The sequence below is a fragment of the Nocardia camponoti genome, assembly GCF_014646135.1.
Taxonomy (GTDB): Bacteria; Actinomycetota; Actinomycetes; order Mycobacteriales; family Mycobacteriaceae; genus Nocardia; species Nocardia camponoti.
In genome coordinates this window covers 689,007-801,405 of sequence record NZ_BMMW01000002.1, presented here as the reverse complement: position 1 = coordinate 801,405, position 112,399 = coordinate 689,007, and the positions used below count along the sequence as shown (strand labels likewise).

Annotated in this window: 120 protein-coding genes, 3 tRNA genes and 1 pseudogene (2 of these 124 only partly in view); 79 read left to right on the top strand and 45 right to left on the bottom strand. The window is 64.1% G+C overall.

The annotated features are described in order from the left end of the window. Positions 1–380: the 3' end of an allantoicase gene (alc, locus tag IEX78_RS11765; RefSeq protein WP_188828933.1), read on the top strand. The gene continues 583 nt to the left of window position 1, outside the view; 380 of the gene's 963 nt are visible here — the last part of the coding sequence; the start codon falls outside the window, past its left edge; its stop codon occupies positions 378–380. Beyond that, positions 377–1,297, top strand: a complete 921-nt coding sequence (puuE, locus tag IEX78_RS11760; RefSeq protein ID WP_188828932.1) for an allantoinase PuuE — start codon at positions 377–379, stop codon at positions 1,295–1,297. Before alc ends, puuE begins: the two co-directional genes overlap by 4 nt. Here the strand turns inward: puuE and IEX78_RS11755 are convergent. After that, a complete protein-coding gene (locus tag IEX78_RS11755; protein WP_188828931.1) occupies positions 1,294–2,424 on the bottom strand; it encodes an alpha/beta hydrolase family protein in 1,131 nt (376 codons plus the stop codon). The two genes, puuE and IEX78_RS11755, sit on opposite strands and share 4 nt — an antisense overlap. 263 nt (positions 2,425–2,687) lie before the next feature. Between IEX78_RS11755 and IEX78_RS11750 the strand changes: the two genes are divergently transcribed. The 4 genes from IEX78_RS11750 (at position 2,688) to metE (ending at position 8,480) form a co-directional block, all read left to right on the top strand. Further along, positions 2,688–2,990 carry a hypothetical protein gene (locus IEX78_RS11750; RefSeq protein WP_188828930.1) on the top strand — a complete coding sequence of 101 codons (303 nt, stop codon included), beginning with the start codon at positions 2,688–2,690 and terminating at the stop codon, positions 2,988–2,990. Between the two features lie 462 nt (positions 2,991–3,452). After that, entirely contained in the window at positions 3,453–4,742 is a 1,290-nt protein-coding gene (aceA, locus tag IEX78_RS11745; RefSeq protein WP_188828929.1) for an isocitrate lyase, read from the top strand. A 396-nt stretch (positions 4,743–5,138) separates the two neighbouring features. After that, positions 5,139–5,999, top strand: coding sequence for a 3-hydroxybutyryl-CoA dehydrogenase (locus tag IEX78_RS11740; protein ID WP_188828928.1), 861 nt, complete (start codon positions 5,139–5,141; stop codon positions 5,997–5,999). Positions 6,000–6,158: 159 nt separating this feature from the next. Continuing rightward, positions 6,159–8,480: a 5-methyltetrahydropteroyltriglutamate--homocysteine S-methyltransferase gene (gene metE / locus IEX78_RS11735; protein WP_188829536.1), complete on the top strand. Its 2,322-nt coding sequence runs from the start codon at positions 6,159–6,161 to the stop codon at positions 8,478–8,480. A 68-nt stretch (positions 8,481–8,548) separates the two neighbouring features. On the opposite strand, the gene IEX78_RS11730 is transcribed toward metE, so the two are convergent. Together IEX78_RS11730 and IEX78_RS11725 are read right to left on the bottom strand one after the other, a co-directional pair. Continuing rightward, positions 8,549–8,761, bottom strand: a complete 213-nt coding sequence (locus tag IEX78_RS11730) for a hypothetical protein (RefSeq protein WP_188828927.1) — start codon at positions 8,759–8,761, stop codon at positions 8,549–8,551. An 89-nt stretch (positions 8,762–8,850) separates the two neighbouring features. Further along, positions 8,851–9,381 (bottom strand): TetR/AcrR family transcriptional regulator, encoded by a 531-nt coding sequence (locus IEX78_RS11725; RefSeq protein WP_188828926.1) that lies wholly within the window; start codon positions 9,379–9,381, stop codon positions 8,851–8,853. A gap of 84 nt (positions 9,382–9,465) precedes the next feature. Between IEX78_RS11725 and IEX78_RS11720 the strand changes: the two genes are divergently transcribed. Continuing rightward, on the top strand, positions 9,466–10,731 hold the full coding sequence (locus IEX78_RS11720; RefSeq protein ID WP_188828925.1) for a phthiocerol/phthiodiolone dimycocerosyl transferase family protein: 1,266 nt from the start codon (positions 9,466–9,468) through the stop codon (positions 10,729–10,731). On the opposite strand, the gene IEX78_RS11715 is transcribed toward IEX78_RS11720, so the two are convergent. Then, complete coding sequence (locus IEX78_RS11715; RefSeq protein WP_229683894.1) at positions 10,725–11,228, bottom strand: transglycosylase SLT domain-containing protein; 504 nt, start codon at positions 11,226–11,228, stop codon at positions 10,725–10,727. The two genes, IEX78_RS11720 and IEX78_RS11715, sit on opposite strands and share 7 nt — an antisense overlap. 340 nt (positions 11,229–11,568) lie before the next feature. Between IEX78_RS11715 and IEX78_RS11710 the strand changes: the two genes are divergently transcribed. Genes IEX78_RS11710 through IEX78_RS11695 form a run of 4 tightly spaced genes read left to right on the top strand, consistent with a single transcriptional unit; the run spans position 11,569 to position 16,895 of the window. Then, entirely contained in the window at positions 11,569–12,069 is a 501-nt protein-coding gene (locus IEX78_RS11710; protein ID WP_188828923.1) for a DUF4365 domain-containing protein, read from the top strand. Then, entirely contained in the window at positions 12,066–13,109 is a 1,044-nt protein-coding gene (locus tag IEX78_RS11705) for a hypothetical protein (RefSeq protein ID WP_188828922.1), read from the top strand. Before IEX78_RS11710 ends, IEX78_RS11705 begins: the two co-directional genes overlap by 4 nt. Positions 13,110–13,125: 16 nt before the next feature. Then, positions 13,126–13,731 carry a hypothetical protein gene (locus IEX78_RS11700; protein ID WP_188828921.1) on the top strand — a complete coding sequence of 202 codons (606 nt, stop codon included), beginning with the start codon at positions 13,126–13,128 and terminating at the stop codon, positions 13,729–13,731. Next, complete coding sequence (locus tag IEX78_RS11695; RefSeq protein ID WP_188828920.1) at positions 13,728–16,895, top strand: helicase HerA-like domain-containing protein; 3,168 nt, start codon at positions 13,728–13,730, stop codon at positions 16,893–16,895. Before IEX78_RS11700 ends, IEX78_RS11695 begins: the two co-directional genes overlap by 4 nt. Here the strand turns inward: IEX78_RS11695 and IEX78_RS11690 are convergent. From IEX78_RS11690 to IEX78_RS11680, 3 genes are read right to left on the bottom strand one after another with little or no spacing between them, the layout of a single operon-like run. Further along, positions 16,870–17,601 carry a ZIP family metal transporter gene (locus IEX78_RS11690; RefSeq protein WP_188828919.1) on the bottom strand — a complete coding sequence of 244 codons (732 nt, stop codon included), beginning with the start codon at positions 17,599–17,601 and terminating at the stop codon, positions 16,870–16,872. The genes IEX78_RS11695 and IEX78_RS11690 overlap by 26 nt on opposite strands. Positions 17,602–17,610: 9 nt before the next feature. Continuing rightward, positions 17,611–18,714 (bottom strand): AI-2E family transporter, encoded by a 1,104-nt coding sequence (locus tag IEX78_RS11685; protein WP_188828918.1) that lies wholly within the window; start codon positions 18,712–18,714, stop codon positions 17,611–17,613. Between the two features lie 52 nt (positions 18,715–18,766). Continuing rightward, positions 18,767–19,819, bottom strand: coding sequence for an NAD(P)-dependent alcohol dehydrogenase (locus IEX78_RS11680; RefSeq protein WP_188828917.1), 1,053 nt, complete (start codon positions 19,817–19,819; stop codon positions 18,767–18,769). A 52-nt stretch (positions 19,820–19,871) separates the two neighbouring features. On the opposite strand from IEX78_RS11680, the gene IEX78_RS11675 reads away from it, so the two are divergent. After that, entirely contained in the window at positions 19,872–20,948 is a 1,077-nt protein-coding gene (locus tag IEX78_RS11675; RefSeq protein WP_188828916.1) for a S1C family serine protease, read from the top strand. A 3-nt stretch (positions 20,949–20,951) separates the two neighbouring features. Here IEX78_RS11675 and IEX78_RS11670 read toward each other — a convergent pair whose 3' ends face one another. From IEX78_RS11670 to IEX78_RS11640, 7 genes are all read right to left on the bottom strand, one after another. After that, a complete protein-coding gene (locus tag IEX78_RS11670) occupies positions 20,952–21,518 on the bottom strand; it encodes a vitamin K epoxide reductase family protein (protein ID WP_188828915.1) in 567 nt (188 codons plus the stop codon). Further along, on the bottom strand, positions 21,515–22,261 hold the full coding sequence (locus IEX78_RS11665; protein WP_229683892.1) for a thioredoxin domain-containing protein: 747 nt from the start codon (positions 22,259–22,261) through the stop codon (positions 21,515–21,517). Before IEX78_RS11665 ends, IEX78_RS11670 begins: the two co-directional genes overlap by 4 nt. After that, complete coding sequence (locus tag IEX78_RS11660; protein ID WP_188828913.1) at positions 22,245–23,132, bottom strand: PPK2 family polyphosphate kinase; 888 nt, start codon at positions 23,130–23,132, stop codon at positions 22,245–22,247. The genes IEX78_RS11665 and IEX78_RS11660 overlap by 17 nt, the downstream gene beginning before the upstream one ends. 37 nt (positions 23,133–23,169) lie before the next feature. Then, positions 23,170–23,802 carry a class I SAM-dependent methyltransferase gene (locus IEX78_RS11655; protein ID WP_188828912.1) on the bottom strand — a complete coding sequence of 211 codons (633 nt, stop codon included), beginning with the start codon at positions 23,800–23,802 and terminating at the stop codon, positions 23,170–23,172. After that, the gene (locus IEX78_RS11650; RefSeq protein ID WP_188828911.1) at positions 23,799–25,040 is read right to left on the bottom strand and encodes a saccharopine dehydrogenase family protein; all 1,242 of its coding nucleotides are present in this window, start codon (positions 25,038–25,040) and stop codon (positions 23,799–23,801) included. Before IEX78_RS11650 ends, IEX78_RS11655 begins: the two co-directional genes overlap by 4 nt. A 9-nt stretch (positions 25,041–25,049) precedes the next feature. Then, entirely contained in the window at positions 25,050–26,465 is a 1,416-nt protein-coding gene (locus IEX78_RS11645; RefSeq protein WP_188828910.1) for an ABC1 kinase family protein, read from the bottom strand. 119 nt (positions 26,466–26,584) lie between these two features. Beyond that, positions 26,585–27,304 carry a TetR/AcrR family transcriptional regulator gene (locus IEX78_RS11640; RefSeq protein WP_188829535.1) on the bottom strand — a complete coding sequence of 240 codons (720 nt, stop codon included), beginning with the start codon at positions 27,302–27,304 and terminating at the stop codon, positions 26,585–26,587. 197 nt (positions 27,305–27,501) lie between these two features. Between IEX78_RS11640 and IEX78_RS11635 the strand changes: the two genes are divergently transcribed. The 6 genes from IEX78_RS11635 to purU all read left to right on the top strand — a co-directional run bounded on the left by IEX78_RS11635 (position 27,502) and on the right by purU (position 32,444). Continuing rightward, a complete protein-coding gene (locus IEX78_RS11635) occupies positions 27,502–28,806 on the top strand; it encodes a DUF445 domain-containing protein (protein ID WP_229683891.1) in 1,305 nt (434 codons plus the stop codon). 94 nt (positions 28,807–28,900) lie between these two features. After that, a complete protein-coding gene (locus IEX78_RS11630) occupies positions 28,901–29,359 on the top strand; it encodes a helix-turn-helix domain-containing protein (protein ID WP_188828908.1) in 459 nt (152 codons plus the stop codon). After that, positions 29,356–29,994 carry a heparin-binding hemagglutinin gene (locus tag IEX78_RS11625; protein WP_188828907.1) on the top strand — a complete coding sequence of 213 codons (639 nt, stop codon included), beginning with the start codon at positions 29,356–29,358 and terminating at the stop codon, positions 29,992–29,994. The genes IEX78_RS11630 and IEX78_RS11625 overlap by 4 nt, the downstream gene beginning before the upstream one ends. 66 nt (positions 29,995–30,060) lie before the next feature. Further along, the gene (locus tag IEX78_RS11620) at positions 30,061–30,369 is read left to right on the top strand and encodes a DUF2516 family protein (RefSeq protein ID WP_188828906.1); all 309 of its coding nucleotides are present in this window, start codon (positions 30,061–30,063) and stop codon (positions 30,367–30,369) included. Positions 30,370–30,445: 76 nt separating this feature from the next. After that, positions 30,446–31,507: an alpha/beta fold hydrolase gene (locus IEX78_RS11615; RefSeq protein WP_188828905.1), complete on the top strand. Its 1,062-nt coding sequence runs from the start codon at positions 30,446–30,448 to the stop codon at positions 31,505–31,507. A gap of 46 nt (positions 31,508–31,553) precedes the next feature. Further along, entirely contained in the window at positions 31,554–32,444 is an 891-nt protein-coding gene (purU, locus tag IEX78_RS11610) for a formyltetrahydrofolate deformylase (protein WP_188828904.1), read from the top strand. Positions 32,445–32,446: 2 nt separating this feature from the next. Here purU and IEX78_RS11605 read toward each other — a convergent pair whose 3' ends face one another. Further along, positions 32,447–32,974, bottom strand: a complete 528-nt coding sequence (locus IEX78_RS11605; protein WP_188828903.1) for a GNAT family N-acetyltransferase — start codon at positions 32,972–32,974, stop codon at positions 32,447–32,449. Between the two features lie 93 nt (positions 32,975–33,067). Between IEX78_RS11605 and deoC the strand changes: the two genes are divergently transcribed. Beyond that, positions 33,068–33,754 (top strand): deoxyribose-phosphate aldolase, encoded by a 687-nt coding sequence (gene deoC, locus IEX78_RS11600; protein ID WP_188828902.1) that lies wholly within the window; start codon positions 33,068–33,070, stop codon positions 33,752–33,754. On the opposite strand, the gene IEX78_RS11595 is transcribed toward deoC, so the two are convergent. After that, positions 33,751–34,488: an LmeA family phospholipid-binding protein gene (locus tag IEX78_RS11595; RefSeq protein ID WP_188828901.1), complete on the bottom strand. Its 738-nt coding sequence runs from the start codon at positions 34,486–34,488 to the stop codon at positions 33,751–33,753. The two genes, deoC and IEX78_RS11595, sit on opposite strands and share 4 nt — an antisense overlap. Positions 34,489–34,594: 106 nt before the next feature. Here IEX78_RS11595 and IEX78_RS11590 point away from each other — a divergent pair, with 106 nt between their 5' ends. After that, positions 34,595–35,203, top strand: a complete 609-nt coding sequence (locus tag IEX78_RS11590) for a type IV toxin-antitoxin system AbiEi family antitoxin (protein WP_188828900.1) — start codon at positions 34,595–34,597, stop codon at positions 35,201–35,203. Here IEX78_RS11590 and IEX78_RS11585 read toward each other — a convergent pair. From IEX78_RS11585 to IEX78_RS11575, 3 genes are read right to left on the bottom strand one after another with little or no spacing between them, the layout of a single operon-like run. Continuing rightward, positions 35,200–35,976, bottom strand: coding sequence for a class I SAM-dependent methyltransferase (locus IEX78_RS11585; protein ID WP_188828899.1), 777 nt, complete (start codon positions 35,974–35,976; stop codon positions 35,200–35,202). The two genes, IEX78_RS11590 and IEX78_RS11585, sit on opposite strands and share 4 nt — an antisense overlap. Beyond that, positions 35,976–36,500 (bottom strand): DUF2505 domain-containing protein, encoded by a 525-nt coding sequence (locus IEX78_RS11580; RefSeq protein WP_188828898.1) that lies wholly within the window; start codon positions 36,498–36,500, stop codon positions 35,976–35,978. The genes IEX78_RS11585 and IEX78_RS11580 overlap by 1 nt, the downstream gene beginning before the upstream one ends. A 28-nt stretch (positions 36,501–36,528) precedes the next feature. Then, positions 36,529–37,014, bottom strand: a complete 486-nt coding sequence (locus IEX78_RS11575) for a DUF2505 domain-containing protein (RefSeq protein WP_188828897.1) — start codon at positions 37,012–37,014, stop codon at positions 36,529–36,531. Here IEX78_RS11575 and IEX78_RS11570 point away from each other — a divergent pair. The 4 genes and pseudogenes from IEX78_RS11570 (at position 37,013) to IEX78_RS11555 (ending at position 41,399) form a co-directional block, all read left to right on the top strand. After that, positions 37,013–38,152, top strand: a complete 1,140-nt coding sequence (locus tag IEX78_RS11570; protein ID WP_188828896.1) for a UDP-N-acetylmuramate dehydrogenase — start codon at positions 37,013–37,015, stop codon at positions 38,150–38,152. The genes IEX78_RS11575 and IEX78_RS11570 overlap by 2 nt on opposite strands. 32 nt (positions 38,153–38,184) lie before the next feature. After that, on the top strand, positions 38,185–39,369 hold the full coding sequence (locus tag IEX78_RS11565; protein WP_229683889.1) for a L,D-transpeptidase: 1,185 nt from the start codon (positions 38,185–38,187) through the stop codon (positions 39,367–39,369). A gap of 58 nt (positions 39,370–39,427) precedes the next feature. Beyond that, positions 39,428–39,957 (top strand): annotated as a pseudogene (locus tag IEX78_RS11560) (NADPH-dependent FMN reductase). 50 nt (positions 39,958–40,007) lie between these two features. After that, the gene (locus IEX78_RS11555; protein WP_229683887.1) at positions 40,008–41,399 is read left to right on the top strand and encodes a DHA2 family efflux MFS transporter permease subunit; all 1,392 of its coding nucleotides are present in this window, start codon (positions 40,008–40,010) and stop codon (positions 41,397–41,399) included. Here IEX78_RS11555 and mscL read toward each other — a convergent pair whose 3' ends face one another. Together mscL and IEX78_RS11545 are read right to left on the bottom strand one after the other, a co-directional pair. Continuing rightward, entirely contained in the window at positions 41,400–41,867 is a 468-nt protein-coding gene (gene mscL / locus IEX78_RS11550) for a large conductance mechanosensitive channel protein MscL (RefSeq protein ID WP_188828893.1), read from the bottom strand. It lies immediately after the preceding gene. 159 nt (positions 41,868–42,026) lie between these two features. Beyond that, positions 42,027–42,761, bottom strand: coding sequence for an SDR family NAD(P)-dependent oxidoreductase (locus IEX78_RS11545; RefSeq protein WP_188828892.1), 735 nt, complete (start codon positions 42,759–42,761; stop codon positions 42,027–42,029). Between the two features lie 81 nt (positions 42,762–42,842). Here IEX78_RS11545 and IEX78_RS11540 point away from each other — a divergent pair, with 81 nt between their 5' ends. Further along, entirely contained in the window at positions 42,843–43,670 is an 828-nt protein-coding gene (locus tag IEX78_RS11540; protein WP_188828891.1) for an alpha/beta fold hydrolase, read from the top strand. Position 43,671: 1 nt separating this feature from the next. Here the strand turns inward: IEX78_RS11540 and IEX78_RS11535 are convergent, their stop codons facing one another. The 4 genes from IEX78_RS11535 to IEX78_RS11520 all read right to left on the bottom strand — a co-directional run bounded on the left by IEX78_RS11535 (position 43,672) and on the right by IEX78_RS11520 (position 47,532). Continuing rightward, positions 43,672–43,929 carry a hypothetical protein gene (locus tag IEX78_RS11535; protein ID WP_188828890.1) on the bottom strand — a complete coding sequence of 86 codons (258 nt, stop codon included), beginning with the start codon at positions 43,927–43,929 and terminating at the stop codon, positions 43,672–43,674. A 25-nt stretch (positions 43,930–43,954) separates the two neighbouring features. Continuing rightward, positions 43,955–44,536: a DUF3558 family protein gene (locus IEX78_RS11530; protein ID WP_229683998.1), complete on the bottom strand. Its 582-nt coding sequence runs from the start codon at positions 44,534–44,536 to the stop codon at positions 43,955–43,957. Positions 44,537–45,179: 643 nt separating this feature from the next. After that, positions 45,180–45,767, bottom strand: coding sequence for a DUF3558 family protein (locus IEX78_RS24730; protein WP_188828888.1), 588 nt, complete (start codon positions 45,765–45,767; stop codon positions 45,180–45,182). A 529-nt stretch (positions 45,768–46,296) separates the two neighbouring features. After that, positions 46,297–47,532 (bottom strand): hypothetical protein, encoded by a 1,236-nt coding sequence (locus IEX78_RS11520; RefSeq protein WP_188828887.1) that lies wholly within the window; start codon positions 47,530–47,532, stop codon positions 46,297–46,299. A gap of 959 nt (positions 47,533–48,491) precedes the next feature. Between IEX78_RS11520 and IEX78_RS11515 the strand changes: the two genes are divergently transcribed. From IEX78_RS11515 to IEX78_RS11485, 8 genes are all read left to right on the top strand, one after another. Next, positions 48,492–49,043: a DUF3558 domain-containing protein gene (locus IEX78_RS11515; protein ID WP_229683886.1), complete on the top strand. Its 552-nt coding sequence runs from the start codon at positions 48,492–48,494 to the stop codon at positions 49,041–49,043. Between the two features lie 57 nt (positions 49,044–49,100). After that, entirely contained in the window at positions 49,101–49,547 is a 447-nt protein-coding gene (locus tag IEX78_RS11510; RefSeq protein WP_229683885.1) for a hypothetical protein, read from the top strand. A gap of 5 nt (positions 49,548–49,552) precedes the next feature. Continuing rightward, positions 49,553–50,707 carry a hypothetical protein gene (locus IEX78_RS11505; protein ID WP_188828885.1) on the top strand — a complete coding sequence of 385 codons (1,155 nt, stop codon included), beginning with the start codon at positions 49,553–49,555 and terminating at the stop codon, positions 50,705–50,707. A gap of 3 nt (positions 50,708–50,710) precedes the next feature. Beyond that, entirely contained in the window at positions 50,711–51,484 is a 774-nt protein-coding gene (locus tag IEX78_RS11500) for an ESX secretion-associated protein EspG (RefSeq protein WP_188828884.1), read from the top strand. After that, positions 51,478–51,606 (top strand): hypothetical protein, encoded by a 129-nt coding sequence (locus tag IEX78_RS24525; RefSeq protein WP_268240892.1) that lies wholly within the window; start codon positions 51,478–51,480, stop codon positions 51,604–51,606. The genes IEX78_RS11500 and IEX78_RS24525 overlap by 7 nt, the downstream gene beginning before the upstream one ends. Positions 51,607–51,774: 168 nt before the next feature. Further along, positions 51,775–52,755, top strand: a complete 981-nt coding sequence (locus IEX78_RS11495) for an alpha/beta hydrolase (RefSeq protein ID WP_188828883.1) — start codon at positions 51,775–51,777, stop codon at positions 52,753–52,755. A gap of 120 nt (positions 52,756–52,875) precedes the next feature. Beyond that, positions 52,876–54,219, top strand: coding sequence for a D-inositol-3-phosphate glycosyltransferase (gene mshA, locus IEX78_RS11490; protein ID WP_373291596.1), 1,344 nt, complete (start codon positions 52,876–52,878; stop codon positions 54,217–54,219). Next, positions 54,216–54,710: a type III secretion system chaperone family protein gene (locus IEX78_RS11485; protein ID WP_188828881.1), complete on the top strand. Its 495-nt coding sequence runs from the start codon at positions 54,216–54,218 to the stop codon at positions 54,708–54,710. The genes mshA and IEX78_RS11485 overlap by 4 nt, the downstream gene beginning before the upstream one ends. Before the next feature lie 32 nt (positions 54,711–54,742). On the opposite strand, the gene IEX78_RS11480 is transcribed toward IEX78_RS11485, so the two are convergent. After that, positions 54,743–55,873 carry a lipase family protein gene (locus IEX78_RS11480; protein ID WP_188829533.1) on the bottom strand — a complete coding sequence of 377 codons (1,131 nt, stop codon included), beginning with the start codon at positions 55,871–55,873 and terminating at the stop codon, positions 54,743–54,745. 316 nt (positions 55,874–56,189) lie between these two features. Here IEX78_RS11480 and IEX78_RS11475 point away from each other — a divergent pair, with 316 nt between their 5' ends. The 5 genes from IEX78_RS11475 to IEX78_RS11455 all read left to right on the top strand — a co-directional run bounded on the left by IEX78_RS11475 (position 56,190) and on the right by IEX78_RS11455 (position 60,092). After that, positions 56,190–56,966 carry an ROK family protein gene (locus IEX78_RS11475; protein ID WP_373291564.1) on the top strand — a complete coding sequence of 259 codons (777 nt, stop codon included), beginning with the start codon at positions 56,190–56,192 and terminating at the stop codon, positions 56,964–56,966. A 48-nt stretch (positions 56,967–57,014) separates the two neighbouring features. Next, complete coding sequence (locus IEX78_RS11470; RefSeq protein ID WP_188828880.1) at positions 57,015–57,191, top strand: hypothetical protein; 177 nt, start codon at positions 57,015–57,017, stop codon at positions 57,189–57,191. 28 nt (positions 57,192–57,219) lie between these two features. Beyond that, entirely contained in the window at positions 57,220–57,957 is a 738-nt protein-coding gene (locus tag IEX78_RS11465; RefSeq protein WP_188828879.1) for a phosphoglyceromutase, read from the top strand. Between the two features lie 210 nt (positions 57,958–58,167). Then, positions 58,168–59,406 carry a sensor histidine kinase gene (locus IEX78_RS11460; protein WP_188828878.1) on the top strand — a complete coding sequence of 413 codons (1,239 nt, stop codon included), beginning with the start codon at positions 58,168–58,170 and terminating at the stop codon, positions 59,404–59,406. Next, positions 59,403–60,092: a response regulator gene (locus IEX78_RS11455; RefSeq protein WP_188828877.1), complete on the top strand. Its 690-nt coding sequence runs from the start codon at positions 59,403–59,405 to the stop codon at positions 60,090–60,092. The genes IEX78_RS11460 and IEX78_RS11455 overlap by 4 nt, the downstream gene beginning before the upstream one ends. Positions 60,093–60,150: 58 nt before the next feature. On the opposite strand, the gene IEX78_RS11450 is transcribed toward IEX78_RS11455, so the two are convergent. Both IEX78_RS11450 and IEX78_RS11445 read right to left on the bottom strand, forming a co-directional pair. Continuing rightward, complete coding sequence (locus IEX78_RS11450; RefSeq protein ID WP_188828876.1) at positions 60,151–60,480, bottom strand: hypothetical protein; 330 nt, start codon at positions 60,478–60,480, stop codon at positions 60,151–60,153. Positions 60,481–60,536: 56 nt separating this feature from the next. Beyond that, positions 60,537–61,388, bottom strand: coding sequence for a DUF3109 family protein (locus tag IEX78_RS11445; protein ID WP_229683884.1), 852 nt, complete (start codon positions 61,386–61,388; stop codon positions 60,537–60,539). Between the two features lie 65 nt (positions 61,389–61,453). Here IEX78_RS11445 and IEX78_RS11440 point away from each other — a divergent pair, with 65 nt between their 5' ends. The 9 genes from IEX78_RS11440 (at position 61,454) to IEX78_RS11400 (ending at position 70,246) form a co-directional block, all read left to right on the top strand. Next, a complete protein-coding gene (locus tag IEX78_RS11440; RefSeq protein ID WP_188828875.1) occupies positions 61,454–62,428 on the top strand; it encodes a Ppx/GppA family phosphatase in 975 nt (324 codons plus the stop codon). Continuing rightward, complete coding sequence (locus IEX78_RS11435; RefSeq protein ID WP_188828874.1) at positions 62,425–64,737, top strand: Rv0497 family membrane protein; 2,313 nt, start codon at positions 62,425–62,427, stop codon at positions 64,735–64,737. The genes IEX78_RS11440 and IEX78_RS11435 overlap by 4 nt, the downstream gene beginning before the upstream one ends. Before the next feature lie 12 nt (positions 64,738–64,749). Beyond that, positions 64,750–65,637, top strand: a complete 888-nt coding sequence (locus tag IEX78_RS11430; protein ID WP_188828873.1) for a sugar phosphate isomerase/epimerase family protein — start codon at positions 64,750–64,752, stop codon at positions 65,635–65,637. Positions 65,638–65,665: 28 nt separating this feature from the next. Continuing rightward, on the top strand, positions 65,666–66,538 hold the full coding sequence (locus tag IEX78_RS11425) for a thioesterase family protein (RefSeq protein WP_188828872.1): 873 nt from the start codon (positions 65,666–65,668) through the stop codon (positions 66,536–66,538). A gap of 16 nt (positions 66,539–66,554) precedes the next feature. Then, positions 66,555–67,373 carry a pyrroline-5-carboxylate reductase gene (proC, locus tag IEX78_RS11420; RefSeq protein WP_188828871.1) on the top strand — a complete coding sequence of 273 codons (819 nt, stop codon included), beginning with the start codon at positions 66,555–66,557 and terminating at the stop codon, positions 67,371–67,373. Positions 67,374–67,485: 112 nt separating this feature from the next. Further along, positions 67,486–67,737, top strand: a complete 252-nt coding sequence (locus IEX78_RS11415; protein WP_373291595.1) for a helix-turn-helix domain-containing protein — start codon at positions 67,486–67,488, stop codon at positions 67,735–67,737. A 167-nt stretch (positions 67,738–67,904) separates the two neighbouring features. Continuing rightward, a complete protein-coding gene (locus tag IEX78_RS11410) occupies positions 67,905–68,006 on the top strand; it encodes a 30S ribosomal protein bS22 (protein WP_003402602.1) in 102 nt (33 codons plus the stop codon). 126 nt (positions 68,007–68,132) lie between these two features. Further along, a complete protein-coding gene (locus IEX78_RS11405; protein ID WP_229683883.1) occupies positions 68,133–69,227 on the top strand; it encodes an NAD-dependent epimerase/dehydratase family protein in 1,095 nt (364 codons plus the stop codon). Beyond that, entirely contained in the window at positions 69,224–70,246 is a 1,023-nt protein-coding gene (locus IEX78_RS11400; RefSeq protein ID WP_229683997.1) for a lysophospholipid acyltransferase family protein, read from the top strand. The genes IEX78_RS11405 and IEX78_RS11400 overlap by 4 nt, the downstream gene beginning before the upstream one ends. On the opposite strand, the gene IEX78_RS11395 is transcribed toward IEX78_RS11400, so the two are convergent. Further along, positions 70,243–71,265 carry an HAD family hydrolase gene (locus IEX78_RS11395; RefSeq protein WP_373291563.1) on the bottom strand — a complete coding sequence of 341 codons (1,023 nt, stop codon included), beginning with the start codon at positions 71,263–71,265 and terminating at the stop codon, positions 70,243–70,245. The two genes, IEX78_RS11400 and IEX78_RS11395, sit on opposite strands and share 4 nt — an antisense overlap. Positions 71,266–71,354: 89 nt before the next feature. Between IEX78_RS11395 and IEX78_RS11390 the strand changes: the two genes are divergently transcribed. The 5 genes from IEX78_RS11390 (at position 71,355) to IEX78_RS11370 (ending at position 76,780) form a co-directional block, all read left to right on the top strand. Continuing rightward, positions 71,355–71,636 (top strand): glutaredoxin family protein, encoded by a 282-nt coding sequence (locus IEX78_RS11390; protein ID WP_188828868.1) that lies wholly within the window; start codon positions 71,355–71,357, stop codon positions 71,634–71,636. Positions 71,637–71,872: 236 nt separating this feature from the next. Next, complete coding sequence (locus IEX78_RS11385) at positions 71,873–72,751, top strand: redox-sensing transcriptional repressor Rex (RefSeq protein ID WP_188828867.1); 879 nt, start codon at positions 71,873–71,875, stop codon at positions 72,749–72,751. After that, positions 72,748–74,142, top strand: coding sequence for a glutamyl-tRNA reductase (locus IEX78_RS11380; protein WP_188828866.1), 1,395 nt, complete (start codon positions 72,748–72,750; stop codon positions 74,140–74,142). Before IEX78_RS11385 ends, IEX78_RS11380 begins: the two co-directional genes overlap by 4 nt. Beyond that, a complete protein-coding gene (gene hemC / locus IEX78_RS11375; RefSeq protein ID WP_188828865.1) occupies positions 74,139–75,209 on the top strand; it encodes a hydroxymethylbilane synthase in 1,071 nt (356 codons plus the stop codon). Before IEX78_RS11380 ends, hemC begins: the two co-directional genes overlap by 4 nt. Then, entirely contained in the window at positions 75,206–76,780 is a 1,575-nt protein-coding gene (locus tag IEX78_RS11370; protein ID WP_188828864.1) for a bifunctional uroporphyrinogen-III C-methyltransferase/uroporphyrinogen-III synthase, read from the top strand. The genes hemC and IEX78_RS11370 overlap by 4 nt, the downstream gene beginning before the upstream one ends. 65 nt (positions 76,781–76,845) lie before the next feature. Here the strand turns inward: IEX78_RS11370 and IEX78_RS11365 are convergent, their stop codons facing one another. Continuing rightward, positions 76,846–77,115: a hypothetical protein gene (locus IEX78_RS11365; RefSeq protein ID WP_188828863.1), complete on the bottom strand. Its 270-nt coding sequence runs from the start codon at positions 77,113–77,115 to the stop codon at positions 76,846–76,848. Between the two features lie 234 nt (positions 77,116–77,349). Between IEX78_RS11365 and hemB the strand changes: the two genes are divergently transcribed. The 11 genes from hemB (at position 77,350) to IEX78_RS11310 (ending at position 86,284) form a co-directional block, all read left to right on the top strand. Next, on the top strand, positions 77,350–78,327 hold the full coding sequence (gene hemB / locus IEX78_RS11360) for a porphobilinogen synthase (RefSeq protein ID WP_188828862.1): 978 nt from the start codon (positions 77,350–77,352) through the stop codon (positions 78,325–78,327). Beyond that, positions 78,324–78,872, top strand: coding sequence for a hypothetical protein (locus IEX78_RS11355; protein WP_229683882.1), 549 nt, complete (start codon positions 78,324–78,326; stop codon positions 78,870–78,872). Before hemB ends, IEX78_RS11355 begins: the two co-directional genes overlap by 4 nt. 215 nt (positions 78,873–79,087) lie before the next feature. After that, a complete protein-coding gene (locus tag IEX78_RS11350; RefSeq protein WP_188828861.1) occupies positions 79,088–79,348 on the top strand; it encodes a hypothetical protein in 261 nt (86 codons plus the stop codon). A gap of 136 nt (positions 79,349–79,484) precedes the next feature. Further along, on the top strand, positions 79,485–80,810 hold the full coding sequence (gene hemL, locus IEX78_RS11345) for a glutamate-1-semialdehyde 2,1-aminomutase (RefSeq protein WP_373291594.1): 1,326 nt from the start codon (positions 79,485–79,487) through the stop codon (positions 80,808–80,810). Positions 80,811–80,845: 35 nt separating this feature from the next. Beyond that, positions 80,846–81,508, top strand: a complete 663-nt coding sequence (locus tag IEX78_RS11340; protein ID WP_188829528.1) for a histidine phosphatase family protein — start codon at positions 80,846–80,848, stop codon at positions 81,506–81,508. Further along, on the top strand, positions 81,505–82,140 hold the full coding sequence (locus IEX78_RS11335) for a TlpA disulfide reductase family protein (RefSeq protein WP_188828860.1): 636 nt from the start codon (positions 81,505–81,507) through the stop codon (positions 82,138–82,140). The genes IEX78_RS11340 and IEX78_RS11335 overlap by 4 nt, the downstream gene beginning before the upstream one ends. Beyond that, on the top strand, positions 82,137–82,370 hold the full coding sequence (locus IEX78_RS11330) for a hypothetical protein (RefSeq protein ID WP_188828859.1): 234 nt from the start codon (positions 82,137–82,139) through the stop codon (positions 82,368–82,370). Before IEX78_RS11335 ends, IEX78_RS11330 begins: the two co-directional genes overlap by 4 nt. Then, on the top strand, positions 82,367–83,182 hold the full coding sequence (locus IEX78_RS11325; RefSeq protein ID WP_188828858.1) for a cytochrome c biogenesis CcdA family protein: 816 nt from the start codon (positions 82,367–82,369) through the stop codon (positions 83,180–83,182). Before IEX78_RS11330 ends, IEX78_RS11325 begins: the two co-directional genes overlap by 4 nt. Beyond that, positions 83,182–84,807, top strand: coding sequence for a cytochrome c biogenesis protein ResB (gene resB / locus IEX78_RS11320; RefSeq protein ID WP_188828857.1), 1,626 nt, complete (start codon positions 83,182–83,184; stop codon positions 84,805–84,807). The genes IEX78_RS11325 and resB overlap by 1 nt, the downstream gene beginning before the upstream one ends. Beyond that, the gene (gene ccsB / locus IEX78_RS11315; RefSeq protein ID WP_188828856.1) at positions 84,808–85,764 is read left to right on the top strand and encodes a c-type cytochrome biogenesis protein CcsB; all 957 of its coding nucleotides are present in this window, start codon (positions 84,808–84,810) and stop codon (positions 85,762–85,764) included. A 91-nt stretch (positions 85,765–85,855) separates the two neighbouring features. Next, complete coding sequence (locus IEX78_RS11310; RefSeq protein WP_188828855.1) at positions 85,856–86,284, top strand: DUF4189 domain-containing protein; 429 nt, start codon at positions 85,856–85,858, stop codon at positions 86,282–86,284. Here the strand turns inward: IEX78_RS11310 and IEX78_RS11305 are convergent. The 3 genes from IEX78_RS11305 to IEX78_RS11295 all read right to left on the bottom strand — a co-directional run bounded on the left by IEX78_RS11305 (position 86,281) and on the right by IEX78_RS11295 (position 87,956). Continuing rightward, entirely contained in the window at positions 86,281–86,904 is a 624-nt protein-coding gene (locus tag IEX78_RS11305) for a VOC family protein (protein ID WP_188828854.1), read from the bottom strand. The two genes, IEX78_RS11310 and IEX78_RS11305, sit on opposite strands and share 4 nt — an antisense overlap. An 81-nt stretch (positions 86,905–86,985) precedes the next feature. Beyond that, a complete protein-coding gene (locus IEX78_RS11300) occupies positions 86,986–87,633 on the bottom strand; it encodes a hypothetical protein (protein ID WP_229683880.1) in 648 nt (215 codons plus the stop codon). Positions 87,634–87,749: 116 nt separating this feature from the next. After that, entirely contained in the window at positions 87,750–87,956 is a 207-nt protein-coding gene (locus IEX78_RS11295; protein WP_188828853.1) for a BldC family transcriptional regulator, read from the bottom strand. 155 nt (positions 87,957–88,111) lie between these two features. On the opposite strand from IEX78_RS11295, the gene IEX78_RS11290 reads away from it, so the two are divergent. The 4 genes from IEX78_RS11290 (at position 88,112) to IEX78_RS11275 (ending at position 90,567) form a co-directional block, all read left to right on the top strand. Further along, positions 88,112–88,435: a DUF4229 domain-containing protein gene (locus IEX78_RS11290; RefSeq protein WP_188828852.1), complete on the top strand. Its 324-nt coding sequence runs from the start codon at positions 88,112–88,114 to the stop codon at positions 88,433–88,435. Then, positions 88,432–89,514, top strand: a complete 1,083-nt coding sequence (cds1, locus tag IEX78_RS11285; RefSeq protein ID WP_188828851.1) for an L-cysteine desulfhydrase Cds1 — start codon at positions 88,432–88,434, stop codon at positions 89,512–89,514. The genes IEX78_RS11290 and cds1 overlap by 4 nt, the downstream gene beginning before the upstream one ends. A gap of 42 nt (positions 89,515–89,556) precedes the next feature. Next, entirely contained in the window at positions 89,557–90,120 is a 564-nt protein-coding gene (locus IEX78_RS11280; protein ID WP_188828850.1) for a Clp protease N-terminal domain-containing protein, read from the top strand. A 63-nt stretch (positions 90,121–90,183) separates the two neighbouring features. After that, positions 90,184–90,567 (top strand): phage holin family protein, encoded by a 384-nt coding sequence (locus IEX78_RS11275; RefSeq protein ID WP_188828849.1) that lies wholly within the window; start codon positions 90,184–90,186, stop codon positions 90,565–90,567. A gap of 12 nt (positions 90,568–90,579) precedes the next feature. Here IEX78_RS11275 and IEX78_RS11270 read toward each other — a convergent pair whose 3' ends face one another. The 4 genes from IEX78_RS11270 to IEX78_RS11255 form a co-directional block, all read right to left on the bottom strand. Next, entirely contained in the window at positions 90,580–91,449 is an 870-nt protein-coding gene (locus IEX78_RS11270) for a 1,4-dihydroxy-2-naphthoate polyprenyltransferase (protein WP_188828848.1), read from the bottom strand. 22 nt (positions 91,450–91,471) lie between these two features. After that, complete coding sequence (locus IEX78_RS11265) at positions 91,472–91,936, bottom strand: SRPBCC family protein (protein ID WP_188828847.1); 465 nt, start codon at positions 91,934–91,936, stop codon at positions 91,472–91,474. Between the two features lie 38 nt (positions 91,937–91,974). Then, positions 91,975–93,108, bottom strand: coding sequence for an o-succinylbenzoate--CoA ligase (menE, locus tag IEX78_RS11260; protein WP_188828846.1), 1,134 nt, complete (start codon positions 93,106–93,108; stop codon positions 91,975–91,977). A gap of 316 nt (positions 93,109–93,424) precedes the next feature. Beyond that, positions 93,425–94,327 (bottom strand): 1,4-dihydroxy-2-naphthoyl-CoA synthase, encoded by a 903-nt coding sequence (locus IEX78_RS11255; RefSeq protein ID WP_188828845.1) that lies wholly within the window; start codon positions 94,325–94,327, stop codon positions 93,425–93,427. 132 nt (positions 94,328–94,459) lie between these two features. On the opposite strand from IEX78_RS11255, the gene IEX78_RS11250 reads away from it, so the two are divergent. Together IEX78_RS11250 and menD are read left to right on the top strand one after the other, a co-directional pair. Next, positions 94,460–94,906: a DUF6918 family protein gene (locus tag IEX78_RS11250; RefSeq protein ID WP_188828844.1), complete on the top strand. Its 447-nt coding sequence runs from the start codon at positions 94,460–94,462 to the stop codon at positions 94,904–94,906. Between the two features lie 247 nt (positions 94,907–95,153). Next, positions 95,154–96,782, top strand: a complete 1,629-nt coding sequence (gene menD / locus IEX78_RS11245; protein WP_188828843.1) for a 2-succinyl-5-enolpyruvyl-6-hydroxy-3-cyclohexene-1-carboxylic-acid synthase — start codon at positions 95,154–95,156, stop codon at positions 96,780–96,782. Here menD and IEX78_RS11240 read toward each other — a convergent pair. Then, entirely contained in the window at positions 96,776–97,048 is a 273-nt protein-coding gene (locus tag IEX78_RS11240; RefSeq protein ID WP_188828842.1) for an Rv3202a family protein, read from the bottom strand. The two genes, menD and IEX78_RS11240, sit on opposite strands and share 7 nt — an antisense overlap. Positions 97,049–97,187: 139 nt before the next feature. Between IEX78_RS11240 and IEX78_RS11235 the strand changes: the two genes are divergently transcribed. Further along, entirely contained in the window at positions 97,188–97,772 is a 585-nt protein-coding gene (locus IEX78_RS11235) for a TIGR03086 family metal-binding protein (RefSeq protein WP_188828841.1), read from the top strand. 32 nt (positions 97,773–97,804) lie between these two features. Here the strand turns inward: IEX78_RS11235 and IEX78_RS11230 are convergent, their stop codons facing one another. Then, positions 97,805–98,434 carry a TetR/AcrR family transcriptional regulator gene (locus tag IEX78_RS11230; protein WP_188828840.1) on the bottom strand — a complete coding sequence of 210 codons (630 nt, stop codon included), beginning with the start codon at positions 98,432–98,434 and terminating at the stop codon, positions 97,805–97,807. An 82-nt stretch (positions 98,435–98,516) separates the two neighbouring features. On the opposite strand from IEX78_RS11230, the gene IEX78_RS11225 reads away from it, so the two are divergent. Then, entirely contained in the window at positions 98,517–99,560 is a 1,044-nt protein-coding gene (locus IEX78_RS11225; RefSeq protein ID WP_188828839.1) for an aldo/keto reductase, read from the top strand. Between the two features lie 9 nt (positions 99,561–99,569). Here IEX78_RS11225 and IEX78_RS24220 read toward each other — a convergent pair whose 3' ends face one another. The 4 genes from IEX78_RS24220 to IEX78_RS11200 all read right to left on the bottom strand — a co-directional run bounded on the left by IEX78_RS24220 (position 99,570) and on the right by IEX78_RS11200 (position 106,823). Next, positions 99,570–104,345, bottom strand: coding sequence for a molybdopterin-dependent oxidoreductase (locus tag IEX78_RS24220; protein ID WP_373291562.1), 4,776 nt, complete (start codon positions 104,343–104,345; stop codon positions 99,570–99,572). Between the two features lie 98 nt (positions 104,346–104,443). Continuing rightward, positions 104,444–105,157: a demethylmenaquinone methyltransferase gene (locus tag IEX78_RS11210; protein WP_188828838.1), complete on the bottom strand. Its 714-nt coding sequence runs from the start codon at positions 105,155–105,157 to the stop codon at positions 104,444–104,446. A 33-nt stretch (positions 105,158–105,190) separates the two neighbouring features. Then, on the bottom strand, positions 105,191–106,333 hold the full coding sequence (locus IEX78_RS11205; protein ID WP_229683878.1) for a glycosyltransferase family 4 protein: 1,143 nt from the start codon (positions 106,331–106,333) through the stop codon (positions 105,191–105,193). A 49-nt stretch (positions 106,334–106,382) separates the two neighbouring features. Beyond that, the gene (locus tag IEX78_RS11200; protein ID WP_188828837.1) at positions 106,383–106,823 is read right to left on the bottom strand and encodes a DUF3592 domain-containing protein; all 441 of its coding nucleotides are present in this window, start codon (positions 106,821–106,823) and stop codon (positions 106,383–106,385) included. A 40-nt stretch (positions 106,824–106,863) separates the two neighbouring features. Here IEX78_RS11200 and IEX78_RS11195 point away from each other — a divergent pair, with 40 nt between their 5' ends. Continuing rightward, positions 106,864–107,361, top strand: coding sequence for a DUF2505 domain-containing protein (locus IEX78_RS11195; RefSeq protein WP_188828836.1), 498 nt, complete (start codon positions 106,864–106,866; stop codon positions 107,359–107,361). Position 107,362: 1 nt separating this feature from the next. Here IEX78_RS11195 and IEX78_RS11190 read toward each other — a convergent pair whose 3' ends face one another. After that, complete coding sequence (locus tag IEX78_RS11190; protein ID WP_188828835.1) at positions 107,363–108,628, bottom strand: geranylgeranyl reductase family protein; 1,266 nt, start codon at positions 108,626–108,628, stop codon at positions 107,363–107,365. A gap of 106 nt (positions 108,629–108,734) precedes the next feature. Between IEX78_RS11190 and IEX78_RS11185 the strand changes: the two genes are divergently transcribed. Together IEX78_RS11185 and htpX are read left to right on the top strand one after the other, a co-directional pair. Beyond that, complete coding sequence (locus tag IEX78_RS11185) at positions 108,735–109,757, top strand: polyprenyl synthetase family protein (RefSeq protein ID WP_308426533.1); 1,023 nt, start codon at positions 108,735–108,737, stop codon at positions 109,755–109,757. 58 nt (positions 109,758–109,815) lie between these two features. Next, entirely contained in the window at positions 109,816–110,712 is an 897-nt protein-coding gene (gene htpX, locus IEX78_RS11180; RefSeq protein WP_188828834.1) for a zinc metalloprotease HtpX, read from the top strand. Positions 110,713–110,715: 3 nt separating this feature from the next. Here htpX and IEX78_RS11175 read toward each other — a convergent pair whose 3' ends face one another. Then, positions 110,716–111,207 carry a YajQ family cyclic di-GMP-binding protein gene (locus IEX78_RS11175; RefSeq protein WP_188828833.1) on the bottom strand — a complete coding sequence of 164 codons (492 nt, stop codon included), beginning with the start codon at positions 111,205–111,207 and terminating at the stop codon, positions 110,716–110,718. A 193-nt stretch (positions 111,208–111,400) separates the two neighbouring features. On the opposite strand from IEX78_RS11175, the gene IEX78_RS11170 reads away from it, so the two are divergent. From IEX78_RS11170 to IEX78_RS11150, 5 genes are all read left to right on the top strand, one after another. Then, positions 111,401–111,483: transfer RNA gene (locus IEX78_RS11170), tRNA-Tyr, on the top strand. A gap of 204 nt (positions 111,484–111,687) precedes the next feature. Further along, positions 111,688–111,760 (top strand) — tRNA-Thr (locus tag IEX78_RS11165). Between the two features lie 61 nt (positions 111,761–111,821). Next, positions 111,822–111,897, top strand: a tRNA-Met gene (locus IEX78_RS11160). Positions 111,898–111,933: 36 nt separating this feature from the next. Then, entirely contained in the window at positions 111,934–112,104 is a 171-nt protein-coding gene (gene rpmG, locus IEX78_RS11155; RefSeq protein WP_019049401.1) for a 50S ribosomal protein L33, read from the top strand. 81 nt (positions 112,105–112,185) lie between these two features. Next, positions 112,186–112,399 carry the start of a fused (3R)-hydroxyacyl-ACP dehydratase subunits HadA/HadB gene (locus IEX78_RS11150; RefSeq protein WP_308426532.1) on the top strand. 869 nt of this gene lie beyond the right edge of the window, so the window shows 214 of its 1,083 coding nt (coding positions 1–214); it begins with the start codon at positions 112,186–112,188; its stop codon lies off the right edge, out of view.

Below are 112,399 nucleotides of genomic sequence, written 5' to 3'. Positions count from 1 at the left end.
CGAACCGGTTTTACAGCTCGCCTAACCAGTTGCTGTACCCGGGCAACGCGCGCGTGATGGGCGACGGATGGGAGACCGCGCGGCGCCGCGATGACGGAAACGATTGGGTGCGAATCAAACTCGCGGGACCGGGGGCGATTCGCCTCGCGGAACTCGACACGTCGTGCTTCCTCGGCAACAGCCCTGGCTCGGCTTCGCTGACCGGCATTACCGCCGACGGGACCGAGGTCGAATTGCTGCCGCGCACCCCGTTGCTGCCCGATACTCGCCACCGTTTCCCGCTTGAGCCGGTCGCGGCTTCTGTTGAGGAAGTGCGGCTCGATGTGTTTCCCGACGGCGGCATGGCCCGCCTTCGCCTGTTCGGAGAGTTGAGCGCATGATTCGCGATTTCGTTGGGTACGGACCGACGCCGCCGGACCCGCAGTGGCCTGATGACGCGCGGATCGCGGTGCAGTTCGTGCTCAATTATGAAGAGGGCGGCGAGAATAACGTCCTTGACGGGTCGCCGCACTCGGAGACGTTTCTTTCCGAGATGACGCCAGCTGAAGCGTTCCCGAACCGGCATATGAGTATGGAATCGCTGTACGAATACGGTTCGCGTGTCGGATTGTGGCGCGTGTTGCGGGCCTTCGAGCGGCGCGGATTGCCGTTGACGATCTTCGCGGTTGCCCAAGCGATGCAACGCAATCCGGAAGCGGTCGCCGCGTTCGCCGAGCTTGGGCATGAGATCGCGAGCCACGGGTTGCGCTGGAAGTCCTACCAGCTCAGCGATATTGAGGACGAGCGGGCCGACATGGCCGAAGCGGTGCGCATCCTCACCGAGCTGACCGGTGCCGCGCCGCTTGGCTGGTACACCGGTCGGGACTCGCCCAACACTCGCGAACTGGTGGTTGAACACGGCGGTTTCGCCTACGACTCGGACTCTTACGCCGACGATTTACCGTACTGGACACCGGTTTCCGGCCAGGACCACCTGGTCGTCCCGTACACGCTGGACACCAACGACATGCGGTTCGCATCACCCGCGGGTTTCCCAAGCGGCGAGCAGTTTTTCGCGCATCTACGCGACGCCTTCGACGTGCTGTACCGCGAGGGCGAGGAGGGCAGCCCGAAGATGCTGTCAGTGGGTTTGCACTGCCGCTTGGCAGGCCGCCCGGCCCGCACCGCGGCATTGGAACGCTTCCTCGACCACGTCCAGTCCCACGACAAAGTTTGGGTAGCCCGTCGAATAGAAATCGCCGACCACTGGAAAAAGGTGCACCCGCCCAGCGGGCGGCTAGTCGCGACAGGGGCCTAAGCGAATAGAGCGCGCACGAACGGGACGGAGTCGGCCAACGACGCGTTCACTGTCTTGTCGTGGTCGGTCGGGTACGTGTGCAGGGTTACCGGTTCGCCGTTCGCGGCCAATTCCGCTGCCCAGCGCAAGGTTTCGGGGGTGAGGACGTCGGTGTCTTTCAAGCCCTGGCCCAAGAAAAGTGGCCGGTCATAGCCGGAGGCCGGTAAGCCCATGTAGCTGGTCAACAGGCCGTGGACGTTCGGGATGTCGCTCAAGGGGCGGGCGAAGAAGCTGCCGATGCTGGGCTTCTCGGCCGCCAATTCCTCGCCCAACTCGCCGATGCAACCCGACTGCGCGCGAGCGAGCCAGGTGCGGCCTGATTCGGTGAGGAAGCTGTCGATGTTGAGGTCGGGGTAGGTCGTGCGTAGGCCGCTCAGGATGTAAAGCACATACGCCGACAGGTGCGCGCTCACCGCGACCGGCAGCATGCCGGGGCCTGCGAATTGAATCGCGTCTTCGATGTAAGCGGGGGTGCCGGTCGCGACCGCGCCGCGATAGTCGAGCGACGGGCCGCCGAAGGAGGTCGCGTGCCGCGCGGTGCTCACCGCGGCACCGCCACCCTGCGACTGCCCGACCACCGCCCACTTGTTCGACAGCGACGGGTACTGCGCGGTCGCGGCCTTCACCGCGTCGACAACGTTGTGCGCTTCGACAACGCCGTTGAGGTACGGGTGCTCGCCAGGTCCACCGAGACCCGCGTAATCGGCGGCGACGATCGCGTAACCCTGGTCGAGCCATGTGCGCAGGTACGCCCAGTCGCGCTCGACAGCGGCAGGACCAGCGACGCTGTAGGCGCAGTTGTCGCCGAGCCCGACCGTCCCGTGCGCCCACGCGATGACCGGCCAGCCGCCAGCGGGTGCCTGACCCGCGGGGAAGTAGACGGCCGCGCTTGTCGTGACAGGCGCGTCGCCGACCGTGGTCGACCGGTAGAGCAGTCGCTCGGCGCGCGCGGAACCGGGCAGCGTGGCTTGCGTCGACAGTGCTTCGACCCCGACGACCGAGCCGACACCAGCGGCGGGCTGAGCCGTCGCGGTAGCGGCGAAGGGCAACATACTCAACGCGATGACCGCGATGACCGACTTACGCATGGTCCTCTTTCGTCCAAACTCCAGGCCGATAATGCCCGACCGGATATGACAAGTCCCACCCCGGGTGACCGGGGACACGTGGATGTCGTAATGCGATGGATGACTTCGGTATTTCCTCGGTGGTGTCTCCGCGTAGTGCATGGCCGTTGTCGAGCGCATGCCGCCACTATTGGGGGCAGCTTAAATGAGGGCGTAATGGCTCAATGACCAGCATCAAAGTGTTGAAATGCTGTTGTTTTAGTTTGACCGAGCCAGGGGAACACATGAAGCGAATTGTTGTCGGCATACTGCTGTTCGGCGGGATGCTCACGGGTGCGGTCGCGCCAGCCGCCGCGCAAGCGCCCGAGCCGCAACCAGCAGCGAGCTCGCCGGAGGTTGGCGGGCGGCTCGACGGGATCGCACGTGCGACGCCAATCAATTATTACGGTGGCAGCTCGCCGTTCTACACCAAGACCTGCACCTATGACGGGCCTCAACCCTGCGTCTATGGCGGCCCGCTCGCTGCTCTGGCCCGGCTCATCGACACTGGGTCGGGCGGATGGGGGATCGGGTCGAGCATGCCGTGACGCGCATCTTCGCGCACTCGCGGGAGGCCTCGTCGTCTGGTGACGGCGGGGCCTTCGTGCTGTGTCCGAAATGAGTGACGACACGCACATGTCCGTGACCCGGCGTGGTGTGTGAAACACCTCACAGAGTGAAAGGCTTGGGTGTGTCGCGGCCTGACCGCATGAAGATCGCTAACAGTACGAGCGTTATGCTAAAACTCCTGGTCAGCACTACCCAGCGGTAACTGCGACTCTTGCAATTAGCCCGCAAATTTCGCAAAGTTAGCAAACACGACGGCAAACCTAGCTGAGATTCACACAAGCAACAGGTAGACGGCCATTTCCTGGTGTGCCATCGTGTGGAAGTACACCCCACAGGCGCTAGTTCGCTCTAGCAAGCCTGCAAAGCGCTTAAGCAGTTATGAATCGCGCAAGCGGTTCGGATCGCTGAGCACCGACCACACGAGGAAGTGGAGTCAAGAGATGTCTCTCCCCGGCACCCCGAAGACCGCTGCGGAAATTCAGCAGGATTGGGACACCAACCCGCGCTGGAAGGGCCTGACCCGCAGCTACACCGCCGAGCAGGTTTCGAAGCTGCAGGGCAACGTTGTCGAGGAGCACACCCTCGCTCGTCGCGGTTCGGAGATCCTGTGGGATCTCGTGAACAACGAGGACTACATCAACTCGCTCGGTGCCCTCACCGGCAACCAGGCCGTGCAGCAGGTTCGCGCCGGCCTCAAGGCCATCTACCTGTCGGGCTGGCAGGTCGCTGGTGATGCCAACCTCTCGGGCCACACCTACCCGGACCAGTCGCTGTACCCGGCCAACTCGGTTCCGGCCGTGGTTCGTCGCATCAACAACGCGCTGCTCCGCGCCGACGAGATCTCCAAGGTCGAGGGTGACACCTCGGTCGCCAACTGGCTCGCCCCGATCGTTGCCGACGCCGAAGCTGGCTTCGGTGGCGCGCTCAACGCCTACGAGCTGCAGAAGGCCATGATCGCCTCCGGCGCCGCTGGCGTGCACTGGGAAGACCAGCTCGCCTCGGAGAAGAAGTGCGGCCACCTCGGTGGCAAGGTGCTCATCCCGACCCAGCAGCACATCCGCACCCTGACCTCGGCCCGTCTCGCGGCTGACGTCGCCGACGTGCCTTCGGTGATCATCGCCCGCACCGACGCCGAGGCCGCCACCCTCATCACCTCCGATGTGGACGAGCGCGACCGCGAGTTCCTCGACGGCACCCGCACCGCTGAGGGCTTCTTCGGCGTGAAGAACGGCATCGAGCCCTGCATCGCGCGCGCCAAGGCGTACGCCCCTTACGCCGACCTCATCTGGATGGAGACCGGCGTGCCGGACCTCGAGGTCGCACGCAAGTTCGCCGAGTCGGTTCGCAGCGAGTTCCCGGACCAGCTGCTGGCCTACAACTGCTCGCCTTCGTTCAACTGGAAGGCGCACCTGGACGACGCGACCATCGCGAAGTTCCAGCGTGAGCTCGGCGCGATGGGCTTCAAGTTCCAGTTCATCACCCTCGCCGGCTTCCACTCGCTCAACTACGGCATGTTCGACCTGGCGCACGGCTACGCTCGCGAGGGCATGACCGCGTTCGTCGACCTGCAGGAGCGCGAGTTCAAGGCCGCCGCCGAGCGTGGCTTCACCGCCATCAAGCACCAGCGTGAGGTTGGTGCCGGCTACTTCGACACCATCGCCACCACGGTTGACCCCAACACCAGCACCGCCGCGCTGAAGGGCTCCACCGAAGAGGGTCAGTTCCACTGATCCGCGACGGGGTTCGCATGAGCCCCAACGCTTTTCCTCTACGCACGTAGGGGTGTACGCCCTCCCTTGTCGATCAGCCCCGACAGGGGAGGGCATCCCTATATGTTGGGAAATACGCGACCCAGAGGGCGAACATCGCTTGCTCCCAGCTTTTGCGGCAGGCGAGAACTGATTTCGCAAGATCCGGGTAACTCACCGGGGACGACCAAAATTTCATCGGCACCCACCGCAGCCACGGGTGCAAGACTGACAACGGCTATCTGCCGCCCGCCAAGTCGCGGGGAGGCGGAACAAGCCGACCAAAATTGAATCGGCACTCACGCAGCCACGGGTGCCTGACTGACAACGGCACATCAGCCGCCCGCAGAAGTCGCGGGGAGGCGGAACGGAGTGGACGTGAGCGACAAGATTCAGCGCGTTGGCATCATCGGCGCCGGACAGATGGGTGCGGGGATCGCGGAAGTGTGCGCACGCGCGCACGTCGACGTCCTCGTCTACGAAACCAGTCGCGAACTCGCCGCCGCGGGTCGCGCCCGCATCCTGCGTTCCCTCGACCGAGGTGTGAGCAGCGGCAAGATCACTGAGCGTGAGCGTGAGCAGGCCGCGTGGCGGTTGCGTTTCACTTCCGACCTTGGCGATTTCGCCGACCGCCAGCTCGTTGTTGAGGCGGTTGTTGAGAACGAAGATGTGAAGACCGCCATCTTCCGCGAGCTGGACAAGGTCGTCACCGACCCCAACGCCGTGCTCGCCTCCAACACCTCGTCGATCCCGATCATGAAGATCGCCGTCGCGACCGCTAACCCGGAACGTGTTGTTGGCCTTCACTTCTTCAACCCGGTGCCCGTGCTGCCGCTTGTCGAGTTGATCACCACGCTCAAGACCAGCGATCCGGTCACCAAGCGTGCCGAGCAGTTCGCCGCTGACATTCTCGGCAAGCAGGTTGTGCGTTCGGCCGACCGTTCGGGCTTCGTCGTCAACGCTCTGCTTGTCCCGTACTTGCTTTCGGCGATCCGCATGGTCGAGTCGGGTTTCGCGACCAAGGAAGACGTCGACAAGGCGATGGTCCTCGGCTGTGCTCACCCGATGGGCCCGCTCGCGCTCACCGACCTCGTTGGCCTCGACACCGTGAAGTCGATCGCGGACTCGATGTACACCGAGTTCAAGGAGCCGCTGTACTCGGCCCCGCCGCTGCTGAGCCGCATGGTTGAAGCGGGCCTGCTTGGCAAGAAGGCCGGCGCGGGCTTCTACCAGTACTAAACCAGTACGAGAAACCTCTGTCGTCGCGGGAATGCGAACGGTGTTCCCGCGACCTCCGGTGTGCACACCGAACCCAACGCCTAAGCTGCCTAGGAGCAGGCCGGAGTCGGCTGGTAGCTGGCGGTTCGTTCGCGGGTGATGGAAGGGATGTCGAAGTTCATGGTCAACGTCACCGATGGATTCGGGTCTAGTGTTCTCGGATACCCGCGGATTGGGCCGCATCGGGAGCTGAAGCGGGCGCTTGAGGCGTATTGGCGTGGGTCGCTTGAGCGCGATGAGCTGCTCGCGGTCCGCGACGACATTCAGGAACGTCAGTTCTCCGAACTCGCGGCGACCGGCCTCACCCAGGTACCTGGCAACACGTTCTCGTTCTATGACCACATCCTCGATAACGCGTTGCTTTTTGGCGCGGTCCCGTCGCGGTTCAAGGACCAGCAGGCCGACCTCGATCCGCTGGATTTCTATTTCTTGATGGCGCGCGGCAACCCGGATCAGCCGCCGCTGGAATTGGTTCGTTTCTTCGGCACCAACTATCACTACCGGCAGCCCGAACTCGACGCCGACACCACGTTTTCGCTGAATCCTGAAGCGCTGCTTGATGAATGGGATCGGGCGATCGCGCGCGGCATCGAATTGCGTCCGGTGGTGCTTGGTCCGGTTTCGCTGCTGCTGCTGTCTAAGGCTGGGCATGTGCCGGGCGAAGCCGAGTTCGACACCCTGAGCCTGCTCGACAAACTCCTCCCGTTCTACGAGGAATTGTTCGAGATTTTGGCCAAGCGCGGGTCGACGTGTGTGCAGCTCGATGAGCCGTGCTTCACCGGCGAGCGTTCGCCCGAAGAGCTTGCCGCGTTCGAAAAGGCGTACAACCAGCTGTCGAAGGCGCCGCTGCGGCCGCGCATCCTGGTCACCGGCCAGTACGGCGATTTCGGTGAGGCGCTGCGGATTCTGGCGGCGTCGAACGTGGAAGCGATCGGCCTCGACCTCGCGTCGTACCGGATGACGCCCGAAGAGTTGGCCGCGATCCCCGGCATCAAGCGCAAGCGCATCTACGCGGGCGTGATCAGTGGCACCAATGTGTGGCGCGCTGACCGTTACGTGACGCTCAACTACCTCAACTCGATCGCTGAGGTGTGCCCGGATTTGGTGGTGTCGACCGGTTCGACGCTGCTGCACGTTCCGTATGACGTGCTCGCCGAGTACGACATCGACGGCAACGTCGCCGACCGTCTCGCCTTCGCGAAACAAAAAGTGGGCGAAGTGGTTTCGCTCGCGAAGGCACTCACCGACGGTCCGTCCGAAAACTGGCGCAAGCGGCCAACTTCGGTGCACTTCAAGCAGAAACACGCTGTGCGCCAACGGGTTTACGCGATCACGCCGGAGATGCGTGAACGCATCCCGTATGCCGACCGCGCCGCCGCCCAGCAGGCTCGACTGAACCTGCCGCTGGTTCCCGCGACGACGCTCGGTTCGTTCCCGCAGAGCAGCGCGCTTCGTCAGGCGCGCCACGAGTTGGCTTCGGGTCGACTGTCTGAAGAGGACTACCGCAAGCAGGTCGAAGCCGAGATCGAGGCGACGATTCGCCTGCAGGAGGACATCGGCCTTGACGTGTTCGTGCATGGTGAGCACGAGCGCAACGACATGATTCAGTACTTCGCCGAGCAGCTCGACGGGTTCGCGACGACGCGGTTCGGTTGGGTGCAGGTGTATGGCTCGCGCGCCGTGCGGCCACCGATCATCTACGGCGATGTGTCGCGGCCCGCGCCGATGTCGGTCGATTGGGCAACGTACGCACAGTCGCTCACCGACAAGCCGGTCAAGGGCATGGTCACTGGCCCGGTCACGATGCTCGCGCGCTCGTTTGTGCGTCAGGACCAGCCGCTTTACGAGACGGCCGACCAGGTCGCGCTAGCGATTCGCGACGAAGTTGTCGACCTTGAGAAGGCCGGAATCGCGATCATCCAGGTCGACGAACCCGCGCTGCGCGAACTGCTGCCCGCGCGTCCCGCAGGCCGCGAGGAATACCTGCGCTGGGCCGTCGGCGCGTTCCGCTTGGCCACCTCAGGCGTGCGCCCAGACACCCAGATTCACACGCACATCGGGTATTCGGGCCGCTCAGAGGTGGTTGAGGCGATCGACCAGCTCGACGCTGACGTCACCGCGATCGTGGCGACCCGCTCAATCGAATGGGTCATCGAGGCGCTGGCCGACGACGTTGCGACGGGCCACGGCCTGAGCCACGGTGTTGGCCCAGGCGTGTACGAGAGCCGTTCGGCCCGCATCCCGGACATCGACGAGTTCGACGAACTGTTGACGGCGGCAGCTGCCGCTTTGGGCCCGGAACGGTTGTGGGCCAACCCGGATGGTGGGTTGAAGACGCGGCACTACTGGCAGTTGGACCCGTCGTTGCGCAACATGGTCGCGGCGGCGCGTCGGGTGCGGCGACGGGCGGAAGCGGAAGCGGCGGAACCCGCTGCTGATTGACTGACCTGCCACTATCGGTGAGTCACGGGATACTCGTTGGATCGAGATGCCCGTGACTCGCCGTTGGGTTAGTCCCCGCAGAACCAGAGATATCCGTGTTGCCCGATCGCATCGGTGGCCAGAGCGGCCAACTCATCGAGCGTCGCAGCCTCTTCTGGATCTACGGGCGAAAGCGTCGCGATTTCGGCTACCAGCATTCTTAATTGATGCGAGTTAAACATGGTATCCGCGTAGGCATGAATCTGGCCCAGCATGGTCCCATCTGGGGCGCGCATGGCCATTTTCGATAGCGTGTTCGCATTTGCATAGTGGAGACTTATTTGTCCGTGCACCATATCTTGCACTGCTACTGAAACTCCCAAGGGTCCTCCTATAGTGCCCGCACCCCGGCGGTGAGTTGTATTGGTGTAGGGGCGTTTTCGGGGTCGATTAACCACTGCAACAGCAATCCGCCGATCATTGTCTGCAAAAGTGCGCCGACGCTCTGGTTGCCGTTGCCGAAAGTCTCGGCCAAGCCGGCGCGTGCCGCTGACTGTGCGGCGGCCAATTCTCTGCGCAGCTCAGGGGTGTGTAGTGCCTCGTTCAGAGCTTCCGCGTTCGCGTGCCACAGGGCCGGGTCGGCGGTGAAGGACGCGATGAGTTTCGTCCAAAACGCCTCCAATCGCGCGGCCGGGTGGGCCGGGTCGGGGGCGGGGAGGGCGTCGAGGATCTGCTCGACGGCAGCCGCGCTTGATTCGAGCATCGCCTGTTGCAGCAGCTTGTCGCGGGTGCCGAAGTGGTAGTTGATCGCGGCGAGGTTGGTGCCGGACACGGCGACGATGTCGCGCACGGTCGTGCGGGCGTAGCCGCGGTCGGCGAGGCAGCGTTTGGCGGCGTTGAGCAGGTCTTCTCGGGTTCCCACCTTGGCACGATAGCAAGATCTATCTAACGAGTGTTTCAAACAAGCGTCAGTGACAAGTGTTTGAAACGGTTGTATGTTGGGTTCATGACCGCTAAGCGCTTGATTTCGCCCTTCGAAGCCACCTATTTCGGAACTGACACGTCGATTGGGAGCGTGCCGACCGCTGGCATGCCGCTGTTTTTCGGCAGCACGGTGTACGGCTCGCTCGACGTCGCGGTGATCCAGCGAGTCCTCGACGAACTGGCCGCCGCGCATCCGCTGCTGCGTTCGCGCGTTGTCGACGGCTGGTTCGTACGCGACGACGAGTTTCGACCTCGACTCGACATTGTTGAAGGCGGTGACGACGACTATCTCGCGCTCATCAACACGCCGCAGGAGTGGACCGCTGGCTTGTTTCGCGCGGTGTTGTTGCGGGAAGAGGAGCGGCAGCAACTGGTTTTGGTTGTGCACCACGGCATTTCAGATGGGCGGTCGGCGTTCGCACTGCTCAACCAATTCTGGGCGCGGTACACGTCCTACGTCACGGATTCGGTTGTGGCGCAGCTAGATTCGCGTGATGAACTCCCGCTGCCAATGGACCAACGGCTTGCCGACGTCGTTTCGGAAGTCGAGGCGGACGCGTGGCTGACCGACTTCCGCACGGCAGCGATGAACGCGACCGAAGCGCCCCGAGCACTGATGCGTGATGGGGCGGTCGGCGATGCGCGGCGATTCGCACTGGAACGCATCGAGCTGTCAGTTGAACACACCGCCGAGGTAGTGAAAACTGCTCGCGCACAAGGGGTCTCGGTGAATAGCGTGATCAGCGGCGCAACCCTGGCTGCCGTGCGCACTCGCATCGCCGAAGCGGGCCCCCTGCCGCTGATGCTCGGTTTCGCCGCCGACGTGCGCGGCGAATGCGTTCCGCCCGAGCCGGTCGAAACAATGGCCAACTTCGCTTCCGGCGCAGGCGTTTTCGCGATGGTCGACGGCGATATGAGCCCGCTCGACGTCGCCCATCAGGTCGAAGCGGGGATGCGCGCGATCATCGCGAACCGCGACGCCGCCCGTTTCCCGTTGGCGATCCAGCGGGTGAAAGATGCCCCGACGCTGGCGATGCTGTCGACATCACCAAGCTTCGCACTGTCGAATATCGGTCGCGTGCAACCACATTCGCTGCCTGACGATGTCGCCTTCCTTCGGACCGACATCTACGCGATGGGTCCGCAGATGCCGCCGAAGCTCACCGCGTTCACCATCGCGAACCGGCTGACCCTGCAACTGGAATATGACACGGCCCTCTACAGCCGCGACCAGATGGGCAAGCTCCGCCGCACGCTGACGGAGCTGCTCAGCGCGCTAGCTCAGTAAGCCGAGAACACGTTGTCGATCGTGCCGTAGCGGTTGGCGGCGTAGTTGCATGCCGCGCTGATGTTGGCGACCGGGTCGTAGATATCCCACGAGGTGCCGTCGACGTGGTACGCCGCGAAGGTGGGGTCGATGACCTGCATCAGGCCCTTCGACGGGATGCCCGCCGCCGCGTTGGAGTCGTAGAGATTGATCGCTGTGGGGTTGCCACCGGACTCGCGCATGATGTTGCGGTAGATGCCCTCGTAGCTGCCGGGGATGCCGTGCTGGCTCATTACGAACATGGCACCGCGGATCCAACCGTCGAGGTTGTCTTCGAACTGCGGGGCCGGGTTGCCCATCGCCTGCTGGAACTGTTGCTGCTGGTCGTGTGGCAGTGCGGCAACTAGTTGCTGGGCGGGTCCTTGCAGCTCAGCCGGTACGCCGGGGATGTCGGCGAAAGCCTGGGCTGGCACAACGAGCGTCGCGCCGATCAGGGCGAGCGGGATCAGATTCTTCAAGCGCATGATGCTGTTTCCGAACTTTGAGTCGAGTATCTCCAGCGATAAGCGGATGGAGAGTCTGTTTCTGGTTCGGTCACAGAATGATCGCGGAAGGTTAACGGAAAGTGTCTTTGCTATGAACTAGGAGGGAACTCAGCAGATTCGCAGCAACTCATAGCTTTTCGGCACTGATTACCGCGAACGTCTAACACCTGCCGAAACTGACGAACTCGATGTCGAAAGAACCGCACGGCACAGACGGCGGAAATCGCAGAAGCGCTGAAGCCCAGCGGGTTTCGATGCGGGCGACTATCGTTCCAAATCGAAGTTGCCGGGTTGAGCCATGAGGGGGCATGCGGTGCTCGATCCGAACATCCACCAGGGAAAGTTCGGCGAGGATTACATTCGAGTGCTCGCTTCAGCGGCGGGGCTCGTTTGGTCCGCTGACGATGTCGACGTTGATGGTGTCGACCTGACGATCAAGCAACCCGGGCGCACGCCTAAAGGATTCTCGCCGCAGATCGAAGTACAGGTCAAGACGATGTCGAGACCCACCTTCGATGGCGGCGTTGTCGTTTTTCGCGGACTCAATCGCACCCAGTTCAATCAGCTAGCCGGCGACGACTTCGCCGTTCCCCGTTACCTTTTCGCCATTCATGTACCACCCCGCTCGGGACAATTCGCGGACTCGGTCTCCGGGGCGACCATGTTGCGACACTGTGGGTACTTCGTTTCGCTGCGTGACCAACCGCGCGTCCCGGAGTCCGACACGCGGCGGAAAGTTCCGGTGCGAATCCCGCTGAGCAATGTGCTCGACGTCGAAGCGCTCCGCGCCTTAGTCATCGGATCGTCGAAGTGAGCCGGGGGCTGCCAGGGCGTGACGAGGCCGTCAGGTACCTGAGCGCGCAAGGCTGGTTGCCCGGCGAGGTCTGGCGGCACGGGGTGATCTGGTCGTACGGTGAGTTCGACGTGCTAGTTCCCGACGACGGGGTCGCTGACTTCGCACCGAGGATGCGCGCGCTGACCCGGTGTGTCGGGGAGCTTGAACGCCGGTCGCCTGCCGTCGTCGCCCGCGACCTCGTCTCTGGCGGCGTGGACGTGATCGGCTATCGCGTCGGGGAGGTCGGCGACGACATCTCTCTTGAAGCCACCGCAGACGCGCTCGTCGCCTTGCAGTCGCTGCTGCTTACCTGCGCTGGCCAGGTCGCCGACGAGGACAGCGGCGCGCGATTCCTCCGGCCGGGAATGGTCGGCGAGTTACTCGGCGACGTCGGGTTACAGACGGCGAGCGATCCGTCCGGGTTCGACCTGTTTCTGCCGGGCCCGGAAAACCCGCTGACGCGTTTGACCGCGATTCGCCTACTCGACGTCGCGTCCCTCGCGCGGCAAACGGCAAACGGCATCAACGATGCCGAGTCCTTCGTTGACCCGCAGATCACTGATGGGCTGAGCGCACTTGGGCTCGCCGAACGCGCGCCGACCCGCTTCGCGCTGAGTTTCACCTGGTCGCGTCAGGTGCCGAGGCCCGACGTGACGGTCGACTTCCCGCGCGAGCTGGTCGGGCGACTAGGCGAGGAGTTCGCGATCGCATCGGCACCGTTGCCGTCGACAACGAGGACCGAACTCGCCGCGCCCGCTGTGGTCGAGGGCGTTGTTGTCGGCATCGACATCGACGGCGGCCACAAAGTGATTGTGCGAGGGATACTTTCGACCGGAGACACCAGCACCGGCCGGACGCGCCGGATCACCGTGCTTGTCCGCACGGCTCGCGAGTTTGCCCAGGCAAGTGCGCTCGTCGGGACACGCACCCAGGTTCGCGCGCGCGGATCCTTCGACGGAAAACAAAGTCTCGAAGCGGCTGAGAACGGATTCACCGTCATCGACGGGAACCCATCATGAGAGAACGGATGAACGAATGTCGGATCAGCTGAGCCCCGCGGAACGGGCAGCGTTGCTCGCGCTTTTGGTTGAGGCGCGGGAGATGACCAACGCGGATTTGTTCGCTGTCGCGGGGGTCACGCTCACCGGGAAGTCGCGGGTGAAGCTCAATGAGGCGGGGTTCGTTGCCACCGAGAAGGTCGGGCGCGCCCTTGTGCACGAGTTGACCGATCGCGGCGCCCAGTGGTGCGCGGCGGAATTGTCGACGCCGCGACCGGCGAAGTCCGGTTCCTACGGCGGCGCGTTGTACGCGGTGCTGGCAGGCCTGCACCGATACCTCGAAGCTACCGATCAGGTGCTCACCGACATTTTCCAGCCCGACATCGCCGGGGAGATCCTGCGCACCTACCGCGAACTGACCGACGGCAAGCCCGAACAGGTGCGACTCGCCGCGCTGCGCGGTCAGTTGGCCCATGTCCCGGCCGACGATTTCACCAAGGCTATGCACCTGCTCGCGGGTCGACCCGGTATTCACGTCCGCGCCGAAGCCGACCGCAAAACGTTGACCAGCGACGATCACGAAGCCGCGATCGTGCTCGGCGAAACTCCACGCCATCTGTTGACCGTCGAGGCCGGGCGGTGAACGAGCAACAACGCAGGGCGTTAGCGCGCGTCGAATTCAGCACCGCGCTTGGGCCGGATGCCATTTGGCGGCCGCAGACCCATCACGTTGAGGAACTTCACCGGGAAGCGGCGGCGGACATCGCCAGGGTCTTCGCCCTCGCTGTCGACCGGCCGGACGTGTCGCCGACCGGAATCGTGCTCAATGGCGACCCCGGCGTCGGCAAAACTCACCTACTCGGCTGGGTGCGTCAGTACGTGCAGGATCACGGCGGGTTCTTCTTCATGCCGAAGCTCATCGACGGCGACTCGTTCTGGGATGGCGCTGTCCACGGCGTGATGAACCGGCTGCTCGGTGCCGACGGTGGCCAATTGCGTCGCCTGCTCATCGCCCTCGCCGACCTCGCTGGCTGTGATCCCGACCTGACCGCGCGTGTCGCAGGGCCGATGCAACCCACGCGCGTCGACCTGGATCGTTTCCTCAACGCGCTGGCCGAAGTCGATCCTGAACTCGTCTTCGCGTGCCGCGACACCCTGCGCGCGCTCGTGCTTTTCCGTGCGATCGACACCCGCGACGTGGGCGACAGCTTCCTCATTCTCCGCGAACCACTTGAGCAGGAGACCGTCACCGCCTGGGGCTTTCGCAGCGGAAACCGTAACGCCCAGTTGATCTTTCACGACTTGATCCGGCTCTTCGGCGCCGCTGGTCCGGTGGTGATCGCCGTCGATCAGATCGACGACGTCATGGCCCAGGCCCGGAAGAACGGGTCAATCGCGCACCACATGAATAGTTTGATGCGCCTGCGCGAGGAGACGGTGCGCACCATCGTCATCGCCGCCTGCATTCCCACGACGTGGCAGTACCTAAAGGAACAATCGGTCGCGTCGGCGGCTGACCGGTTTGCCGAACTCTTTCTTGCTACCGCGCTTCCTGGCGCGCAGGTGGCCGCGGCGGTGGTCGCCGGGCATTTGGCCGCTCAATACGGCGAGGTTGACTTCGAGCCGCCTTATCCGACATGGCCGATCGCGCCAGAAGCATTCAATGCGTCCGCGTTGAAGTACTACACCCCGCGACGACTCCTTCAACTGGTCACCCAGCATGTCCGGCGCATTCTCGCGCAGGGTGAAGTCGAGGAACTACGCGACTTCGCCAGCCTCACCGCGACTAACGCTGCCCCCGGACCGGTTGTGCCCGCGCTTGACCCGACCGCGTTCGATGAGCAATTTGCGAAGCTGCGTTCGGTCGCCGATATCGAATCCCCGCTCGATCCTGCCCGTGAGGACGAACTCATGGTCGGACTGCTCAACGCCGCGTTGCAGTGTTTCGTGCTTGAGCAGGGCCGCGACGACCTGAAGATCGACGACGCGACCTCGACCGGACGCGCGGTCCATGCCCGCCTGCGGCGGACCATCGATCCGGTGCTTGAGGATCAGCAGCACTGGAGTTTCCGCGCCATCGCGCACCGGCACCATCTCGCGGTGCAGGCCCGAATTCGGTCGGCCGTCATCGAGTCGGGAATTGAGGAGCCGAACGGTAATCGGCACCTCACGGTGCTGCGTAACGTCGCCTTCTCCAACGGGCCGAAAACCGTTGCGATGCTTGATGATTTGCGCGCGAATTCGGGCGAGACGCTGCCAATTACTAGCGATGATCTGCGAACTTTCGCCGCGCTAGAGGGGATGCTCGTCGACCCTCCTTCGCGCTTCGACGACTGGCTTGCGCTCCGCAAGCCCGCCGGTAGTTCGCAGCTGTTTCGGCGGGTATTCGCTGACCTGCCCGCAGTCGAAACTGGGATCGGGGACGTTGTGGCAGACGCGGTGCCAGCTCCTACCCCGGTGGTTCCACCTCCGACGAACGGGTCCGCCGCGACTGGCGTTGACGAGGCAACCGCACGTGACGGCGCCGCCGAACCGGCACGAAGCGACTCTGATGCGCCCTCCTTGGTACTCGGTCGCGCTCTCGCGGACAATCGCGAACTCAGTGTTCCGCTCGAACTGTTGCGCAAGCACCTCGTGCTCTTCGCCAGCAGCGGTTCGGGCAAGACCGTCTTTCTGCGGCGGCTCGTGGAAGAGGTTGCGCTCCATGGTGTTTCATCAATCGTCATCGACATCAACAACGACCTTTCCCGGCTCGGCGACGCGTGGACGTCGGCGCCAGTCGGTTGGCGCGCTGGCGACGCCGAAGCCGCACAGCGCTACCTTGCCGACACTGACGTGGTCGTGTGGACCCCGCGCAGACAAGCCGGACGACCGCTCGTGCTTAGTTCGCTCCCTGATTTCCGCGCGGTCCGCGACGACAGCGACGAATTGCGTACCGCCGTTGAGGTGACCGCCGCCGACCTCCTTGCACGGTCGGGCATTAGCGGCCGCAAAATCCCGCAGGCGCGTGCCGTGCTGATTGAGACGCTCACCCATTTCGCACGAGGTGCCGCACACGATTTGCGGTCGCTCGTCGCACTGCTTACCGACCTACCGGACGGTGTGAGCAAAGTACGTAATGCCGCCAGCCTCGCCTCGGAGATGGCAGACGGTCTCACGGTATCGATGATCAACGACCCGCTTTTCGGTGGCGAGGGCGAACCGCTTGATCCAGGCGAATTGCTGCGGCCAGCCGAGGGGAAAAAGGCGCGAGTATCGGTGATCAGTTGCATCGGTCTGCCTGACGCAATCCAACGGGCGACATTCGTCAGTCAGTTGCAAATCGCGCTGTTCACGCACTTCAAAACTAATCCCGCCGACCGTCCGCTTGGCGCGTTGCTGGTGCTCGATGAAGCGCAAACTTTCGCGCCGTCCGGAAAGACAACGCCAGCGACGGCGAGTTCGCTCCTACTCGCATCGCAGGCGCGCAAGTATGGGTTGGGTATCGCCTATGCGACTCAGGCGCCAAAGGGCCTGGATAACAAGGTGTCCGGCAACGCGGGAATCCAGTTTTACGGCAAGCTCGGTACTGCGGTTCAGATTCAAGCAGCGAAGCTAATCGCCAGCTCGTGGGGCGGCAACCTCGATGATGTCGGCAAGCTAAGCACCGGCCAGTTCTACGTGGGCAGGGAAGGCAAAACGTTCCAAAAGGTGCTCACTCCGCTGTGTCTGAGCTATCACCCCGCCAGTCCGCCCACTGAGAGTGAGGTCCTCGAACGCGCGCGGCGTGGGCGCGAACCGGTCAGTGACTCACTGCCGCGACAATAAACATCGCCACAACGCCGAAAACGGTGAAGACCAAGGTCAGGCGGCTTGGGTGGCTCGCGTGAGCCTCCGGGAGGATGTCTGCCGTTGCCAAATACAAAAGGAAGCCGGCGAAATAGCCCATGTATAGGCCGATCCATTCCTCCGGCACCTTGATTAAGGTGCCGAGGATCGCGCCGACGATCGGGGCTATCGCGTCGGCGATCAGTAACGCGACCGCGCGGCGCGGGGTGCTGCCGTACACCGTGGGGATGGTGAAGGTGTTGAAACCGTCGGCGAAATCGTGGCAGATCACCGCGATCGCCACCGAAAGGCCAACCGTCGCGCCAGCCTGGTAGCCGAGGCCAATGCCGAAACCGTCGAGCGTGCTGTGAAAGATCAAACCTGCGGCGGCCAAAATGCCAACCGACTCGAAACCGTGTTCGTGCTTACCGAATTCGTGTTCATGGCCCTTGTGCACCGCTACCGAACGCTCGATGATGTGCAGGCTCAAAAAGCCGATAACCGCCGCGATCAACACAATCGGAATGCCGTGAAAATCGCCATCCTGCTGCTCAAGTGCCTCGGGAATTAGGTCGAACGCGACAACACCGAGCATCACGCCAGCGGCGAGGCCGAGCACCAAATGCTTGCGGTCACCAATGCGCATGGCGACGAAACCGCCGAACAGAGTCGACAACATCGAGACGAACGACAACAGAATCGCCATGCTAGCCGCCTACTTTCGTGGTTCGTCGTGATCAGGCTCAACGTCGTAGCGTCGTACATAAGCAGCCGAAAAACCCTGCACGGTCGCGGTCACCGGAATCGCCAGTAGTGCGCCGGTCGGGCCGAGCAGGGCAGCGCCCGCGATCACCGCGCCAAACGCGACGGCAGGGTGCATCGCGAGCGTGTGCGCGGTTACGCGCGGTTGCAGCACGTAGTTCTCGAACTGTTGATAAGCGAGGATGAACAACAACACCCACAGCGCCGAAATCGGGTCGTTCACCAGCGCGACGAGCACGGGCAAAGCGCCTGCGAGATACGTGCCGACCGTCGGAATGAATTGCGAGACAACACCAACCCACAGCGCGAGCGCGAACGCCGACGGCACGTCGAAAATCCGCAACGCGATGTAGTGCGCGATCGCCGAAAATAGTGCGAGCAGGCCGCGTGAATAGATGTAGCCACCGGTCTTTTCGACGGCGATATCCCAGGCGCGCAACACGTGCTTCTGCCGAGCAGGCGGCAGGAATGAGCACACCCACGTGCGGAAACGTGGCCCGTCGGCGGCGAAATAGAACGTGAACAACAGCACGCCGAGCAGTTGGAAAATGGCGCCGATCGCGGTTGCGCCGATGCCCCAGACGTTGCCCGCGAGTCCAACGAGGTAGCCCTCGATGGTCGAACTCCAGTCGGTCGCGTATTTCGTCAGGTCTTTGCCCGACATATCTGTGCCGAAGGTGTCGTTGATCCAGTGCACGAGACTTTCGACGTACTGCGGCGCGTTGTTTACCAGCGTCGAAACTTGATTAACGAGCAACGCGCCCAACGTAATAACGAACGCGGCGACCACCGCGAGCAGGACAAGGAAAACGATCCCCGTGCCCAGTCCGCGCTTAATGCCGTGGCGTGCAAGCCAATTCACCGCAGGTTCGATCGCGAACGCGAGGAAGATCGAAACAAGCAGCACGGTAAGCAATCCGGCCAACTTGCCGAGAATCCAAAACGCGGCGATCAAACCGGCGATCGCGAGCGCGGTGTAAAGCAGTGAGCGCGGCAGCCAGCGCGGCGGGGTCGACACCGTCCACGCGGGCGGCAGCTTCGGTTCTTCAGCAGCCACGCCGGTCACGGTAGCGGCATTGTCGACTCTCGCGCGCGCTGGCGCGCTGGTACTAGATGGTCGCGGCGTCGATCACGAAGCGGTACTGCACGTCGCTCGCGACCACGCGCTCGTACGCGGAATCGATTTCGTCGGCCGAGATGAGTTCGATTTCCGCGCCGATACCGTGCGCGGCGCAGAAGTCGAGCATTTCCTGAGTTTGCGCGATGCCGCCGATCATCGACCCGGCGAGCGAGCGACGGAACCCGGCGAGATTGCGTCCGGTGACGCTTAACGGCTGGTCAGGCAGGCCAAGGATCACCAGCGTGCCGTCGACGGCGAGCAGGCGAAGGTAGTCGTCGATCGGCAGATTCGCCGAAACCGTGTTGATGATCAGGTCGAATTGCCCACGCAGCGAACGGAATGTCTCGCGATCGGCCGTCGCGTAATAGTGGTCGGCACCCATGCGAAGGCCGTCGTCGCGCTTGCGTAGCGACTGGCTCAGCACGGTCACTTCCGCACCCAACGCGTGCGCGATTTTCACGCCGACGTGCCCAAGCCCGCCCATGCCGATGATCGCGACCTTCTTGCCAGGCCCCGCGTTCCAGTGCTTGAGCGGCGAATACAGTGTCACGCCAGCGCACAACAGGGGCGCGGCGACGTCGAGACCGATGCCTTCGGGAATGCCGACAACGAACGACTCGCTGACCACGATCTGGGTCGAATACCCGCCGAGCGTGTAGCCGTTCGACTGGGCGGATTCGGGGACGCGGGAGTTATAGGTCCAGGTCGCGCCCTTCGCGCAGTACTGCTCTTCGCCGGCTAGGCAGGGCGCGCACACGCCGCACGACCCGACGAGGCAGCCGACACCAACGCGGTCGCCAACCTTGAAATCGCGCACGTCGGAGCCAACAGCGGCGACGATGCCCGCGATTTCGTGACCCGGCACGCACGGGTAGTTCGTGCCACCCCATTCGTTGCGCGCGGTGTGGATGTCGGAGTGGCAGATGCCAGCGAATTTCACGTCGATGAGCACGTCGTCAGGGCCGACGTCGCGGCGGTTGATCGTGATTTTTTCGAACGCGCCATCGGCGGCGGGAATGGCGTAAGCCGCAGCAGTACTCATGCAGACATGCCTACACCTGATCGAGACCCAGCGGTAGCCGACGACCGTGACAATGGATGGGGTGAGAGCTGCGCTACGGCTGATCGCGACGCTAGTCGTCGTGCTGTTTGGGGTCGCCGCGTTCGTTGGTTGGCGCGGCGAGGTAGGCGTCGATGGGCAACCAGGTGGGTTTGTCGCGCAGGCGCAATACGCGGATCCGCCCGCGCTCGACGCCCCCGCGGTGGCCGCTGACGTGCGGAAAGTGCTGGTCGACATCGATGTGACGACCGGTCCCTTCGGCGGTGGCGCGGCGGGCACCGGCATCGTCCTCACCCAAGATGGGCAGGTGCTCACCAGCCATCACGTAATTAAGGGTGCCAATTCGGTGAAGGTCACCGATGTTGGCAACGGGCTCATTTACGAGGGCACCGTGCTGGGTTACGACTCAAGCAACGACATCGCGCTTGTCTCGCTCGCCGGTGCGTCCGGACTACCGACCGCGCGCCTTGGCAGCTCCGCTGACCTGCGAATTCGACAGGATGTTCTCGCGATCGGCAACGCCGGTGGCGACGGCGGCGACCCGACCGCGGTGGCGGGACCGATCACCGCGCTCGACGCGTCGATTGTCGCGATGAACTCCGCCGACCTCAGTCGCAAGGCGTTGCGCGGGATGGTCGAAGTTGCCGCGCCCGTCGTCGGCGGACAGTCCGGCGGCGCGCTTGCCGACGGAACGGGCGCGGTTGTGGGCGTCGTTACCGCTGCCTCCGGCGACAAAACGCCTGGTCCAGGCAACGGCTACGCGGTGCCGATCGACACCGCGATGCGCATCGTTGAACAAATCCGCTCGGGAACGCCAACCGAAACCGTGCACATCGGCCCGACCGCGACGCTCGGCGTGCAGATTACCGACGCGCAACCGAGCGGCGCACGCGTCGACTGGGCTTTCCACGGGCAACCAGCGCAGGCCGCCGGAATTGTCGACGGCGACACCATCACCGCCGTCGACGGGCAAACCATCACCACCGCACGCGCGCTCACGACCGCGATCAGCAAGCGCAAACCAGCGGAGACCATTCGCATCGACTTGCGCGGGCCGGATGGGAACACGCGCACGGTCACGGTGACGCTCGCGCGAGGAACACCAAGCTAGATCTCAGAAAAGCGAAGTCCAGTAATCCTGGAAGTTGAGGAAAACCAGCACGACAACCGCCGCGTAAAACACCGCGACGAGCGTCCATCGCCATTCACAGAGCACTCGAAGCACTCCACGCGACGACCCAAACGCGATCTTCGTCGTCGCGGCGAACAGCAGCGGCGTCGCGACCCACACGACCATGCAGTACGGACACAGCGCGTTGATGCGGTACAGACTTTGGAAAATCAGCCAGCAAATACCAGCGATCCCGAGCACCGTGCCGCCCCACAGCGCGATCCAAATCCAGCGCGGAAAACCAACGCCGAGCACGGCTAACACGCCAAGCGTGACAACGACGGAAAAGGCGACAATGCCGATCAGCGGGTTTGGAAATCCGAAAACCGCAGCCTGCTCGGCCTTCATCACCGACCCGCACGACAGCACCGAATTGATGCTGCATGACGCTTTGTAAGCCGGGTTGACGAACAGTTTGAAGCGTTCGTAGGTGAGCGTGCACGAGGCGAGCCACCCCGCCAGCCCAGCTAGCAGCACCAGCCAGGCTGACTTCGATGAAGCGGTGATCACTTTGCCGCGTTGATAAGCGAGGTCATCCCGTTTTCGGTGAACAAGTCGTCCGACTGCTGGAGTTGGCCGTTGATGTACACCGACGGGGTCGACTTCACGCCGCCAGCGAGCGCCGACTGCGTTGTCTGGGTGACGAAATTCGCGTATGGACGGTCATTGATGCAGGTGGCGACGGCAGGGTCGGTGTAACCGGCACCGACTGCGATCTTCACCAACTCCTCGTTGCTGAGCCCCGCGCCGCCCTCGGGCGTCTGCTTTTCGAACATCGTCTGCAACCAGCCCTGGAACTTGCTGACGTCGGATTTAGCGACGCAGTAGGCGGCATTGGCCGCGCGCGACGAGTACTGATTCGTCGACGCCTTATCCAGGAACGAAATGATCTGGTACTCAACCGACGCGGTGCCAGCGGCGGCAGCCTGGGCGACCGCGACGCCGTTGGCCGCTTCGAACTGCTTGCACGCTGGGCACTGGAGATCGGCAACAATCTTCACCTTGACCTTGGCGTTCGGGTCGCCAACGAGAATCGTGCCGGCCTCGGTGACCGAACCGCCGGTCGCGGGAATTTGCGCGGCGACCGGGGGCGCGACCGCGGCATCGTCGTCTTTCTTCTTCACCGCGAAACCAATGCCGATCGCGGCGATAAGAGCGACGAGTACCGCGCCGACACCGATCTGAATCGCGAGCTTGCGTTTGCGATCGGCAGCCTCGGCTTCGGCAAGCGGGTTCCTACGAGGGGTTGTCACCGGCGTTCCCTTTCGAGTGAATGACCGCGTCATCGAGGCGGTGGAGTTGTTCTTCGACGTTGAATTCGGCTGGCGGCCAACCCAAATCGAGTTTCCGTAAGTGTGCGATCAGGATTTCGGCGGCAGCCAACCGGGTGTACCACTTGTGGTCGGCGGGAATGGCGTACCAGGGTGCGTAATCGGTGTTGGTGCGGTCGAGTACCGACTGATACGCCTCTTGGAATTGATCCCAGTACGCGTGCTGGGTGACGTCGTAGGGATCGAATTTCCAGTACTTCGCCGGATTTTCCAACCGCGCGCGCTGCCGTTTGGCCTGTTCTTCGGGGGAAATGAAGAGCATGAGTTTGACGATCGTTGTTCCCGCGTCGGTGACCATGCGTTCAAACGAATTGATCTCGTCGTATCGACGTTCCCAGATTTCTTTGGGCAGTGTGTTGTGCACGCGTGGGACGATGATGTCCTCGTATTGCGACCGGTCGAAAATCGACAGCTTGCCCGGCAGCGGCAAAGCCTTTTGAATGCGCCACAGGTAATTGTGATCGCGTTCGATCGGCGTTGGCACGCGGAAGGCGTGATACTCAAGGCCCTGCGGGTCGAGACCGCGAAAAACGTGGCGGACCAGGCTCGACTTACCCGAGCAGTCGGTGCCCTGCAAGATCAGCAGCAGGCTGTCTTTGCCGCCAGCGCGGCCGTTGGCGTACAGCTGCAATTGCAGCGTCGCCAACTCCGGCTCGATGTCGTGCAGTGCTTTCTCGCCGTGGTGCTTGTCGCCGGGGAAACCCGGCGTTGACGAGCGATTCATTGCGTCGACGCGCACTCCCGTTGCGTTGAGTGCCGTGATCGCGGGTTCGGTCCAGCGGTCAGCCGTCATGTCATCCGACGGTACCGGGCGCGGGCAAACGGCCCGGTCAGGCCGGGCGCGTGGCGTCGACGTATTGCAAGAACCGATGCACGCGCTGGTTGATGTCGACGAGCCCTTCCTCGGCGAACAGCTTCGGGAAGGTGTCGCGGTCGAAGAGGCGAAGCCCGCTGAGGCTCGCGACCGCCTTCGCGGTGTGACCGAACATGTTGTCGGTGTGGAAGCTGGTACTGATCGCCAACCGGCCGCCGGGCGCGAGCACGCGAATCATCTCGCGCGTCGCCGCGATGGGGTCGGGGATCAAATACAGCGCGCCGAAGCAGCAGACGGCGTCGAAGGTGCCGTCGGCGAAGGGGAGCGTGCGCGCGTCGCCGCGCAGGTACCCGACGCGCGGGCCGGCGTTGTCGACGACGGCTCGCGCCAGCATCGGGGTCGAGTAGTCGACCCCGATCGCATAGCCGTCGTCATTGAGGTGGTTGCTGAGATAGCGTGTGAAATTTCCGGGGCCGCAAGCGATGTCGAGCACGCGCTGGTTTCCGTCGAGGCGCAGTGACGTGACCGCGTCGCGTCGGTCGGTTTCGGTGGTTCGGCCACTGGCCAACCAAAACAGCGACGGTCGCCACGCGTGCTCGTACACCGCCGCTAGCGCGGGCGCGTTCATCGTTTTGCGGGCCAGGTTCATGCGCGCTTGACCTCGATCGTCATGCCCGCGCCGCGCAGACGGTCGGTGAGTGCTTCGCCCATCGCGGCGGCGGGCGTGAGAATGCCTGCGCGCGCGGGTAATTCGTCGAACGCGAGGCTCAGGCCAGCGTGGCCGAGCAGCACGGCGGTCGCCTGGTAACCGGGGTCGCCCTTGCCCGCGAAGGTCGCCTCATACTTCGCGCCCGAGCTGGTGCGGGCGAAGGTGCGCATCTGGAACCAGCCGCTCTTGCGTGCCGCTTCGCTTGGCCCGGTGCCCGGCTTGGGCAGGATGCGATCGAGCAACTTGCGGCCAAGCGACACCCGCGACAGCACCGCGCCCGACGCCATCCCCGCGACGATGCCGCCCGCGACACCGGCCGCGACCAGCGGCGCGGCCTTCGACCGACCAGCGCTCATCACCTCGCGGTAGCGGAACTGCTTGCCGTAAGGCCAGCCGAGCAGGCCGTTCGAGCGACGCACGATCTTGGTGTTGTGCTGGGCCATGATGAAGGTGGTGACCCAGCCGTCGAGGCTCGGATCGATCGATGCCGCCCGCGCGAACGCCTGGTCGGACTGGCGACCGAGGTCGGGCTCAAGCGCGCGGTCGGGGCTCAGCGAGTACGGGTGCGCGAGGATGCGAGCTCGTTTGCCGTCGGCGGCAACGTCTTCCATCATCGCGCGGCCGGAATCGATGGTGCCGCCGCTCATTCCGCCCTTGAGTGAAGCGACGAGCGTGGTGTCTTCAAGCTCGCCGGTGTCGTCGGCGACGGTGGCACGGTAGATCTCGTACACGCTCAGATCCGACGGAATCGAGTCGTAGCCGCAGGAATTCACGATCTTTGCGCCGGTTTCGAGCGCGATGCCCTCGTACCGTTCAACGATGTCGTGAATGAACAACGGTTCGCCGGTGAGGTCGGCGTAATGGGTGCCAGCGGCGGCGCACGCGCCGACAAGCCCACGGCCGTAACGCAGGTACGGGCCGACGGTGGTGACGACAACCTTGGTGCGCGCGGCCATCGCGGCAAGCGACGTGGGGTCCGACGAGTCGGCAACGACAAGTCCCCAGTTCGCGGCGATCGGACCAAGTTCGGCGCGGGTATCGACGAGCTTTTCGATGGTGCGGCCCGCGATCGCGACGCGGGCACCCTCCGGCAGCGCCGTAGTCAGGTATTCAGCGGTGAGCCTGCCGACGAAACCGGTCGCGCCAAACAGAATGAGGTCGAACTCGCGGGAAGACATGGTGGCCTTTCAGTTGGCACGTTTGGTAGCGCGCGACTTGCGTGCGGGTTTACGTGGCTTGCTGGCAAGCCAATCATGGTGAGCCACACCGAGTTCCGTGCGAGGCGGCTCACCGTAGAGCCATTCGCGCGCGATGCCGTGCCAGTTGCTGGTACACCCGAGCTGGCCGAGCATGCCGAAGGTGAGGAAGTCGGCGCGACGGGAGAACAGGTGCTCGGGCGGGAGATTCTGCTGCTTCATTCCGGTGAACTCGCTTGCTCGCGGGTCGACAGCGAGAAGGAAGGCGCCACTTGCCAATTCGGGCGTGATGGTGATCGGTTGGTCGAGCAGGCACCATTCGGATGCTGAAAGTACGTACTCGAGACACTCGTCGGCACCGATCTCGTCGGGCGAATCGAGCACACCTCGATCAATCATCAACTGGCGCAGGTCTTCCGAGCGTTCCTCAGCAGCCGCGCGCAAGCACTGCTTTTCGAATTCGACCATCTTCGGGTCCATGCGATTGAACAGCCCGAAGTCGAGGAAGGTCACGCGTCCGTCGGGCGCGAGCAGCACGTTGCCCGGGTGCGGGTCACCGCAGAACTCGTTGAAGGTGAACAGCGAACCGACGTAAAAGCGGTAGATGATTTCGCCGATGCGGTCGCGTTCGGCTTCGGGCAGCGCGCGCATGGCGTCAAAGCCGATGCCGTCGACGAATTCGCTGACCAGCACCCGCGTATTCGACAGCTCAGGCACCGAATCGGGAACCATGATGAACGGGTGGCCGCGATAAAGGGCGGCGATTTCGGATTGGGTACGTGCCTCGGCGGCGTAGTCGAGTTCGCTTTCCATATTCAGCTTGAGCTCGTCGAGCACCGCGGGCGTGATCCACGGCATCGCCGAAGCGAGCACGCGCCGAAACAGGGTGAGGTTCTTCAGGTCCGCGCGCACCGCGACGTCGACGCCCGGGTACTGCACCTTGACCGCGACCTTGCGCCCGTCGTGCAGGGTGGCCCGATACACCTGACCGATCGATGCCGACGCGATGGCTGCGGGGTCGAATTCGGCGAAAACCTCGCTGATCGGGCAGCCGTACTCGGCTTCCATCACCGCGCGCATCGCGTCGAAGGAAACGGTCGGCGCGGCATTGCGCAGGACGGCAAGCCGCTGCTGGAATCGCTCGCGATGGGCGTCGGGGACCAGATCCAAGTCGAGCACCGACATCATCTGGCCCAGCTTCATCGCGACGCCCTTCATGGTGCCAAGCACCATGACCACCTGTTCGGTGGTGCGGATCATCGATTCCTCAGCCATGCGAGCGCGGACGGCCTCCGACCGACCAGCCATCGACAACCTGGTCTTTTTCGAGCGGATAATCGAGCCCGCTGCGACAGCCCCGAGTTTCGTGCCGCGGGCCAACCGCGAAGTCGGCACGTTCTTTGCCATCGAGGAACCTCCGTTGGTGCCCAACGGTGACGCAAGCCACAGCGTACCGCTCGCCATTAGCGTAGCCAACGGTGACGGCCAACACTGCGCAGGGCGGGCCGTCAGGGCATCGGCGCTGGTCAGAACGGTTCGGTGGGGCCCTTGGGGAGCTTGTGCGTGACCGCGTTGAAGCGCTCGGGTTCGCCGCCGGTGCGGGCGATGCCCTCGATGGCGCTCCACGTGATCATCGTGAGGTAGTCGATGACGGATTCGCGCGGCATTGCCGCATCAGTTGTCGTCCACCAGTGCGTTGCCAGTTGAATGCCGCCGACGATCACGTAACTCCACAGCATCGCGCCGTCGGTGCGGATGTTGTGCGAGCCGCCACGGTCGATCAGGACTGTCGCGACGACCTCGGCGAAGAGACGTTCGAACCCGGCGAGCGAAGACGTGTCGCCGGTGCCGTTGGTCATGATGAAGCGGTAGACCTCAGGGTCGTCGGCAACGGTGCCGACATACTCGGTCATCGCGGCGCGCACCAGCGCGTATTCATCGGCGTCGACGCTGATCGCACCGTAAACCCGAGGCAGCATGGTGGTTTCGATGAACCGTTCCATCGTTGCCTGGACCAGGTCGTTTCGGTCGGCGAAGTAGCGGTAGAGCACGGTTTTCGATACACCGATTTCGGTGGCGATCTCGTCCATGCCGGCACCGGAGCCGCGCACGCGAATGGCGGCTAATGTGCCGTCGACCAACTCTTCGCGCCGGTCGATTTTGTGTTGACGCCAACGCTGCTTGCGGCCGTCAGCGCTGTTATTGCTGCCACGCGCGGAGGCGGCTCGAGCTGGCTTTTCGCCGATCGCGACGAGATCCTCGGTGGACAACGACGACTCCTCAAGTCCGATTTGCTGCGGGGGCGCGGCCTTACTCGCTTCTTAGCTTAGGCGTCGCATATGTGTCGAAGCACGCTATTGGGCGACGTTGCGGCATTTACCACACCTTCGCGCTTACCCGCGCGTAGTCAGCCGTGTCGGATCGAGGTAGCACAATGGGGGCCATGCAGACTGCTCCCGGAGCCCAGGCCACGACGGCCGCCGGTTTCTCGATGATGGTCGACGAGGAAGGCAAACGTCGCGACCTGTTCAAGATGAAGGCCCTCGCGACCAGCTTTTTGCTGGCCGCGACGATTGTGTATCTGCTGTGCCGGTGGCTCGAATCGCGCGGGGGTGGCGGCGAGTGGGTCGGGTACGTGCGTGCGGCGTCGGAGGCGGGCATGGTTGGCGCGCTCGCCGACTGGTTCGCCGTCACCGCGCTGTTCCGGCATCCGCTCGGCCTGCCGATCCCGCATACGGCCATCATTCGCAAGAAAAAAGATCAACTTGGCGAACAGCTTGGCGCGTTCGTCGGGGCTAACTTCCTCGCGCCCGACGTGGTGTCAGCCCGACTTGACGCCGCGCAGATCTCGCTGCGGGTCGGCAGTTGGATGGCCCAGCCGCAGAACGCCGCGCGCGTCGCCCAGGAAAGCGCGACCATCCTGCGCGCGATCGTCGGCACGTTGCGCGATGAAGACGTTGAGCAAGTTATCGACGCGACCATCGTCAAACGCATCGCCGAACCGCTGTGGGGACCGCCGATTGGGCGGGTGCTCGAAGAGCTCATCGCCGACAATCGCCAGCTGCCGCTCATCGACCTGCTTGCTGAGCGCGCGCATCAGTGGGCGCTCGGTTCGCAGGAGACTGTCGATCGCATCGTCGAACGTGACGCGCCGCAGTGGGCACCGAAGTTCGTCAACACCCTGCTCTCGGAACGCATTTACCGCGAACTCGTCGAGTTCACCTGGAAGGTTCGCAGCAACCCCGATCACGAATTGCGCCAAGCGGCAAACAGATTCGCGTTTGAATTCGCTGAAGACCTGCAACACGACCCCGCCCTGATCGCCAAGGCGGAGAAGGTCAAGGCCGAGATCATGGGCCGCGAACAGATCACCGGCATGGCCTCGGCGACGTGGCGCGCGGCCAAGCGACTGATTCTGGAGTCGGCCGACGATCCCAATTCCACGTTGCGGCGCAAGGTCGCTGAGAACGTGCAAAGCCTTGGCGAGCGCTTGCGCGACGACCCGGAGATGCGCGCCAAGGTTGATGGCTGGATCGACCGCGGCGCGCGTTATCTAGTGAGTAACTACAGCGCTGAGATCACTACGCTGGTAACCGATACGGTCGCCCGCTGGGATGCCGACGAGGCGAGTAAGAAGATCGAGTTGCAGGTCGGGCGTGATTTGCAGTTCATCAGGATCAACGGCACTGTCGTCGGTTCGCTTGCGGGCCTGGCGATTTACACGATTTCGCAGCTGTTGTTCCACTGACACTGGGCAGTTGCCCGACAGGTGCTAACAAAAGCGCTTGCAATAGCTAGCACTCGCACCTAGTATTGACCGTACAACCGCCAGAAGGTGAGTGATGAAAGACCAACCCGAAGGTTCGGAGGGTCGTGTAGCGCACGCGGCTCAAGACATCGGAGGTTTCATCAGGGCCCAGCGCGAAGCCGCGCAGGTGTCCCTGCGTCAGCTCGCTGCTCTGGCGGGGGTGAGCAATCCGTACCTGAGCCAAATCGAACGCGGATTGCGCAACCCCTCAGCCGAAGTGCTGACCCAAATCGCCAAGGCGCTGCGGGTTTCTTCGGAAGTGTTGTACGTGCGGGCCGGTTATCTTGAGCAGCGTCCGCACAGCCCGGTCCGCGACGCCTTGTTGGCCGACACCTCGGTGACGGAACGACAAAAACAGGTGTTGCTGGAGATTTACGAGTCGTTTCGTCGGGAAAACGGGGAAACAACCGGCTCAGGGGGGAACGAACGAGACAGCGAAGTTTCGTTCACGACAACTGACACTCCGCCACGCCAGGAGAACGAAAACTTATGACCGAGAAGACCGCAACCGTGACCAAGCCGCTTTTCGCCACCGTTGGTGCGGGCGACGCCATCTACGCTGCCGTGAACGATGTGTTCGCTGACGTGCGTACCCGCGTCACCACCGCCGATGTGCAGGCGCGCGTTGACGAGGCCCGTGGCCGTATCGCCAACGTGCCCGCCGACGTGACGGCTCAGTTCGAGACCCTGCGCGGCCGCATCACCGCGCTGCCGTCCGAGCTGCCCGAGGACCTGGCAGAGCTGCGCGAGAAGCTCACCACCGAAGAGCTGCGCACCCTGGCTGAGAAGTACTTCCAGCAGGCACTCGACATCTACACCGACCTTGCTGCTCGCGGCGAGGAGACCGTCGACCGGCTGCGCGCCACCCCGGCCGTCGAAGAGCGCATCGGTCGCGTTGAGACCCTCTACAAGGATGCGTCGGCCCGTGCCGAAGACGCGATCACCAAGGTCGGTGGCCTGATCGGCCGCGGCAAGGCTGAGGTTGCCGCCGAGGCCGCCACCGTCGCCGAGACCGTCGAAGCCGAGGTTGTCGCGGTCACCGAGGAGACCTCGGCCCCGAAGGCACCCGCCAAGAAGGCTGCCGCCAAGAAGGCGCCCGCGAAGAAGGCCGCGCCCAAGCAGGCGTAATAGCCTCTACTCGCGCAAAAGCGGCCCCGCACACAATCGCGTGTGCGGGGCCGCTTTGTCATTACGATGGACAGCGTGGCTATCGCGTTTGGTATTCAAGCTGCCCTTATGTGGCTGATCTGGCTCGTCGCGCTCGGCATGACGGTCTTCGCGCTGGTTCATGCGGTCCGTCAGCGCCAAGACGCGTTTACCGCGACCGGAAAGTTGAGCAAGCCCGCGTGGCTGGCGATTCTCGCTGGTTCGCTGCTGCTGTTGTTGCTCGCCGCGGGCAGTTTTGGGCTGCTCGCCTTCATCGCCGTCGTCGCGTCGGGCGTCTATCTCGCTGACGTGCGACCGAAGGTCGACGAGATTCAGCGCGGGGGATCTGGCTGGTAATTACCGCGAATTGGCTCTCGCGCGATCCCGGTACACGGTGTTACTGTTTCTCTGAGTAACACAAAGGAGTGTGCCGATGCGCGCAATGTTGCCGACGGCTGTCACCGACCTCGCCCGACGGGCATCGGTGCTGGTAGAGACGACCCTCGCGGCCCATAGGGCCGACCTGCGGACGCGTACCTACGCGACGCCCGCGTTCGACCCGCCTCGGGTTCGCCCGGACGTCATCCCCGTCGTCACTGCCGACGGTGCCCGGCTGCGTGTGCACGCCTACGGCCCGGTCGACGCGCCGGTCGTGGTGTTGATCCACGGCTGGACCTGCTCGATTGAGTACTGGAACGCCCAGATCAACGCCTTCGCCGACGAGTACCGCGTCGTCGCTTACGACACGCGCGGCCACGGCGAAAGCACCGATGGTTATGCCAACCCGAGCACCAACATCCTCGCTGATGATCTTGAAGACGTGCTCAACGCCGTGCTGCTACCCGGCCAGCGCGCGACGCTCGTCGGTCACTCGATGGGCGGCATGACGCTGATCGCGTGGGCTGGTCGCTACCCCGAGCGGGTCGCCGAACACGCCGAAGCGATTGTGCTGACCAACACCGGCGCGCACTCGCTTGTCGAGGTTTCGACGATGGTCCCCGGCCTGAACCGCCCGCTCGCGGTGCTCGGTGGCCGCCAAATTCCTACGCCGGGCTGGCTCGGCAAGGTCATCCTCGGCACGCCGGTTGTCTTCCCGCCGATCGCGCCGGTACGCAAGCTTTTCGCGAGTCAGGTTATGACCGTCGACACCCCGCGCACCAAGCTCGACTACGCGCTTTCGGTGGTTCGTGGCTGTCGGATGATGACGCGTTCGCGCTACGGGCTGCTGCTCACCCGCCTGAGCTTGGGCGACGCCGCCGCCAACTTCTCGGTGCCGACCACCGTCCTCGCTGGCGACCGCGACGACATGACGCCGCCGCTGCACGCCGAGCGCATCGCTGAACTCCTGCGCGGCGTCGGCACGCTCGCCAAGCACAAGGTGCTGCCGACCGGTCACCTTGGCAATGTCGAACGTCACGACCTGTTCAATGCTGAACTGGCCGAGGTGTTGTCGAACGTGTCGGCGGATTCGCGCAAGGGCGAGCTCGTCGGGTAATTGCCTCGATGCCGACCGGCCGGTCCGGACCTGGGATAATGGAACGATGAGTTCCGCCCCAGCCATCGCCGATGATCGTCGTTTCGTGCTGACGCTCGGCTGCCCTGACCGGCCGGGCATCATCGCCCGGATCACCTCGTTCATCGCCGATTTCGGCGGTTCGATCGTGGAGGCCGGCTATCACTCCGACGGTGACATCGGCTGGTTCTTCACACGACAGGCGATCAAGGCGTCGACCGTGCCGTTTGATGCCGATGAGCTGCGTACGCGCTTCGCTGAGGTGGCTGCCGAATTTGGTCCCGAGACCGAATGGGAGCTACATGACTCGGGCGAACCGCGTCGCGTTGTGCTGCTGGTGAGCAAGGACGGGCACTGCCTGCACGACCTGCTCGGTCGCGCGAACTCCGGCGAACTGCCCGCCACGATCGAAGCCGTGATCGGCAATCACCCCGACCTCGCTGGCATCACCGAAGCGCACGGCGTGAAGTTCCACTACGTGCCGTTCCCGAAAGACCCGGCCGAGCGTGGTCCCGCGTTCGAGCAGGTGCGCGAGCTTGTCGACGGGCACGACCCGCACGCGGTTGTCCTCGCCCGCTTCATGCAGGTGTTGCCTGCCGACCTGTGCGAGTACTGGGCTGGCAAGGCCATCAACATTCACCACAGCTTCTTACCTTCGTTTGTTGGCGCGAAGCCGTATCACCAGGCGCACGCGCGCGGCGTGAAACTCATTGGCGCTACCTGTCATTACGTGACCGCCGAACTCGACGCGGGCCCGATCATCGAGCAGGACGTGATTCGCGTCGACCATGCCGACGACGTGCGCGACATGGTGCGCCAGGGTCGCGATATCGAACGTGTTGTGCTTTCGCGTGGACTGCGTTGGCATTTGGAGGGCCGCGTGCTTGTGCACGGCCGTCGCACGGTGGTTTTCGAGTAGCCCTATAGCTCGTAAAACGGAGTGGGATAACGGAATTCGCCGGTGAGCGCGCCGTCGTACGCGGTGAGCGCGCGCACCTGGAAATGCTGTGCCCAGTCGGCGACGTCGGGCGTGATGCCAAGGCGCGAACCGGGGACGAAGCCGAAGCGCGAGTAGTAGGCCGGGTCGCCGACGAGACCGATGATCGGTTGATCGAGGGCGTCGGCAGCGCCGAGGGCGGCGTGTACGAGTGCCGAGCCGATGCCGGATTTCTGATACCCGGGCAGCACACCGAGCGGGCCAAGCGCGAGCACGGGGAACGGGCCGATGCCCGCGCGGGTGAGCGTGACGTGGCCGACGATGCGGTCATACCGCGAAGCGACAAACGACAGCGTTGGCATCCACGCCTCGTCGGCGCGTAGCTTCGCGACAAGATCAACTTCGGGTGGTTCGATGACGGCCGGATCGTCGGCATAATGCGGCGCGAAAGCTTGGCGGTGGATTTCCGCGATAGCGGCGGCGTCTTCTGGTTTTTCGCGACGGATCAGCACGGTCGTACCCTTCAGTCGGCCGAGAACTGCTAGGTGATCAGTGTGGCCGAACGGGGCGACGCAGCGCAACGGTGTTATGCCAGACTCGACGCCATGACGGTTTCGGAACTAACTCGCGCCGACGTTGCCGCGATGATCGACCACACGCTGCTCGCCCCGGAAGCCACGCCCGCGCAGGTCGACGCGTTGATTGCTGAGGCGCGTGCGCTTGGTGTGTACTCGATTTGCATTTCGCCGTCGATGTTGCCGGTGCGCGCGCCCGGATTGGTGATCGCCACCGTCTCCGGGTTCCCGTCAGGTAAACACCACTCGCTCGTCAAGGGGGCTGAAGCGCGACTCGCCGTTCAGCAGGGCGCGCACGAGGTCGACATGGTCATCGATGTCGGTGCCGCTGCCGCTGGCGACTTCAACGCCGTGCTCACCGACGTGATCACCGTCCGCGAAGCGATCGACGACCAGGCCGTACTCAAGGTGATCATCGAATCGGCCGCGCTCGACGACGACGCGATCGTCGGCGCGTGCAAGGCCGCCGAACAGGGCGGCGCGAACTTCGTGAAAACGTCGACCGGGTTCCACCCCGCCGGTGGCGCGAGCGTGCACGCGGTCGAGTTGATGGCCCGCACGGTCGGCGGCCGACTTGGCGTGAAAGCCAGCGGTGGCATTCGCACCGCCGCTGACGCCGCCGCGATGATCGCGGCGGGCGCGACGCGGCTAGGGCTGTCGAAGTCGGCGGCGGTGCTCGACGGGTTTAGTGAATCGGCGGGTTTAGCGAATAGCTAGCACTTGATCTGCTGGTTGCCGCTGAGGTTCTGACCGGCGGGCAGGTCGGTGTGGCCGCCAGCGAGGTCGACCTTGAGGCCGTCGTCGGTGACCTTGATCGAGGTCGGTTTCAGGCCAAGCGGGTAGCTCTGGAAACTGGTCGTGAAGGTGTCGACGATGCTTTGCACCAGGTCGGTTGGGAGACCGAGGCCGAGGAACTGGGCGGACTTGGTTTCGATTTCGACTGTGCCGTTGACGACCTTGGGCTGCACCTCAAGTTGCGCGAGTCCGCCGAGGACGTCCAGCGTCAACAGGCCCGTACTCGCCGAGGACTTCACGCCCGAAACCATGCCGGTGAGCGTCTGCTGAATGCCCGCGTTGTTCCAGGTGACCGTTGCTGTTGAGCTGCCGATCGTCGCACCGTCGGCACCCCGGTTTTTCATCTCGACATCATTGAATTGCGCATGCACATTCATTCCGATTGCCGGGCCGAACTTATTGTCTTCGGAGTCGATCGTCATCGACGACACCTTGCCGTCGACGTAGGAGAGCAGCATCGGTTTTGGGCCGAAGCTAACGTCGATGCGCGAGCCCATGCTCTGCTCGAACCCGTTGCTGATGCAACTCGAAATCTTGTGTCGCGCATAGGCTTCCGTGCCAACAACCGCCGCGACGAGCAGCGCCGCCACCACGCCTAGCGCGATTAGAAGCGTCCGTCGCGAAATCTTGGGATCGCTCGTTGTCTGCGTGCTCATAGCTGCCGATTCTTCACGATCTTTCTGAGTCGGCTCTGAGGGCCTGGCAAAGCGTTGGTAAGCGAAATGTGACCTGGGGCACTTTTGTGGGCGTAGCCTGGAAACCATGACTGGCGAGGTGGCCCGCCGCACGGTCGGCACGGCGGAGCATCGGTGGCGGGTATTACTTCGACTTGCTGGGCGTCATGCCGGGTTCTTTACCACCCGTCAGGTGTTGCGAACCGGCACTGAGCAGCGGGTACGCGCCGCGTTAGGGGATGGCACGGTCACGCGGACCGGGGTTGGCATCATGCGCCTCGCCGATTGGCCGGACGGTCCGCTCGACGAGTACGCGATGTGGGCGGCATGGTTCGACGGGGTCGCTGTGGTTTCGTATCAGAGTGCGGCCGAGCTGCATGGGATTGGGCAGTTGGAGCCACGGTTTCTGCATCTGTCGGTGTCGGCGGGGCGGGTGCCGGTCACGCCTCGGCTGGTGTTGACCAAGCGGAAGCTGGTTTTCGACGATTGGGAGTCGTGCGGCGCGTTTTTGGTGACAACGCCGGTGCGCACGGTGCTCGATTTGGCCGAAAGTGAGATCGCCCAAACATCTTTGGATGAAGTGGTTGCCGACGCGCTGGCGATCGGCCGCTGTGCGAATCACGAAATTCGGTGGGGCGCTGAGGAGTTAACCGAGCGTGGGGCTTCTCGACTGCACCGGGCGTTGGCCGCTTTCTAGCTTCGCGGTTCGACGGTTTCCCACGGGACGGAAAGTACGTTGTCGCGCATCCGACGGCGGTATTCGCGGACGGGAAAGCCATTGTCGCGCAAGGTTTTCGCCGCTTCACGCCACCTGACGCGCGGGCCAAACGGTGCGAGCGGGGCCGCGCGGTCCCATGCTTGATCGGCCGCGGTGAGCAGGGCGTGAATGCGTTCGCCCTCAATGTTGCGGTGGATCAACACTTTTGGCAGTCGCTCGGCGATGTCGGACGGTCGGTCGACGGTGAACGGGTCCCACGCAAGCGTCAGCGAAAGCGGGCGGTGCTTGTCGAGCAGCACCCACGCGCTTCGGCGACCAAGTTCGTCGCAGGTCCCGTCAACGAACAGGCCGCCTGGCGCGAGGTTGCTTTGGATACGCGCCCACGCGTCCGGCACTGCGTCTTCGGGGTACTGACGCAACACGTTGAACGCGCGCACCAAAGTTGGTCGGAGACCGGCCAATTCGAACCCGCCACGCGCGAAACGCACGTTGTCGCGACCTTCGACCACGCGAGCGGGGTCGATTTCCAACCCGACCACCGGCAGGTCAGGCACGACCGTGCGCAACCGCGCCGCGAGTTCGAAGGTGGTCCACGGCGCCGCGCCATACCCGAGGTCGACGACGAGCGGGTTGGGCGCGGTGGTCAGCCGTTCGCGGACCAGCGGGTCGTGCACCAACCAGCGATCGCTGCGACGCAACCGGTTGACGCCGGTTGTGCCGCGCGTGATGGTGCCAACGGGCTTGGGTGCCACTAGGAAGCGGCAGCCGCTGCCTCGTCGAGCCAGCGCAGGGTTTCTTCCTGCTCGGCACGGAACAGGTCGACGAGATTCACCAGCATGAGCTGCTCAAGGCGCGGACCGACCATCGGAATGAACACCTTCGCCGTCGGCGAGAAGCGCATCGTCGTTCCGGTTTCGGTGGGGAAAAGTCGGATCGTGCCGTTGAGGCTGCCGGGACCGGCCGGGATCGACGCCGAGAAACGACCCTCGGTCTCCTCGCCGTTGAACCGACCCCAGCTCTCCTTGCGCGTGATGACCATGTCCTTGCGCATCACGGCCTGGGCAATCTCGGGCAGCATCTCGCGCGGCAGCGTATGCGCGAGCACAACGTCGATGCCGTCGTCGGTGACCTCGTGACTCACCACTTCGTTGTGCGGCGAGTACTTGCGCATTTCGGCGACGCGCGCTTCCCAATAGTCCCGGCTCCGCAGTGCCGCGTACAGCTCCTCAGTGGTGTGCAGCGGGTAGCGAGCTGAGTAATCAAGTCGACGTGCCATGAGGAGAAAAGATACCGGGGCGCCGAAGCTAGTGGGCGTTGAGCCAGTTTTCGGTGAACTTCGCCTCGTTGTCGAGCAGCTCAAGCAGGCGTTCGGAGATGGCCGCTTCGATTTTCTTACCGAACAGCGGAATCTTCACGTCGATCTCGCCCGAGATGGTGCCGGTCGAACCGGTGCCGTCGGCGGCGAGGGTCACGGTGCCGCGCACGGTCGCCGGGGCGCCGTCGACGTGGGCTTCGAACGTGCCGGTGTCGCCGGTGTAGGTCTCGGTGCGCGGAATGACCAGGTCACCGGGGCGAACGGCGGTGATCGCGGGCGGCAACTGGTCGGCGGGAATGGCCTGGACCAGGCTGATGCGGACGTTGTCGCCGTCGACGTGCAGCGAATCAAGGCGGGCGTCGGGGCCGCCAACCTCGGCGATACGGGCCTTCCAATACTGCTCATCGGAGTACGCGGCACGCAGCGCGGCGACCGAATGAGCGTAGTGAGCGGTGAACGCCAGAGGTGTAGCCATGCGCGACACGCTACCGTTTGAAGGCGTGCGAACAACACGGGTGGTGCAATCCGCCGATCAGCTGCGTGACCTCCTCGGCAACACGGGTGCGACGGTCACCGAATCGGTGCCGTTAGCGGAGTTGACGACCCTGCGCGTCGGGGGTCCGGCGCTCGTCGCCGAGTGCGCGTCGACCGAATCGCTCGTCGCGACGGTCACCGCGCTTGACGCGGCTGGTGTGCCGGTCTTGCTTGTGGCAGGCGGGTCGAACCTCCTGATTTCCGACGACGGCTTCGCCGGGGTTGTCGTGCGCATCGCGAACGCCGGGGTTGAGCTGTTGCCCGACGGCGTGCGCGCCGAAGCGGGCGCGGTCTGGGACGACGTTGTCGCCGCGACCGTCGACGCTGGGCTCGGTGGCCTTGAATGCCTGTCGGGCATTCCCGGGTCGGCTGGGGCGACGCCGGTGCAGAACGTCGGCGCGTACGGGGTCGAGGTGGCGTCGGTGTTGCGGCGGGTGCGGTTGCTTGATCGGGCGTCGGGTTCGGTGTCGTGGGTCGAACCTGACGCGCTTGGGCTGGGCTATCGGACGAGCGTGTTGAAGCACAGCTCGGCGGGCGTGGTGTTGGAAGTGGAGTTCGCCCTCGATCCGAGCGGGCAGAGCGCGCCGCTGCGTTACGGCGAACTCGCCAGGTTGCTCGACGCTGGCGACGGCGTTTCGCGCCGAGCCGCTGACGTGCGCGCCGCTGTGCTCGGGCTGCGCGCGGGCAAGGGGATGGTGCTTGACGCGCACGATCACGACACGTGGAGCGCGGGGTCGTTCTTCACCAACCCGGTGGTTTCGGCTGCGGACCTGCCCGAGGTGTTGGGCAAGATCGCGGCCCACGTTGGCGCTGACGTCACGGTGCCCACCTATCCCGCTGTCGATGGGACGAAGCTGTCGGCGGGGTGGTTGATCGAGCGCGCTGGGTTTGTGAAGGGGTTCCCCTCGCCCGACGCGCCTGCCCGGCTGTCGACAAAGCACACGCTCGCGCTGACAAATCGCGGGTCGGCGACCGCTGCCGACGTGGTCGCGCTGGCCCGCGTCGTGCGTGCGGGAGTTTCTGAGCGCTTCGGCGTTGACCTTGAGCCGGAACCGGTGACCGTGGGACTTACCTTGTGAGCCTCTCAGGTTTGCCCGCTACATTCTTCGCTGTGCGCAAACTTCCAGTAATCGTTATCGGCGTGGTCTTGACGCTGCTCGCCGTGGTGACCGGGTGTTCTTCTGGCGAGTCCAGCAAATCCTCGCCCGTTGCCTCGGCGGCGATCACGTTGACGCCCGGTGTCGGTGCGGCTGACGTCGCGCCGACCGCGCCGGTTTCGGTGGTTGTTGCCGACGGGACCATCAACGAGGTCGCGCTCACCAACGCGGTGTCGGGCAAGGCGGTTGCTGGTCAGCTCAATGCCGACCGAACCCAGTATGTGATTAGCGAACCGCTCGGTTACGGCACCTCGTATAAGTGGTCGGGGTCGGCGACGGGACCGGATAAGGTCGCGGTGCCGATTACGGGCGAATTCCGCACACTCGCCCCGAAATCGACTATCCCGGCGACGATCAATATTGGTGACGGCCAGGAAGTTGGTATTGCCGCACCGATTATTCTGAAATTCACCGGTCCGGTCGTAAATAAGGCTGCCGTCGAAAAGGCATTGACCGTCACGACGAATCCGCCGACCGAAGGTTCGTGGGCGTGGTTGCCTGACGACAACGGTTCGCGCGTGCACTGGCGGCCACGTGAGTACTGGCAGCCTGGGACGACCGTGCACGTCGCGGCCAAGCTTTACGGGCTCGACCTGGGCAACGGCAACTTCGGCGACTCCGACGTGACGTCGGACTTCACGATTGGCCGCAGCCAGGTGGTGATCGCGAACGCGCCGAGCCATCGGATGCAGGTGGTGCGCGACGGAGTGACGGTGTTTGATTTCGCCGTTTCTTACGGTGAGGGCAATGAGGCGCGCAATGTCACGCGGTCGGGTGTGCACGTGGTGACCGAGAAATACGAAGACTTCCTGATGTCGAATCCGCCGTATTACACGAATGTGCGTGAACGCTGGGCGGTGCGTATTTCCAACAATGGCGAATTTATTCACGCGAACCCGGAATCGGTCGGGGCGCAGGGCTCGGCCAACGTGACCAACGGCTGCATCAATTTGTCGCCGTCGGATGCCCAGGCGTATTTCCCGACCGCGCTCTATGGCGACCCGGTCGAGGTGACGGGCACGCGGATCGACCTCTCGCAGGCTGATGGCGACATCTACGACTGGGCGATCGATTGGCCGACGTGGCAGTCGATGTCGGCGCTGGCTGGCACGCCGACCGCAGCGGGTGCGCCGCGCTAAGTGACGTGCGTCACCACGGCTTGACCTAAATAAATATTGAGGTTTCAAGGTTAGTGGCATGACTTCCACACTTGAACGACTCCAGATCGCAGTCATCATCGGCAGCACGCGGGACGGTCGTTTCGCGCCAACCGTGTCCGACTGGTTCCTCAACCGGGCACGGTTGCGCGACGACATCGCGCTTGACGTGATCGACGCCGCCGACTTCGTCGCGGGCGACTCCATTGCCGAAAAGCTGGACAGCGCAGATGGATTCATCATCGTGACGCCCGAACTCAACCACAGCTACCCGGGCACGCTGAAGAACCTGATCGACGCGCATTTCGCGGAATGGCAGGCCAAGCCGGTCGGGTTCGTGTCCTACGGCGGAGTGTCGGGCGGCCTGCGCGCGGTCGAGCACCTGCGCGGGGTTTTCGCCGAACTGCACGCCGTGACCGTGCGCGATTCGGTCGCGTTGGCCAACCCTGGGGTCGGTTCGCCGAGGTTGCCGATGCCGCCGACGCGGCTGTCGACGTGCTGCTCGACCGCATCAACTGGTGGGGCGAAGCGCTTCGCGAAGCCCGCGCGACCCGTCCGTACGGGAAGTGATCGACATGGTTACCGTTGCTGCTAAACCTGTTGTCGCACAAGTTAATCCGATGCGGATAGCCCTGGTGCTCGTGATCGGGATGATCATGGCGACGCTCGATCAGACGATCGTCAACGTCGCGATCAACAAGCTTTCCGACGAATTCAACGCGGGACTTGCCACGATCGCGTGGGTCGCGACCGGCTACTCGCTCGCGCTCGGCGCAGTGGTGCCAAGTTCGGCGTGGCTGATGGGGCGCTTTGGCGCGAAGCGGCTGTACTTGGGTGCGGTCGCGGGGTTCGTTGTTGGGTCGGTGCTCGTTGGTTCGGCGTGGAATGTGGAGTCGCTCATCGCGTTTCGCTTCATCCAAGGCGCTGCTGGCGGGTTGTTGATGCCGGTCGCGACGACCATTCTGTTGCGCGCCGCGTCACCGGAAACTCAAGGTCGACTGATGAGCACGCTCGGGCTCGCGATCCTCGTCGGGCCACTGTTCGGGCCCGTGCTCGGCGGCTACTTCATCGACGAAGTGTCGTGGCGGTGGATGTTCTTCCTGAACCTGCCGCTTGGCGCGCTCGTGCTGGTTTTGGTACGCCGGGTTGTGCCTGATGACCAGCCCGAACCGACCAAACCGCTCGACGTCGTTGGGCTTGCGCTGATGTCGCCGGGGCTCGCGCTGGTGATCTATGGCGTCAGCGCGGCGGGGGAGGGTGCCGGGCTCGCGGCGGTCATCGGGCCGGTGGCGGTTGGCGTCGCGTTGATCGGCGCGTTCGTCGTCCGGTCGCTGCGGGTGCCCGCGCCGCTGCTCGACCTGCGGGTGCTCAGCAACCCGACAACGCGCAAAGCGACCGTGCTGCTCGCCCTGTTCGCGACGGGCTACTTCGGGTCAATGCTGTTGCTGCCCTTGTACTTCCAGCTGGTACGCGGGGAGTCCGCGATGGTGGCAGGTGCGCTCGGGATTCCGTTCGCACTCGCATCGGGTGCGACGATGCAGGTCGCGGGACGGCTCATCGACCGCGTCGCGCCAGGTCGGTACCTGCCGTTCTCGATCGCGGTCGCGCTCACCGGGTTCGTCGCGTTTGTTGTCGAGGTGAACCTAGGTGCGCCGGTGTGGGTGCTGATGCTCACCATGCTGGCGATGGGCGCGGGTGGCGGCGGCACGATGATGCCGGTGATCACCACCGCGACGCGCGGGCTGAGTCGTCCGCAGCAACCCGCTGGGTCGACGTTGCTGAACATGGTGAGCACCAGCTCAATGGCCATCGGCACCGCGCTGACGTCGGTGATCCTGAGCGCGCAACTACCAGCGGGCGCGAGCTTGCAGGCGTTGCACGCGATGGATCAGGTGGCGCGGGCCAACCTCGCGCCCGCGCTCGGGTCGGCCTTCGCGCACACCTACCTGCTGGCTCCGGTGTTGATCGGGCTCGCGTTGATCCCGGCCTTACTGCTTCCTCGGAAGCGTTAGTTAGGACTTAGCAGGCTCTGCTTCGGCCGAGCGGTCGGTGCTGATGGCATCGACCTGCTCGGTCGTCAGGCCCTGCTGCTTGGCGAGCAGGTCGCGGATCTCGATGAGCAGTTCGGTCTCGGTCGGCTCGGCGGCCTTGGTGGTGCCGAAGCGGTTCTTGAGCGACTTCATCGGCAGCATCAGCACGAAGTACAGCACCGCGGCGACCATGAAGAAGTCGACGAACGCGGTGATGATCGGGCCAACGGCGATGAAGGTCGCGGGCTTGTCGGCGACGAGCTGAATACCGAGGCCGAGCTCGTTGGTCGAGCCGAACACCGCGAGCAGCGGGTTGATCAGGCCCTTGCTGAAGGACGTGACGACCGCGGTGAAGGCGGTACCCATGACCACCGCGACGGCAAGGTCGATGACATTCCCCCGCATGAGGAAGTCTTTGAAGCCGTCGAGGACCGACTTGATACTGCGCATGCTAAACACCCCTGAGCTACTGGCTATTGACAAACAACCTGATCGTAGCGAGGTTTCGATTTAGCAGCGAATTGTCAGCTATCAATGAGAGCTGGCTAACGATTAGGTGCATATCAACGGTAAGGGCGCTAGCTGGTTGCCGCGACTCGGCGAGAGGGATTAGCGGCGTGCGAATGCTCCGGGGCCCGCCTGGTCGCGCGGCTTCACGACGATCGTGTCGAGGTTCACGTGCGGCGGGCGGGACGCGGCGAAGCCGACGATTTCGGCGATGTCCTGGGCATACAGCGGGTCGATGCCCTCGTACACCTTCGCCGCGCGCTCAGCGTCGCCGTCGAAGCGGACCAGCGAGAACTCGGTTTCCACCGCGCCCGGCGCGATCTCGGTGAGGCGCACCGGCTGACCGAGCAGTTCGTCGCGCAACGTGCGATGGAGAACGCCCTGGGCGTGCTTGGCCGAGGTGTAGCCCGCGCCGTTCGGGTAGGCCAGGAGGGCGGCGATAGAGGTGATGGTGACGATGAGTCCGTCGCCCGACGCGATCAGCTTCGGCAGCAGCGCCTTGGTGATACGCAGGGTGCCAAGCACGTTGGTTTCCCACATCCACCGCCAGTCGTCGAGGTCAGCGTCGGCGACCGACGCAAGCCCCTTCGCCCCGCCCGCGTTGTTGACCAGCACATCTACTTGCTCCACGGCGTCGGTGAACGCGCGCACACTGTCTTCGTCGGTGACGTCGAGCGAAAGCGCGGTGCCACCGATCTCGTTGGCAAGCGCCTGCACGCGGTCGAATCGACGCGCGCCCACGTAGACGTGGTAGCCCTGCTTAGCGAGTTCCCGTGCGGTTGCTTCGCCGATACCCGAGCTGGCTCCGGTGACGACGGCAGTGCGAATCGTGCTCATAAGCGGCCATCCTATTGGCCGATTTCGGCGGTTGCCATGACTGCGCTCACGCTGCGCGATAGTGCGTTCTAGCCTGTCGGGATGGCTATTCGTGATGCTGTCAGTGCCGAGGGCAACCGCATTGTTTACCGAGTCGACGGTCCCGCCGACGCGACACCGCTGGTGTTGCTGCACGGGTGGTCGGGGAATTTGCGCTGCTGGGGCGCTGCGGCCGACGACCTCGCCGCGCGGTATCGGGTGATCGCCGTCGATCTGCGCGGGCACGGTTACTCCGATGACCCGGGCACCGGATACGACGACCCGAAGGCGTGGGCGGCCGACATCGCGGCTGTGCTTGCCGCCGAAGGTATTTCGTCGGGTGCGGTGTTGCTCGGTTGGTCGTACGGCGGGATCGTCGCGACCGATTACCTAGCCACCTACGGCACCGATGCGGTCGCTGGCGTTATCTACTGTGGCGCGCCAGCCCACATCGGCCGAGGCGTGCCGGGCGCGGAAACCGGGCCGGCGATGGAGAAGGCGATCCCGGGCGTGTTCGAGGAGTCAGCGGGGCGCGCGATGCGCGGGTTCGCGGCGTTCGGCAACGCCAACGTTGGCACGGGCACCGACAAGGGCGTCGACGCGCAGCGCCTCTTCGGCGGCAGCTTGTCGACGCCACCGTCGGTACGGAAGGCGCTGTTCTACCGGACCGTCGACAACACCGAAACCCTTCGCTCCCTTGATATTCCAGTGCTGGTGCTGCATGGCAGCGAGGATCCTGTTGTCCCGTTGAGCGCGGGCACCTACATCGCCGAAACGGCACCGGAAGCGACGTTGTCGGTATTCGAAGGTGCCCAACACGGCCTGTTCATCGAGGACCGTCCGCGCTTTGTGTCGGAAGTGTCGGATTTCATCGACGGGTTGACGAAGTAGGTCACTTGCCCAGGCGCCCAAGCTCGTCGTACCACTGTCTCGTTTGTGGATCATAAGTGCGCCCTTCGTGATCAGTGCCGACGTAGTCGTCGTGAAAGCGTTCGGGAATGGAGGCGGGATCTGCGGGCGGCGTTGTGTGCCACCGTGCCCGTGCTTCGTCGAACATGCGGCGTTCGGCAGCACGCTCCTCGTCGCTGAGTGGCTGGAGGCTCGCTTCCTCGGCGGTCTGGAATATCTTTCCAAAAGCTTCTTCCGACATCTGTCCAGTTTCTAGAGGCGATGAATCACGACATCGACTTCAGTAGAGTCGCGCTGATTCGATTCACCTCGGCACACACATCACCCGGCGGTTGCTGGCCCTGCGGTATGTACGGGATGGCGGCTCGAAACAGCACCATTCCGTACGTTCTGTCGACACCGACATAGCAGCGGAGCCGGTTGCTCGGGTCGAGCTTGTCGCGGTATCCCACGCCCTCGACACCATCAACCGAAACCCGCCCCTTCGCCCAGTAGCCTTCGTATTTCGCATCATTGCCGAACTCTGTGGTGTTGACGGGCCCAGTGAAAACCGCGACGTTGAACCATCCCGCCGTCGTCTGCCAGGTGCACCCCTTCCACTCTTTGAACTCAATGCCGACCGGCCCCGTGATCCGATCGGTGGAGACGAATCCGGCGGCGGCGAGATCGGCCTCGGTCATCGCGCAGGGATCCGGCAAGCGATCGGCTTCCGCTGCCGCTGGTGTGCTCGGCGATCCGATGTCCGTGCGGTCGTCGCTGCCGCAGGCAGTCACGATTGTCGTGAGGATCGCTCCGACAAGTATCGGGACCATCGTTTTCTTACATGTACCGATCAACTTCAGCGCCATATTCACCTGTCGAACCCGGCTTCAAAGCGAGGGTGCGCGACGATTGTCGCTTGGTGTGGGACTGCCAGATTCGTGCAGCGAACGAAGGTATCGGCTGCCTTGAGCAGCAGGGACGCCAATAGAACAAAAGGACTTGAAATGACAATCAGGAATCCGATGAATGCAACAACATCGGTAGTGCCACCACTATAGTCGATTATCCTTCTCGTTATGTCCGCCAGAACAGCTAACATAATCAGGATCGCCACACCGCGTTGAACGCGACTCCGCAGTCGGCACCTTATGCAAACGGGCCAGTCTGCCCAAAGTAGCGCTCGCGTCCCGGTTTCGCCACGCTGCTTTGTCGCGATCGCACGGACGAGATCAGTAGCTACTCGCGTCGGTGTTGACTGCTCATAGCCGTCTCCTTGGAATTCGATGGGGCGTGCGCAGGTGGTGACCGATGGGCGACCATGTTGTGCACAGACATTGGGCAGCGCGACCGACGGCCTCAGTGAATACCTGTCGTGCCACCTTTGCGGATCCCTGGCCCACTTTCGCTCAAGTACGTTTTCGGTGACATTCCGAAGATGGAGCTCAATTGTCACTGGTACGTGGTTGTTTGAACGGTGACGAACCGGCCGACCTGATACCTTCTTGCGAATCACTGGGGAAATGCCCGTGCAAAGGTCGAGGCGATTGATCTACTTTCCTCGCAAACTGATCGGTCGGCCGTGGGCGAACCTATAAACCGTATATCAAAGGTTCCATCGGACGCGGCGACACTGGTCGTGCAAAGGTTGGGCGACATTCTGGCCGCGTAGGTGACCGCTTGTCGCCCGGCGATCGGTTCCACACTCGCGATGTTGTAGGTGTCGACGTCCTTAGCGACTGACGCCACGGTCGAGTTTGTAGAGAGAACGGTAGCCTGACCAACGAGCTTCGACCCGCCGTCGGCTGTCTGGCGACGGTTAAACGAGCAGCCGATACTTATGAGCAAGCTGGTCACGGTCTCCGATGCCCGTTCCCTACTCGTCGGGTCTAATCCCGCTGCTGTGAGCAGATCGTCCCCGATCACCAGGCACGGATCAATTTTCACCTGCCGTTCTTGGCCAGACTGGTCGGCCGCGGGCGCTGGCGGTGCGATTATGCTGACGGGCGTTGATGAAACACCAGATGTGGCGCTTTCGGCTGGTGATGTCGGGGAGTTGCCGCAGCCGGAGATGGCGGCTACACAGACTACCGTCGACACCAAGATGGCGTGGGTACGTCTGACACTTCGAAGACCTGCCCCTCGGACTACCACCGCCAATCGCCCTCTCGCCCGTAGTCGTTGAAATCGTCGGACCAATCGCTAGGCCCAACCTCGCCGGGCCCTAGTTGGTAAGAATCAGGCTCCTGAGCGCGCGTAGCTTGAGGGATCGAACCGGAGGGATCAGACATGTTAGACGTCCAAATCCACTCGAACCGGGGCGATTCCTTCAATTCGCTAACTTCGAGAGGGATCGGACGGGCTTTCGTCTCTATCTCCGACCACTCACACTCGCCGGAGCGAACCCGGGCTGCGAACGCTTTTAATTCCGCGGAGGCATACTCCGCTTCGGCCAGATTGGACATGAACTCAGCGGTTACTTCAGTTACTTCGTCTAGTAGCGCCTGAACATCTAGATTTTCTAAACGTATTCGAGCGGTCCGCAAGTCATCGGCTGAACGCATCAATTCGCTTACGAGACTTTCGACTACAGGGTCGATGTTCGGCTCGCGCATGTTGTTCCAGCGGGTCATGCGTTGCTCCAGGGGGCATGCCCGGTGCCAACCTCAAAGGCGGCGTCGGGGCTGTTTAGTGTGTCGTTGACCTGGGAAATCCGGGCGAGATCTTGTGCAATTGCAGCTTTGCGTGTTACGTCGTTAACTCGATTCGTAATCGGCGCGACGGTTTCCGCGAGCTTCTGCTCTGCGTTCTGCTTCAACTTCCCAACCGGATCATTGAGGTATTCCAGCAATTTCTTAACTTTATCCACGAGCTCCCGAATTTTGCCCACAAGCCCAATCGCATCCGCGATGATGTTAGCGAACTTGTATCCAAGCTCGATGATCTCGCCAATCTGTCCAACAACAGGGATCTTCCTCGCGATCGTCTGGAAAATTCCCTTAATACTAGTGAAATTGATCCGAGATTTCAGCACGTCCCAAATCTTTGTGAGGATTGCCTTAACCGCAGCGCGAATCTCATCTGCGATGACAGCGAATGCGTCGCTCACAATCCGTCCGACGGGCCCTTCCCATTTCATGGCCGCTACGGCCCGGTTAGCCCATGTCGTGAATGCTTGCGCCGCAAGCCCGTCCCAACTGGCGTCCACTCTTCGAAGTCCGGCTTCGAGATTGTCGCCGCAAGCCTCCATCCCGTTTCCCGCAGCCTTGTGGCACTCGCCGATACGCCTGATCTCATTCCAATTTCCTGGAATGGGTTTCAAGCACTCGCCCAATAGATCGCGCTCCTGACCGGCCGTCCGAGTAATGCTCTTAATGCTCTCGTTGACGTCGCCGAGAACCGGTGCAACTTCAGCGATTAACCCGGCGGTGTCTTCCTTATTAGCCTGTGGCTCGTCGAGCTTGAATTCCTTGGCTTTGTTGTATTTAACGGCTGAGTCGTAGAAGCTTGTGACCCCCTGTGTTTCTACATCGGGTGACTTAACTGTGTCCAACCCCATTGTGTGACTGTTCAGCGCGGCGTAATTCTGTTGGTCCTTGTCGTGGTACATCCACGCGGCTTTGTTGAGCTCAGTGCCAGTTCCCTGAGTGGTGTTGGATAGGTACGACATTCGAGTTTTCGTTGCTGCGGCAACACCACTGAACGGTTCGAGAAGGTCGTCAATTATAGGCCCAGATAGCCATTCGGCCGGCTTCCCATGCTCACCGATGAAGAAAGCGGCACTGTTGATGTCCGTGCCGATTTCAGATACTAGGTTTCCGAGGCCAGCAATCTCGCCCGGAACGGCGCGAAGAGCTTCTGTCACGTTGGGTTCCCCTATTTCATAAATGAAATTCTTCGATTGTGTGCCGCAATCGGAAGGCAAGGAATTGGCGGCCGGTAACTCCAAAGCTGGCCGCCCCAAAATGCCTGCGACAGCATCTTGATCCCGCCCTGCGTCGTATTGCTGACCACGACGTCCGCACCCTACCAACACACGCGCATGGGTGACCAGCGCTGGGGGCTCGGCCGACCCGTCGCACGGAGGTTCGGCCGGATGTCGTACTGGCGGCCCCTGCGGCGCACGAGCGTTGACGCGAAGTGACGAACGGTCTGGTGACCGCGGTCTCCGCGAAGGCTTGGACCCATCAGTCCCATAGCTGACCGGCATTGTTGCAAGTCAACGGGATTCGGGTGTAGCCTCGCGCACAAGAACGGCCTCCGGGGTGTTGGAAGCACCGCCGAAGGCCTGGGTACGAGACAGACTCAACCTGTTCGCACCGTAGGGGTCACCCTACTGCCAACACCTCGGCCGGTTCAAAGGTCGGGCGCACGTGTCGCTATGCCGGGACGACTTCCGCTCCCTCGGCGACCCTCTCTTCGCGGGTGAGTTCTGCTTCCGCTCCCAGGCCATGTGGTCGTCTGGGTGGTCATTTGGCGAGCTACACCCGGGGCAAACAACCCATTAACCAGCCGTGCCCGGAGATCCATCGTCGTAGGAACGGGACTACGCACCGTGGCGGTTCGGTTGTGCACACCTTCGTCGCGGTTCATCTTGGTTTGCCACGCGCTGATTCGGGCGCGGGGCTAGCTGTGGTGGCCGAGTCGCGTCTCGGGGCGAAAGTGCGGGGAGCCGGGCAGGGATGGTTACGACACCGGCACCCTTGGGTGCTCCTTTGGGTTGGGACAGCTGCCGCAGGCATCCGCTTGTTCGTTAGCTCGGCGTTGATCGGGGTGGTGGGGTTCGATAGCGTGGGCGGCGAAGTTGGAGAGGGAGGGGTCGCTGTGCGGTATGTGGTGGTGGGGGTTGTGCTGGTTGGGGTCGCTGTCGTCGGCTGTTCTGCGGGCGACGATCAGGGCGAAGGGGTGCCTAGTTCGACTATTGCCGCGCAGGTGCCCGCTGGGTTCGATCCGTGTAAGGACATTCCGAAGTCGGTGCTTGATTCGGAGGGACTGCGCGTCCCTCCTCTGGGGAACAATGCCGATTTCGACGGCGGTGGCGGTATCAAGTGGCGTGGGTGCAGTTGGGTCGTTCCCGACGGGTACGCGGTGGGGATCACTACGACGAACCTCACGCTGGATCGCATTCGGGCCAACACGGAGCTCGCGATCCGTCACGACTACAGCATCGCGGGGCGGCCGACGTTAGCCACTAGCCGTGCAGATGAGACCGATCCTCGGTCGGTATGCAGGCTGAACGTGGCGATGAACAACGGGAGTCTTGAGTTCTCGCTCGACAACCCTGCCTCGCGTAGATTGACCGGAACGAAGGACACGTGCGAACTCGCTCGGGGGCTCGCGGAGAAGGTTGTCGCGTTAGTGCCGGCGGGCGCGTGACCAGGAAAACAGCGACAAGGGGTGGGCATAATGGGTAACGAGCATCCGCTACAGGACTTGATCACCGAAGCGGGGGAAGGCCGTTTGACGGTCAGTTTCGGTGACTCCAGCAGTAACCGGGTCCGTGTTGACGCGGAAGAGTTCGTCGCGATCGAACGCGAATGCGAGGCCTTCAAAACACTCATCGCGGAGCTCCAGCGCGTCGCCATCGACATCTCTGAGCGCGAAGTCTGGGGACTTGGCGAAGCGATCAACGAGCTCGTGTCCGCTCGGACCCTGGTCAGCCGGTTTCGTGAGAAGGGCAAGGGCTCGACCAACAGCGTCCACGCAATCCTCGACGAGCACTACAAGATCGTCGACGACCTGCAAATCCTGCATCGCGCGATCGCGCAGAAATACATGCAGACCGATGCCGAGTTCTCCGCGCAATACAGCGAATTGATGGCCGCCGCACCGCAACCCGGCATGCCAGGCGCCGGTTCGACCCCCGAACAGCGAGTGTGACCACAGTGGCCAATGAAGCGGCGCGGATCGCGAATCCCGAAGCAACGCAAGGGTTTACGCACACGCAGATCAATAAAGCTTTCAATCCGTTGCAGCCCAACGACAATGCGCTGGCGGCTGCCAATCAATACAGTCTGATCGCGCAGAAATGGCGTCACGGCGTCGCGACTTTTGCCGCGCGCATGCGGCGAGCGAGCTCTGCTGCGTGGGAAGGTGCCGCCGCCGAGAAGTCGCGCCAGGCGGTCGGTAACTATGCGACCCGCGCCGACGAGCTCACCCCCGCACTCGACGCGCTCGCCAATCGCGTGCACGAGACAGTCAGCGCGATCACTCTCACCCAGCACAACCTGCCCGACGTGATCAAGGAGTTCAGCTGGACTTCGGCATCGACCTGGTTCGGTCGACTCGATGACGAGCGTGACGAGAACGAGGAACGCGCGCGTCAGGTGATGGCGAACAACTACGTGGCGCCATTCGGCAACGCCGACAAGGTGATCCCGGTGCTGCCAGCGCCGGTGAGCCCCACCAACCCGCTCTACAGCTCAGTCGACGCCGGTGGTGGTGGTAGCGATTCCGGGGCTGGGTCGAAAGATCAGTCGGCCAAGCCGGGCGACACGCCATCCGATCCTGGAACGCAGCAAACGCCCGACGAAACGTCGAATGTGTTGTCCAACAACAAGACTGGTGACGAGTCGGGCGAAGACGACGACACCACGTCCGACGACGACAAGACGTCGCCGAGCAGCACGAACCCGGAAACGCCGTCAACGGCGCCGTCCGGCACGACGCCTTCGACGCCGAATGGACTGCCGAATGGACTTAGCCCGGGCGGCGGTAGCCCCGGTGGCGGAAGCCCAGGCGGAGCCAGCCCGGGCGGCGGGTCGCCCGCGCCGGGAACCTCGCAGGTGGGTCCAAGAGCGCCCGGTGCTGCGACGGTGAACCGTACTGTCGGAGCGGGGAATTCGACCACTGGCCGCGCCGGTATGCCGGGCATGGGTATGCCGGGCGCTGGGCGTGGGCGGGGCGACGATGACGAGTCGACGCACAAGATCCCCGACTATCTCATCACCGCAGAGAACACCGAGGAGTTGCTCGGCCCCATGCCGCGCGTGATCGCGGGCGTGATCGGCGCGCAGGACCCGATCGAGGAACAGAGCTGACCCGTGAACCAGTGGGTATGGGACACAGACGATTTCGCCGCGCTCTGGTACACCGATGGCATCGACCGTTTTCCTCGGCCGCTGCACTACCGGAGCCGATACCAGTCCCAGGACGATATCGACGCGCATCGCGAACGTTTCATCGGCGGGCTCGCGGCGACGGTCGGCGACGACGAACGCGAGCGGATCGCGCTCGCGATCGACATTGTGCGAAATGGTGAGTTGCGAATCGAGATTCGCGGTGGCTCCACCGCGACCCAACAGGGCAGGCTGCGGGAGTACCGCGTGCTCGGGGTGCGGGCTGGGCAGCGGGCGGTGATTCTCGCCCAATCCATCGTCGATGAGGTTGATGGGGCGGTTCATGTGCGACTGATCAACTCGGACAGTCTGGCTCGACGGTTGGCTGAGCATGTTCCCGCGTGCGCGGCGGGGTCACGGGAACCAATCGCCGTCGAGACCGCCGACCTTCGCTCGCCAGTCGTGCAGTTGTCCTACGTAGGACGCAGTCCCGTCGAACAGTTCCGGGCGCTCACGGCTCAACCTGTCGAGGGCAGTGGTGACGCGCGACTGTTCGCCGGTCACATACTCGACCGTGCGAACGGCTGGTACCGGACACAGTGGGTAGACGTTGCGGGGGATGGGCGGTACCTCTCACGCGACACCGGCACTCGCATCGAGGTTCGTCCGGCCGACAGTGCCACGCTAACAACGGGTTTCACCGGTTGGATCGACCGCGCGCACCATCGACTTCGTGACGAGGAAGCGGTGCGGTGGTGATGCCGCGCGGTGCGCGGCTCTGGTTGTCGGTGTCCGAAGGTGCCCAACACGGCCTGTTCATCGAGGACCGTCCACGGTTCGTGTCGGAGGTGTCCACCTTCATCGACGGGGTGACGAAGTAGGTCAAGGGGGCCAGTGCCGCGTGATCTGACCGTGATTGGAGCGGAGCTCCGGTGACAATACGGGTTCCGATCTTCTAGCAATCTTCACAATATTTCGCCAAATTCGCCTCTATCGTGATGAGACGAGCGTTTACTCGAAACACACAACTGGCGAATCGGAGAGTGCGTATGCGGCATCGGGTCACGCGATGCGCGGGGTTGCTCGCGGTTGTGATCGCGAGCGTCGCCGTGGTTGTTCCTGGTGCGAACGCGGCATCAAGCGAGATCGTTGACCAGCAGGAAATGCCTGATCGCAGCGTGGAACTCGGGGTCTACTCGGCCGCGATGGACACGGTGAACCGGGTTCGCGTGCTCCGCGCTGCCGATCCGAAAAAGCCAGCGCCCACGCTGTATCTGCTCAACGGCGTCTCCGGCGGGTCCGACGGCAACTGGCTCGATAAAACCGATGCCGCCGACTTTTTCCGCGACAAACAGGTCAATGTGGTCATGCCGATCGGCGGCGCCGGAAGTTATTTCGCCGATTGGCGTGCTGACGACCCAATTTTAGGCAAACAGCGCTGGTCAACGTTTCTTACCAAAGAATTGCCAACGCTCATTGACCATGAATTTCGCGGTACGGGAAAGAACGCGATAGCCGGGATTTCGATGGCTGGCACGTCGGTTTTCCAACTCGCGTTGCGCGCGCCGGGGCTGTACCGGGCGATCGGTTCCTACAGCGGCTGCGTTCGGACCAGCGACCCGAACGGCAAGATGATCGTGAACGCGGTTGTCAGCTCGCGCATGGGCAACGCGGCGAACATGTGGGGCCCGCCGAGCGACCCGGCGTGGATCGCCAACGACCCCTATGTCAACGCCGAACAATTGCGTGGCACCGCGATCTACCTATCGTCGGGCACCGGCGTTCCCGGCCCGCACGACAACCCGCTCACCCAACCCGACCCGCTCGGCTTCACCTACCAGCTGCTGCTTGGGGTTTCGCTGGAAGCCGTCACTAACTTGTGCACCCAGCAGTTACTCGGTCGGCTTAGCCAGCTGCACATCCCAGCCACCGCCGAGTTACGTCCAAATGGAACTCATTCCTGGGCGTACTGGCAAGACGATCTGCACCGCTCATGGCCGCTTTTCGCCGACGCTTTCGGCACGTTTTGACAACGCGACCACGCACGCGTTCTACCGCAAACTCCGCCCAAAGGCCCGTGTGAGCACGGTCACCCGAGGGGCGAGGGATGCGGAACTCTACGGCCCGACGTGCACACTGGAACAGTGAGCTTGCGTAGCGCCGAACTGTTGCCCCACCGCGTCGCGGTGCTATCGGTGCATACCTCGCCGCTGGCGCAGCCCGGCACCGGCGACGCGGGCGGAATGAACGTTTACGTACTCCAAAGCGCCATCGAGCTGGCGAAACGTGGTACCGAGGTGGAGATTTTCACGCGGGCGACGTCGTCGGAGCTGCCGCCGGTCGCCGAAGCCGCGCCGGGCGTGCTCGTGCGCCACGTGCCAGCTGGGCCATTCGAGGGGCTCGACAAGCACGACCTGCCGACGCAACTGTGTCCGTTTACCGCTGAGGTGATGCGGCAGGAAGCGCGGCACCTTCCTGGCTACTACGACCTCGTTCATTCGCACTACTGGCTTTCCGGTCAGGTCGGCTGGCTGACCCGCGACCGGTGGCGCGTGCCGCTCGTCTTCACCCCGCACACGCTCGCCGCGGTGAAAAACGCCGCGCTCGCCAGCGGTGACGCGCCGGAACCGGAGTCGCGGGTTGTTGGGGAGACGCAGGTGATCGCGGAAGCGGACCGGCTCGTCGCTAACACCGCTGAGGAAGCGCGGCAGCTCGTTGAGCTCTACAGCGCGTCGCCGAACCGCATCGACGTTGTTCCGCCCGGCGCTGACCTGTCGCGGTACCGGCCGGGCAACAAGCACGCGGCGCGAAAAGAGCTCGGCCTGCGACTCGACGAGCAGATCGTCGCGTTCGTCGGTCGCATTCAGCCGTTGAAAGCGCCCGACGTGCTGGTCCGCGCCGCCGCTGAATTACTACACCGCGACCCGAGTCGACCGCTGCGCGTCCTGATCGTCGGTGGCCCATCCGGCAGCGGCCTCGCCCGCCCAGACGCCCTGATCGACCTCGCCGCCGACCTCGGCATCGCCGACCGCGTCACGTTCCTACCGCCGCAGCCGACCGACGAACTGGTTCGCATCTATCAGGCCGCCGACGTTGTCGCTGTCCCGTCGTACAACGAGTCGTTCGGGCTGGTCGCGATCGAAGCGCAAGCCAGCGGCACGCCGGTGATCGCCGCCGACGTCGGCGGGCTGTCAACGGCGGTGCGCGACGGCAAGTCCGGGCTGCTCGTCGCTGGACATCGCACGCCTGACTGGGCCGACGCCCTCGCCCGACTGCTCGACACCCCCGGCCTGCTCACTGAGTTAGGCGAAGGCGCGCTGCGGCACGCGAGCGACTTTTCCTGGGCGCACACCGCCGACGGCCTCCTCGACAGTTACGCTGCGGCGATGGCCGGATTCCGCGCCGAACGCGGCCGGATCGCTCTACTCGCAGGCGAGAAGAGCCAAGCACGATCGCAGGCGCTGTGGCGGCGCAGGACGGGAGCACGCAGGTGAGCGCAGTAACGCAGGTGATCGACGAAACGCTGCGTGATCGCGAGATCGAATACACCCGCCCCGCCGACGACACGTTCATCGTCGTTTTGCCTGGCGAACGCAAGCTCAAGACCACCGTGATGCTGACCGTTGGCAAGCACGGCATGCGGATTGAATCGTTTGTGTGCCGCAAGCCGGATGAGAATTTCGAAGGTGTCTACAAGTATCTGCTGCGGCGCAACCGTCGCCTGTACGGCGTCGCTTACACCCTCGATAATGTCGGCGACATTTACCTGGTCGGCCGGTTTTCGGCGGAATCGGTAACCGCCGACGAACTCGACCGCGTTTTCGGGCAGATTCTTGAAGCGGTCGACATGGATTTCAATGTGCTGCTCGAACTTGGTTTCGCCGAGTCCATTCGCAAAGAATGGAAGTGGCGGGTTTCGCGCGGTGAGTCGCTGAAGAATCTGCGCGCGTTCGAGCACCTGATCGACGACAGCGAAAAGGGCTAGCACCCGCAGGTACTAGCCCCTCTAACCGCGGTTTAGCAGTTGGTCGGCACCGGGTCGCCACGGAAGCGACCTTCAACGTAATTCCACGCGTCGACGAAGCCCGCCGCCGCCGCGGTCATATGCTCGGCGATTTCCACGGTCGCCATTTGCACCGGCGCCCCCGCCGCGCAATACCGTTGCACCACTTCGGCAACCGGCCCATACGGCGTCAGGGTGTCGTATTTGCCCTGCCAAATGTAGGTCGGCGCGGTCGGTACGCGATTGTCGCGGACGAGGCTGTTTTCACGAAGCACGCCGCGCGCCACCTGGCTGGTCAACAGTTCCTTTGACGCGGCCATCTGGTCGGCATTGCGGAAAACACCGTGGAAAAGCAAGAAGCGACGGCACGCGTCCTTGGTGAATTCGCGGAACCAGAGCCCGTTTTCATTCAGCTGATCCGAGACAGGCAAGCGCTCGGGGTATTCGCGTTCCATGCCCATTGCGGCAGCGAAGGCGAGACCGAAACCGGGGTGCGGCGCGAAACCCAGTGCGTCAGCCATCAATTCGAGATCGGCGGGAATGCCACCGGAAACAACGGCGGCCAGCTTCAAATCCGGCGCGTAAGTGGGGGCGAGCGCACCGGCCCACGCCGTCGCCATACCGCCGCCGGAGTAACCGGCCAGCGCGACTGGCGAAGAACCAACGCCAATCTCGGCGACGCGCTGAACAGCCTTCACGCTGTCGAGCACGACCATGCCGCTCATCTTCGCAGCGCCATAAGCGACGTTCGGGCCGAGGTAGTCGGGCAGCGAAACAGCCCAGCCGCGACCGATCGGCAGCATCGCCCCGGGCGCGTCCTGAAGTTCGCCATTAAACAGCGACTTAGACGGATTGCACTGAGTACCAATCGAATTGATCAGTGCCTGATACGAGACGAGCGGCGGATTCTTTACCCCGTTGGGCAGCAGCACCGTGGTGACGCCCATGATCGCGTTGCCCACCGAGTTGGTCGAACGGAACGCGACCTGCCAGCCGGTCGTACCGGGGTACATCAGCGTGTCGATGCGCCGAGCGCGGACTACGTCGCCGGGTGCGAGCGTCCCGATGGTTTCGGGTGCCGCGAAAAATGGGTCTGGATCTGGGGTCGGGTACAGCGGGCTTGCCGACGCGGGCGCGGCAAGCATCCCAACACTCAGACACGCTGAACTCAACAGCGCAATGACGAACTTTCGCACCGATTCCTCATCAGGTTGTACTACATGGGCTCCCGACCCGGTAGAAGTATCCGTTGACCGATAAATGAAAGCGATAGTGACTCAACACAAGTCCCGTCGCGGTGAGGGAGGGCAGCGATGGTTGTTCTTGCGCTTGACGTTGGCGCGACGAAGTTCGCCGCCGGGATCGTTGGTGCTGACTACCAGCTCAGCGGTGTGCGCCGGGCCGCTTCGCAGGTTGCCGATCCGTGGGCGGTGTGCCGTGACTTGCTACTAACCGTCGCCGGTGGGGCGTCGGTCACAGCTGTCCGGCATCGGCGCTGCCGGCCCGGTCGACGTGCCCGCGGGCGTGATCGCGCCGCTGAATCTGACCGCGTGGCGCGACGGGTTCGCCATCGTCGCCGCGGTACGCGAGTTGTTTCCTGGCGCGGAGGTCGCGTGTGCGATTGACGGGGCATGTCTCGCGCTTGCTGAGTATCGGTTGGGTGGGCTCAAGGGGACGGACAACGGTCTCGCGATGACGGTGTCGACGGGCATTGGCGGTGGCCTTGTTCTTGATGGTCGAGTTGTCATGGGGCGCACGGGAAACGCGGGCCATGTCGGACACATCGTTGTCGCGGGGGACGAAACACCGTGCGCGTGCGGTGGATTCGGGTGTGTTGAAGCGATCGCGTCGGGGCCGGCCGCTGTGCGCTGGGCGCGTGAGCGCGGATGGTCGGGTGCGGACGGGGTTGAGTTGGCGCGTTCGGCCGACCCCATCGCGGTAAAAGCGCTGAATCGCGCGGGGAGTGCTCTCGGACAGTCGATTTCGTCGGCGGTCGCGCTCTTGGACGTGGACCGCGTCGTGATCAGCGGCGGCTTCGCGCACTCCGGACCCGCCCTCTGGGAGCCGCTACGAGAAGCAGTGCGCCGACACGCGCGACTGTCGTTCATTCAAGACACGCGCGTTCAACTTTCGACCCTGTCCGACGGCGCAACGCTCGTTGGCGCAGGGGTATTGGCAATGAACGCAACAGATTCCAATTTTAAACCTCTGACCTGCGAAGTTGGCGAAGAAGACTGATCAGGCGGCTTGCCCCACGTTTGCTCGTCGCGGCGTAGCGTCGTTGAGGTGACTGCCGACTACACGCCGGGCGACGTCGTCCACATTCCGGAGGGTCCATTTCAAGGCATGTGCGCGGTTGTGCGCGCGGTCGATGTTGATACCGCGCGATTACAAGTCCACGCGGTCGGGCGTGGCGGCGGAGCCGAATTGAGCCTTCGGTTCGACGAGGTGGAGTGGGCCTGACGCCAACGCGTCATGCCAGAATGGGCCAATGACATACACCCTCGTGCTGCTGCGCCACGGCGAGAGCGAATGGAATGCCCTCAACCTGTTTACCGGTTGGGTGGATGTCCACCTGACCGACAAGGGCGTCGCCGAGGGCAAACGGGCTGGCGAGTTGCTCAAGGAAGCCGACTTGCTGCCCGACATCGTCTTCACCTCGCTGCTGCGTCGCGCGATCATGACCGCCGACAACGCGCTCAACGCCGCTGACCGCCTGTGGATCCCGGTCATCCGCGACTGGCGCCTCAACGAGCGTCACTACGGCGACCTGCAGGGCAAGAACAAAGAGCAGGTTCGCGAGCAGTACGGCCAGGAGAAGTTCATGGAGTGGCGTCGCAGCTACGACGTGCCGCCGCCGCCGATCTCGCCCGACAACCCCTACAGCCAGGCACACGACCTGCGCTACGCGGGCATCAAGGTCCCCAAGACCGAATGCCTCAAGGACGTTGTCGAGCGCATGGTTCCGTACTGGGACGAGACCATTTCCCAGGAACTGCTCACCGGCAAGATCGTGCTCGTCGCCGCCCACGGCAACTCGCTGCGCGCACTTGTCAAGCACCTCGACAACATCCCCGATGATGAGATCTCGAAGCTCAACATCCCCACGGGCATCCCGCTCGTCTACGAACTCGACGAGAACATGCGCCCGGTGAAGCCCGCCCGCTACCTCGACCCAGAGGCCGCCGCCGCCGGTGCGGCCGCTGTCGCGAACCAGGGCGGAAAGTAAGTAGTCACGGCTAGCTGAACGCGCCGGGTCATTGCGACCCGGCGCGTTTTCGCATGTTAACCGTCGCGAATCGCCCGTTTTGCAGGGTTCGCCACGCCGGGTGCCCGCTGGGTAAACGGCGTGCGAACACCGCACCAAGTGCCCGTGACCTGCGCGAAACTTCGCGTACCCGGCAACGCTTCGGCGTTATGCCCTCGTACGATCAAGGGTGTGAGTGTTCCGCAGGCAGTGCTGTTGGCAGTCCTCGCGGCTGTCGTTGGACTGGCGGTCGGCGGGCTGCTTATCCCGTTCGTCAACGCCCGGCACGCCGCGCGCGGCCAGGAAGACACCGGGCTCACGATGTCGCAGGTGCTCGACCTGATCGTGCTCGCTTCCGAAAGCGGCATTGCCGTTGTCGATGAATACCGCGACGTCGTGCTGGTCAACCCCCGCGCCGAAGAACTCGGCCTCGTCCGCGATCGGCTTCTCGACGAACGCGCGTGGGCCGCCGTCGAGAAAGTGCTCGCCACCGGCGATTCAACCGAATTCGACCTCACCTCGAAAAACCCATCGCCAGGCCGCGGCCGCATCGCCGTGCGCGGGGTCGCGCGTCGACTTTCGCGCGAGGAAACCAACTTCGTTGTGCTCTTCGCCGACGACGATTCCGAGCAGGCGCGCATGGAAGCAACGCGCCGCGATTTCGTCGCCAACGTGAGCCACGAACTCAAGACCCCGGTCGGCGCTATGAGTTTGCTGGCCGAGGCGATGCTTGAATCCGCCGACGACCCCGACGCGGTCCGCCACTTCGGCACGCGCGTGCTCGGCGAATCGCGACGCCTCGGCAAAATGGTCACCGAACTGATCGCATTGTCGCGGTTGCAGGGTGCCGAAAAACTGCCCGATCTTGCCGTAGTCGACGTCGACAATGTCGTGCAGCAGGCGGTCGACCGCTCGCGCACGGCAGCGGAAGCGTCGGGGATCACGGTGAGCACAGACCGGCCAAGCGGACTCGAAGTGCTTGGCGACGAAACGTTGCTGGTGACCGCGCTGTCGAACCTCGTCGAAAACGCCATCGCGTACTCGCCGCAGGGTTCGCATGTGTCGGTGAGTCGGTCACTGCGCGGCGATCATGTCGCGATGGCCGTCACCGATCGCGGCATCGGCATCGCGAAAGAAGACCAGGAGCGGGTGTTCGAACGGTTCTTCCGCTCGGACAAGGCACGTTCACGTTCAACCGGGGGAACCGGGCTCGGGTTGGCTATCGTCAAGCACGTGGCCGCCAACCACAACGGGGAAATCACCCTGTGGAGCAAATTGGGCACCGGTTCAACGTTCACGCTGCGCATCCCAGCCCATCTGGAAACCGATGGCGACGAGGATGTCGAGCAGACGCCCGAACCCGCTCAGCGAGAAACTATCGCCCAGCGCGCTATCGCTGGTCGAACAAACGGTGTGGAGGCACGCAGATGACCAGTGTGTTGATCGTCGAAGACGAGGAGTCGCTGGCTGACCCGCTGGCGTTCCTGCTTCGCAAAGAAGGCTTCGACGTCACTGTCGTTGGCGACGGCCCGTCCGCGCTCGCCGAGTTCGACCGGTCCGGCGCCGACATCGTCCTGCTCGACCTCATGCTCCCGGGCATGAGCGGCACCGACGTGTGCAAGCAGTTGCGCACCCGCAGCGGCGTTCCGGTCATCATGGTGACCGCTCGCGACAGCGAGATCGACAAGGTCGTCGGGCTGGAACTGGGTGCCGACGATTATGTGACCAAGCCGTATTCGGCACGTGAACTGATCGCCCGCATCCGCGCGGTTTTGCGTCGCGGCGCTGGCGACGAACTCGACTCGGGCAGCGAAAACAATGTGCTCGAAGCCGGTCCGGTACGCATGGATGTGGACCGCCACACCGTGCACGTGAATGGTTCGCAGGTCACCTTGCCGCTCAAGGAGTTCGACCTTCTTGAGTACCTGCTGCGTAATTCTGGCCGCGTGTTGACGCGTGGGCAGCTCATTGACCGCGTGTGGGGCGCTGATTACGTCGGCGACACCAAGACGCTCGACGTGCATGTGAAGCGGCTGCGCAGCAAGATCGAAGGCGACCCGGCTAAGCCGGAACACCTGGTGACCGTGCGCGGGCTGGGATACAAGCTCGAAGCGTGAGTTTTTTCGGCCGCCCCTCATCGTGAGGGGCGGCCAAAAGCTTTTTCAGACCGTCTTTTTAGACGCTGCTCCACGCGGTGCCGAGCGGAGTTTCCACCTTGTGCAGCGTGAACCAGCCGTACGCGTCTTCCTGCATGCAGTCGTAGATCGGCACGTCAGCGCCGTTGCCGCGGCACGCGATCGTGGTCGACGTGCCCTGCGGGCTCACGATCAGGAACTTGCCGTCCTTGCCCGCGGTGAGGGCTTCGGGGGTGTTGTAGTTGATGAAGAAGCTGGTTGCGTCGAAGTACTTGGTGGGGTCACCGTTGGGTTCAGCGTGGGCGAAACCGGCGAAGGACATGCTGGCGCCCACCGCGACTGCGGCGATGGCGAAGGCTTTCTTGGACATGGTCGTTCATCCAACCCGAGCCGGGTGGCCGTCGCATGTCGGGCAAGTGAACCGAGTTATAGCTCACGTTCGTTAGCGCGCGTGGTCGCCGGATGAATGGCGATCAGGCCGAGACCCTCACGTCGCTTGCAATGCCGCGCGAGTTCGTCGTAGGCGGGTGCGCCGAGCAATTCGCGAAGTTCTGGCGCATACGACTGATAAACGGGCTTGGTGCCGACGTGAGCGTCGGGGGAGCCGGTGCAGTACCAGTCCAGGTCAAGGCCACCCGCGCCCCAACCGCGTCGGTCGTATTCTGTAACGACCGTTTTTAAAATCTGTTCGCCATCGGGTCGATCGACCCACTCCTGGGTGCGCCGAATCGGCAGCTGCCAACACACGTCCGGCTTCACTTCAAGCGGTTCGATGCCCTCGCGCACGGCCATGATGTGCAGCGAGCAACCGGCACCACCTTCGAAGCCAGGACGGTTGAGGAAGATGCACGCGCCCTCATAGCGACGGGTGCGCAGCGCGGGTTCGTCCTCAAGGTCGTCGACTTCGAGGTAACCCTTCTTGACGACCTTGCCCTTGACCGTCGCCTTGTCCATGAACTGCCAATCGGCGGGCGTGAGCTTCTTGACCGCCGACGCGAGCCGCTTTTTGTCGTCGGAATCGGCGAGAAACGCGCCATGCGAACAGCAGCCGTCGTCCGGGCGGTCGCCGATGATGCCCTGGCAGGCGGGGGTGCCGAAGACACACGTCCAGCGCGAAAGTAGCCACGTGAGGTCGGCGACGATCTGGTGCTCGTCGTTTGCTGGATCGGTAAATTCGATCCATTCGCGTGGAAAATCTAGCTCGACCTCGGGAGCTGGAGCGATCTTATTCGCAGGTCGAGGGTCAGTATTGGCGGTGCGGGCTGCGCCATCGGTCACGAGATGTGACGCTAACAGTTCAGTCGCCTGGCCCGCACTCGGCCAGCACCAAGTACCGTATTCATGTGCGGCTTGGTGTTCTCGATGTCGGAAGCAATACCGTCCACCTGCTCGTGGTGGACGCGCATCGTGGTGGACACCCGATGCCGATGAGTTCGACAAAGGCCACTCTGCGCCTGTCGGAAAACATGGATGCTCAGGGCGCGATCACGCCTGCGGGGGAGGAGCGGCTGATCGTCACGATCAGCGAATTCGCCGACCTCGCGCGCAAATCCCAGTGTGTTGAACTCATGCCGTTCGCCACATCGGCGTTGCGGGAAGCAACCAATTCCGAAGAGGTGTTGGCGCGCGTTCGAGCGACAACGGGCGTCGACCTGCGGGTGCTTTCCGGTGTCGACGAGGCGCGGTTGACGTTCCTCGCGGTCCGTCGGTGGTTCGGGTGGAGTGCGGGTCGGATCGTCGACCTCGACATCGGCGGTGGTTCGCTTGAGATGTCGAGTGGCGGCGACGAAGAACCCGACGTCGCGCTGTCATTGCAACTCGGCGCTGGCCGACTAACTCGCGAGTGGCTAGCCGACGACCCGCCGGGCAAGCGCAAGATCGCGGTCCTACGCGACTGGCTCGACGCCGAACTGGTCGTCCCCGCGAAAATGATCAACGACGCTGGCAAACCCGACCTCGCCGTTGGCACATCGAAAACATTCCGTTCGCTCGCGCGCCTCACCGGCGCGGCGCCGTCGGCCGCAGGGCCGCGCGTGCGTCGCACGTTGACGGCAAGCGGCTTACGTCAGCTCATCGCGTTCATCTCGCGCATGACCGCCGCCGACCGCGCCGAACTCGAAGGTGTGAGTTCGGACCGATCGCAGCAGTTAGTCGCGGGCGCGCTTGTCGCGGAAGCTAGCATGCGGGCGCTGTCGCTCGATTCGCTGGAAATCTGCCCGTGGGCGCTGCGGGAAGGCTTGATTTTGCGCAAACTCGATTCAGAACCGAACGGCTCGACGACAACGGTCACCACCGTCGCGGATGTGGAGTCGGCATGAGTTCGGACGATTCCAAACAACTTTCGGTCGCTGAGCTATTAGCACGCAACGCCGCCCAGGGCGCTAGTTCCGGGGGTGGCGGTCGCCGTCGCAAGGGTCGCGGCAGCGTTTCGGTCAACGAACTCGCTGGCGATACCGCGGCGCCGACGAGTGGGCGACGCTCGCGTTCGTCGTCGGCTGATTACGCGCCCGCGTACGAGCCGCCGAGCGGTGCTGCCGCGCCCTACCCGCCCGCCGGGCCGCCTGAGCCCACGTACTCGCCGCCGTCGATTCCGATGCCGCTGCCGTCCTACGACCAGGGCGCGTACCCGCCCGTCGACCCGCGTGACCCGCTTGGGCTCAGTACGCCCGCGTCGGATCCGCGCGATCCGTTGGGGTTGAGCGCGCAGTCTTCGGGCGGTGTTAGTGCGTACGACTCGGGTTCGGCCGGTCCGTTCGGGGGTGCCGCTGCCGGTTCGTCGGCTGGTGTTGGGCCCAGTTCATACGCGTCGGGCGCTTCCGGTTCGTCGGGTTCGGCTGATCCGTTTGGGCCGTATCGAGCCGAGGCTCGGTCGACCTCGCCCGCCCCTTCGCGGCCGACGCAACCCGGTCGACTTGGGGTCGCTGGGGCGTCGAATGCGCAGGCTGTCGATCCGGCGATCGCTGAGATGTTCGGGTCCGGTGCGCTTCCCGCTGTTGGCGGCGGTCGACGTCGACGTGCGGACGACGACGAGTTCGACGCGCCAACACCGTTCGAGCCCGGTCCCGCTGCGCCGTTCGGTGGCGCCGCTCCCCGCGCAACACCGCCCGTCAGCGAGCCGGGTTCCGCCGCGCCGTTCGGTGGGGCCACACCTCGCGCAACGCCGCCCGTCAGCGGCGGTCGCGCGGCGCGTCGTCGTGCTGCGGAAGCGGCGGAGGAGGCGGCAGCGCCCGTCTCGTCAACCCCGCTTGACTACCAGTCGCCGTTCCTGGCCCCCGACAACGACCCGCCGCTCGGCCTGCCCGGCAGCGGTTTCGCGGGCGTTGATGCGGTGTTTCGCGGCGAGGGGTTCACCCCGCCCGCGTCGCGGTTCCCGACGGATTCGGCGGCGAACTCGGGCTTCGGCCGCTCGGCGACCTTCCCCGTCGATCAGGGCGGTCGGGATGCGGCGCGCTCGTCGGCCTTCCCGGTCGACCAGGGCATTCGCGACGCCGACTTCGGCGGGCGATCGGCAGCGTTCCCGATCGGCCGCAACGCGGCAACCCCATCGACCGATTCGCGCACGGGCTTCGACCAACGCGGCGACTTCAACGGCTCGGGCCTCGGTTTCGACCAATCGCACGGGAATTTCCCCGCCGACCCGGCAGCACCCGGCGGCCCGGACTTCAGCCAACGCGGCCCGGGCTTTGACAACCGCGCAACCGCGTTCCCCGCCGACAACCGCGAATCGCAAGCGCGCGGTGCCATCAACGCGGCCTTCGGCCCGTACGCACCCGAACACGACGCGACGCAGGTCATCTCGCCAGCGCAGGACGCGAACCGACCAGCTCTCGACCGACGTCGCGACGCGGGCAAAACGAGCAAGCTGCCTTCATGGTCGGCGCGCCGCAACCGCTCGAACGCGAAGGCGGAGCAGGCGCCAGCGTGGGCGCCGGACAGTCAAGAGCAGCCGCTGATCGCGGGTCAGTCGGTGGCAGGCGACCTCCTTCGCCGCCAATCGGGCCACGACGTCGACGACCGCACCGAGGTGTACCAACTCGACGGTCGCGCCGCTGACGATTACGAGGCCGACGACTACGCGAGCGGCGAATACGCCGCCGACGACTACGCGGACTCCGATTACGACGACCGCGACTACGCCGACAACGACTACACCGACGACCACGGCGACGACGATTACGACGACGACTACGAGGCTGAGTCGAAGCCGACGCGTGCGGGCCGACGTGCTGCGACGAAGGCCGCTGCGAGCCGCATGGCCCGCAAGGCCAAGTCGCGCGCGACGAAATCCCGTGCGGCAAGCCGGGTTTCGAGTAGTCGCGCTGCTGGTCGCGTCTCCCGACTGGCGGCGACGGCGTCCGACGACGACAATCGTCGCGAGTGGATGATGCTTGGCGCCCAAGCTCTTGGCGCGGGCATTGCTGGCATGCTGCTATTCAAGGGTTTCGAAACCCTGTGGGAGTCAATGGCTTTGGTCGCATTGGCGTTGGCTGCGGTCGTGATCCTCGGGTTGGTCGCGCTGGTGCGGGTTTTGCGACGCACCGACGACATCTTCAGCACCGTGATCGCGGTTGTTGTTGGCGTCTTCGTGACGCTGGGGCCGCTGGCCTTCCTTCTCAGTACCAGTTGATTGGGGAGCACCGTGGGGCACGCGAGCAACGACATCGCGATTGGGTTATCGACGGCGTCGGTGTACCCGGAAAACACGCAGGCCGGCTTTCGGTATGCGGCCGAATTGGGTTATGACGGTGTCGAATTGATGGTGTGGGCTGAGCCCGCGAGTCAAGACATCGCGACGGTGCAGTCGTATGTGAAGCGCTATGGCGTGCCGGTGCTCGCTGTGCACGCGCCGTGTCTGTTGATTTCGCAGCGCGTGTGGGGCGCTGATCCGGTCGCGAAGTTGGAGCGCAGCGTGCGCACCGCCGAGGCGCTCGGTGCCGACACCGTTGTTGTGCATCCGCCGTTTCGGTGGCAGCGTCGGTACGCGCGTGGTTTCGCTGAGCAGGTCGCCGAACTTGAGGCGGCGCATCCGGTGAAAGTCGCGGTGGAGAACATGTTTCCGATGCGCGCTGACACGTTTTTTCGCGACGGCGCGGTCCGTCGACTTGAGCGGCGATCGGGGCCAGGACCCGCGGTGAGCGCGTTCAGCCCGTCGTTCGATCCGACCGATCACGGCTTTGATCACTACACGCTCGACCTGTCCCATACGGCGACCGCCGGTGCCGACGCCATCGCGCTCGCGCGGCGCATGGGCGAAGGTCTTGTGCATTTGCACCTTGCCGACGGTCGCGGTGCGGCCCACGATGAGCATCTTGTTCCCGGTGAAGGCACCCAGCCGTGTGCAGAACTTTGTGAATACTTGGTAGACAGCGGTTTTCGCGGTCACGCTGTCGCGGAGATCAACACGCAAAACGCGCGTACCTCGGCCGAACGAAGTGCGCAGTTGGCGCGCACGCTCGAATTCGCACGCACGCATCTCACGGGCACGAGCCCAGATCCGCGCGATACCGAAGCCGCCGACCTTTCCTGACATACCACCCAGCTTGTACGCTGTACGAATGACGCGAGAAACCGTGAGCGACGCGCCCTTCCACCGGGTGCTCGCGATGACGGAACTGCCGCATTCGGGCGAAGAAACCGGCCGCTACAGCGGCGAAATCGACGCGACATGGACCATCGGGCCCAAGGTTCACGGCGGCACGATGGTGGCTTCCAGCGCGGCAGCGGCAGCCACCTGGCTGCGTACCGTCGACCCGAGTCAGGCCGAGATGGCCCCGATCGCGGCGAGCTCCGACTTCCTCGGCGCACCCGAGCCCGGCAAGGTCGAATACGCCGTCACGCTGCGGAAGAAGGGTCGGCAGATCTCGCTTGTCGACGTCGAATTGCAGCAAAACGGTCGTACCTGCGTGCGTACCGCGTTCACCTTCGGCTACCTCGACGACGAAGCGCCGAGCTGGACCGATGAGTCGCTCATCGCCGATTTCCCGGCCGAACCGACCGCCGACGCACTGTCCTACGACGACGATTCGCCGATGGGCAAAATCGTCCACGTCGGCCAAGGCTCGCACCTCGCCATCGACACGACAACCGCGCGCTTCCTCAAGGGCGAGACCGGCACCCCACGCGTTCGACTGTGGATCCGTCCGCTCCCCGGCGACGAGGTCAATGCGCGCGCCCGCGCCGCCTTCGCGATGATGGCCGCCGACATCAGCCCGCCCGTCCCGATGAACCTCGGCCACTTCGGCTGGTCGCCGACGGTGCAGATGACCACGTTCCTGCGTCGCGTGCCCGCGCCCGGCTGGTTGCGCGTTATCGCGCACGCCAACACCGTTGGCCAGCGGATGTTCGACGAGGAACATCTCGTCATCGACTCGACGGGAGCCGTTGTGGCACAGAGCCGTCAGCTGGCGCTCATCCCGGCGGGAAGCTGAACTAACCTCTAGTGCCATGACGAGAATTGCGGTTGTCGGTGGCGGTCGGATCGGTGAGGCGCTGGTCGCTGGGTTGTTGGAAGCGGGCAAGCCGGCAAAAGACCTGGTCGTCGTCGAGCCGTCCAAGGCGCGGGCCGCGCAACTCGCTGAGCGTTTTGGCGTGCGGGTTTCCTCGTCGATCGGCGATGGGGTTGTCGGTGCCGACATCGTTGTGATCGCGGTCAAGCCCGGCGTCGTCGATTCGGTCCTCGTCGAGCTGTCGAAGGCCGACGGCGAAAGCACCAAGGACCAGCTCGTAGTCTCGCTCGCTGCCGGGGTGACGACCGCCCAACTTGAGGCGAAACTACCCGCGGGTTTCCCTGTCGTTCGGGTGATGCCCAATACGCCGATGCTCGTCGGCCAGGGCATGAGCGTGCTTTCCGCTGGTCGCTACGCCGACGCTGACCAGGTCAAACAGGTCGGCGACCTGCTGGAAACCGTCGGCAAGGTCGTCACGGTTCCCGAAGCGCAGATGGACGCCGTCACCGCGGTTTCGGGTTCGGGGCCCGCTTACTTCTTCCTCGTTGTCGAAGCGATGGTCGACGGCGGCGTTGGGCTTGGCCTCACCCGCGAGGTCGCGACCGAACTCGTCGTGCAAACCATGATCGGTTCGGCCGCGCTGCTCGACGAGACCAAGCAGAGTGCTGGCGAACTGCGCGCCGCCGTCACCTCACCCGGCGGCACCACCGCCGCCGCGCTGCGTGAGCTGGAGAAGTGCGCGGTGCGCTCGGCGTTCATCGAAGCCCTTCATGCGGCCAAGCATCGTTCGGCCGAACACGGCACGTCGAAAGAGTGACGTTTGGGTACCCGGTTTGAAAACCGATTTCTCACACCCGTCGCAGTAATCCCACTGGTCCCGCTAAGCTCGTAGGAGCACGTGCGTGTCTGTTCCGTCGGTGGGGAAGCCGATGGCGCGAGACGTGCCGGAGGTCAGTGGCGCCATGATGTCTACAAACAACCAAGGACAACCCGTGATCGGCGGTGGCACACAGTTTCTCACCGTTGCTGAAGTCGCCGCGCTGATGCGGGTTTCGAAAATGACGGTGTATCGGCTCGTCCACTCGGGTGAACTGCCCGCGGTGCGCGTCGGTCGCTCGTTTCGCGTTCACGCGAAGGCGGTGCACGACTACCTGGAGACGAGTTACTTCGACGCCGGGTAGGCCCAGTTAGAGGGCGGTTTCGTACGCGAGACGATGTCCCGGTAGAGTGAACCCTCGGTTCGTGTTCGCCCGCCGGTGGCATCGCTTTGCGGTACTCCGCGCACCCCGGCGGCGCGAACACCGCACGACGCACTGTAAAGCCGAGAGAGAGAACGCGAGGAAACCCTATGGGTTCTGTGATCAAGAAGCGCCGCAAGCGTATGTCGAAGAAGAAGCACCGCAAGCTGCTTCGCCGCACGCGTGTTCAGCGGCGCAAACTCGGCAAGTAAGCCCCGCGCTTTCCACAAAGCCCGTCGCCTTTTCTGGCGGCGGGCTTTTGTGATGGGTCACCACCGCGGCCATAGATGCGGTTACTCTGGTACGCGGACGACAACTCTAGATGCAGGGGGCTGTGAGTGGGGTCAGGTCCTAGTTCCGACGCAAGGGAACGTCACACGCCGAAAGTTGTGCTGGTCACCGGCGCTAGCCGCTTCTTCGGCGGCTCTGTCGCGTCCCGGTTGGCCGCGACCCCCGGTGTCACGCGCGTCATCGCCGTCGACACGATGACGCCAAGTCGCGAACAACGCCGCCGCATGGGCGATGCCGAGTTCGTGCGTGCCGACATCCGCAACCCGCTCATTCGCAAGGTGGTCGAAGCCGCTGGTATCGACACCGTCGTGCATGCCACCGTGCTGTCGCGCCCGCCTTCGGGTGGTGGTCGCGCCGCGATGAAAGACCTCAACGTTCTCGCCACGATGCAATTGCTCGCGGTTTGTCAAAAAGCGCCGTCGGTGCGGCGCGTTGTGGTGCGTTCGTCGTCGGCGGTTTATGGGTGCAGCGCGAAAGATCCGGCGAAATTCACCGAGGAAATGAGCGCGCGAACGCCACCGTCCGGTTGGTTTGCGCGAGACATGATTGATATCGAGGCATTGGTGCGTGGAATGGCGCGTCGACGGCCCGATATTTCGGCGTCGATTCTGCGTTTCGCCCCTATTGTCGGGCCGCGGCTCGCGGGGCGTGGCGTGCAATATCTGCGTTCGCCCATCACTCCCACTGTGCTTGGTCGGGAAGCGCGGTTGCAGTTGTTGCATGAGGAAGACGCTGTCGCCGTTCTTGTCCATGCCGCTTTACGCGCCAGCGGTGGCACCGTAAATGTGGCAGGTGACGGAGCCTTAGCCATGTCGCAAGCAATTCGACGCGCAGGGCGCATCGTTGTGCCGGTACCGTTGTTCTTATTCCGCACGGCGGGGCGAACGCTAATGGGTCCGGTGATGCGCGGATTCAGTGGTGAACAGCCCGACTATTTCCATTTTGGTTGTGGCCTCGACACCACGCGCATGCGGACCGAACTTGGCTTCACCCCCCGCTGGACCAGCGTTCAGGCATTCGACGACCTCATCGCGGGCGCAGCGTTGCGGCCCGTTTTCGACCCGGCGTGGATCGATGCGGCGGAAAACAAACTGCTCGGCCTGATCGGGGCCGGTACGGGAGCGCATACATGGCATACGTGAACGAGGGCGCGAAAGTGATCAGGCTCGACGTCAACGTCGATGCCCGCAACCGCCCACCCGCTCGGCACTGGCCCGAGCCCACTGAGACCACCGAACCGACGCCGGTCACGGCGCTGTCGGATCGTCGGCCCGGTATGCCGATCGCCCCGCCTAAGTCGCTCACCGACATCATTCGTGACGCGGTAGCCGACCAGATCGAAAGCGCCGCCGAATTCGCTCGTCGTCGCCTGACCGGCGACTACCAGGTCGACGAGTTCGGCTACGACCGCCACCTGCTCGAATCGGTGATCCTGCCCGTCCTGCGGCCGCTGGCCGACTACTGGTTCCGCGTCGAAGTTGCTGGTATCGACAACATTCCGGCCGTTGGCGGGGCGTTGCTCGTCGCCAATCACGCGGGCACGGTGCCCATCGACGGACTCATGCTGCAACTGGCGATTCACGACAAGCACCCACAGCATCGTGCGCTTCGACTGTTAGCCGCTGACCTGATTTTCGAGCTGCCAGTGCTCGGCGCGCTCGCACGTAAAGCGGGGCATACGCTCGCGTGCCGTCCCGACGCCGAACGCTTGCTGCGGTCGGGTCACCTCGCTGGCGTTTTCCCCGAAGGGTTCAAAGGCGTCGGCAAAAACTATGCCGACCGGTACAAATTGCAGCGATTCGGGCGCGGCGGGTTCGTTTCCGCTGCCGTGCGTACTGGCGTGCCGATCATCCCGTGCTCGATTGTGGGGTCCGAGGAGATTTACCCGAAACTCGCCGACATCAAGCCGCTCGCACGGTTGCTTGGGTTGCCGTACTTCCCGGTCACGCCGCTTTTCCCGCACCTCGGTCCGCTCGGCGCGATACCGGTGCCGTCGAAGTGGTACATCGAATTCGGCGAGCCCATCGACACCACCGCGTTCGAGCCCGACGAAGCTGACGACCCAATGACGATGTTCGAGGTCACCGACCAGGTGCGCGAGACGATCCAGCAGACGTTGTACAAGCTGCTGGCTCGCCGTCGCAACACCGTCCTCGGCTAGTGCTCGCGGTGGCGGGCCACCGCCGCAGCCACTGCGCCACCGGCCGCGCCTAACGCGAGCGCGGTCGGTACGCCGATCTTCGCCGCCTTGCGCCCAGTGCGGAAGTCGCGGATTTCCCAACCCCGGTTTTTCGCGACTTCGCGCAGGTCAGAGTCGGGGTTGATCGCTACCGCCGTGCCAACAAGCGACAACATCGGCACGTCGTTGTGGCTGTCGGAGTAGGCCGTACAGCGCTTGAGGTTCAGGCCCTCGCGAATAGCGAGCGTGCGCACGGCGTGGGCTTTGCCGAGTCCGTGCAGGATGTCGCCGACCAGGCGACCGGTGAACTTGCCGTCGACCGACTCGGCGACCGTGCCAAGCGCGCCGGTGAGCCCAAGCCGCTTGGCGATCACATTCGCCAACTCAACCGGCGTTGCCGTGACCAGCCACACCTGCTGACCAGCATCGAGGTGCATCTGCGCGAGCGCGCGCGTGCCCGGCCAGATCTTGTCGGCGATGATCTCGTCGTAGATTTCCTCGCCGAGCGCGGCCAACTCGGCCGTCTCGCGGCCCGCGATGAAGCTGAGCGCCTTCTCGCGGCCGGAGTTCATGTCCGAGGTGTTTTCCTTGCCGGTGACGCGGAACTTCACCTGCTTCCACGCGACATCGACCAGGTCAGAAGTCTTGAAGTATTTGCGCGCGGCAAGGCCACGGGCGAAATGGACGATCGACGCACCCTGGACCAGCGTGTTGTCGACATCGAAGAAGGCAGCGGCGGTGAGGTCGCGTGGAGCTTCGTTGTCGGAATGATCGGTCCCCAATTCACCAAGCTCAGCCAGCTCGGCGTCGTGAATGGTGAGCGCCGCGTTGGCACTGGCCTCACCAGCCACATTGGCGCGCAGCTCTTCCTCGCTTGGTCCAAACGGGCTACGGGGAATGCGCGCGAACTGCTCTTGCAGCCCCGCCTGCCACCGTGCCGGAAACTCCCCGAATCGCCCTGCGACGAATCCGGCCCTCGCCACTCTCGAACGTTCTGGCACCAGTACCCTCCGCTAGTCGCGCGAACCATGTCCACAGTAACCGGACGGGCCGACAACTCGGTGCGGGCTCAGGCGATTAAATAGATCCCATGACCAATCCCACACCGACAGTGACCCTCTTGACGCGCGCAGGATGCGGGATGTGCGCGTCGGCACTCACACAATTGCAGGCCATCTGTGGTGATTTCGGTCTCGCGGTTGGCGTGCGCGATGTTGACGAAGCCGCCGCGACCGAGCCCGCGTTGCGCGCGGAGTTCGGTGATCGACTGCCCGTCGTGCTGTTGAATGGCCGCGAGCACAGCTATTTCGACGTCGACGAGGCGCGTTTGCGCGCTGATCTGACGCGATTGGCAGTTCGGCCAACAAATTGATCAGGCGCGGCGTGAGTCACATACGCATGGCGTGGCGCATTTCACCGACTTTGTGAACGCCTGCACAAGCGGTTACGGTAGGGGCACGCAAACCGCCCCGCCGCGATAACCGCGACGGAGATCGGATATGTAGACGCCCATGGCAGTCGGTCGCTATTTCTCCCACACGGCGAACGACACCGGTGAAGAAAACGAGCAACCGGACCTCCCTGGCCCGGCGACGAGGAGCCGACGACGTGACAGAGCAGCATGAGACGCCCGGTGGCGTCTCCGGCAAAGCTGCTGCACGCGATATTCCCCAGGCAACGGTTACGCGCCTGGCTACCTATCTTCGTGTTCTCGCCGAGTTGGCCGACGAGGGTGTAGCCATCGTATCGAGTGAGGAACTCGCTGTCGCGGCGGGTGTCAATTCGGCCAAACTTCGCAAGGATCTTTCCTTCCTCGGGCCCAATGGGGTTCGGGGTGTCGGCTATGACGTAGCGAAATTGCGAAGCAGGATCGAAGACGTGCTCGGGCTGTCGCAGGGACATCGCGTCGTACTCATCGGTGCGGGCAATCTTGGACGCGCGCTTGTTGGTTATGGCGGTTTCGGTGATCGCGGATTCACTGTCGTTGGCATTTTCGACAACGACGCGGCGGTAATCGGTCAGTCCTATGCCGGTTTAGTCGTGCGCGATATCGCCGAACTCGACGCGCAAATTCCCGCACTCGCGCCCACGATCGCGGTTTTGGCCGTTCCCGACGCCGCCGCCCAAGACGTGTGCGACCAGCTTGTGCGTGCCGGACTGCCGTCGATTTTGAGCTTCGCGCCCGGTGAGTTGCGCGCGCCCGCCCAGGTCGAAGTGCGCCGCGTCGACTTGGCGATGGAATTGCAACTGCTTTCCTTCGACGCCGCCCGCAACGGTTCAGCGACCGCGATGGCCGCGGACACTGAGGTCGCCGTTCTCGGCGCGGGGCGCGGCCGTCACGCCACCCAGACACACCCCATCGCACACCAGGCGTCGAACGAATCGTCGCGTGGTGGCCGGGCTCCGCAGCGACGCAGCGCGCCGCGATCGGTGACCCCGCACTCGGCAAACGAGCCTGCCACCAAGGGATCGGTGATAACGCCATGAGCGTGCTATTGGTCGGGATTTCACACCGAAGTGCCCCGGTCCCTGTGCTGGAGAAGATCGCGATTAGCGAATCTGATCGACCCAAGTTGGTCGACCGGCTGCTGCGATCGAGCCACGTTTCCGAGGCGATGATTGTTTCCACCTGCAACCGCGTTGAGGTTTACGCGGTTGTCGACGCCTTCCACGGCGGCCTTGGTGAGGTCAGCGAACTGCTGACCATGCACTCGGGGCTACCGCTTGGCGAACTCACCAAGCACGCCTACGTGCGTTACAGCGAAGCCGCTGCCGAGCATTTGTTCGCGGTGGCAAGTGGGCTTGACTCGATGGTTGTCGGCGAGCAGCAGGTGCTCAGCCAGATCCGCAGCGCGTACGCCAGCGCCGACAGTCAGCAGGCCGTCGGGCGCACGTTGCACGAGCTGGCGCAGACCGGCTTGCGCGTCGGCAAGCGCGTGCATTCCGAAACCGGTATCGATCGCGCTGGCGCGTCAGTGGTTTCGGTCGCGCTCGACCGCGCGCGTTCCATTGTCGGCGACCTCGCTGGCCGCACCGCCGTCGTGCTCGGTGCCGGCGCGATGGGTGGCCTCGCTGTCGCGCATCTGTCGCGGGCCGGGATCGCGCGCATCGTCGTCGTGAACCGCACGCTTGAGCGCGCCGAGCGCCTCGCCGAAACCGGTCGCACGATGCACGGTGTCGACGCCGAAGCTGTTGAGCTGCAACAACTTACCGATGTCATGGCGACGGCAGACGTGGTCGTGACCTGTACCGGCGCGGTCGGGTCGGTCGTCACCTTGGCCGACACGCACCGCGCACTCGCCGAACGGGCACGCACCGACGCCGCCCAACAGCCCCTCGTTTTCTGCGATCTCGGCCTGCCGCGCGACGTCGAGCACGCCGTCGCCGGACTGCCCGGCGTCGAAGTGATCGACATCGAAACCCTCCAACGCGACCCGGCCGCCGGTGCCGCCGCCGACGACACCGCTGCCGCCCGCGCGATCGTCGCCGACGAACTCGCGAAATACCTTGCGGGACAACGCATGGCGGAGGTCACGCCCACCGTGGCCGCGCTTCGTCAACGCGCCGCCGAAGTGGTTGAGGCAGAACTGCTTCGACTCGACTCCCGCTTGCCCGACTTGGCCGACCCCACCCGCGACGAAGTGGCGCGCACCGTGCGCCGCGTTGTCGACAAGCTGTTGCACGCGCCGACTGTGCGCGTGAAACAGCTGGCGTCGACACCGGGCGGTGACAGCTACGCCGAAGCGTTGCGCGAGCTGTTCGAGCTGAAACCCGGTGCGGTGCAAGCGGTTGCCGCTCCGATGGAGGTCACCGCGGCGGAACCCGCGTTGGCTGACGATTTCACCGCAGGACATCTCAGTGATGGGCAGGACCAATGACCACGACAGTGCAGGAAGAGGGAACCGTGACCACAGGCAGCACCCGTGCGCCGTGGCGAATCGGCACTCGCGGCAGCCTGCTCGCGCTGACACAGGCGGGCACCATCCGCGACGCGCTGATCGCGGCGGGTCAGCCAGCTGAACTGGTCGTGATCAAGACCGCAGGCGACCTGTCGGCCGCGCCGGTACAGCAGATCGGCGTTGGGGTGTTCACCTCGGCGCTGCGTGACGAGCTCGCGTCCGGCGATATCGACGTTGCCGTTCACTCGTATAAAGACCTCCCTACCGCGCAGGATCCGCGCTTCGTTATCGCCGCCATTCCGCCTCGCGAAGACCCGCGTGACGCGTTGGTGGCTCGGGACGGGCTGGTACTCGGCGAATTGCCCGCCGGTGCCAGGGTCGGCACGTCGGCCCCGCGACGAGCTGCGCAATTGCGCGCGCTCGGCTTGGGACTCGACATCGTGCCGTTGCGCGGCAACATCGACACCCGGCTGCGTCAGGTGAGCGAAGGCGCACTCGACGCGATCGTGCTTGCGCGCGCTGGCCTGTCGCGGATCGGGCGCACCGAGGTGATCACCGAATCGCTTGAGCCGGTGCAGATGCTGCCCGCGCCCTCTCAAGGTGCTCTTGCCATTGAGTGCCGGGCTGACCAGCCGGAACTGATCGAGATCCTGTCCGGTCTCGACGACGCGGCGACGCGCGCGGCCGTTGTTGCCGAGCGTGCGCTGCTTGGCGAACTTGAGGCTGGTTGCACGGCTCCGATCGGCGCGCTCGCCGAGGTTGTTGAGTCGATCGACGAGGAAGGCCACATCTTCGATGAGCTTTCCCTTCGTGCGTGTGCCGCCGCGATCGACGGATCGGATGTGCTGCGTGCCTCGATCGTCGGCAAACCGAATGAGGCGGCCGAACTGGGCCGCGCATTAGCTCGCGAACTCCTCGACCTGGGCGCACGTGCCCTGTTGAGTGCGGTCGAAGAGCAGGAACCGAGTGAAGGTTCCCCTTCCCGGGCGGTGAACGCGCCCATCACAGACTTCCCCGATACCAGCCCGATGGAGAACAACCGATGAGCAGCAGCCGAGCGACCAAGAAGCAACCAGGGCGGATCCTTTTCGTCGGCTCCGGTCCTGGCGATCCGGCCCTGCTGACCGTGCGCGCCCGCGAGGTGCTTGAGCGCGCGGTGCTGGCCTTCACCGACCCCGACGTTGACAAGGGCGTTCTCGCCCTGATCGGTGCCGCAGTAGAGGCCGACGACGAGGGCAACCGTCCTGTCGACGTGCGGCCCGCGCTCGGCGAGCCCGCCGAGGTGGCGAAGACGCTGATCGCCGAAGCACGCAACGGCCACGACGTGGTTCGCGTTGTCGCTGGCGACCCGTTGACCACTGATTCGGTGATCAACGAGGTGAACGCGGTTACCCGTTCGCACATCGTGTTCGAGGTGCTGCCCGGCCTGCCTAACGGTTCGGCTGTGCCGAGCTACGCGGGCATCGCCCTTGGCTCCGGCCACACCGAGGCCGACGTGCGCGGCGAGGTCGACTGGCCCGCTCTCGCGGCTGCCCCCGGCCCGCTGGTTTTGCACGCGACATCGGGCCATCTTGCCGAGACCGCGAGTGCCCTCGTTGAGCATGGGCTTGCTCCGCAGACCCCGGTCGCGGTGACCGTGCGCGGCACCACCCGCCAGCAGCGGACCATCGAGACCACGCTGGCCGGCCTCAACAATTCCGCTTCCGAACTGATGGGTTCCCTTGTGGTGACCATCGGTAAAGAGGTGGATAAGCGCGCGAAGATGTCGTGGTGGGAATCGCGTGCCCTCTACGGCTGGACCGTGCTGGTGCCGCGCACCAAGGACCAGGCTGGCGAGATGAGCGAGCGGCTGGTGACCCACGGCGCCATCCCGATGGAAGTGCCGACCATCGCCGTTGAACCGCCGCGCAGCCCAGCTCAGATGGAACGCGCGGTGAAGGGCCTCGTTGACGGCCGCTACCAGTGGGTGGTTTTCACCTCCACCAACGCGGTGCGCGCGGTGTGGGAGAAGTTCGCCGAATTCGGTCTCGACGCTCGCGCCTTCTCCGGCGTGAAGATCGCGTGTGTTGGCGAGGCGACGGCCGAGCGCGTGCGTTCGTTCGGCATCAACCCCGAACTCGTGCCGAGCGGCGAACAGTCTTCGGAAGGGCTGCTTGCCGACTTCCCGCCGTACGACGACGTGTTCGACCCGGTGAACCGCGTGCTGCTGCCGCGCGCCGACATCGCGACCGAAACGCTGGCCGAGGGCCTGCGCGAGCGCGGTTGGGAAATCGACGACGTGACCGCTTACCGCACGGTGCGCGCTTCGCCGCCGCCCGCCGAGACGCGCGAGATGATCAAGACCGGTGGGTTCGACGCCGTGCTCTTCACCTCTTCGTCGACGGTGCGCAATCTCGTTGGCATCGCGGGCAAACCGCATGCCCGGACCATCGTGGCGTGCATCGGCCCGAAGACGGCCGAGACCGCGATCGAGTTTGGGTTGCGCGTTGACGTGCAGCCTGAGCTTGCCCAGGTTGGCCCGCTTGTCGAGGCGCTCGCCGAGCACGCCGCTCGACTGCGCGCCGAAGGCTTGCTGCCTCCGCCGCGTAAGAAGAGCCGACGCAGCAGCAGCCGCTAGCCTGCGCAGGAATTGCCCGAGACCCGAGGGCCCGCCCGAAACGGCGGGCCCTCGGTCTTTCTCGGTCACCGGCTGTAGCGCAACAGGGTGCGCACCAGGCGACAAGTGGCATCGGAAGGATGACGCAGGTCGATCTGTGCAGCGGTTCGGCGAATAACTTCGTTGGTTGCGTGAGTTGGCAGGTAGACGCCCGAATCGAGCAGGGCGATGGTGATGCGCATGGCCTTGAGGCGGCGGTTGTGGGCCACGTACCAGCGACGCGGCCGACCCGCTGGTAGGCGCTTGCGTTCTAGTGCGTCGAGTGGTCGATACGACTGGGTGATGTAGGCGGTCATGAGCGCGTCCTCCCTCGCGTGTGTGCGGTGCAGCCCCCGACCGGTTGCACCATCGAACACACTTGCGAGTATACCGACGCCCACCGACAGATTTCGGCGCTCGCGCTCGAAAACTGTTGGGCGACAACAGCTTTAAAAGTTATCCACAGGGTAAAAACCGCACTTGCGCACCCCGAAAACACGCCTGGAGACGCGCTGAGCGGACAAAAGCGTCAAGGGCGTATTCTGCGGAGCATGACCGCTATCGAGCGCCCACGGCGCTTGCGCCGGACTCCCGCGCTGCGTCGGCTCGTCGCCGAAACCACCCTTCAGCCACGGCAGCTGGTACTGCCGATGTTCGTCGCTGACGGCATCGACGACCCGCGCGCGATCAGCTCGATGCCCGGCGTCTATCAGCACACGCTCGACTCGCTACGCAAAGCCGCAGTCGAAGCCGCGACGGCCGGCGTTGGTGGCCTCATGCTCTTCGGTGTTCCGCTGCCCGAGGACAAGGACGCGATCGGCAGTCAGGCAAGCGATCCCGACGGCATCCTCAATCGTGGCCTGCGCGCGATCGCTGAGGAAGTCGGCGACGCGACGGTCATCATGGCCGACACCTGCCTCGATGAGTTCACCGATCACGGTCACTGTGGCGTTGTCGCCGCCGACGGCACTGTCGACAACGACGCCACGCTGCACCGCTACGTCGAAATGGCGCTCGCCCAAGCCGACGCTGGCGCGGCGATGCTCGGAACCAGCGGCATGATGGATGGCCAGGTTGGCGCGATCCGTCGCGGCCTCGACGCCGTCGGCCACACCGACACCGCGATCCTCGCCTACGCGGCCAAGTACGCATCGGCGTTCTACGGCCCGTTCCGCGAAGCGGTCGGCTCGTCGCTCGTCGGCGATCGCCGCACCTACCAGCAGGATCCGGCCAACCGGCGCGAGTCGTTGCGCGAGCTGGAACTCGACCTCGCCGAAGGCGCCGACATCGTCATGGTGAAGCCCGCGATGTCTTACCTCGACATCCTGCGCGACGTCGCCGATCGTTCGACCGTGCCCGTCGCCGCCTACCAAATCTCCGGCGAATACGCGATGATCACCGCCGCCGCCGAACGCGGCTGGATCGACCGTCGCGCCGCCATCGAAGAATCGCTGCTCGGTATCCGTCGCGCTGGTGCCGACATCGTGCTCACCTATTGGGCCACCGAGGCAGCGCACTGGTTGTCGTGAGCGTTGAAGTGGAAAACCCGAACAACCTGAACCAAATCGCGCCGCTGCCGATGCCGGAAGACGTGGGCACCGCGCGCCAATTGTGGTGGGGCGTCGCCGGACTCGGTGTGGTCGCCACCGGTGCGTTCCTTGTCGCGATTAGCGCGCAACGCGACCAGCTCGTGACGCAGATGACCGAGGAATTGCAGCGCAGCGATCCCAAAGCGGCGGCGGAAATGTCGGAGGCGACGATCCAGCTCGCGGTTTGGCTTGGCTTTGGCCTCGTCGGCCTGTTTGGGCTCGCGCTGTGCGGCATTACCGTCGGCCTGGCGCACCTGCTCGCACGCGGAAAGCTATGGGCGCGAACACTTTTGACCGTGATCGCGGTGTGGCTGGTGATGAGTGCGATCATGGTGCTGGTTTCGATCGCCGAAGTGGAAACCGTGACGATGCTGATCTTCGGCGCAACCGCGATCGTCCAAGGCGTGCTCGCCGCGGGTGCCGCCTACCTCAGCATGCGCGCCGACTCCACTCGCTACTTCATCTCCAAGCTCAAGCGTCGCTAATGCCCTGCGATACCGACGTTTCCGACAGTTGGGACTCGTCGGTGTATGGTGATAACCATCACAATGTTGTGCGTGGGCGGAGGCCGTGATGCGAGTTGTTATTCACCAGCCACACAGTCTGCGGCGCGATCTCTTGGTCATCGGTTTGATGGTCCTGCTCGCCGCGCTCACCGTCGCGCTTGTGCTCCTACCGGCGATCGTCGGCTGAATCACCGATGAAGAACTGGGTACTCGTCGCACTCATTGAGATCGACCTCGCCATCGCGCTTGTCGTCGCGGGCGGCTTCAGTTGGCAGCACGCGGCTCGCCACACCGAATTCGCTTCTGGCGAAGGGCAAGTGGCCTTTACCGCGGTGCGCTACGTGCCGTCGTGGTTGATCCTCGCCTCGCTCCTCTTCACTGTCGCCGGGCTCCTTGTCATCGACGCGGCCACTCGGATTCGGCGTCGCCCGCCCGCGCTCGCGAAGGCCAGTTGATCTTGCGCATTGCCGCAGGCAGGGGCGCTTGACGCCACTTTCTTAGCGGCGTGTTGGGCGTGTCGTCGGTGGGTCGCTGCGGTGTGGGTCACTGTGTTCCACCCTGTCGTCTAGCTCGCGTGAGCGAACTGAGACACTGGATGCCGTGAGTTCCCACGTGCCGGTTTCCGCCCAGCTCTTCGAGCGGGCCGCTTCGGTGATCCCCGGGGGCGTCAATTCCCCCGTGCGCGCTTTCAATTCGGTCGGTGGCACCCCTCGCTTCATCGCATCCGCTAACGGCTACAACCTCGTTGACGCCGACGGAAATTCCTACATCGACCTGGTTTGCTCGTGGGGGCCGATGATCCTTGGCCACGCGCACCCCGCTGTTGTCGAAGCGGTGCAGCGCGCGGCGGTCGGCGGCCTGTCGTTTGGCGCGCCAACCGAAGCTGAGATCGAGTTGGCCGAAGCCATCGCGGCGCGCGTCGACCCGGTTGAGCGGGTCCGCCTGGTGAACTCGGGTACCGAAGCGACGATGAGCGCGGTGCGGTTGGCTCGCGGCTACACCGGCCGCAGCAAGATCATCAAGTTCTCCGGTTGCTACCACGGTCACGTCGACGCGCTGCTTGCCGACGCGGGCTCGGGCGTCGCGACGCTCGGGCTGCCGACGTCGCCTGGCGTCACGGGTGCCCAGGCTGGCGACACGATCGTGCTCCCTTACAACGACCTCGCCGCCGTTGAAGCCGCCTTCGCCGCCAACCCCGGCCAGATCGCGTGCGTCATCACCGAAGCCGCCGCTGGCAACATGGGAGCGGTCGCGCCGCTGCCCGGATTCAACGCTGGCCTGCGCAAACTCACCACCGACAACGGCGCGTTGCTCATCATGGATGAGGTCATGACCGGCTTCCGCGTGAGCAAGGCCGGTTGGTTCGGGCGCGAAGGCGTCGCGGGCGACCTCTACACCTTCGGCAAGGTGATGAGCGGCGGCCTGCCCGCTGCCGCGTTTGGCGGTCGCGCAGAGGTCATGAACCACCTCGCTCCGCTCGGCCCGGTGTATCAAGCGGGCACGCTTTCGGGCAATCCGGTCGCCGTCGCTGCTGGTCTCGCCACGCTGCGCACCGCCGACGACGCCGTCTACGCGGCGCTCGATCGCAACGCCGACCAGCTCGGTGCCATTCTCGGCAAAGCCCTCACCGAAGCCGGGGTCGAGCACCAAGTGCAGTTCGCGGGCAATATGGTGAGCGTGTTCTTCGCCGATCGTCCGGTGACGAACTATGCCGAAGCGAAGGCAAGCCAGACTTGGCGTTTCCCCGCCTTCTTCCACGCGCTGCTTGACGCTGGCGTGTACGCGCCGCCGAGCGCGTTCGAAGCATGGTTCGTGTCAGCGGCCCTCGACGACGACGCGTTCGACCGTATCGCCGCCGCTGCACCCGCCGCCGCCATCGCCGCGGCGGCCGCAACCCCAGAAGGATCGCAAGCGTGAGCTCCGACCAGCCCGACGCACATCCCGCGCCCGCCGTGGCGCCCCCGTCGCTCGACACCGACCCGGCCACCGTGGAAACCATCGTCCACGTGCTGCGCCACGGCGAGGTGCACAACCCCAACGGCATCCTCTATGGCCGCCTGCCCGGTTTCAGCCTTTCGGTCACCGGTCGCGCGCAAGCTGCCGCTGTCGCGCGGTCGCTCGCTGACCACGACATTTCGATGGTGATCGCGTCGCCGTTGCAGCGCGCGCAGGAAACCGCGGCGCCCATCGCGGCCGCGCACGACCTCACCATTCGCACCGACGAGAACCTCATCGAAGCGGGCAACACCTTCGAAGGTCTGCGCGTTTCCGTCGGCGACGGCGCGCTGCGCAAGCCGCGCCACTGGTGGAAGCTGCGCGACCCGTTCACCCCGTCGTGGGGCGAGCCCTACCTCCAGATCGCCCACCGCATGCTCGCCGCAGTGAACAAGGCGCGCGTCGATGGTGCTGGTACCGAGGTGGTTTTGGTTTCGCACCAGCTGCCCGTGTGGACGCTGCGACGGTTCCTTTCGGGCCAGCGACTGTGGCACGATCCGCGCAGTCGGCAGTGCTCGCTCGCGTCGCTTACCTCACTCGTCTACCACGGGGATACCCTGGTAGACATCGTGTACTCCGAACCGGCCGGCGCGTCGGACCCCGCGGTCCACGGCGCATGATCGGCTTCACCGCGTCACGTTCCACCCGTCGTTATCGGCGGGCGGTGAGTGCGCTGTTGTCTGCTACCGCGGTGGTCGCTGTTGCCGCTGGTTGTAGCGCCGGTGCCGACGCGGTGGCCACCGGTGGCGGCACCTTCCAGTTCGTTTCACCGGGTGGCAAAACCGAAATTCGATACGATCCGCCCGCTTCGCGCGGGACGATCGGCACGCTATCGGGGCCCGATCTGATGCATGAGGGAAAGACCGTTTCGGTCGACGATTTCCCCGGTCAGGTCGTGGTCATCAACTTGTGGGGACAGTGGTGTGGCCCGTGCCGCGCCGAGTCGCCCGCATTGGAAAAGGTGTACGCGGCGACGAAAGATCAAGGCGTCGCGTTCCTGGGCATCAATGTGCGTGATCAACAGCGCGACAAAGCCCAGGATTTCGTAGTGGACAACAAGATCGAATATCCGTCCATCTACGACCCGTCGATGCGAACTCTGCTCGCCCTCGGCGGAAACTTCCCAACCAGTGTCATTCCGACCACGTTGATCCTGGATCGTCAGCACCGGGTCGCCGCGGTCTACCTCCGCTCGCTATTGGCCGAAGACTTGCAGCCCGTGGTCGAGCAACTCGCCAAGGAGAAGCAGTGAGCCGTCGCCGTCCAGGAAACTTGACCGCGTGCCGTCCTCGTCAGGGTGCCCGTCGCCTGGGAGCAGGCTGGACCGTCGATGATCGATGGGCAGGCATCGCGACCGTCCCGCGCAGTGTCGCCGGAGAGGGCCTTTTCGATTTTGGCCCCGCCGACGCCGAAACTGAGCGCACGCTCGCCCGACCGGGTGACGACACCGACGCCGAGTCTTCGCGGGACGCCACCGAGTGATTCCGCTAGCCGCAGTCGGGGATAGTTTCCAACAGACGGCGGCATCGGGCCCGTTGTTGCTTGCTCTGGGCGCCTGCCTGTTGGCAGGGCTCGTGTCGTTCGCTTCGCCGTGCGTGGTGCCGCTCGTGCCCGGCTATTTGTCCTATCTCGCCGGGCTTGTTGGTGCCGAAGCGCCGCCCGCGACGGCCGCCCAGTCAGCCACGCTCACCGCGCAACGACGTAGTGCGAAACTGCGCGTCGCCGGTGCTGCCGGGCTGTTCGTTGCTGGGTTCACCGTTGTTTTCGTGCTCGCGACCGCGACGGTTTTCGGCGTGATTCAAACGCTGAATGTGAACCGTGACGTGCTGCAACGCGTCGGTGGCGTCGTCACGATCCTGATGGGGTTGACCTTCATCGGGCTCGTTCCCGCGCTGCAACGCGACACGCGAATGGAACCGCGCAGGCTCACCAGCATCGTCGGCGCGCCGCTGCTCGGCGGTGTTTTCGCGCTTGGCTGGACGCCGTGCCTTGGGCCGACGTTGTCGGGCGTGATGGCCGTCGCCGCTGGCACCGAAGGCACGACCGCCGCGCGTGGTGTCGCGTTGATCGTCGCGTATTGCCTCGGGCTCGGCCTGCCGTTCGTGATTTTGGCGTTCGGGTCGGCCAGCGCGTTGCGTGGTGTCGGTTGGCTGCGGCGCAATTCGCGAACCATTCAAGTTATCGGGGGAATTTTGCTCGTCGCTGTCGGCGTCGCGCTGGTCACGGGGGCATGGGACCAGTTCGTTGGCTGGGTGCGTGACGGGTTCGTCTCCGAGGTGACTCTTCCAATCTGATGACTGACACACTCACACCCCCAGTGGCGATGCCGCCTGTCCCGAAGCAGTCTCCGGTCGGGCGCGCTGTCGCGTTTGTTCGCAATGGCTGGCGCGGGCTCACGAGTATGCGCACCGCGCTCGTGCTGCTTTTCCTGCTCGCGCTCGCGGCGATTCCCGGCGCGTTGTTGCCGCAGCGCAGTTTGAACTCGCAGAAGGTCGACCAGTACATCGCCGACCGGCCGACGCTTGGTCCGATCATGGACCGCGCCGAACTGTTCGACGTGTTCAGCAGTTTCTGGTTCACCGCGATTTACGTGCTGCTTTTCATCTCGCTCGTCGGCTGCATCCTGCCGCGCTGCGTCGACCACTTCAAAGCGTTGCGCACGCCGCCCGTCGCTGCTCCGCGCAACCTTGGTCGACTGCCGCATCACGCGAGCGAGACAACTGACGAGTCGGCTGACGAAGTCGTTGAGCGCGCGCGTGGGCAGTTGCGCGGGTGGCGAGTCGTTGTTCGGCCGGGCAAGCGCGACGGGGAAGTCACGCTGTCGGCCGAAAAGGGCTACCTGCGCGAACTCGGCAACCTCGTTTTCCACCTCGCGCTGGTTGGGTTGCTCGTCGCGATCGCGGTTGGCAAGTTGTTTGGTTACGAGGGCAACGTCATCGTGATCACCGGCGACGGGCCCGGGTTCTGTAGCACGTCGCCAGCCGCGTACGACTCGTTCCGCGCGGGCAACGTGAACGACGGCACCGGCATGACGCCGCTGTGTGTGAAGGTCAAGGACTTCAAGGCCGACTACCTCGACAACGGGCAGGCCGAGATGTTCAAGTCGAACATCTCCTACCAGGCAGGTGCCGACCTCGCGACCAACACCTGGCGCGACACCGAGGTCGCGGTCAACCACCCGCTTCGCGTTGCTGGCGACCGCGTTTACCTGCAAGGACATGGCTTCGCGCCCACGTTCACCGTCACGTTCCCGAATGGGGCGACCCGCACCGAAACCGTGCAGTGGCGGCCCGACGACGCGCGGACGTTCCTGTCGAGCGGTGTGTTGCGGATCGACCCGCCCGGCGGCATGTACGCGACCGAGGAAGAGCGGCGCAAGAACCAGATCGCGATCGAAGGGCTGTTCGCGCCGACGGCGTTGATGCACGGCAGCCTGTTGACGTCGGCGTTCCCGCGAATGGACGATCCGGCGGTCGCTATCGACGTCTATCGCGGTGATACCGGGCTTGACACCGGTCGTCCGCAGTCGTTGTTCGCCCTCGACAGCGAAATGATTAAGCAAGGCCGCTTGACGAAGGAAGCGCGCGTCAACCTCACGCCAGGGCAGTCGACCACGCTGCCGAGCGGCGTGAAGGTCACTTTCGACGGCGCGAAAGAGTTCGTCAACCTTCAGGTTTCGCATGACCCAGCCCAGGGTTGGGTGCTGGTGAGCGCGTTGACGATGATGGCCGGGTTGCTTGTGTCGTTGCTGGTCAAGCGGCGACGCGTGTGGATTCGGGCCTACCCGTCCGATGCGTCCGACGGTCAACGACGTACCGTAGTAGAAATGGGTGGACTGGCCAGAAGCGATCAAGCTGGCTGGGGCGGCGAATTCGACAAGCTGCGCACCCGCCTGCTCGGCGCTGAAACGGAGAAGTAGATGCCGATCGACGAAACGCTGGCCCGCTACAGCGACTTCGCCTTCAAGACCGCGATTGTCGTTTACGCGCTCGCGGCGGTGTTCCTGCTTGTGCAGTACGCGTCTGAGCGAGGCAAGAAAGTTCTTGAGCGCGAGCTAGTTGCCGTTGGCGCTGGCGACGGTCCCGGTCGAGTCGCGCCCGTTGAGAAGCGACCGCTCGCTGAGCGCTTCGGCAACATGGCGTTCTCGGTACTGATTGTTGGGGCGGCGCTGCACGTTGGTGCCATCGTGCTGCGCGGGTTCGCGACGCACCGGTTCCCATTCGGCAACATGTACGAATTCACGACGATGGCGACGGCCGCCGCTGTCGTGATCGGCCTCGCGTTCCTGCGTGAGCAGCGCTACCGCGGCATGTGGGTGTTCTTGCTGATCCCGGTGCTGATTTTGATGTTCCTCGCGGGCACGATTCTTTACGCTGACGCGGCACCAGTTGTCCCTGCATTGAAGTCGTACTGGTTGCCTGTGCATGTAACGATCGTTTCGGTCGGCAGTGGTGTTTTCCTGGTTTCGGGCGTCGCGAGTTTGCTGTACCTGTTCCGGATGCGTGAGCAGTCGGGCAGTGAGTCGAAGAACGTCCTCGGCACCATCGCATCGCGTTTGCCTGACGCGCAGTCCCTTGACCAGCTGGCATACAAGACCACGATCATCGGCTTCCCCCTGTTCGGCGCCGGCGTAATCCTCGGCGCGATTTGGGCCGAAGCAGCATGGGGCCGCTTTTGGGGTTGGGACCCGAAAGAAACCTGCTCTTTCATCGCGTGGGTTTTGTACGCGGCTTATTTGCATGCACGCGCAACCTCCGGTTGGCGAGACACGAAGGCCGCATGGATCAACGTGGCGGGCTTCGTAGCAATGCTGTTCAACCTTTTCATCATCAACATGGTGATCAGCGGTTTGCACAGCTACGCGGGGTTGAACTAACTCAACTGAGTTTTCAACTCGCGCAATGGGTTTCGTTCTGCGATGATCTCCGGTTCGGTCCGAAATGGGGCCGTTTGAATCGGGAGTTTTGATGCGCAAGTTTGGGGCTGGCCTCGCCGCTGTTCTGGCTGTTTCTCTTGGCGTGCCGGGGGTTGCCGGGGCGGAGCCTGATGAGGAGGGGCACTACTACGGCGTGATCATGCACGCGTTTAAGCGCGGTGGCGACAGCGTGGTGACGGCGATCAACTATCCGAGTTTCGAAGCCGCGCGCGCGGGCGCCGACGAGAAGTGCGCGGAAGAGGGCGTGCCCCAATGTGTGCAGGTCGCCGCGTTCAGGGACGAGTGCGGTGCGGTCGCCTCCGTTGTCGGATATCGCAGTCACGGCGGGTCCGGCGCGACTATCGAGGAAGCAGAAGCCGACGCTCGCGAGCGGCTGATCGGACTCATCGGTCACCGTTACGAACACCGGATCGAGATTCTGAAGTCCATCTGCACGCCGAGTGATCCCGAGCAGGATTAAGTCAGTGTCAGCGTTCCCGCCGGGCCTTCGATCGTCGCGATCAAGGTCGGGCGGATGCCGGGGGTCAGTGCGATCGACGTGTCGAAGGTCTTCAATACCGCGTTCACCGCGCGAAAGGCCGGGTGCGTCGCCGAGAATGACACCAGTTTCGCCTGGGGGAGTGCCGCTGCCGGGTGTTCGGACGCGCCCCAATCGATCAAGAATGGGACCACTTCCACCGGCTGCTTAAAGTCGCGCAAGGCGATTCGCCAGTTCAACGTCACGCCGTCCGGGCGGGTGCGGGACATGTCGGTTGCCTCGCCCGACGGAAAGCCGATTTTGGCCGCGCGCGACAACGCGCCCTCGATATCGGACGTGCGGGCGACCCAACCTGCCAGGTGTGCCTCGGTCAAGGTATCGATGCCAAACGGGCGCGGACGAGCGGGCTCGGGCTGGGTTTCGTCGGGGCCGATGATTTCCAAGTACACATCGTCGCCACCAAGGCCAAGCAGGTAATTGCGGGTGCCTCGACCGTCGTGGCGACCACCCTCGACGGGTTCAACGCCAAGTTGGCGCGTGATCGTCGCCAACGTGGTTTCGAAGTCGGGGGTGGCAAGGACGAGATGATCGAGGTCGCTCACGCGGCCAACGTTAACCGTTCAGCACCCAACACTGCACAGATGGAATCGCCATGAGCCAATCCCCAAGCGCGACAAGCGAATTCAGCAGTAGTAGCAGATCTTGTTCGCGGGCAACTCAACGTGACAGTTCAAGCAAACCGGCTTGCGCACCGGCTCCGGCTTGGGCGTCGCGACACTGCCGCGACGCGAAGTGGCCCGCTTCACCGTCGCATCAGCTTCCTCGTTCGCGGCCATGTTCGCCGACGTCGACTGACGAATAGCGGCAACCTTCGGCGGCAAGGTGGGCAGTCCACCGTCGGCGGGCAGATCGGTTGCGAAATGCTGGTAGCACTGCCAACGCGCGGCGGCGGCGTGCATTTCCAAGTCATTGGGGATGGGCAGACCAGCGACTTCGAGAATGTAGCGGTAGCTGGTGCCAACGGTCTGATTTTTGCGCACACACAACGCGCTCAGCGGCGGTTCGTTATTTGCGTGGCAGTACTCGGTGACCTTATCGAGTACGACGGGCAGCCAATGCTGCCACTTCACCTGGGTGCGGATCCCGGATTCTTCCTGGACCAGCTCAGCCAACTCAGTGTTGACAATGAAGTTGTTGAATTGACTCGCTGTTTCAGCGAGAACATCGTGTGCCGCGGTAACCCAAGCTGACCGAGCCTCGGTGAACGTCACGGCGCTGCCGTCTGCCGCGCGCCAGGTGGTCGGGATGGAACTCTGCTGCACATCGATCACCGGAATACGTTATCTATTCACGTTTTTCGCCCGACATTCGGGGTATGTGCGGCAACTCACGCTACACACTCGCGACAAGCGCGAGCCGGTGAGGGCCCGCGCTCGACAGCGGTGAGTCAGCGCGGGACTGCCTCAGTGGTGAGCGATTCAAGCAATTGCATTACTTCAGATTCGCGGAAACGCCGATGCCCGCCCGGGGTGCGCAGCGACCCGAGTCGACCAGCATGAGCCCAGCGGGTCACGGTCTTGGGGTCTACGTGGAACATGGCGGCTACTTGGCCTGGTGTCAGCAGAGCGTCCGAGCCGACGGTGATCGCAGTCATAGCTAACCTCTCCGTTCTCGACAGTTCCCTCATCAGTCCGCGCCATCGTCGCACTAGGACCCCCACGTAGTCGAACCACCTACTGTTGGTAAAGGGGAGGTAATGGACAAAAGCCGCGAACAGGGCTCGCAAGAGTTGGGGGTTAGGCTGACAGAGTGAGTGAAACAACTGGTCAGCAAGGTGAAGAAGGCGCCGGCAAGCGATTGGCCCTGAATCTGGGGATCTATACGCTCGCCCGTATCGGCCTGGTCGTGGTGATCGCCGCGCTCATCGTCGGCGTTGCTCAACTGGTGAACGTCGACGTGCCGCTCATCGTAGCGGCTCTGTTCGCGGTCATTGTCGCTATGCCACTTTCGCTTACGTTGTTTAAGAAACTGCGCGCGCGTGTGAACGCAGACATCGCTGTCGTCGACGCGAAACGTCGCCAGGACAAGGCGCAACTGCGCGCCCGACTGCGTGGTGGAGAAGACGAAGGGTGAAGCACTGCGATCGCAGCGCCCCGCGTGACTGGGTCGACAACGCGGTTCGGCTCATCGACGCCGACAGCCAACGCTCGGCCGACACCCACCTGTTGCGCTACCCGCTTCCCGCTCATTGGCCGGTGCAGCTTTACCTCAAAGATGAATCAACCCACATCACCGGCAGCCTGAAGCATCGGCTCGCGCGGTCGCTTTTTCTCTACGCGATCTGCAACGGCTGGGTGACCGAGGGCACGACCGTTGTTGAGGCGTCGTCGGGGTCGACGGCCGTCAGCGAGGCCTATTTCGCGAAATTGCTTGGGCTTGAGTTTGTCGCCGTGATGCCTGCGAGTACGTCGCCGCAAAAAGTGGCGTTGATCGAAGCGCAAGGCGGCCGTTGCCATTTCGTCGACGGACCTGACCTTTACGGGGCCGCGAAGCGGATCGCCGCCGAGTCGGGCGGGCACTTCATGGACCAGTTCACCCACGCTGAACGCGCGACCGACTGGCGCGGCAACAACAACATCGCCGAGTCGATTTTCGAGCAAATGGCACTGGAAACGCATCCGGTCCCGCAGTGGATTGTCGTCGGCGCGGGCACGGGCGGAACGAGCGCAACGATCGGCCGCTACATCCGCTACCGCAGGCACGCGACGAAATTGGCCGTTGTCGACCCGGAAAATTCCGCGTTTTACGGCGGTTTTGAAAACGCAGACGCCACGTTCACCACGGGCCTTTCGTCGCGGATCGAAGGCATCGGTCGACCTCGTGTCGAGCCATCATTCGTCGGTCAGGTCGTTGATCGGATGATCGCGGTGCCCGACGCGGCGTCGATCGCGACCGCCCGGCACGCGAGCGCCGAACTGGGCCGCCGCGTCGGCGGCTCGACCGGGACAAACCTGTGGGGCGCGTTCTCGCTGATCGGCGAATTACTCGACGCTGGCGAGAGCGGCAGCGTGGTGACGTTGCTGTGCGACGGCGGCGACCGCTACGCGAGCACGTACTTCGACGACAATTGGGTCGCCGACCAGGCCCTAGACCTAGCCAGCCCAACAGAAATCCTCACCGAATTCGCTTTGACCGGAAAGTGGCGCGGCTGAACACTTCTCGTGTTGCGACGAGTCGTCAACCATCGATAATCGGTGACGAATCGTCGAGATCGAGGAAACGAGACGCAGCGCATGTACGAGACGTTCAACGAATCGGCGAGGACGGCCGTGGTGGCCGCGCAAGAGCATGCGAGGGAACTGCGCTCACTCCGGATCACGCCCGCGCACGTGCTTGTCGGGGCGCTGGCACAGCCTGATCAGGAACTTACGGTCACCGTGCTTTCCGCACACGGCATCACTCGTGACGGACTGCTCGCCGAATTAGCCTCTCTGCCGCAGATCAGCGAGGCCGAATGGGAAGCTGACGAGCCCGTGTCGGCACGTCAGCGGCAGGTTCGGGCTGAGCGAGTACGCGACGCAAAGCCTCTGCCGCCCGGCGAAAAGCCTCCGGTGCCTTTCTCCCGCAATGCAAAGAGAATTCTCGAACTCGCACTGTATGAGGCGATGCGGTATTCGGAACTTGATATCGGCGCTCAGTACTTGGTGCTCGGCATATTGCAGGTCGATGATCCCGCGACTGTCGCCGTGCTTGGCGGCGCCGATGTGGTCGAGGCAGCCGAGGCGGAGCTGCGCGCCGCACTTGAGGCCGCTGCCTAGGCGACACCAGACCGCATAGCCGGACACCCCCAAGTCCGGCCAAATCGGGCCTAGCATTGACCTATGCAGCTAGCACTTCGTCTGGTAGTCAATGCGATCGCGATCTGGGCGGCCGTCGCGTGGATCCAAAAAATCTGGATTCTCGTTCCCGCTGACTGGGGGCGGTGGGGCGAAGCGGCGATCATCGTGATCATCGCCGCCGTTTTCACCGCCGTCAACGCCGTGATCAAGCCGATCATCAAGCTCTTGTCGCTGCCGTTCGTGATCCTCACGCTCGGCCTGTTCCTGCTTGTGGTGAACGCGGGCATGCTCGCGCTGACCGCGTGGATCACCAGCCTCACCGACTACGGCCTGCGCATCGACGGGTTCTGGGCGGCGTTCTGGGGTGGCGTGATTGTTTCGCTGGTGAACTGGGTGCTTGGGCTCGTTGTTCCTGACAAGGACTAGGTCCGACCAAAACTAAGTTAGCCCGACCGCCAACGCGGTCAACGCCGACCACACGAGCATCGCCAGACCGGAGTCGCGGAGGGCGGGTATCAGTGCGAGCCCGCCCTTTCCGCTGCGCACGGGCGCGTTGGCGCGAATCGCGAGCGGGAGCGCGAGCAGCCCCACGAGCGCGAACGGTGTGCGAACAACAAGCACGAGACTGAGCACGAACGGCAGCGCGAGCAACACCAATTGCAGTGTGCGGGTGCGCGGATCACCGAGGCGTACCGCGAGCGTGACCTTGCCCGACTCGGCGTCGGTTGGGATGTCGCGCAGGTTATTCGCGACAAGGACCGCACTCGAAAACGCGCCTACGCCGACAGCGAGGGCGAGACCAACCCAATCGACACGGCCGGCTTGCACATATTCGGTGCCGAGCACCGCGATGAGGCCGAAGAAAATAAAGACCGCGATCTCACCAAAACCGCTGTACCCGTAGGGCTTTTTGCCACCGGTATAAAACCACGCACCAGCCAGACACAGCGCGCCAACGGCAACCAGCCACCACGCCGACGTTGCCGCGAGAATCAGACCAGCAACCGCGCCAACACCCAAGCTCGCGAATGCGGCAGTACGCACCGATTCCGGCGAAGCCAATCCGGAGCCGACCAGCCGCAGCGGGCCAACCCGTTCGTCGTCGGTGCCGCGAATACCGTCGGAATAGTCGTTGGCGTAGTTGACGCCGACGATCAGCGCGAGCGAAACAAGCAGTGCCAGCGCCGCTTTCCACCAGACGAGCCCGTCGATCGAAGCGGCAGCGCCGGTGCCAGCCAGGACCGGCGCGATCGCGTTGGGCAGTGTCCGTGGCCGGGCACCTTCGATCCATTGCGCAGCTGTAGCCATGCTGGGCAGCCTAGTCGCGTGATTAGGTGTCGGCGGATTCAGCGATCGCCTTCAACTGGGCTAGGCCGCGATCGAAATCTTTGAGGATGAGCTTGTCGACCGGCACGATCTTGCCGATTAACCCGAAAAGGCCGCCACGGGTGCCGTTCATGCGCCACGTGACCTCGGTGCCGCCCGCGGTTGGCACGAGCGTAAACGTGACGTAATTGACTGCTTTGAACGGCTTTTCGAACCGCAGTTCGATGCCAACCCCCTGCTCGGAGTCGGCTTTCACCTCCATCGCGCCAATGCCGGCCTTGCGGTTGCCGCGCCACGCGTAACTGGCACCGACGCCCGACTCGGGCCCGGTGTAAGTGCGCGCGAGATTGGGATCGGCTTCTTCCCAAGGCGACCAACGCCGCCATTGACGAAAATCGTTGAGCAGTGGATGAATGCGCGCCGGGGCGGCGGCAATGGTTGTGTGCCTCGACACCTCGAAGTCGGCCATGCGCACGAGAATAAGTGAGGGCACCGACAAAAAGCGGTTCAGCGGGTCGCGTCACCCAATAGTCGACGCAATGCCGCGCGGTCCGGCTTGCCTGGACCACGCAGCGGGATCTCGCTGAGCACCGCCAGTTCGCGCGGGGCGGCGATCGAATCGAGTTCGGCGACCACGTGCGCGCGCAGTTCATCGAGCGTTGGCGATGTGCCGTCGACCGGCACGATCGCGACGGCGACGCGCTGGCCAAGTCGCTCGTCGGGCAGGCCGAGCACGATGCATTCGCGAATCGCCGGATGCGTCGAAAGCACCGCTTCGACAACCTGCGGGATTACAAGGAGCCCGCCGGTCATGATCGCCTCGTCTAGTCGACCGGTGATCGACAACAGCCCGTCAGCGTCGATACTGCCCGCGTCCTCGGTGCGGAACCAGCCGGGTTCGGCGAAGGCGGGATGATCGGGCAGGTTGCGGTAACCGCGCGCGACCATCGAGCCGCCGATCACGATGCGACCGTCTTCGACCCGGATTTGGGTGCCGTTAAGCGGCAGACCCTCGTAAACGCAACCACCGCACGTTTCGCTCATGCCGTAGGTCCGCACGACCTTGATGCCCATGTCGAGGGCACGTTCGTAAATCGGTACCGGGGTCGCCGCACCCCCGACGAGCACGCCGTCGAGCTCAGCGAGAGCTTTTGCCGCGATCGGCGAATCAAGCGACTTGATCAGCTGCGTCGGAACAAGCGCCGAGTAGCGACGCGGCCCGCGCATCGCACCGACCGCGCCGGCGAGCGCTTCGGGCAAAAAGCCGCCGGACACGTCGAGGACGGTCGGTTCGGTACCAGCGAGAATGCTGCGCAACAACACCTGGATGCCCGCGATGTGATGCGTCGGCAGGGCAAGCAGCCAGCTACCCGGTCCGCCGAGGCGTTCGTGGGTCGCGTTGCCGCTCGCGCGCAGCGCTTCGGCACCAAGCAGCGCGCCCTTCGGAATGCCGGTTGTGCCCGATGTGGTGACGACAAGCGCGACCTCATCGTCGATCGGATCGCCCGGTTTCAGCGCGTCGGAAAGTCGAGCTGCCTCGCGCCGATCAGTGGTCGGAATCGGCAGCCACGCTGGGCCGCTGCCGTCGAGAGCCTGACGCAAATGCGGAAGAACTTCGCTGACCCCGGCGCCGGTAGGCATCTGTAGCGTCCGCAGGGTTCGGCTCACGCAACTACCTCCCGATCCAGCTCGCCACACGCCCTCACGGAGTCGATCGTGTCATGCGAGCCGACAGACCGGGGCAACGGGTCGGTTTCGGCGGAAACGGCACTAGAAAGCGAGAAGACATAGCGACTGCGATTCAGTAGACGATAACCAGACGGACAAATCCCGCACTGCCCGGGCAACGGCGATCGGGCGCTTGCTCGGAGCTATCGTTGCCGTCTGAGCCAGCTTCGGCAAGTCGGCTACCCCGAGCAAACGCATCGCTCACGCCGTTGACCAGTGTGAATACTCGTTAGAAGTGCCAGGGATACGGTGCCCAATCGGGCTTGCGCTTCTCCAAGAACGAGTCGCGACCCTCGACCGCTTCGTCGGTCATGTAGGCCATGCGCGTCGCTTCGCCAGCGAAAAGCTGCTGGCCGACAAGGCCGTCATCGGCCAAGTTGAACGCGTACTTGAGCATCCGCTGGGCCTGCGGTGACTTGCCGTTGATCTCGGCGGCCCACTCCAACGCGACGTTTTCCAGCTCGTCATGATCGACGACCTTGTTCACCGCGCCCATCTCGTGCATTTCCTGCGCGGTGTAAGCGCGACCGAGGAAGAAGATCTCGCGAGCGAACTTCTGGCCAACCATCTTCGCCAAATACGCGCTGCCGTAACCACCGTCGAACGAGCCGACGTCGGCGTCGGTCTGCTTGAACCGCGCGTGCTCACGCGACGCGAGCGTCAAATCGCAGACGACATGCAGGCTGTGGCCACCACCGGCGGCCCACCCGTTGACCACCGCGATCACGACCTTCGGCATGAACCGAATGAGCCGCTGCACCTCAAGGATGTGCAAGCGACCAGCCCGCGCCTGATCGACGGTGTCAGCCGTTTCGCCCTCGGCGTACTGGTAGCCGCTGCGACCGCGAATCCGCTGGTCACCGCCCGAACAGAACGCCCAGCCACCATCTTTCGGACTCGGCCCGTTGCCGGTGAGCAGCACCGCGCCAACGTCGGGCGTCATGCGCGCGTGATCGAGCGCGCGGTAAAGCTCATCGACCGTGTGCGGCCGGAACGCGTTTCGCACTTCAGGGCGGTTGAACGCGACACGAACCGTGCCCTGATCAACGCGCCGGTGGTAGGTGATATCGGTAAGGTCCTCGAACCCCGGGACGGTCTGCCACAGCTTCGGATCGAAAGTCACAGAACGCATTATGGCCCGGGCTACTCGCCAGTCGCTACGAGGCCGCAACTGCGCAGGTGAGGCCGTCGAAGCGCGACCGGGTTGCCCCATGCGTATAGTCTCGATCGCACGTTCAACGAACCGATCCGGAGGAACCTGAAAGTGGTTGCAGCACTGTCTGAATCCCTGCTCGACGACACCAAGCGTCCCGCTTTTCTTGCAGAGGCCGTCGAGGTTCTCGACGCCGAGGTCTCGGACAAGGGCGGCGCGTCCGGCCTGGTCGTGAAGGGTGGCTACGCGGCCGTCAAGAAGATCAGCCCCACGATCGTCCCCGACGCGCTCGCGTCGCTCGCGCCGAAGTTGCTTGAGCAGCTTCAGCCGTACTGGGTCGAATACACCACCACCGGCACCGGCTCGTTCGCCGATCTGCTGAACTCGAAGTCCGACGAGGTCGCCGAGTCGCTGCTCGCCGTCACCGACGCTCGCGCCGACGCGTCGACGCGTCCTGCGTTGCAGAAGGTGTACTCGTCGATGCGTGGTTCGGCGAAGAAGCACGTGATTGAGGCGCTGCCGCGCGTTGCGGGTTTGGTCCAGAAGCACGCTCAGTAATTTGGCGGTGCTGTATTTTCTGGCGTCGCCTGCGGCGCCGCCGGGGTTAGCGCCCTGAGGTCCGCCCGATGGGTTAGCGCCGCACGCCCATCGGACGGACGGCGCTAACCCTTTGGGGATACCTTGGCGGGAAGGTGCGCTTTCCGCGCATGCGTGGGCAGGGTGGCTGGGCGCAGCTGGCGAGCCCGTGGCGCAGATTACGGGGTGCGGGGCGGAATCTCGGGGGCGTTTCTGTCAGGCTGGGGGAGTGAATCCGTCTACCGCTCAGGCCCGAGTTGTCGTCGACGAGCTCGTACGCGGTGGTGTGCGCGAAGTGGTGTTGTGCCCGGGCTCGCGTAATGCCCCGCTCGCGTTCGCTTTGCAGGCCGCTGACGTCGCCGGACAGTTGCGGTTGCACATGCGCATCGACGAGCGCACCGCGGGATTTCTCGCGATCGGGCTCGCGGTTTCGTCTGGTCAGCCCGTTCCCGTTGTGATGACGTCGGGTACCGCGGTCGCCAATCTCGCGCCCGCTGTTCTTGAAGCGAATTACGCGCGCGTTCCGCTCATTGTCATTAGTGCGAATCGGCCTTACGAGATGCTCGGCACCGGGGCCAACCAGACGGTTGAACAGCTTGGCCTTTTCGGTTCGCAAGTGCGCGCGACGATCAGTCTCGGTCTCGCCGAAGAAGAAGCTGAGCAGTACCCGCGGCAAAACAGTGTGTGGCGGTCCGCTGTATGTCGCGTATTAGCTGCCGCGCGCGGCACCCGGTCGGGCAACGCGGGCCCGGTCCAATTCGACATTCCGCTGCGTGAGCCGCTCGTTCCGTCGCTTGACGAAGCGCCGCTGCCCGCTGGTCGCCCGGACGATCGCGCGTGGACGGCGACGCAGTACGCGACGCTCGACGTCCCGCTCGACATCGACCTCACCCCCGACACCGTCGTCATTTCCGGCCACGGTGCGCGCCTGCTTCCCGAGCTGTCGGCGCTGCCGACCGTCGCCGAGCCGACCGCGCCGCTGCACGGGCCAGCTCTGCATCCGCTCGCGCTTTCGCTGTTGAAGCCCAAACAGGCGATCATCACCGGCCGACCGACGTTGCATCGCCAGGTCTCGCGGGTGCTCGCCGATCCCGATGTGACGGTCTTCGCGTTAACAACCGGACCGCGCTGGCCTGATGTTTCCGGCAACGTCGTCGGGACGGGAACACGCGCGGTGACCTCGGGCGCGCCCGCAGCCGACTGGCTCGCCCGCTGCGCCGAACTCAATTCCGTCGCCGAAGCAGCCGTGCGCGACGAACTCGCCGCGCACCCGAAGGCGACCGGCCTGCATGTCGCGGCTGTCGTGACCGCCGCTTTGCGTGAAGGCGACCAACTGCTGCTCGGCGCGTCGAACCCCGTGCGCGACGCCGCGCTTGTCTCGACGCCGCGCCCCGGAATTCGCGTGATGTCGAACCGTGGTGTGGCAGGCATCGACGGCACCGTTTCCGGCGCGGTGGGTGCCGCGCTCGCGCACCCGGGCCGCACGATCGCGCTGATGGGCGACCTCACGTTCCTCCATGACGCGTCCGGCCTGCTGATCGGACGAGGCGAACCGCGCCCGGCCAACCTCACGATCGTCGTTGCCAACGACGACGGCGGCGGCATCTTCGAACTGCTCGAACAGGGCGATCCGCAATACGCGGGCGTGTTTGAGCGCGTGTTCGGCACGCCGCACGGCATGGATCTCGCCGCGTTGTGCGCCGCTTATCGCGTGCCGCACCGCCAGGTTGATCCGACCGAGTTGGCCGCCGAACTCGCCGACGACGCGCACGGTTTGCGTGTGCTCGAAGTGGTCACCGAGCGCTCGTCGCTGCGCGAACTACACGCGACCGTGCGCGCGCGAATCGCCGATCAGTAGTCCTCGACCTCGGTCGTGTCCTCGGCGACGGTGAAACCTTCCGCACCTTCGTCGAAGGGCACCGGGATGGTTTGTTCGATGACGTCGGCCGCGTTGGCGGTGTCGGCGTCGCGTGCGATGTTGGCCGCCATCTCGTCGACGTAATTGGCGGCATCGAAAAAGGGCGGTTCATCGGGGTCGGCGTCGCGGAACGCATCTTGCGCCTGTTCGACCCGATCGGCCTCGGGGACCACGTCCAGCGGGCGAGCGTCTTCGTAGTCGATCATCGATGCTCCTTGGGTCGGGAACGCGATCTGCCCTACCAGCGTGCGCCGATCCGCGCTGCTCGGCAACCCACTCCGATGAGTTTCGTGCGCTGGAATCGTCTGCACAGGGGTAGTCGCGTCGTCGCTAAAAGGAGTGCACATGGAACCGCAGTTCGATTTCGAACCCGCCGCTCGCGCGCTGACGGCAGTTGTCGACGGGATCGTCGATGACCAACTCACCAACCCAACACCCTGCGAAGAGGCGACGGTACGCGACTTACTCGCCCACGTCGTTGGGCTAACCGAGGCGTTCCGGCAGGCCGCGACGAAGGAGTCGGTTGGTCACTCGACCCCGCCGCCCAGCGGTGCCGACAGCCCGCTTCCCGACGATTGGCGCACCCGCATCGCCGTCCAACTCGGCACGTTGACCGCGGCGTGGCGCGCTGCCGACGCATGGGACGGTGACACCGAGGCTGGTGGCGTCGAGTTGCCTGCGGCGGTGATGGCGATGGTCGCGCTCGACGAGATCGTGATTCACGGCTGGGATCTGGCTGCCGCGACCGGTCAGGAGTTGGCTGTGACACCGACGGATGTGGGGATTCTCGCCGAATTCCTGCGCGACACCGACCCTGCTGGCACGCCGGGCTTGTTTGGACCAACCGTCGAAATCGCTTCGGACGCACCAGCATTCGACCGCCTACTCGGCCTTACGGGCCGAGGCCCCGCGTGGACTGCACCCCGTTAGCGTTGCGGCAACCAGTATTTGAGGGCGCTGGATCATGCGCGCTGGGCCTGCTTCGTGACGAACGTTCCTGCTGCGGCGGCGACAGCGGCGGCCTTCGCCGCTTGCTCGGCGGCTTCGTCGTCGATCGGGTCGCCACTGGCGAGTAGCCGGTAGTACAGCGGCGCGGAGACGGCAGAAAGGACAGCCCGTGCGTCGGTGCCAGCGGGAACTTCGCCACGGACAACAGCGGCTTCGACGCAGGGTGTCCATTCAGTGAGCCGCGTGTCGTAGAAGGTGCGCAGCGCGGCAGCGGTGGCATCGTCGCAGGTGGCTGCGGCGATGACAGCGCGGAAGAGATTGCTCTGGCGACCGTCGGTGAGGGTCTTCGCAACCAGGCGCGCGTTGGCCATGAGGTCTTCGATCAGCGAGCCGGTGTCGGCGCGTGGCAGCGACTGCTCCGCCATATCGACGAGCAGGTCACCCACCAGCCCCGCGGGGGTGCGCCAACGGCGGTAGACCGTGGTTTTCCCGACCCCGGCACGTGCGGCAACCTCAGCCAGGTCGAGGTGGGCGAATCCACGGTCCGCGAGCAAATCACCCGCCACTTCCAGGACAGACTCTCGGACCCGGGCAGTGCGCCCACCAGGGCGCACAGAGCCCGGCCAAGCGATGTCGTGATCCATAATGGAACTCCTGTTTCATTTAGCGCGATTAGGGTGTACCGTCGAACGCGTTAACGAAACTATAGTCCCTTTAGGAGCTCTCATGGAATATCGGCGGCTCGGCGCATCAGGTCTTCTCGTTCCTGCCCTCGGCTTCGGCGCAGGCACTTTCGGGGGTCGAGGTGCTCTGTTCAGTGCGTGGGGCGATACCGATGCCGCGCAGGCAAGGCGGTTGATCGACATCAGCTTGGAGGCCGGTGTCACCCTGTTCGATACTGCGGATGTGTATTCCGATGGCGCATCGGAAGAGGTTCTCGGCGCGGCCATCAAGGGCAGGCGCGAACAGGTTTTGTTATCAACGAAGTCGGCGCTACCGACCGGCCCCGGTCCGCACGAAGCGGGCTCCGGTCGCGCAAGGCTGATTCGTGCCGTCGATGCCTCGTTGCGCCGTCTCGGTACCGATTATCTCGACCTGTTCCAGTTACACGCATTTGATGCGGGCACCCCATTGACCGAAACTCTCGGCGCACTTACTGATCTCGTGCGCGCGGGCAAGATCCGCTATCTCGGCGTGTCCAATTTCGCCGGGTGGGAGTTGATGAAAACACTCGCCACCGCCGAGGCGCATGGTCTGGAAAAGCCGGTCGCACATCAGGTCTACTACTCGCTAGTCGGACGTGACTACGAATGGGAACTGATGCCACTCGGTGCCGACCAGGGCGTTGGCTCCATCATCTGGAGTCCGCTCGGCTGGGGCAGGCTCACCGGAAAAGTCCGTCGTGGGCAACCGCTTCCGGCCGGAAGCCGACTCCACGAGACGGCTCAGGCAGGACCACCCGTTGACGATGAGCGCCTTTACAACATCGTCGACGTGCTCGATCGAATCGCCGCTGAAACAGGTCGCAGCGTTCCCCAGATCTCTCTGAACTGGTTGCTCACCCGTCCCACCGTTGCATCCGTATTGATCGGTGCCCGGAACGAGCAACAGTTACGTCAGAACCTGGGCGCCACCGGCTGGCATCTCGAACCCGAACACCTCGCCGCGCTAGACGCCGTTAGTGCCACCACACCGCCGTACCCCTACTACCCGTATCACCGGCTGCCCGATTTCGCTCGGCTCAACCCGCCAGCGGCCCGCGCGGCCTGAGCCGGAAGGTCAGTACACGTCGCGCACGTAGCGTTTTTCGGCGACGAGGTGTTTCTTGAAGGCCAGGGCTGCTGTCTCGTCGAGTTTGCCGTGGATCTGGGCGATGCGGAGCAAGGTGTCGTCGACGTCTTTCGCCATGCGGGCGGCGTCGCCACACACGTAGAAGTGGGCGCCGTCGCGCAACCACGCCCACAGTTCCGCGCCGTGTTCGATCATGCGGTGCTGGACGTAAACGCGTTCGCGTTGGTCGCGGGAGAAGGCGAGGTCTAGGCGGGTCAGGAAACCGGAGCGGAACATGTCTTCCAGCTCGGCTCGGTAATAGAAATTATGCGCGGCATGTTGGTCGCCGAAAAACAGCCAGTTTTTGCCGGTCGCGCCCATCGCCCGACGCTCGTGCAGGAAACCACGGAACGGGGCGATGCCGGTGCCCGGGCCAACCATGATCATCGGCGCTGTCGGGTCGAGTGGAGGACGGAAGTGTGGGGCGCGTTGCAGGAAGATCGGGATTTCGGTGGTCGCGCGGTCGGCGAGGAAGGTTGAGCACACGCCTCCGCGTTTGGCGTCGTCGCCGTAGCGGACAACGCCGACCGTCAGCTGAACTTCGTCAGGAGTGGTGAGCGGGCTCGACGAGATCGAGTATTGGCGTGGCTGAAGCTTTTTCAGCACGCCGAGCCAGTCGACGAGGTCGGTGTTGACCGGGAAGTCGCGCAGCACGTCGACGGCTTGCTTGTCCCACAGGTATTTCGCGAGCTCGTTGCGATTGTCGCGACGCAGGAGTTTCGCGAGTTGCGGGTGTGGGTTGCGTTCGGCGAGGAAGGTCAGGAGGTCGGTGCTTACTTTGGCGATGTCGAAGTGGGTTTTGAGGGCGTCGGCGAGCGGGATGTCGTGCCCGTCGACGGTGACGGCGCGGTTCGGGGTGAGCCCGGTCGCGGTAAGCCACTCATTGACGAGCGCGTCGCTGTTGCGCGGCATGACCCCGAGGGAGTCACCGACCTCGTAGGTTGCGTCGAGGTTATGGAGGTCGAACCCGAACCTGCGCACCTCCTTGTCGGACCCATCCGCGCTGAGCAGTTCGTTGCGCATGAGAGGAGCGAGGATGGGCGATTGGCGCGTAAACGGTTGTGCGACACGGTGATTGGTGCGATCTGCGAGGGCGGTTGACCCACCGCGTGGGGAAGTGTTGGTCCCGCCAGCGTTGCGGCCACGAAAATTGCCCGCGTTGCCCACACCGTTGAGGCCGGTCGTGTTCGCCCCGGCAGAGCCTGTTGTGGTGCGCGAGCCGCCGCCCAAGCCCGTCGCGCTGCCGACGCCGTTCGGGGCGGCGCTGCCAGTGACAGCTCCGGTCCGGCCCGCCCCTGCAGGGTCTGGAGTGGTGCCTGGGCCAGAGCCGCCATTAAAGCCAGCTGCGCCGTTGGGCGTGAGAGCGCCGTGGCCTCCAGCCGATCCGACGCCAGCGTTGCTTGGGTCATGCGTGGCGAAATTGGCTGCGCCGAGTCCCGGTGACGCGAATCCTGCGCTGCCATGTTGGGCCGGACCGCGCGGGGACCCATAACCCGTGCTGGCAAAATCAGTGAAAGTGGCTGGTGCCGTTGGTATTACGCCCTGAGGTCCGGGTTCGTCAACGTTCGAGGCGGGTCCGCCAGGGCGATCCGTCAACGCGACCACGACCGCGTCGACCCAATCTTGTGCCGACTCTTCGTAATCAGGCTCGCTGTCGACGCGGGGGAGTAGACGCTGAGCGCCACGCTCGGCGAGCAGTTCGTCTAGCTTCCGGCCATGTCCGCAAAAGTCGTCGTATGAGGAGTCGCCTAGTGCGAACACCGCGTAGCGCACGCCGGGGAAACGCAGCGCGCTGTCGCTGATACGCGACCAGAAGTCAGCGCCGTTGTCCGGCGGCCCACCGTCGCCGAAAGTGCTTGTGACGACGATTAAATCCCCGGTGAGCGCGTCGAGTTCGCACGAATCCATGTCGACGAGCGTCGGGGCGAGACCCGCATCGCTGAGCCGGGCGGCGACCATCGCGGCAAGTTCCTCGGCCGTTCCCGTCTGCGATGCCCACAGCAGCGTGATGGGGCGCGACGGGGCGTCGGGCGCTACGCCGGGCTCCGCGAACGCGGCAGGCCCGCCGACTGTCCGCGAGTACATCCCCGCGAGCAACCCGTCGACATACATCCGCGTATGCCCCGACATCGGCGCACTCGCTGGCAACACCGGCAGCCCGGTGACTGGAAGCGATTGCAACGCCGCGAGGTACCCGCCGAGATAGATTCGCTCGACTTCACTGAGCGTCGGCGCGCTACCCGATTGCAGCCCAAGCACATTCGCGAGCGGATGCACCCCGCCCCGAGCGGCACCCACGCCGCCGGTGTTCGCGTTCCCACCGGCGCCAGCCCACGCGGGGGTGCCAACGCCCAGGCCGACGCCGTTCGCGAATTCGCCAGCATCCGACCACGCATCGACGTCGGCAACATCGCCGCTTTGCCCTGCACTCGCACCTACGCCTGTACCGGCACCCACACCTGTTCGCCCAGCGATACCTGCGCCAGACTTCTCACCGTCGCGTACCTCCGTCGGTCCCGCCGCCTCCGGCTGAGCACCCGCCTCAACCGGCGCGGGTCCAACCCTCCGCAACGCAACAGCGCACGCCTTGAACTCCGGCTGCAACGACGCCGGGTCTACCGCGTCGCTGGTCACCGCGTTGATCGTCAAGTACTCCCCGTGCTCGTCGTTCCAATGGAACGGCGCGAAGCAGTCGCCGGGGCGCACCCGGTCGCTCACCCGCACGGGCAAAACCGCGCGACCACGGCGGGAGGCGATTTCCAGCACGTCACCAGCGGCGAGGCCCAAGCGCTCCGCGTCGGATGGATGCACCTCAACGAACGGGCCGCCGGTCAACTTGGTCAGTTTCGCGATCTTCCCGGTCTTGGTCATCGTGTGCCACTGATGTTGCAAACGCCCCGTATTCAGCAGGAATGGGTAGTCATCATCGGGCATTTCGGCAGGGAGCATGTGCGGTCGCGGGAAGAACATCGCGCGACGGTTCGGCGTCGCGAAGGCCAGCCGGGGCGCGACCCCACTCACCGGATCAACGAACCCATCATTGAGGTACCGGATCGGGTTACGCGGCTGGGCGGGGTCGGCGCACGGCCACTGCATCGGCCCGGCAGCGAGCGTTTCGTAGGAGATCCCGCTTAGGTCATAGCCGGTCGCCGGATTCGCGAATTGCCGCAGTTCGTCGAAAACCTCAGCGCTGGAAGCGAATTCGAACCCAGGGAACCCCATCGCGGTGGCAACCTGGGCGATCAGCATCCAGTCTGGCCGAGCGTCGCCAACCGGGTCAACCGACTGTCGCGCCAACGTGAGCGTGCGCTCGGAGTTCACCATCACCGCGTCGGCCTCCGCCCACAGCGTGGCGGGCAGCAGGATGTCGGCGTAGGCGTTGGTCGCGGTTTCGGTGAACGCGTCCTGGACAACAACCAACTCGGCAGCTTCGAGCCCGGCGATCACGGTCTTCCGATTGGCAACGGTCGCAACCGGATTCGTGCAGATAACCCACGCGGCCTTGATCGCGCCTTCTGCCAACTGACCGAACATGTCGATCGTGCCGGGCCCGGCTTCGGTGCGCAACGAACCGGGATCAAGCCCCCACGCCGTCTCAACAAACGTGCGATCGGCAGCCGAAAGCAAACTCCGCTGCCCAGGCAGCCCGGGCCCCATGTACCCCATCTCGCGCCCACCCATCGCGTTCGGCTGACCGGTGAGCGAGAACGGCCCCGACCCGCGACGGCAGATCGCGCCCGTCGCCAAATGCAGGTTGATCAGCGCGTTCGTGTTCCAGGTGCCGTGCGTCGACTGGTTGAGCCCCATCGTCCACAGCGACATCCACTCGCCAGCGTCGGCGATCATGCGGGCAGCGGTCCGAATGTCGTCGACGGCGAGTCCGGTGATGTCGGCGACCCGCTCAGGCGCGTAATCGGCGAGGAACTCCGGCATCGCGTCCCAGCCGTCGGTGTGGGCGGCGATGAACTCCGAATCGATGGCACCTTCTTCAACCAGCAGAAAGAGCAGCCCGTTGAGCAGTGCGAGGTCGGTGCCGGGCACGATCTGGAGGAACAGGTCCGCGCGCGCGGCGGTATCGGTGCGGCGCGGGTCGACAACAATCAGCTTCGCGCCAGCCTTCAGCCGGTCGACCATGCGCAAATAGAGGATCGGGTGGCAATCGGCCATGTTCGCGCCGGTCACGAAGAACAGATCGGCGTGGTCGAAGTCGTCATAGGACCCGGGCGGCCCGTCGGCGCCAAGCGACTGCTTGTATCCGGTGCCCGCGCTCGCCATGCACAGCCGTGAGTTGGCCTCAAGGTGGACCGTGCGTAGGTGGCCCTTGGCGAGCTTGGTCGCGAGGTACTGCGCCTCAAGCGACATCTGTCCCGACACATACAGCGCGATGGCGTCGGGCCCGTGCTCGTCGAGAATCGCGCGTAGTCGTGCTGCGGTTTCGGCAATCGCCGCGTCGACCGGCACCGCGACCGGCGTTTCGCCGCGCTCAGGCCGTCGCAGCGCGGTAGCCATGCGACCGGGTGCCGCCATCATGTCGGCATGCGTCGCACCTTTGGTGCACAGTCGACCGCTGTTGGCCGGGTGCAGCTTGTCCCCGGACACCTTCGCGATAAGTCGCGCGCCCGACTGATCAGTCGTAGTTTGGACGGTAATTCCACAACCGACCCCGCAGTACGAGCACTGCGTACGAACGCCGGTCTCGGATGGTTCGGTCATGCCCTCGATCATTACCAGTCGGCATTGCGCCCGATTTACTGAACGTTAGGTCCAGGTGACAAAAGACCTCACCGCCGAAAATCCGGACGGTGAGGTCGATGTGGGCAGGATCACCCCAGTTTGTAAGCCCGATGAAGTGCGACGATCCCGCCGGTGAGGTCGCGCCACTGGACCTGATCCCAGCCAGCTTCGCCGATGCGACGGGCCAAGCGCCGCTGGTTCGGCCACGCCCGGATCGACTCGGCTAGGTAAACGTAAGCATCCGGGTTCGAACTCACCGCACGCGCGACGCGGGGGAGTGCCTTCATCAAGTACTCCATGTACACCGTGCGGAACGGCGCGAAGACCGGCGTGGAGAATTCGCAGACGACAACGCGACCGCCCGGCTTGGTGACGCGCCACATCTCGCGCAGCGCGAGGTCGATGTCGGCGACATTGCGCAGCCCAAACGAGATGGTGACCGCGTCGAAGGAATTGTCGGCAAACGGCAACGCCATCGCGTCGCCAGCAACCATCGGCACCCGACGGAACCGCCCGGCGGCGAGCATCCCCTGCGAAAAGTCCGTCGCCACACACCACGCGCCCGACTTGCCAAGTTCGACCGTCGAAACGCCAGTGCCAGCCGCGAGGTCGAGCACGCGTTCGCCCGGTCGCGGCGCGACGGCCCGGCGCGTCGCCCAACGCCAGTACCGATCCTGGCCTGCGGAGATAACCGTGTTGGTGAGGTCGTAGCGTTTCGCCACTCCGTCGAACATCGACGCGACCTCGTGGGGTTGCTTATCAAGCGAAGCCCGAACGGGTTTGCGCTGCTCTGTTGTCGCCACGATTTTCAGCTTATCCGCCGCACGCGACAGGGTTCAGGCCGAGCGGGCAAGGCGCTGGTCAGTGCCGGTGACCTCGGCGTAGTGGGTCATGAGTTCGGTGCAGATCGCGGGCCAGGTGCGGTGTAGCACCGACTTTCGAGCTGATGCGGCGAAGCGGGCACGTCCTACGTCGTCACGCAACGACGTGACCGCGCTTGGCAACAGCTCAGCGAACCGGCTCACCGGCAGCAGATATCCGTTGCGGCAGTGGGCAATTAGGTCGCGCGGGCCGCCCGCATCCGGCCCGATGACTGGCACTCCCGACGCGAGCGCTTCTTGAACGCCCTGACAGAACGTTTCGTGCTCGCCGGGATGGACCATCACGTCGAGACTCGCGTAATGCGTCGCGAGCTCGGTGCCGCCGAGTTCACCGGTGAAAATCGCGGTCGGCATGAGCTTGGCGAGTTTCGCGCGCTCGGGCCCGCCACCAACGATGACCAGCTGAATCGACGAATCGGCAGCCAATGCGGCAAGTCGCTCGACATGCTTTTCCGGCGCGAGCCGACCAACGAAACCAACGACGAGTCGGTCGGATTCGCCAATCCACGACGCGCGCAATTCCGCCGACCGCCGCGTAGGCGCGAACCGCTCGATATCGACCCCGCGCCCCCACCGATGCACGCGCGGAATCCCATGTTCGACCAGGTCAGCGGCCGCTGCCGACGACGGAGCGAGCGTGCGCGTCGACCCTTCGTGAATCCGTCGCGTCCAGGCCCACGCCGCTCGTGCGGCAATCCCGAGCCCATAACTTTTCGCGAAGCCAGCAACGTCGGTTTGGTACACCGCGATCGTCGGCAGATCCAACCGTGTCGCGGCGGCCAACCCGCCAGCGCCAAGCAGAAACGGCGAAGCGAGATGCACAACATCAGGGTCGAAATCGGCGATTGCTTTGGTAATTCCCGGCTGCGGCAACCCAACTGGGAGCGACGACACCTTCGGCACCATCATGGCGGGCACCCGATGCACCCGAAACCGACCGTGCGTGCGCGGCGCTGGCTCTTGGCCGCGCAAGGTGTCCGGCGCGACGATCATCGCCTCATGACCGCCAGCTTCGAGATGATCGAGCACCCGAAGGACGGAATTGACCACGCCGTTCATGTTCGGCAGAAATGACTCCGAGACGATGGCTACGCGCACCGCTCAAGCGTGGCCGACCGACATGACCGCTCGGCGAACAGCGGACGAATTACCCCTGCCGCTGTTTGCGGCGAATCAGCACGAGCAGCGGCAGCGCGATCGCCCAGACAACGACGATCACCGAGGCGGCGGGGACAACAGCGACGCTCGCGTCACGCCCGGCAACGCGAACGAGGTCGGGGTCGTTGGTGCTGTATTCGACGTTGATGCGCATGCCAGCGGTGAGGTTGGTCGGATACAGAATGCCGACCTTGGGATTGTGGGTCACGCCGTCGGGCGTCACGTAGCTCACCGCCGACCGCAACCGGCCGGCCGAAATCACTTCACCCGAGGTCACGCCGCGATTGTGCGAGATTTCCAGGTCGTTGCGCCATGCCGCCAACACCAGCAACACCATCAGCACGCTGATAGCTGTCGCGACGATCAGCACGGCCCGCCGCGCCCGTCGCAGGCGTGTGGTCCGCCCAAGCGACTGACTGGTTTCCGACACCCCGCCACCCTATAAGGCCCCTGGACTAGCGTGTGCGGGCATGTCCCGAAAATTCAGCTTCACCGTGCAATACGCAGTCCCGGTAGAAGAGCTTCACCGGGCGATTACCGACGATGCGGTTTGGCACGCGCGCTTCGCCGAAACCGACACCGCCACCCTCGACCTAACCCATCCCAACGGGCCAGAAACCATTCGCATTCATATGACCGAAAGGCCAGCAAAGGACAAGGTTCCCGGCCTGGTGCGCAAGGTGATGAAATCCGATTTGGTGCTTGAACGCACCGACAATTGGGGCCCGCTGACCGGCGAAACCGCGAGCGGCGAATTCGTCGGCAACACCGGTGGCATCACCACCGAAATGTCTGGCACCTACGAACTGCGCCCCACCGCTGAGGGGTCCGAGATCGAGGTTGTCGGCACCGTCACCGTGAAGGTGCCGTTCGTCGGCGGCGCGATCGAACCGCTCGCCGAACAGCTCCATCAGCGGGTGCTCAACTCAGAGCGGAAGTTCATCGAAAACTGGTGTGTAAGCGCTTAATTCACGCGAACGGCGCGAGTTCGTCAGCGCGCAGTGACGCCCGGCCCGCGGCTCGCCACGCGCGGGCCGTGAGGTCATCGTCTTCCTCTGTGACGAGGTTGCCCATCACACGCACCGCGGTTCGCATGAGGTAGCTCGACCGCATCACCGGCGGGCCGCCGAGCGGAACCATGCGCGGGTGGGTCGCGAGCCCGGCGAGCCTGCGCGCGACCGAGAACGTGCGCCCGTAATGGCTGCGTAGCGTTTCCGGCCACACCACACTCAAATCAGGCTCATCGAGCAGGTCAGCGAGCAGTCGACCACCTTCGAGCCCGTAATCGATGCCCTCGCCATTGAGCGGATTCACACACCCGGCGGCGTCGCCAACGAGCGCCCAGTTCGGGCCAGCCACCCCCGACACCGCGCCGCCCATCGGCAACAGCGCCGACGCGACCGCCCGCAGTTCTCCTTCGAAACCCCACTCTTCGCGTTGGGTTCGCGTGTAATGCTCGATCAGCGGCTTCAACGCCACATGCGACGGGCGCGCCTCGGTGGCAAGCGACCCAACGCCGATGTTCACCTCACCATTGCCAAGCGGGAAGATCCAGCCATAGCCGGGCACCAATTCGCCTGAGGCATTGCGCAATTCGAGATGCGACGAAATCCAACTGTCGTCGTGGCGTGCCGAGCGGATGTACGCGCGGGCCGCGGTGCCGTAGGCGAAACGGCGATGCCAGGTGCGGCCCAACTGTTTTCCGATCGGCGAGCGGACGCCGTCGGCGACGATGAGCGTGTTCGTGCGAACCGTGTGCGTCGCGTCGCCAACGCGAACGACGACGCCCGTGACGCGGTCGCCGTCACGAAGCAGCTCAACGACTTTCGCCCCGTCGACCATGTGCGCCCCCGCTTTAATCGCGGTCTCGCGCAGCTTGTCGTCGAGTTCGGTTCGGGGAACGGCACTTCCGTACGTGGGGAACGACCCGCCCGGCCACGGCAGCAACGCTTCCTTGCCGAAACCCGCCATCCGCAGACCGTGATTGACCGTGTGCGCGCGCACCCAGTCGCCTAAACCGAGCTTTTCCAACTCCAACGTCGCGCGCGGAGTGAGGCCGTCGCCACAGGTTTTATCGCGCGGGAACACCGCGGAATCGAGCAACAGCACCGCGCGACCAGCACGCGCCGCCCACGCCGCAGCCGACGAACCCGCAGGTCCAGCGCCTACAACGACGATCTCAGTGGTCGCGGGCAGCGGCGGGTGCGCGGTTGCGGAGGAATCGGTTGAACCCATGGCTCAATAGTGGCACCAACGAGCGCTATGCGAGAGTGTCGGGTACACCGGGTATACACGCTAGGTTGCTACCCGTCGGGGTCGGACGCATCGCTGGGAGAAGATAATGAGCACATCGGCTGTGAGCGAGGAATCCACCGTGGTTGCCGGAGTCGATCTCGGCGACCCCGAACTCGCCGCGACCGTCCGTGAAGCGCTTGCCGCGGTCGAGCAACTGCTTGTCGCTGAGCTTTCCGACGGCGAAGAGTTTTTGCACGAAGCCGCGCTGCATCTCGCGCGCGCTGGCGGCAAGCGGTTCCGTCCGCTGTTCACCGTGCTCACCGGCCAACTTGGGCCCAAACCAACCGATCCCGCGTTGGTCACCGCCGGCACCGTTGTCGAATTGGTGCATTTGGCAACGCTTTATCACGACGACGTGATGGACGAAGCGCCCGCGCGTCGTGGTGCGGTCAGCGTCAACGCGCGGTGGGGCAACAACATCGCGATCCTCGCTGGCGACTACCTGTTCGCGCACGCGTCGCGGCTCACGTCCACGCTTGGTCCGGACGCGGTGCGCATTATCGCCGAAACTTTCGCTGAACTGGTCACCGGCCAGATGCGAGAAACCATGGGCGCCAAGGGAATTCAGGACCCGGTCGAGCATTACCTGCGCGTGGTGTGGGAGAAGACCGGCTCGCTGATCGCCGCGTCGGGTCGCTTCGGCGGCACGTTCTCCGGTGCCGACACCGAACAGGTCGAGCGACTCGCACGCCTCGGCGACGCCGTCGGCACCGCGTTCCAGATCTCTGACGACATCATCGACATCGCGTCCTCAGCCGAGCAGTCGGGCAAAACGCCAGGCACCGACCTGCGCGAAGGCGTGCACACGCTGCCCGTCCTCTACGCGCTGCGCGGGAACGACGCCGACGCCGAACGTCTTCGCGTTTTGCTCGCGAAGCCGCTGGAGACCGACGCCGAAGTCGACGAAGCGCTCGAACTGCTGCGTCGCTCGCCCGGCATGGCACAGGCGAAGGCGAAACTCGCCGAGTACGCCGACCTCGCCGACGCCGAACTGGCCGCGCTACCGGCGGGCCCTGCCAACGACGCGCTCACCCGACTCGTTCGCTACACCATCGAACGGGTCGGCTAAGCGTCAGTCGCGCCCGTCACGCTCGGAACTTGGCCGATCTGGCAAACGTTGGATTGCCATGTCGTCATCGCATTCGTCCCTTACGAACGGGATCAAGACCTTCGGGCTGATGGTCGCGATGTCAACGCTGATCGTGGTCATCGGGGCCATGTTTCGCAGCCCAACGATCCTGTTCATCTCGGTGCTACTCGCGGTCGGGATGAACGTCTACGCCTACTTCAACAGCGACAAGCTGGCGTTGAAGGCCATGCACGCGCAACCGGTCAGCGAACTGGAAGCGCCGGTCATGTATCGCATCGTGCGGGAGTTGGCAACGGCGGCACGACAGCCGATGCCGCGCCTCTACATCTCGCCGACGGCGTCGCCGAACGCCTTCGCCACCGGGCGAAATCCGCGTCACGCCGCGGTCTGTTGCACCACCGGAATTTTGAATGTGCTCGATGAACGCGAACTACGCGCGGTACTTGGGCACGAACTGTCCCACGTCTACAACCGCGACATTCTGATTTCGTCAGTGGCGGGCGCGCTTGCCTCGGTGATCACCGGGCTGGCCAACCTTGCCTTTTTCGCAGGGGCGTTCGGCGGGCGCGGCAACGGCGAAGGGCCGAATTTTCTCGGGATGGTCCTGGTTTCGCTACTAGGCCCGATCGCCGCGACCCTGATAAAGCTGGCCGTTTCCCGGTCGCGGGAGTATCAGGCCGACCAATCCGGTGCCGAACTCACCGGCGACCCGCTCGCGCTCGCTTCCGCGCTGCGCAAAATCGAACGCGGCGTGCAATCGGCGCCACTGCCGCCCGAGCCCAAGCTCGCGACCGAGTCGCATCTGATGATCGCCAACCCGTTCCGCATGGGCGAACGCGGAACGCGCCTGTTTTCCACCCACCCCCCGATGGCCGACCGCATCGCACGACTAGAACGGTTGGCGCGTGGCGAAGACCACGGGCCAACCGGCTAGCAGCTAGCGGTAGTTCACAAACTGCAAGGCGATACCGAAATCCTCGCCCTTGAGCAGCGAAATTACCTCTTGTAGATCGTCGCGCTTCTTGCTGCTTACCCGCAGCTCCTCGCCTTGAATCTGCGCCTTGACGCCCTTGGGGCCCTCGTCGCGGATCTTCTTCGAGATCTTCTTCGCCTTCTCCGCGTCAATCCCCTGCACCAATGTGCCGGTGATCTTGAAAACCTTGCCCGACGCCTGCGGCTCGCCCGCTTCGAACGCCTTGAGCGAGATATCGCGGCGGATCAGCTTCTCCTTGAACACGTCCAAAGCGGCGACAACGCGCTCTTCGGCATTGGCGGTAAGGACGATCTTCTCCTCACCCGACCACTCGATCGCCGCGTCGGTGCCCTTGAAGTCGTAGCGCGAACCCAGCTCTTTCTCCGCCTGATGCAGCGCGTTATCGACCTCCTGACGATCGACCTTGCTCACCACGTCGAATGACGAATCGGCCACACCGCACTCCTGTCGTTGGTTGCACACCCGATGCACGTTCTGTCTCCGCGACCGACCATCAACGGTCGTCGCGCCCAAACAGTTGTACCCGCTAAGGTTGCCCAAGGGTGCAAACGGGGCACTTACGCAGGCGGTTTGCATTATTGCCGGGGGTTCGTTGTAGGATTCTGAACGCACCGAATGCGGCGCACACGGCAGATTGCCCGAGCGGCCAATGGGAGCGGACTGTAAATCCGTCGGCGAAAGCCTACGTAGGTTCGAATCCTACATCTGCCACAACGAACCCCGTCAGTCTTAACGAGACTGGCGGGGTTCTTTGGTTTGGGGGAGTGGCTTGCTGTTGCTCGCGTTTGTCTGGAAAACGTGCTCTCACCTGGCGATTTGGTACTCATCGTATGCGTTGTGTAATGTTCTCTCTCGACGCCGGAGCACGGAGTCAGGGATCAGTCCGCTGATGCAGACACTGTGCCACGAAGTCATGCCCCCTTAGCTCAGTCGGTAGAGCGTTTCCATGGTAAGGAAAAGGTCAACGGTTCGATTCCGTTAGGGGGCTCGCCGGATTGCCGGTGGTGACGCCAACCTACCGAGCGGCATCATCGTGATAGGTCCGCCGTGGCGGTGTAGCTCAGTCGGTAGAGCAAACGACTCATAATCGTTGTGTCGCCGGTTCAAGTCCGGCCATCGCTACCAATAACGACTCAAGCCCACCCGGAAAGAAGGCAAATCGTGGCCGCGAAGTCCACCGATGTCCGGCCAAAGATCACCTTGGCCTGCGAAGAGTGCAAGCACCGCAACTACATCACCAAGAAGAACCGGCGCAACGACCCGGATCGTCTTGAGCTGAAGAAGTTCTGCCCGAACTGCGGAACCCACCGGGCGCACCGCGAATCGCGCTAATTTCAAGCAGCACAGTTTTACGCAAAGGTCGGACGAAAGTCCGGCCTTTGTGCTTTTTGTGGGTAGGTTAAGGTCGCGTATGTGACTGTCAACACCGGAACCGATGAAGCGGCACTGCTCGAAACAGGCGCAACCTTCGACCCGGCCGCACACGCGGCGTCGATGGTCGGCCACCACTACCGCGTAGACGATTTCTACGAGGTTGGTCGCGAGAAGGTACGCGAATACGCCCGAGCCGTACAGGACTACCACCCGGTGCACTGGGATGAAGACGCCGCCGCCGAGTACGGATACG

What these genes read in the sequence shown, in the direction of transcription:
- puuE (WP_188828932.1), top strand. Translation starts at nt 377, where the DNA reads ATGATTCGCGATTTCGTTGGGTACGGACCGACGCCGCCGGACCCGCAG.
- IEX78_RS11755 (WP_188828931.1), bottom strand. Translation starts at nt 2,424, where the DNA reads ATGCGTAAGTCGGTCATCGCGGTCATCGCGTTGAGTATGTTGCCCTTC.
- IEX78_RS11750 (WP_188828930.1), top strand. Translation starts at nt 2,688, where the DNA reads ATGAAGCGAATTGTTGTCGGCATACTGCTGTTCGGCGGGATGCTCACG.
- aceA (WP_188828929.1), top strand. Translation starts at nt 3,453, where the DNA reads ATGTCTCTCCCCGGCACCCCGAAGACCGCTGCGGAAATTCAGCAGGAT.
- metE (WP_188829536.1), top strand. Translation starts at nt 6,159, where the DNA reads ATGGTCAACGTCACCGATGGATTCGGGTCTAGTGTTCTCGGATACCCG.
- IEX78_RS11730 (WP_188828927.1), bottom strand. Translation starts at nt 8,761, where the DNA reads ATGGCCATGCGCGCCCCAGATGGGACCATGCTGGGCCAGATTCATGCC.
- IEX78_RS11720 (WP_188828925.1), top strand. Translation starts at nt 9,466, where the DNA reads ATGACCGCTAAGCGCTTGATTTCGCCCTTCGAAGCCACCTATTTCGGA.
- IEX78_RS11700 (WP_188828921.1), top strand. Translation starts at nt 13,126, where the DNA reads ATGTCGGATCAGCTGAGCCCCGCGGAACGGGCAGCGTTGCTCGCGCTT.
- IEX78_RS11690 (WP_188828919.1), bottom strand. Translation starts at nt 17,601, where the DNA reads ATGGCGATTCTGTTGTCGTTCGTCTCGATGTTGTCGACTCTGTTCGGC.
- IEX78_RS11680 (WP_188828917.1), bottom strand. Translation starts at nt 19,819, where the DNA reads ATGAGTACTGCTGCGGCTTACGCCATTCCCGCCGCCGATGGCGCGTTC.
- IEX78_RS11675 (WP_188828916.1), top strand. Translation starts at nt 19,872, where the DNA reads ATGGATGGGGTGAGAGCTGCGCTACGGCTGATCGCGACGCTAGTCGTC.
- IEX78_RS11660 (WP_188828913.1), bottom strand. Translation starts at nt 23,132, where the DNA reads ATGACGGCTGACCGCTGGACCGAACCCGCGATCACGGCACTCAACGCA.
- IEX78_RS11655 (WP_188828912.1), bottom strand. Translation starts at nt 23,802, where the DNA reads ATGAACCTGGCCCGCAAAACGATGAACGCGCCCGCGCTAGCGGCGGTG.
- IEX78_RS11650 (WP_188828911.1), bottom strand. Translation starts at nt 25,040, where the DNA reads ATGTCTTCCCGCGAGTTCGACCTCATTCTGTTTGGCGCGACCGGTTTC.
- IEX78_RS11645 (WP_188828910.1), bottom strand. Translation starts at nt 26,465, where the DNA reads ATGGCAAAGAACGTGCCGACTTCGCGGTTGGCCCGCGGCACGAAACTC.
- IEX78_RS11635 (WP_229683891.1), top strand. Translation starts at nt 27,502, where the DNA reads ATGCAGACTGCTCCCGGAGCCCAGGCCACGACGGCCGCCGGTTTCTCG.
- IEX78_RS11630 (WP_188828908.1), top strand. Translation starts at nt 28,901, where the DNA reads ATGAAAGACCAACCCGAAGGTTCGGAGGGTCGTGTAGCGCACGCGGCT.
- IEX78_RS11625 (WP_188828907.1), top strand. Translation starts at nt 29,356, where the DNA reads ATGACCGAGAAGACCGCAACCGTGACCAAGCCGCTTTTCGCCACCGTT.
- IEX78_RS11620 (WP_188828906.1), top strand. Translation starts at nt 30,061, where the DNA reads ATGGACAGCGTGGCTATCGCGTTTGGTATTCAAGCTGCCCTTATGTGG.
- IEX78_RS11615 (WP_188828905.1), top strand. Translation starts at nt 30,446, where the DNA reads ATGCGCGCAATGTTGCCGACGGCTGTCACCGACCTCGCCCGACGGGCA.
- purU (WP_188828904.1), top strand. Translation starts at nt 31,554, where the DNA reads ATGAGTTCCGCCCCAGCCATCGCCGATGATCGTCGTTTCGTGCTGACG.
- deoC (WP_188828902.1), top strand. Translation starts at nt 33,068, where the DNA reads ATGACGGTTTCGGAACTAACTCGCGCCGACGTTGCCGCGATGATCGAC.
- IEX78_RS11595 (WP_188828901.1), bottom strand. Translation starts at nt 34,488, where the DNA reads ATGAGCACGCAGACAACGAGCGATCCCAAGATTTCGCGACGGACGCTT.
- IEX78_RS11590 (WP_188828900.1), top strand. Translation starts at nt 34,595, where the DNA reads ATGACTGGCGAGGTGGCCCGCCGCACGGTCGGCACGGCGGAGCATCGG.
- IEX78_RS11580 (WP_188828898.1), bottom strand. Translation starts at nt 36,500, where the DNA reads ATGGCACGTCGACTTGATTACTCAGCTCGCTACCCGCTGCACACCACT.
- IEX78_RS11570 (WP_188828896.1), top strand. Translation starts at nt 37,013, where the DNA reads ATGCGCGACACGCTACCGTTTGAAGGCGTGCGAACAACACGGGTGGTG.
- IEX78_RS11575 (WP_188828897.1), bottom strand. Translation starts at nt 37,014, where the DNA reads ATGGCTACACCTCTGGCGTTCACCGCTCACTACGCTCATTCGGTCGCC.
- IEX78_RS11555 (WP_229683887.1), top strand. Translation starts at nt 40,008, where the DNA reads ATGCGGATAGCCCTGGTGCTCGTGATCGGGATGATCATGGCGACGCTC.
- mscL (WP_188828893.1), bottom strand. Translation starts at nt 41,867, where the DNA reads ATGCGCAGTATCAAGTCGGTCCTCGACGGCTTCAAAGACTTCCTCATG.
- IEX78_RS11545 (WP_188828892.1), bottom strand. Translation starts at nt 42,761, where the DNA reads ATGAGCACGATTCGCACTGCCGTCGTCACCGGAGCCAGCTCGGGTATC.
- IEX78_RS11540 (WP_188828891.1), top strand. Translation starts at nt 42,843, where the DNA reads ATGGCTATTCGTGATGCTGTCAGTGCCGAGGGCAACCGCATTGTTTAC.
- IEX78_RS11535 (WP_188828890.1), bottom strand. Translation starts at nt 43,929, where the DNA reads ATGTCGGAAGAAGCTTTTGGAAAGATATTCCAGACCGCCGAGGAAGCG.
- IEX78_RS11530 (WP_229683998.1), bottom strand. Translation starts at nt 44,536, where the DNA reads ATGGCGCTGAAGTTGATCGGTACATGTAAGAAAACGATGGTCCCGATA.
- IEX78_RS11495 (WP_188828883.1), top strand. Translation starts at nt 51,775, where the DNA reads ATGCGGCATCGGGTCACGCGATGCGCGGGGTTGCTCGCGGTTGTGATC.
- IEX78_RS11480 (WP_188829533.1), bottom strand. Translation starts at nt 55,873, where the DNA reads ATGCTTGCCGCGCCCGCGTCGGCAAGCCCGCTGTACCCGACCCCAGAT.
- IEX78_RS11465 (WP_188828879.1), top strand. Translation starts at nt 57,220, where the DNA reads ATGACATACACCCTCGTGCTGCTGCGCCACGGCGAGAGCGAATGGAAT.
- IEX78_RS11455 (WP_188828877.1), top strand. Translation starts at nt 59,403, where the DNA reads ATGACCAGTGTGTTGATCGTCGAAGACGAGGAGTCGCTGGCTGACCCG.
- IEX78_RS11450 (WP_188828876.1), bottom strand. Translation starts at nt 60,480, where the DNA reads ATGTCCAAGAAAGCCTTCGCCATCGCCGCAGTCGCGGTGGGCGCCAGC.
- IEX78_RS11435 (WP_188828874.1), top strand. Translation starts at nt 62,425, where the DNA reads ATGAGTTCGGACGATTCCAAACAACTTTCGGTCGCTGAGCTATTAGCA.
- IEX78_RS11425 (WP_188828872.1), top strand. Translation starts at nt 65,666, where the DNA reads ATGACGCGAGAAACCGTGAGCGACGCGCCCTTCCACCGGGTGCTCGCG.
- proC (WP_188828871.1), top strand. Translation starts at nt 66,555, where the DNA reads ATGACGAGAATTGCGGTTGTCGGTGGCGGTCGGATCGGTGAGGCGCTG.
- IEX78_RS11415 (WP_373291595.1), top strand. Translation starts at nt 67,486, where the DNA reads ATGGCGCGAGACGTGCCGGAGGTCAGTGGCGCCATGATGTCTACAAAC.
- IEX78_RS11410 (WP_003402602.1), top strand. Translation starts at nt 67,905, where the DNA reads ATGGGTTCTGTGATCAAGAAGCGCCGCAAGCGTATGTCGAAGAAGAAG.
- IEX78_RS11390 (WP_188828868.1), top strand. Translation starts at nt 71,355, where the DNA reads ATGACCAATCCCACACCGACAGTGACCCTCTTGACGCGCGCAGGATGC.
- IEX78_RS11380 (WP_188828866.1), top strand. Translation starts at nt 72,748, where the DNA reads ATGAGCGTGCTATTGGTCGGGATTTCACACCGAAGTGCCCCGGTCCCT.
- hemC (WP_188828865.1), top strand. Translation starts at nt 74,139, where the DNA reads ATGACCACGACAGTGCAGGAAGAGGGAACCGTGACCACAGGCAGCACC.
- IEX78_RS11370 (WP_188828864.1), top strand. Translation starts at nt 75,206, where the DNA reads ATGAGCAGCAGCCGAGCGACCAAGAAGCAACCAGGGCGGATCCTTTTC.
- IEX78_RS11365 (WP_188828863.1), bottom strand. Translation starts at nt 77,115, where the DNA reads ATGACCGCCTACATCACCCAGTCGTATCGACCACTCGACGCACTAGAA.
- hemB (WP_188828862.1), top strand. Translation starts at nt 77,350, where the DNA reads ATGACCGCTATCGAGCGCCCACGGCGCTTGCGCCGGACTCCCGCGCTG.
- IEX78_RS11350 (WP_188828861.1), top strand. Translation starts at nt 79,088, where the DNA reads ATGAAGAACTGGGTACTCGTCGCACTCATTGAGATCGACCTCGCCATC.
- IEX78_RS11335 (WP_188828860.1), top strand. Translation starts at nt 81,505, where the DNA reads ATGATCGGCTTCACCGCGTCACGTTCCACCCGTCGTTATCGGCGGGCG.
- resB (WP_188828857.1), top strand. Translation starts at nt 83,182, where the DNA reads ATGACTGACACACTCACACCCCCAGTGGCGATGCCGCCTGTCCCGAAG.
- ccsB (WP_188828856.1), top strand. Translation starts at nt 84,808, where the DNA reads ATGCCGATCGACGAAACGCTGGCCCGCTACAGCGACTTCGCCTTCAAG.
- IEX78_RS11310 (WP_188828855.1), top strand. Translation starts at nt 85,856, where the DNA reads ATGCGCAAGTTTGGGGCTGGCCTCGCCGCTGTTCTGGCTGTTTCTCTT.
- IEX78_RS11295 (WP_188828853.1), bottom strand. Translation starts at nt 87,956, where the DNA reads ATGACTGCGATCACCGTCGGCTCGGACGCTCTGCTGACACCAGGCCAA.
- IEX78_RS11275 (WP_188828849.1), top strand. Translation starts at nt 90,184, where the DNA reads ATGCAGCTAGCACTTCGTCTGGTAGTCAATGCGATCGCGATCTGGGCG.
- IEX78_RS11270 (WP_188828848.1), bottom strand. Translation starts at nt 91,449, where the DNA reads ATGGCTACAGCTGCGCAATGGATCGAAGGTGCCCGGCCACGGACACTG.
- IEX78_RS11265 (WP_188828847.1), bottom strand. Translation starts at nt 91,936, where the DNA reads ATGGCCGACTTCGAGGTGTCGAGGCACACAACCATTGCCGCCGCCCCG.
- menE (WP_188828846.1), bottom strand. Translation starts at nt 93,108, where the DNA reads ATGCCTACCGGCGCCGGGGTCAGCGAAGTTCTTCCGCATTTGCGTCAG.
- IEX78_RS11255 (WP_188828845.1), bottom strand. Translation starts at nt 94,327, where the DNA reads ATGCGTTCTGTGACTTTCGATCCGAAGCTGTGGCAGACCGTCCCGGGG.
- IEX78_RS11240 (WP_188828842.1), bottom strand. Translation starts at nt 97,048, where the DNA reads ATGATCGACTACGAAGACGCTCGCCCGCTGGACGTGGTCCCCGAGGCC.
- IEX78_RS11235 (WP_188828841.1), top strand. Translation starts at nt 97,188, where the DNA reads ATGGAACCGCAGTTCGATTTCGAACCCGCCGCTCGCGCGCTGACGGCA.
- IEX78_RS11230 (WP_188828840.1), bottom strand. Translation starts at nt 98,434, where the DNA reads ATGGATCACGACATCGCTTGGCCGGGCTCTGTGCGCCCTGGTGGGCGC.
- IEX78_RS11225 (WP_188828839.1), top strand. Translation starts at nt 98,517, where the DNA reads ATGGAATATCGGCGGCTCGGCGCATCAGGTCTTCTCGTTCCTGCCCTC.
- IEX78_RS24220 (WP_373291562.1), bottom strand. Translation starts at nt 104,345, where the DNA reads ATGATCGAGGGCATGACCGAACCATCCGAGACCGGCGTTCGTACGCAG.
- IEX78_RS11195 (WP_188828836.1), top strand. Translation starts at nt 106,864, where the DNA reads ATGTCCCGAAAATTCAGCTTCACCGTGCAATACGCAGTCCCGGTAGAA.
- IEX78_RS11190 (WP_188828835.1), bottom strand. Translation starts at nt 108,628, where the DNA reads ATGGGTTCAACCGATTCCTCCGCAACCGCGCACCCGCCGCTGCCCGCG.
- IEX78_RS11185 (WP_308426533.1), top strand. Translation starts at nt 108,735, where the DNA reads ATGAGCACATCGGCTGTGAGCGAGGAATCCACCGTGGTTGCCGGAGTC.
- htpX (WP_188828834.1), top strand. Translation starts at nt 109,816, where the DNA reads ATGTCGTCATCGCATTCGTCCCTTACGAACGGGATCAAGACCTTCGGG.